Origin of the sequence: Azospirillum palustre (genome assembly GCF_002573965.1) — a bacterium.
Lineage (GTDB): Bacteria > Pseudomonadota > Alphaproteobacteria > Azospirillales > Azospirillaceae > Azospirillum > Azospirillum palustre.
The window spans coordinates 823,758-937,624 of sequence record NZ_PDKW01000041.1 but is presented as its reverse complement, the minus strand read 5'-3'; the positions used below and the strand labels follow the sequence as shown (position 1 = coordinate 937,624).

The 113,867-nt window shown below is 69.3% G+C and carries 97 protein-coding genes, 1 tRNA gene and 1 riboswitch (2 of these 99 cut by a window edge); of the genes, 45 read left to right on the top strand and 53 right to left on the bottom strand.

The annotated features are described in order from the left end of the window. Positions 1–829, bottom strand: the 5' portion of a protein-coding gene (locus tag CRT60_RS17820; RefSeq protein WP_244592571.1) for an ABC transporter substrate-binding protein. It extends 440 nt beyond the left edge of the window; the window shows 829 of its 1,269 coding nt (coding positions 1–829); the start codon lies at positions 827–829; the stop codon falls past the left edge of the window. A 278-nt stretch (positions 830–1,107) separates the two neighbouring features. Here CRT60_RS17820 and CRT60_RS17815 point away from each other — a divergent pair, with 278 nt between their 5' ends. Both CRT60_RS17815 and CRT60_RS17810 read left to right on the top strand, forming a co-directional pair. Beyond that, entirely contained in the window at positions 1,108–1,857 is a 750-nt protein-coding gene (locus CRT60_RS17815) for a response regulator (RefSeq protein ID WP_098737837.1), read from the top strand. Further along, a complete protein-coding gene (locus tag CRT60_RS17810) occupies positions 1,847–3,307 on the top strand; it encodes an ATP-binding protein (RefSeq protein ID WP_098737836.1) in 1,461 nt (486 codons plus the stop codon). The genes CRT60_RS17815 and CRT60_RS17810 overlap by 11 nt, the downstream gene beginning before the upstream one ends. A 77-nt stretch (positions 3,308–3,384) precedes the next feature. On the opposite strand, the gene CRT60_RS17805 is transcribed toward CRT60_RS17810, so the two are convergent. The 7 genes from CRT60_RS17805 to CRT60_RS17775 form a co-directional block, all read right to left on the bottom strand. Then, positions 3,385–4,209 carry an aldo/keto reductase gene (locus tag CRT60_RS17805; RefSeq protein WP_098737835.1) on the bottom strand — a complete coding sequence of 275 codons (825 nt, stop codon included), beginning with the start codon at positions 4,207–4,209 and terminating at the stop codon, positions 3,385–3,387. Positions 4,210–4,348: 139 nt separating this feature from the next. Continuing rightward, positions 4,349–6,634 (bottom strand): xanthine dehydrogenase family protein molybdopterin-binding subunit, encoded by a 2,286-nt coding sequence (locus tag CRT60_RS17800; RefSeq protein WP_098737834.1) that lies wholly within the window; start codon positions 6,632–6,634, stop codon positions 4,349–4,351. Continuing rightward, a complete protein-coding gene (locus CRT60_RS17795) occupies positions 6,631–7,620 on the bottom strand; it encodes an FAD binding domain-containing protein (protein ID WP_098737833.1) in 990 nt (329 codons plus the stop codon). The genes CRT60_RS17800 and CRT60_RS17795 overlap by 4 nt, the downstream gene beginning before the upstream one ends. Beyond that, entirely contained in the window at positions 7,617–8,147 is a 531-nt protein-coding gene (locus CRT60_RS17790; RefSeq protein WP_098737923.1) for a 2Fe-2S iron-sulfur cluster-binding protein, read from the bottom strand. Before CRT60_RS17790 ends, CRT60_RS17795 begins: the two co-directional genes overlap by 4 nt. A gap of 293 nt (positions 8,148–8,440) precedes the next feature. Continuing rightward, entirely contained in the window at positions 8,441–9,550 is a 1,110-nt protein-coding gene (locus CRT60_RS17785; protein WP_098737832.1) for an ABC transporter ATP-binding protein, read from the bottom strand. 7 nt (positions 9,551–9,557) lie between these two features. Further along, the gene (locus CRT60_RS17780) at positions 9,558–10,448 is read right to left on the bottom strand and encodes a carbohydrate ABC transporter permease (RefSeq protein ID WP_098737831.1); all 891 of its coding nucleotides are present in this window, start codon (positions 10,446–10,448) and stop codon (positions 9,558–9,560) included. After that, a complete protein-coding gene (locus CRT60_RS17775; RefSeq protein ID WP_425290410.1) occupies positions 10,441–11,400 on the bottom strand; it encodes a carbohydrate ABC transporter permease in 960 nt (319 codons plus the stop codon). Before CRT60_RS17775 ends, CRT60_RS17780 begins: the two co-directional genes overlap by 8 nt. 345 nt (positions 11,401–11,745) lie before the next feature. Between CRT60_RS17775 and CRT60_RS17770 the strand changes: the two genes are divergently transcribed. Then, entirely contained in the window at positions 11,746–12,762 is a 1,017-nt protein-coding gene (locus CRT60_RS17770) for an oxidoreductase (protein WP_098737830.1), read from the top strand. 19 nt (positions 12,763–12,781) lie between these two features. Here CRT60_RS17770 and CRT60_RS17765 read toward each other — a convergent pair whose 3' ends face one another. The 8 genes from CRT60_RS17765 to CRT60_RS17730 all read right to left on the bottom strand — a co-directional run bounded on the left by CRT60_RS17765 (position 12,782) and on the right by CRT60_RS17730 (position 21,503). Then, on the bottom strand, positions 12,782–14,410 hold the full coding sequence (locus tag CRT60_RS17765; RefSeq protein WP_244592569.1) for an ABC transporter permease: 1,629 nt from the start codon (positions 14,408–14,410) through the stop codon (positions 12,782–12,784). A gap of 262 nt (positions 14,411–14,672) precedes the next feature. Further along, positions 14,673–15,659: an ABC transporter substrate-binding protein gene (locus tag CRT60_RS17760; RefSeq protein WP_098737828.1), complete on the bottom strand. Its 987-nt coding sequence runs from the start codon at positions 15,657–15,659 to the stop codon at positions 14,673–14,675. 110 nt (positions 15,660–15,769) lie between these two features. After that, complete coding sequence (locus CRT60_RS17755; protein ID WP_098737827.1) at positions 15,770–16,588, bottom strand: phosphodiesterase; 819 nt, start codon at positions 16,586–16,588, stop codon at positions 15,770–15,772. A gap of 40 nt (positions 16,589–16,628) precedes the next feature. Continuing rightward, a complete protein-coding gene (locus CRT60_RS17750; protein ID WP_098737826.1) occupies positions 16,629–17,678 on the bottom strand; it encodes an ABC transporter ATP-binding protein in 1,050 nt (349 codons plus the stop codon). Between the two features lie 28 nt (positions 17,679–17,706). Then, positions 17,707–18,510, bottom strand: a complete 804-nt coding sequence (locus CRT60_RS17745; protein WP_098737825.1) for an ABC transporter permease — start codon at positions 18,508–18,510, stop codon at positions 17,707–17,709. A gap of 4 nt (positions 18,511–18,514) precedes the next feature. After that, a complete protein-coding gene (locus tag CRT60_RS17740) occupies positions 18,515–19,390 on the bottom strand; it encodes an ABC transporter permease (protein ID WP_204561963.1) in 876 nt (291 codons plus the stop codon). An 8-nt stretch (positions 19,391–19,398) separates the two neighbouring features. Continuing rightward, on the bottom strand, positions 19,399–20,415 hold the full coding sequence (locus CRT60_RS17735) for an ABC transporter substrate-binding protein (RefSeq protein ID WP_098737824.1): 1,017 nt from the start codon (positions 20,413–20,415) through the stop codon (positions 19,399–19,401). Next, positions 20,412–21,503, bottom strand: a complete 1,092-nt coding sequence (locus tag CRT60_RS17730) for a LacI family DNA-binding transcriptional regulator (protein WP_244592568.1) — start codon at positions 21,501–21,503, stop codon at positions 20,412–20,414. The genes CRT60_RS17735 and CRT60_RS17730 overlap by 4 nt, the downstream gene beginning before the upstream one ends. 285 nt (positions 21,504–21,788) lie before the next feature. Between CRT60_RS17730 and CRT60_RS17725 the strand changes: the two genes are divergently transcribed. Further along, a tRNA-Arg gene (locus tag CRT60_RS17725) sits at positions 21,789–21,865 on the top strand. A 734-nt stretch (positions 21,866–22,599) separates the two neighbouring features. Here the strand turns inward: CRT60_RS17725 and CRT60_RS17720 are convergent. The 7 genes from CRT60_RS17720 to CRT60_RS17690 all read right to left on the bottom strand — a co-directional run bounded on the left by CRT60_RS17720 (position 22,600) and on the right by CRT60_RS17690 (position 30,444). Further along, a complete protein-coding gene (locus CRT60_RS17720; protein WP_161958070.1) occupies positions 22,600–24,072 on the bottom strand; it encodes an MHYT domain-containing protein in 1,473 nt (490 codons plus the stop codon). 294 nt (positions 24,073–24,366) lie between these two features. Continuing rightward, entirely contained in the window at positions 24,367–25,866 is a 1,500-nt protein-coding gene (pyk, locus tag CRT60_RS17715) for a pyruvate kinase (protein ID WP_098737821.1), read from the bottom strand. 90 nt (positions 25,867–25,956) lie between these two features. Then, positions 25,957–27,030: an aldose epimerase family protein gene (locus CRT60_RS17710; RefSeq protein WP_244592567.1), complete on the bottom strand. Its 1,074-nt coding sequence runs from the start codon at positions 27,028–27,030 to the stop codon at positions 25,957–25,959. Positions 27,031–27,285: 255 nt separating this feature from the next. Next, positions 27,286–28,008: a 2OG-Fe dioxygenase family protein gene (locus CRT60_RS17705; RefSeq protein ID WP_098737819.1), complete on the bottom strand. Its 723-nt coding sequence runs from the start codon at positions 28,006–28,008 to the stop codon at positions 27,286–27,288. Between the two features lie 66 nt (positions 28,009–28,074). Beyond that, complete coding sequence (locus tag CRT60_RS17700; protein WP_098737818.1) at positions 28,075–29,436, bottom strand: ATP-binding protein; 1,362 nt, start codon at positions 29,434–29,436, stop codon at positions 28,075–28,077. Positions 29,437–29,456: 20 nt separating this feature from the next. After that, positions 29,457–30,116 carry a response regulator gene (locus tag CRT60_RS17695; RefSeq protein WP_098737817.1) on the bottom strand — a complete coding sequence of 220 codons (660 nt, stop codon included), beginning with the start codon at positions 30,114–30,116 and terminating at the stop codon, positions 29,457–29,459. 4 nt (positions 30,117–30,120) lie between these two features. Next, the gene (locus tag CRT60_RS17690; protein WP_244592566.1) at positions 30,121–30,444 is read right to left on the bottom strand and encodes a PepSY domain-containing protein; all 324 of its coding nucleotides are present in this window, start codon (positions 30,442–30,444) and stop codon (positions 30,121–30,123) included. Positions 30,445–30,670: 226 nt separating this feature from the next. Here CRT60_RS17690 and CRT60_RS17685 point away from each other — a divergent pair, with 226 nt between their 5' ends. The 5 genes from CRT60_RS17685 to CRT60_RS17670 are packed head-to-tail and all read left to right on the top strand — an operon-like array spanning position 30,671 to position 32,690. Then, positions 30,671–31,105 carry a cytochrome c maturation protein CcmE domain-containing protein gene (locus CRT60_RS17685; RefSeq protein ID WP_098737816.1) on the top strand — a complete coding sequence of 145 codons (435 nt, stop codon included), beginning with the start codon at positions 30,671–30,673 and terminating at the stop codon, positions 31,103–31,105. Positions 31,106–31,118: 13 nt separating this feature from the next. After that, entirely contained in the window at positions 31,119–31,250 is a 132-nt protein-coding gene (locus CRT60_RS37550) for a hypothetical protein (RefSeq protein ID WP_280177228.1), read from the top strand. Positions 31,251–31,274: 24 nt separating this feature from the next. Further along, on the top strand, positions 31,275–31,811 hold the full coding sequence (locus tag CRT60_RS17680; RefSeq protein ID WP_098737815.1) for a hypothetical protein: 537 nt from the start codon (positions 31,275–31,277) through the stop codon (positions 31,809–31,811). Then, complete coding sequence (locus tag CRT60_RS17675) at positions 31,808–32,230, top strand: DUF1924 domain-containing protein (protein WP_098737814.1); 423 nt, start codon at positions 31,808–31,810, stop codon at positions 32,228–32,230. The genes CRT60_RS17680 and CRT60_RS17675 overlap by 4 nt, the downstream gene beginning before the upstream one ends. Positions 32,231–32,240: 10 nt before the next feature. Beyond that, positions 32,241–32,690, top strand: coding sequence for a diheme cytochrome c (locus CRT60_RS17670; RefSeq protein WP_098737813.1), 450 nt, complete (start codon positions 32,241–32,243; stop codon positions 32,688–32,690). Positions 32,691–32,700: 10 nt separating this feature from the next. Here the strand turns inward: CRT60_RS17670 and CRT60_RS17665 are convergent, their stop codons facing one another. The 10 genes from CRT60_RS17665 to fliF form a co-directional block, all read right to left on the bottom strand. Beyond that, on the bottom strand, positions 32,701–33,054 hold the full coding sequence (locus tag CRT60_RS17665) for a hypothetical protein (protein ID WP_098737812.1): 354 nt from the start codon (positions 33,052–33,054) through the stop codon (positions 32,701–32,703). Continuing rightward, positions 33,051–34,964 carry a hypothetical protein gene (locus CRT60_RS17660; protein WP_098737811.1) on the bottom strand — a complete coding sequence of 638 codons (1,914 nt, stop codon included), beginning with the start codon at positions 34,962–34,964 and terminating at the stop codon, positions 33,051–33,053. Before CRT60_RS17660 ends, CRT60_RS17665 begins: the two co-directional genes overlap by 4 nt. A 19-nt stretch (positions 34,965–34,983) precedes the next feature. Further along, positions 34,984–35,781, bottom strand: coding sequence for a MinD/ParA family protein (locus CRT60_RS17655; RefSeq protein WP_098737810.1), 798 nt, complete (start codon positions 35,779–35,781; stop codon positions 34,984–34,986). Then, positions 35,778–37,055, bottom strand: coding sequence for a flagellar biosynthesis protein FlhF (locus tag CRT60_RS17650; RefSeq protein ID WP_098737809.1), 1,278 nt, complete (start codon positions 37,053–37,055; stop codon positions 35,778–35,780). Before CRT60_RS17650 ends, CRT60_RS17655 begins: the two co-directional genes overlap by 4 nt. 46 nt (positions 37,056–37,101) lie before the next feature. Continuing rightward, positions 37,102–39,273 carry a flagellar biosynthesis protein FlhA gene (flhA, locus tag CRT60_RS17645; RefSeq protein ID WP_098737808.1) on the bottom strand — a complete coding sequence of 724 codons (2,172 nt, stop codon included), beginning with the start codon at positions 39,271–39,273 and terminating at the stop codon, positions 37,102–37,104. Positions 39,274–39,314: 41 nt separating this feature from the next. Continuing rightward, a complete protein-coding gene (locus tag CRT60_RS17640; protein WP_098737807.1) occupies positions 39,315–40,862 on the bottom strand; it encodes a sigma-54-dependent transcriptional regulator in 1,548 nt (515 codons plus the stop codon). Positions 40,863–40,866: 4 nt separating this feature from the next. Beyond that, positions 40,867–41,799, bottom strand: a complete 933-nt coding sequence (locus tag CRT60_RS17635; RefSeq protein ID WP_098737806.1) for a motility protein A — start codon at positions 41,797–41,799, stop codon at positions 40,867–40,869. Continuing rightward, positions 41,799–42,116 carry a flagellar motor switch protein FliN gene (gene fliN / locus CRT60_RS17630; RefSeq protein WP_098737805.1) on the bottom strand — a complete coding sequence of 106 codons (318 nt, stop codon included), beginning with the start codon at positions 42,114–42,116 and terminating at the stop codon, positions 41,799–41,801. The genes CRT60_RS17635 and fliN overlap by 1 nt, the downstream gene beginning before the upstream one ends. 34 nt (positions 42,117–42,150) lie before the next feature. Further along, positions 42,151–42,927 carry a FliH/SctL family protein gene (locus tag CRT60_RS17625; protein ID WP_098737804.1) on the bottom strand — a complete coding sequence of 259 codons (777 nt, stop codon included), beginning with the start codon at positions 42,925–42,927 and terminating at the stop codon, positions 42,151–42,153. Between the two features lie 62 nt (positions 42,928–42,989). Beyond that, the gene (gene fliF / locus CRT60_RS17620) at positions 42,990–44,651 is read right to left on the bottom strand and encodes a flagellar basal-body MS-ring/collar protein FliF (RefSeq protein WP_098737803.1); all 1,662 of its coding nucleotides are present in this window, start codon (positions 44,649–44,651) and stop codon (positions 42,990–42,992) included. Positions 44,652–45,211: 560 nt separating this feature from the next. On the opposite strand from fliF, the gene CRT60_RS17615 reads away from it, so the two are divergent. Next, entirely contained in the window at positions 45,212–45,733 is a 522-nt protein-coding gene (locus tag CRT60_RS17615) for a helix-turn-helix domain-containing protein (RefSeq protein ID WP_098737802.1), read from the top strand. 30 nt (positions 45,734–45,763) lie between these two features. On the opposite strand, the gene CRT60_RS17610 is transcribed toward CRT60_RS17615, so the two are convergent. Both CRT60_RS17610 and CRT60_RS17600 read right to left on the bottom strand, forming a co-directional pair. Continuing rightward, positions 45,764–46,372: a transcriptional regulator gene (locus CRT60_RS17610; protein WP_098737801.1), complete on the bottom strand. Its 609-nt coding sequence runs from the start codon at positions 46,370–46,372 to the stop codon at positions 45,764–45,766. Positions 46,373–46,521: 149 nt separating this feature from the next. Next, positions 46,522–48,654: an ATP-binding protein gene (locus CRT60_RS17600; RefSeq protein ID WP_098737800.1), complete on the bottom strand. Its 2,133-nt coding sequence runs from the start codon at positions 48,652–48,654 to the stop codon at positions 46,522–46,524. Positions 48,655–48,927: 273 nt separating this feature from the next. Here CRT60_RS17600 and CRT60_RS17595 point away from each other — a divergent pair, with 273 nt between their 5' ends. The 3 genes from CRT60_RS17595 (at position 48,928) to CRT60_RS17585 (ending at position 51,626) form a co-directional block, all read left to right on the top strand. Further along, complete coding sequence (locus CRT60_RS17595; RefSeq protein ID WP_098737799.1) at positions 48,928–49,359, top strand: response regulator; 432 nt, start codon at positions 48,928–48,930, stop codon at positions 49,357–49,359. Between the two features lie 263 nt (positions 49,360–49,622). Then, the gene (locus tag CRT60_RS17590) at positions 49,623–50,294 is read left to right on the top strand and encodes an exopolysaccharide biosynthesis protein (protein WP_167421732.1); all 672 of its coding nucleotides are present in this window, start codon (positions 49,623–49,625) and stop codon (positions 50,292–50,294) included. A gap of 27 nt (positions 50,295–50,321) precedes the next feature. Further along, on the top strand, positions 50,322–51,626 hold the full coding sequence (locus tag CRT60_RS17585; RefSeq protein WP_098737797.1) for a hemolysin family protein: 1,305 nt from the start codon (positions 50,322–50,324) through the stop codon (positions 51,624–51,626). A gap of 38 nt (positions 51,627–51,664) precedes the next feature. Here the strand turns inward: CRT60_RS17585 and CRT60_RS17580 are convergent, their stop codons facing one another. Beyond that, positions 51,665–51,922 carry a hypothetical protein gene (locus CRT60_RS17580; protein ID WP_098737796.1) on the bottom strand — a complete coding sequence of 86 codons (258 nt, stop codon included), beginning with the start codon at positions 51,920–51,922 and terminating at the stop codon, positions 51,665–51,667. A 223-nt stretch (positions 51,923–52,145) separates the two neighbouring features. Between CRT60_RS17580 and CRT60_RS17575 the strand changes: the two genes are divergently transcribed. Together CRT60_RS17575 and CRT60_RS17570 are read left to right on the top strand one after the other, a co-directional pair. After that, entirely contained in the window at positions 52,146–52,724 is a 579-nt protein-coding gene (locus CRT60_RS17575; protein WP_098737795.1) for a TetR/AcrR family transcriptional regulator, read from the top strand. Positions 52,725–52,855: 131 nt separating this feature from the next. Continuing rightward, positions 52,856–53,332, top strand: coding sequence for a hypothetical protein (locus CRT60_RS17570; RefSeq protein WP_098737794.1), 477 nt, complete (start codon positions 52,856–52,858; stop codon positions 53,330–53,332). A 26-nt stretch (positions 53,333–53,358) separates the two neighbouring features. On the opposite strand, the gene CRT60_RS17565 is transcribed toward CRT60_RS17570, so the two are convergent. Next, a complete protein-coding gene (locus CRT60_RS17565; protein WP_098737793.1) occupies positions 53,359–53,733 on the bottom strand; it encodes a DUF1636 domain-containing protein in 375 nt (124 codons plus the stop codon). Between the two features lie 152 nt (positions 53,734–53,885). Between CRT60_RS17565 and CRT60_RS17560 the strand changes: the two genes are divergently transcribed. Both CRT60_RS17560 and CRT60_RS17555 read left to right on the top strand, forming a co-directional pair. After that, positions 53,886–57,395, top strand: a complete 3,510-nt coding sequence (locus tag CRT60_RS17560) for a hybrid sensor histidine kinase/response regulator (protein ID WP_098737919.1) — start codon at positions 53,886–53,888, stop codon at positions 57,393–57,395. Further along, a complete protein-coding gene (locus CRT60_RS17555; protein ID WP_098737792.1) occupies positions 57,392–58,303 on the top strand; it encodes a response regulator transcription factor in 912 nt (303 codons plus the stop codon). Before CRT60_RS17560 ends, CRT60_RS17555 begins: the two co-directional genes overlap by 4 nt. A 15-nt stretch (positions 58,304–58,318) precedes the next feature. On the opposite strand, the gene CRT60_RS17550 is transcribed toward CRT60_RS17555, so the two are convergent. Then, entirely contained in the window at positions 58,319–58,810 is a 492-nt protein-coding gene (locus tag CRT60_RS17550) for a MaoC family dehydratase (RefSeq protein WP_244592565.1), read from the bottom strand. A gap of 219 nt (positions 58,811–59,029) precedes the next feature. On the opposite strand from CRT60_RS17550, the gene CRT60_RS17545 reads away from it, so the two are divergent. From CRT60_RS17545 to CRT60_RS17505, 8 genes are all read left to right on the top strand, one after another. Further along, the gene (locus CRT60_RS17545; protein ID WP_244592564.1) at positions 59,030–59,593 is read left to right on the top strand and encodes a chemotaxis protein CheW; all 564 of its coding nucleotides are present in this window, start codon (positions 59,030–59,032) and stop codon (positions 59,591–59,593) included. Continuing rightward, the gene (locus CRT60_RS17540; RefSeq protein ID WP_098737789.1) at positions 59,590–61,041 is read left to right on the top strand and encodes a CheR family methyltransferase; all 1,452 of its coding nucleotides are present in this window, start codon (positions 59,590–59,592) and stop codon (positions 61,039–61,041) included. The genes CRT60_RS17545 and CRT60_RS17540 overlap by 4 nt, the downstream gene beginning before the upstream one ends. After that, the gene (locus tag CRT60_RS17535; RefSeq protein WP_098737788.1) at positions 61,041–61,709 is read left to right on the top strand and encodes a chemotaxis protein CheW; all 669 of its coding nucleotides are present in this window, start codon (positions 61,041–61,043) and stop codon (positions 61,707–61,709) included. Before CRT60_RS17540 ends, CRT60_RS17535 begins: the two co-directional genes overlap by 1 nt. 55 nt (positions 61,710–61,764) lie before the next feature. After that, a complete protein-coding gene (locus CRT60_RS17530) occupies positions 61,765–63,447 on the top strand; it encodes a methyl-accepting chemotaxis protein (protein ID WP_244592563.1) in 1,683 nt (560 codons plus the stop codon). A gap of 189 nt (positions 63,448–63,636) precedes the next feature. Then, on the top strand, positions 63,637–65,916 hold the full coding sequence (locus tag CRT60_RS17520; RefSeq protein ID WP_098737786.1) for a hybrid sensor histidine kinase/response regulator: 2,280 nt from the start codon (positions 63,637–63,639) through the stop codon (positions 65,914–65,916). Beyond that, positions 65,913–67,058 (top strand): chemotaxis-specific protein-glutamate methyltransferase CheB, encoded by a 1,146-nt coding sequence (cheB, locus tag CRT60_RS17515; protein ID WP_244592562.1) that lies wholly within the window; start codon positions 65,913–65,915, stop codon positions 67,056–67,058. The genes CRT60_RS17520 and cheB overlap by 4 nt, the downstream gene beginning before the upstream one ends. Further along, positions 67,055–67,822 (top strand): response regulator transcription factor, encoded by a 768-nt coding sequence (locus CRT60_RS17510; protein WP_098737785.1) that lies wholly within the window; start codon positions 67,055–67,057, stop codon positions 67,820–67,822. The genes cheB and CRT60_RS17510 overlap by 4 nt, the downstream gene beginning before the upstream one ends. Before the next feature lie 269 nt (positions 67,823–68,091). After that, positions 68,092–69,579, top strand: coding sequence for an ATP-binding response regulator (locus tag CRT60_RS17505; RefSeq protein ID WP_244592561.1), 1,488 nt, complete (start codon positions 68,092–68,094; stop codon positions 69,577–69,579). Positions 69,580–69,603: 24 nt separating this feature from the next. On the opposite strand, the gene CRT60_RS17500 is transcribed toward CRT60_RS17505, so the two are convergent. The 7 genes from CRT60_RS17500 to CRT60_RS17470 form a co-directional block, all read right to left on the bottom strand. Further along, positions 69,604–70,662, bottom strand: coding sequence for an osmoprotectant NAGGN system M42 family peptidase (locus CRT60_RS17500; protein WP_098737783.1), 1,059 nt, complete (start codon positions 70,660–70,662; stop codon positions 69,604–69,606). Positions 70,663–70,707: 45 nt separating this feature from the next. Further along, on the bottom strand, positions 70,708–72,480 hold the full coding sequence (gene ngg / locus CRT60_RS17495; RefSeq protein WP_098737782.1) for an N-acetylglutaminylglutamine synthetase: 1,773 nt from the start codon (positions 72,478–72,480) through the stop codon (positions 70,708–70,710). 126 nt (positions 72,481–72,606) lie between these two features. Further along, entirely contained in the window at positions 72,607–74,382 is a 1,776-nt protein-coding gene (locus tag CRT60_RS17490; RefSeq protein WP_098737781.1) for an N-acetylglutaminylglutamine amidotransferase, read from the bottom strand. Between the two features lie 130 nt (positions 74,383–74,512). Then, complete coding sequence (locus CRT60_RS17485; RefSeq protein WP_098737780.1) at positions 74,513–75,979, bottom strand: mechanosensitive ion channel family protein; 1,467 nt, start codon at positions 75,977–75,979, stop codon at positions 74,513–74,515. A gap of 122 nt (positions 75,980–76,101) precedes the next feature. Further along, positions 76,102–76,593 (bottom strand): BLUF domain-containing protein, encoded by a 492-nt coding sequence (locus tag CRT60_RS17480; protein WP_098737779.1) that lies wholly within the window; start codon positions 76,591–76,593, stop codon positions 76,102–76,104. Positions 76,594–76,720: 127 nt separating this feature from the next. Next, positions 76,721–77,458 (bottom strand): extensin-like domain-containing protein, encoded by a 738-nt coding sequence (locus tag CRT60_RS17475; protein ID WP_204561959.1) that lies wholly within the window; start codon positions 77,456–77,458, stop codon positions 76,721–76,723. 10 nt (positions 77,459–77,468) lie between these two features. Next, positions 77,469–77,963, bottom strand: coding sequence for a GFA family protein (locus tag CRT60_RS17470; protein ID WP_098737916.1), 495 nt, complete (start codon positions 77,961–77,963; stop codon positions 77,469–77,471). Positions 77,964–78,292: 329 nt separating this feature from the next. Between CRT60_RS17470 and CRT60_RS17465 the strand changes: the two genes are divergently transcribed. Genes CRT60_RS17465 through CRT60_RS17455 form a run of 3 tightly spaced genes read left to right on the top strand, consistent with a single transcriptional unit; the run spans position 78,293 to position 82,145 of the window. After that, positions 78,293–78,871, top strand: coding sequence for a (2Fe-2S)-binding protein (locus CRT60_RS17465; RefSeq protein ID WP_098737778.1), 579 nt, complete (start codon positions 78,293–78,295; stop codon positions 78,869–78,871). After that, positions 78,868–79,878, top strand: coding sequence for an FAD binding domain-containing protein (locus tag CRT60_RS17460; RefSeq protein ID WP_098737777.1), 1,011 nt, complete (start codon positions 78,868–78,870; stop codon positions 79,876–79,878). The genes CRT60_RS17465 and CRT60_RS17460 overlap by 4 nt, the downstream gene beginning before the upstream one ends. Continuing rightward, complete coding sequence (locus CRT60_RS17455) at positions 79,875–82,145, top strand: xanthine dehydrogenase family protein molybdopterin-binding subunit (RefSeq protein ID WP_098737776.1); 2,271 nt, start codon at positions 79,875–79,877, stop codon at positions 82,143–82,145. The genes CRT60_RS17460 and CRT60_RS17455 overlap by 4 nt, the downstream gene beginning before the upstream one ends. A 221-nt stretch (positions 82,146–82,366) precedes the next feature. On the opposite strand, the gene CRT60_RS36480 is transcribed toward CRT60_RS17455, so the two are convergent. From CRT60_RS36480 to CRT60_RS17445, 3 genes are all read right to left on the bottom strand, one after another. Further along, positions 82,367–82,513, bottom strand: coding sequence for a hypothetical protein (locus CRT60_RS36480; protein ID WP_167421730.1), 147 nt, complete (start codon positions 82,511–82,513; stop codon positions 82,367–82,369). Positions 82,514–82,922: 409 nt separating this feature from the next. Further along, positions 82,923–84,422, bottom strand: a complete 1,500-nt coding sequence (locus CRT60_RS37545) for a sensor histidine kinase (protein ID WP_098737775.1) — start codon at positions 84,420–84,422, stop codon at positions 82,923–82,925. After that, complete coding sequence (locus tag CRT60_RS17445) at positions 84,422–85,087, bottom strand: response regulator transcription factor (RefSeq protein WP_098737774.1); 666 nt, start codon at positions 85,085–85,087, stop codon at positions 84,422–84,424. Before CRT60_RS17445 ends, CRT60_RS37545 begins: the two co-directional genes overlap by 1 nt. Positions 85,088–85,269: 182 nt before the next feature. Between CRT60_RS17445 and CRT60_RS17440 the strand changes: the two genes are divergently transcribed. From CRT60_RS17440 to CRT60_RS17420, 5 genes are all read left to right on the top strand, one after another. Next, positions 85,270–86,385, top strand: a complete 1,116-nt coding sequence (locus CRT60_RS17440) for an ABC transporter substrate-binding protein (RefSeq protein ID WP_098737773.1) — start codon at positions 85,270–85,272, stop codon at positions 86,383–86,385. 207 nt (positions 86,386–86,592) lie between these two features. After that, positions 86,593–88,260, top strand: coding sequence for an ABC transporter permease (locus CRT60_RS17435; protein ID WP_098737772.1), 1,668 nt, complete (start codon positions 86,593–86,595; stop codon positions 88,258–88,260). After that, entirely contained in the window at positions 88,253–89,317 is a 1,065-nt protein-coding gene (locus CRT60_RS17430) for an ABC transporter ATP-binding protein (RefSeq protein WP_098737771.1), read from the top strand. The genes CRT60_RS17435 and CRT60_RS17430 overlap by 8 nt, the downstream gene beginning before the upstream one ends. Positions 89,318–89,619: 302 nt before the next feature. Next, positions 89,620–89,797: riboswitch (yybP-ykoY riboswitch) on the top strand. Between the two features lies 1 nt (position 89,798). After that, entirely contained in the window at positions 89,799–90,368 is a 570-nt protein-coding gene (locus CRT60_RS17425) for a manganese efflux pump MntP (protein WP_098737770.1), read from the top strand. A 116-nt stretch (positions 90,369–90,484) separates the two neighbouring features. After that, positions 90,485–91,237, top strand: coding sequence for a hypothetical protein (locus CRT60_RS17420; protein WP_244592560.1), 753 nt, complete (start codon positions 90,485–90,487; stop codon positions 91,235–91,237). 79 nt (positions 91,238–91,316) lie between these two features. Here the strand turns inward: CRT60_RS17420 and CRT60_RS17415 are convergent, their stop codons facing one another. Together CRT60_RS17415 and CRT60_RS17410 are read right to left on the bottom strand one after the other, a co-directional pair. Then, positions 91,317–92,531, bottom strand: a complete 1,215-nt coding sequence (locus CRT60_RS17415) for an alpha-hydroxy acid oxidase (RefSeq protein ID WP_280177227.1) — start codon at positions 92,529–92,531, stop codon at positions 91,317–91,319. A gap of 117 nt (positions 92,532–92,648) precedes the next feature. Further along, complete coding sequence (locus tag CRT60_RS17410) at positions 92,649–92,852, bottom strand: hypothetical protein (RefSeq protein WP_098737769.1); 204 nt, start codon at positions 92,850–92,852, stop codon at positions 92,649–92,651. Between the two features lie 278 nt (positions 92,853–93,130). On the opposite strand from CRT60_RS17410, the gene CRT60_RS17405 reads away from it, so the two are divergent. Continuing rightward, a complete protein-coding gene (locus CRT60_RS17405; RefSeq protein WP_244592559.1) occupies positions 93,131–94,489 on the top strand; it encodes a nitrate regulatory protein in 1,359 nt (452 codons plus the stop codon). Between the two features lie 5 nt (positions 94,490–94,494). Here CRT60_RS17405 and CRT60_RS17400 read toward each other — a convergent pair whose 3' ends face one another. The 3 genes from CRT60_RS17400 to galE are packed head-to-tail and all read right to left on the bottom strand — an operon-like array spanning position 94,495 to position 97,387. Next, the gene (locus CRT60_RS17400) at positions 94,495–95,703 is read right to left on the bottom strand and encodes a DUF2336 domain-containing protein (RefSeq protein WP_244592558.1); all 1,209 of its coding nucleotides are present in this window, start codon (positions 95,701–95,703) and stop codon (positions 94,495–94,497) included. A 31-nt stretch (positions 95,704–95,734) separates the two neighbouring features. Continuing rightward, positions 95,735–96,322: a MarR family transcriptional regulator gene (locus CRT60_RS17395; RefSeq protein ID WP_244592557.1), complete on the bottom strand. Its 588-nt coding sequence runs from the start codon at positions 96,320–96,322 to the stop codon at positions 95,735–95,737. A gap of 51 nt (positions 96,323–96,373) precedes the next feature. Next, the gene (galE, locus tag CRT60_RS17390; RefSeq protein WP_098737765.1) at positions 96,374–97,387 is read right to left on the bottom strand and encodes a UDP-glucose 4-epimerase GalE; all 1,014 of its coding nucleotides are present in this window, start codon (positions 97,385–97,387) and stop codon (positions 96,374–96,376) included. A 549-nt stretch (positions 97,388–97,936) separates the two neighbouring features. Between galE and CRT60_RS17385 the strand changes: the two genes are divergently transcribed. The 11 genes from CRT60_RS17385 to CRT60_RS17335 all read left to right on the top strand — a co-directional run. Then, positions 97,937–99,673, top strand: a complete 1,737-nt coding sequence (locus CRT60_RS17385; RefSeq protein ID WP_098737764.1) for a type I secretion system permease/ATPase — start codon at positions 97,937–97,939, stop codon at positions 99,671–99,673. Continuing rightward, positions 99,670–101,025 (top strand): HlyD family type I secretion periplasmic adaptor subunit, encoded by a 1,356-nt coding sequence (locus CRT60_RS17380; protein ID WP_098737763.1) that lies wholly within the window; start codon positions 99,670–99,672, stop codon positions 101,023–101,025. The genes CRT60_RS17385 and CRT60_RS17380 overlap by 4 nt, the downstream gene beginning before the upstream one ends. Before the next feature lie 666 nt (positions 101,026–101,691). After that, positions 101,692–102,510: a calcium-binding protein gene (locus tag CRT60_RS17375; protein ID WP_098737762.1), complete on the top strand. Its 819-nt coding sequence runs from the start codon at positions 101,692–101,694 to the stop codon at positions 102,508–102,510. 152 nt (positions 102,511–102,662) lie between these two features. Beyond that, positions 102,663–104,954 carry a glycosyltransferase gene (locus CRT60_RS17370; RefSeq protein WP_098737761.1) on the top strand — a complete coding sequence of 764 codons (2,292 nt, stop codon included), beginning with the start codon at positions 102,663–102,665 and terminating at the stop codon, positions 104,952–104,954. Then, positions 104,951–105,778, top strand: coding sequence for a class I SAM-dependent methyltransferase (locus tag CRT60_RS17365; RefSeq protein WP_098737760.1), 828 nt, complete (start codon positions 104,951–104,953; stop codon positions 105,776–105,778). The genes CRT60_RS17370 and CRT60_RS17365 overlap by 4 nt, the downstream gene beginning before the upstream one ends. Then, complete coding sequence (locus tag CRT60_RS17360; RefSeq protein ID WP_244592556.1) at positions 105,775–107,163, top strand: glycosyltransferase family 4 protein; 1,389 nt, start codon at positions 105,775–105,777, stop codon at positions 107,161–107,163. The genes CRT60_RS17365 and CRT60_RS17360 overlap by 4 nt, the downstream gene beginning before the upstream one ends. After that, positions 107,160–109,367, top strand: coding sequence for a hypothetical protein (locus CRT60_RS17355; protein WP_098737759.1), 2,208 nt, complete (start codon positions 107,160–107,162; stop codon positions 109,365–109,367). The genes CRT60_RS17360 and CRT60_RS17355 overlap by 4 nt, the downstream gene beginning before the upstream one ends. 54 nt (positions 109,368–109,421) lie before the next feature. Next, entirely contained in the window at positions 109,422–110,735 is a 1,314-nt protein-coding gene (locus tag CRT60_RS17350) for a glycosyltransferase family 4 protein (protein WP_098737758.1), read from the top strand. A 192-nt stretch (positions 110,736–110,927) separates the two neighbouring features. Continuing rightward, positions 110,928–112,115, top strand: a complete 1,188-nt coding sequence (locus CRT60_RS17345) for a polysaccharide pyruvyl transferase family protein (protein ID WP_098737757.1) — start codon at positions 110,928–110,930, stop codon at positions 112,113–112,115. A gap of 57 nt (positions 112,116–112,172) precedes the next feature. Continuing rightward, positions 112,173–112,967, top strand: a complete 795-nt coding sequence (locus tag CRT60_RS17340; RefSeq protein WP_098737756.1) for a hypothetical protein — start codon at positions 112,173–112,175, stop codon at positions 112,965–112,967. 124 nt (positions 112,968–113,091) lie between these two features. After that, positions 113,092–113,867 carry the 5' portion of a DEAD/DEAH box helicase gene (locus tag CRT60_RS17335; protein WP_098737755.1) on the top strand. The gene runs 2,638 nt beyond the window's last position, so the window shows 776 of its 3,414 coding nt (coding positions 1–776); its start codon is at positions 113,092–113,094; its stop codon lies beyond the right edge, outside the window.

Here is a 113,867-nt window from a genome sequence, read left to right as displayed (position 1 = left end):
CGCCCTTTTCCCAGTCGCCCATGATCTGCATGGCGGCCTGTCCGTTCATCAGCAGCCCGGCGGCGAGGTTCCATTCGCGGCCGGGGAAGCCGTCATCGACATAGCCGCGCAGCTTGCGCATCTGGTCGAACACCTTGACCATGGTGTCGCTGGTCAGCGCCTTGGCGTCCAGCTCCACCAGCGCCTTGCGGTAGAAGTCGGGACCGCCGAGGCCGAGGGTGACGTCCTCGAACAGCGCGCCTTCCTGCCAGGGCTGGCCGCCATGGGCCAGCGGGATGATGCCGGCGGCCTTCAGCTTGTCGGCGGCGGCGTTGAACTCGTCCCAGGTCTTCGGGATGGCGACGCCGGCCTTCTCCATGACCTTCGGGTTGACCCACATCCAGTTGACGCGGTGGATGTTCACCGGCACCGCGTAGTAATGGCCCTTGTAGGTCACCACGTCGCGGATCTGCGGCGGCAGGATGGCGTCCCAGTTTTCCGCCTTGGCGACCTCGTCCAGCGTCGCCAGCTTGCCCTGCGCCGCCCAGTCCTTGATGTTCGGACCCTTCAGCTGCACGGCGTTCGGCGGGTCGCCGGCCAGCACGCGGGAGCGCAGCACGGTGCTGGCCGCGTCGCCGCCGCCGCCCGCCACCGGCGCATCGATCCACTTGCCGCCCGCCGCCTCGAAATCCTGGCGCAGCGCGCCGGCCGCCTTCGATTCGCCGCCGGACGTCCAGTAATGCAGAACCTCCACCGCCGGCTCGGCCTGGGCGGGGGCGGCCATGAGGGCGCCGGCCATGATGGTGGCGAGCGCGGTCATGCCGAGGATGGATTTGCTGACAGACGGCATTTTGGACATTTCCCCCTGTTCCCTATCTTCGTTCGATCTTCGAGTTGGCCTTGGCTGTCAGCCGTCCGGCCGTTGGAGGAACTCTATCCCGCGTGCAATTCGGCGCCCGGATTATTTGGTAACAACGCCTTATCACGGCCGCGCCGCTGTTACGCAACCGTTACAAAGCGGCCCGCGCGGCGCACTGTACCCGGACCGGCGCGGGAGGCTACACTCGGGCCCAACCAACAAGAAAGCTCCCCTCCGCGGGGCGGGGAACGGAAGAGGGAAGGGACGCCATGGAGCGCGCGCGCCATCTCCTGGTCGTGGACGACGATCCCGAGATCCGGGACATGCTGCATGATTTCCTGGTGAAGAGCGGCTTCCGCGTCTCCACCGCCGGCGACGGGCGTGAGATGGCGCGGGTGCTGGCGCAATGGCCGGTCGATCTCATCGTGCTCGATGTCATGCTGCCGGGGGAGGACGGGACCAGCCTGTGCCGCTCGCTGCGCGCCAAGTCGGAGACTCCCGTCATCATGCTGACCGCCATGGGCAGCGAGGTCGACCGCATCGTCGGGCTGGAGGTCGGCGCCGACGATTATCTGGTCAAGCCCTTCAGCGCGCGTGAACTGCTGGCCCGCATCCGCGCCATCCTGCGCCGCTGCGGCGGGCCGGAGCCGGTGCGCGAACGGCCGCGCGTGCTGGGCTTCGCCGGCTGGTCGCTCGACCAGGGGCGGCGGGAGCTGCGCACCCCGGACCGGGTGGTGGTGCATCTCAGCCAGGGCGAATATGCCCTGCTCGGCACGCTGCTGGAGCGCGCCCCCCAGGTGGTGGAGCGCACCGAACTGCTGGAGAAGCACCGCGGCGACACTTCGATCCCCTTCGACCGCAGCATCGACATCCAGATCAGCCGCCTGCGCCGCAAGCTGGAGGAGGGGCCGGGCGGTTCCGGGCTGATCAAGACGGTGCGCGGCATCGGCTACCAGTTCACCGCGACGGTGGTGGACCAGGGCGAAGCCGCCTCTTCCGGACTGAGCCGTGGCGCTTGAGCGCCTGCTGCCGGCCCGCCTGCGTGCCGCCCGGCTGCGCCACCGCATCCTGGCGGCGATGGTGGCGCTGCTGGTGCTGACCCATGGCGGGGCGCTGGTCGGCATGCAGCTGGTCGACGACCGCGCGCGGGAGCTGCTGACCGCCCACCGGCTGGGACCGGCGATGGCGGCGGCGGTGGAGGCGGCCGACCGCGCGCTGCTGGATGGGATCGCCGCCGGGCCGGCGCTGGCGCTGAGCGGGCTGCCCGACCTGTCGGTGTCCTGGCAGGGGCCCGGCACGCCGGCCGTGCCCGCCGGCTGGGTGATGGAAGGGGTGGCCGACGCGCCGCGCCCGGTGTTCGTCGCCGTCCAGCGCGCCCTGCTGTCCGTCCATTCCGCCCGCGCCCAGACGCTGGCGGAATCCCTGTCCCTGGTGGCGGAGGACACGGCGGCCCAGCTGCGCGACGCCCGCGTCTATGTCCAGCTTGCCGGCGGCGGCTGGCTGGAGTTCGCCAGCCAGCGCTTCTGGCGGCCACGGACCACGCCGTTCGAGATGGTGCTGGCCGGTCTGGCGGCCGTCGGTCTGGCGTTGGGGCTGCTGCTCTGGCTGCCCGGCCGGCTGGTCCGCCCGCTGGAATCGCTGGCCGAGCAGGCGACCCGCCCGCACGACCGCCTGCATCCCCGTCCCCTGCCGGAGGACGGGCCGGAGGAGGTCGCCTCGCTCGCCCGCGCCTTCAACCAGGCGCGCAACGCGCTGCGCGACCTGATGGAGGGCCGCACCCATCTGCTGGCGGCGATCAGCCACGACCTGCGCACCCCGGCGACGCGGCTGCGGCTGCGCGCCGAATATGTCGATGACGACGCGCTGCGCGCCAAGATGATGGCCGACATCGACGAGATGGCGGCGATGGTCACCGCGACGCTGGAGTTCCTCGGCGACGACGTTCTGCGCGAGGAGGTGGAGGTGGTCGCCTTCGCCAGCCTGCTGCAGAGCCTGTGCGACGACTATGCCGACACCGGCTCCCCGGTGACCTACCACGAGCCGCCGCCGCTCCAGTTCGCCGCCGTCCGCACCATCTTCGGCGGCGGTGTGGAGCGCAGCGACCGTTTCGAGCAGGCCCGCCAGCTTCGCCTTGCCGGCCGCCCGTCCAGCCTTCGCCGCGCCTTCGCCAACCTGATCGACAACGCCATCAAGTACGGCGAGCGCGCCACCGTCTCCGTCGATGCCGACGCCGTCGAGATCGTCGTCGATGTCTGCGACGAGGGACCGGGCATCCCGGAGGCGGAGATCGCCAACGTCTTCAAGCCCTTCGTCCGGCTGGAAGGCTCCCGCAACCGCAAGACAGGCGGCAGCGGGCTCGGCCTGTCCATCGTGAAGTCGATCGTCGAGGCCCACCAGGGCCGCATCGAACTGAGCAACCGCGCCAGCGGCGGCTTGCGGGTGCGGGTGACCTTGCCACGGATGTTGTGAGGGGATGGTTCGGCGATCCGGGATAATCCCCCTCTCCCCGGGGGGGAGAGGGGATCAAGCGCCAGACGGGCGGGCGCTCACTTGTCCCAAGCCGGCGCCAGCCCCGCCGGGCTGACGATCCGCCCATCCGGCCGCGCCAGCGTCGCAATCGCCGCCATGTCGCCGTCATCCAGCGCGAAGTCGAACAGCGCGAAATTCTCCGGCACCCGGTCCGGCTTGGCGGTCTTGGACAGCACGATGTGGCCCAGCTGGATCAGCCAGCGCAGCGTCACCTGGGCCGCCGTCTTGCCGTACTTGGCGCCGATCCGCTGCAACTCCGCATCGCGCGGCACCTTGCCGTCGGCCATGGCGTAATAGGCGGTGATCGCCACGCCCAGCTCCCGGGCCGCCGTCGCCATCGCGCTCTGGTCGAGATAGGGGTGGACCTCGATCTGGTTGGTGACGATGGGGGCCTGGCTGCGCTCGACCGACTCTCGCAACTGGGCGATGTTCTGGTTGCTGACGCCGATGAAACGGGTCTTGCCGGCGGCCTGCACCGCGTTCAGCATCTCGATCTGGTCGGCGATGGCGACCTGATCGGCCGGCCAGTGCAACAGCAGCAGATCGACCTTGTCGATTTTCAGCTTCTCCAGGCTCTCATCCACCGACGCGGCGAACAGGTCGGGCTTGTATTTGTCGACCCAGACCTTGGTGGTCAGGAACAGCTCGTCGCGGCGGGCGCCTGCCGCTTGCAGGGCACGGCCGAGGGCGGCCTCGTTGCGGTAGATCTGCGCGGTGTCGAAATGGCGGAAACCGGCTTCGAGCGCCGCCGGCACCACCCGCTCGACCTCCTCGTCCGACATGCGGAAAACACCGAAGCCCAGCGCGGGGATTTCGGCGCCATTCGCCTTCACGGTCTGCATCCTGTTCTCTCTCCTGGTCGGCGCAATGGCGCCTTCTCGTTTCTCGGATGGAGACATAGGGCGGGAGAAGCCGTCCGCAAACCGCCTCTCCCGCCCAATCACCTGTGAACCGAATTCCCAAATCGGCCCATTCGAAGCGTCACATCAGCTTGTCGAGCGTGATCGGCAGGTCGCGGATGCGCTTGCCGGTGGCGTTGTAGACAGCGTTGGCGACGGCGGCGCCGACGCCAGTGATGCCGATCTCGCCAATGCCGCGGGCACCCATCGGCGCCTGCGGGTCGGGGATGTCGGTGTAGAGGATTTCGATGGCGGGAACGTCCATCTGCACCGGCACGTGATAGTCGGCGAGCGAGGCATTCACGATGCGGCCGGTGCGCGGGTCGAAGTTGGTCTCCTCGGTCAGCGCCAGCCCGATCCCCATGATGATGCCGCCCTTGAACTGGCTGGTCGCCGTCTTGGCGTTCAGGATGCGGCCGGCGTCGAAGGAGCCGAGGAAGTGCGAGACGCGGACCTCGCCGGTGATCTCGCTGACCCGGACCTCGCAGAACTGCGCGCCGTAGGAATGCATCGAGAAGGCTTCCATCTCCGCTGGCGGCGGGGCTTCGGCCTCGCAGACCAGTTCGCCGCGTCCCGACCGGCGCAGGATCGACAGGTAGCTTTCGAAGCGCGCGGCATCCTCGCGGTGGCCGATGCCGCCGTCCCGCGTCTCGACATCGGCCAGCGACAGGCCGGCCAGCGGCGAATCGTTGCCGGCGAGCTTCAGCAGCTCCTCGACGAAAACCTCCGTCGCGGCGATGACGGCGCCGCCGATGGAGGCGGTCTGGGTCGAGCCGCCGGCGATCACCCCGCGCGGCAGGGTCGTGTCGCCATACTCGAAACTGACCTGGGCAAGCGGCACGCCGAGCCGGGCGGCGATGTGCTGGACCTGCGCCGTCGCCGTGCCCATGCCCATGTCGTGCACCGCGGTCGAGACGGTGACCTGCCCGCCGGCCGTCAGCCTGATCCGCGCCGCACCGCCGGGGAAGCGGTGGTAGGGGTAGGTCGCAGTCGCGCAGCCCATGCCGATCAGCCACTCGCCGTCCCGTCGCTGGCGCGGTGTCGGATTGCGGCGCTCCCAGCCGAACCGTTCAGCGCCCTTCTCATAGGCCGCGATCAGGTGGCGGGAGGAAAAGGGCTTGCCGCTGGTCGGATCCGTCTCCGGCTCGATGCGCCGCCGCAGCTCGATGGGGTCGAGGCCGAGCTTTTCAGCCAGCTCGTCGATGGCGCATTCCAGCGCGAAGGTGCCGACGGATTCGCCGGGCGCCCGCATGAAGGTGTTCGCCAGCATGTCCATGTCGGCGACCTCCTGAGCCAGCCGGACGGACTTGGCGGCATAGAGGTGGCGGGCCGGGAAGGTGAACTGTTCCGGACAGGAGTTGTGTTCGGTCATCGCCGCGATGCCGGTGTGGATCAGCGCGTCGAGCCTGCCGTCGGTGCCGGCGCCCAGCGCCACCCGCTGCTCCGTCAGAGTCCGGCCGCCGACGATGCGGAAAACCCCCTCGCGCGACAGCATGATGCGCACCGGCCTACCGGCGAGCTTCGCGGCGGCGCAGGCGAGGATCTGGTGGTCCCACAGGCACTTGCCGCCGAAGCCGCCGCCGACATAGGGGGAGGAGACGCGGACCTTGTCCGCCTCCAGCCCGAAGATGTCGGCCAGCTGCCCGGCGGTCAGGTCGAGCAACTGGCTGGCGTCATGCACCCGCAGCTCGTCACCGCTCCAGGCGACGGTGGCGGCGTGCAGTTCGATGGCGTTGTGGTTGTGGCGCGGCGTCCGGTAAATCTGATCGAGCTGCACCGCCGCACCCTTCAGCGCCGCCTCGGCATCGCCGATCTCGACCACCGGCGGCTGGCCCAGGATATTGTCCAGCTGGCGCGGCGTCTTCCTGGCCTCGTCGAACGAGGTCACCGCCGGCAGCGGCGCATAGTCGGCCGTCACCAGCGAGGCGGCATGGTCGGCCTGTTCCTGGGTTTCGGCGAGGACGACGGCGATGGGCTGGCCGTTCCAGTGGATTTCGTCATTCTGCATGACCGGCAGGTCGCTCGCCCCGGCGGCGGTCGGCGACGACATCATCAGCGACGGCGCCTTCATCCGCGGCGCGTTGCGATGGGTCATCACCAGCACGACGCCGGGTGCCGCCTCCGCCGCCGTGGTGTCGAGCGCCGTGATCCGCCCGCGCGCGATGGTGCTGAAGGCGAGTGCGGCGTAGCAGAGCCCCTCATAGGGGAACTCGGCGGCGAACTGCACCTTGCCCTGGACCTTCAGCGGCCCTTCGATGCGCGAAACCGGCTGGCCCAGCGCTCCGTGTTTCTGGAGCATCGGATCTTGCGTGACCGCCGGCTGCCAGCGGCCGGGCCGGGAAGCGGCGGCGTCGGAGTGCGCGCTCATGCCTCGTCTCCTGTCAGGTCGCCGAGGACGGCGACGATGGTCCGTTTCGCCAGCTCGATCTTGAAGCCGTTGTCGCGAAGCCCGGTCGCGGCGGCGAGTTCCGCCTCCGCGGCGGCGCGGAAGCTCTCCGGATTGGCCGGCCGGCACTTCAGCGCCGCTTCCGCCGCCGAGGCCCGCCACGGCTTGTGGGCGACACCGCCGAGCGCCAGCCGCACGTCGCGCACCGTCCCGTCATCGGCGAGATCGAGGGCGGCGGCGACCGACACCAGCGCGAAGGCGTAGCTGGCGCGGTCGCGCACCTTGCGGTAGGTCGAGCGGCGGGCGAAGGGCAGGGGCGGGAGTTCGACCGCGGCGATCAGCTCGCCCGGCTGCAACTCCGTCTCGATGTCCGGCCGGTCGCCGGGCAGCCGGTGCAGGTCGGCAATCGCGATGCTGCGCGTCCCGTCCGGGCCGTCCAGATGCACCGTCGCGTCCAGCGCGGCGAGCGCCACGCACATGTCGGACGGGTGGGTGGCGACGCAGGCCGGCGATGCGCCGAGGATGGCGTGGTAGCGGTTGAAGCCGTCGCGCGCGTCGCAGCCGGCCCCCGGCTGGCGTTTGTTGCAGGCCGCAGCGGTGTCGTAGAAATAGCGGCAGCGCGTGCGTTGCAGGATGTTGCCGCCGACCGTCGCCATGTTGCGGATCTGGGCGCTGGCCCCGGCCAGGATCGCGCGGGCCAGCAGCGGATACTGCGTGCGGACATGCGCATCTGCGGCCAGCGCGGTGTTGGTCGCCGCCGCCCCGATCAGCAGGCCGCCGTCGGCGCGCGGCTCGATGCCGCTCGGCAGGCCGGTCACGTCGACCAGCATCTCCGGCCGCTCGACCGTCTCGCGCATCAGGTCGACCAGATTGGTGCCGCCGCCGAGGTAGCGCGCCGCGGCGTTGCCCTTGGCCATTCCGATGGCGGCGGACGCGTCGGACGCCCGTTCGTAGGTGAAGGGGTTCATGCCGGTGCCCTCTCCTGGGATGAGGCAGGCATCTTGTCCAGCGTTTCCGAGATGGCCTCGATGATGCCGTTGTAGGCGCCGCACCGGCAGAGGTTGCCGCTCATGCGTTCGCGCAGCTCCCGATCGTCGATGGCGACGCTGGCCGCCGACAGGTCGGCGGTGACGACGCTCGGGATGTTGCGCTCGATCTCGCGCGCCATGCCGACGGCGGAACAGAGCTGGCCGGGCGTGCAGTAGCCGCACTGGAAGCCGTCATGCTCGACGAAGGCCTGCTGCAACGGATGCAGGGCGCCGTCGCTGCTCAGCCCTTCGACGGTGGTGACGTTGCGGCCCTGGTACTGCACCGCCAGCGCGAGGCAGGAATTGATGCGTTCGCCGTCGACCAGCACGGTGCAGGCGCCGCAGGCGCCCTGGTCGCATCCCTTCTTGGTGCCGGTGAAACCCAGACTGTTGCGGAGGAGGTCGAGCAGCGAGCTGCGGATGTCCGCCTCGACCTCGACGCTTTGCCCATTGATGGTGAAGTTCATCAGCGCATTCCCCATGTCGGAACGGGTCCTGCCCGACGGCAGACCACGGCCGGCCCCCCGCCTTGCGGACGGATCGAGCCGGCCTGTTAACCGTCAACGACGCTGGAAATCACGCGGGTCAGGGAAAAATCTCCCTCTCCCCCCCGGGGAGAGGGTCGGGGTGAGGGGGATGCATAGCGTGGATTTTCACAGACGGGCCGGGGGGAAGCGATTCTTGAAGATCCTCGCAACGCGACCCCCTCACCCTAACCCTCTCCCCAGGGGGGAGAGGGGATTATCGGTGCTCTCTTCGCTCAAATCCGCTGTTCGGTCTTCGGGTCGAACAGGTTCGCCCGCGCCATGTCGATCATGAAGTCGGCGCTCTCGCCCTCCGCCACCCGGTCGCTCGGCTTGATGCGGGCGACCACCTCATGGCCGTTCAGCTCGACATAGGTGATGGTGTCGGCCCCGGTCGGCTCCAGCACATTGACGCCGCAGGCGACCTTCACCAGCGCCGGGTTGCCGGCGGCAATCGCCGGGTCGTAGCAGGTGATGGCCTCCGGACGGATGCCCAGGATCACCTCCTGGCCCAGCCAGTGGCCGGCCTGCTCCGGCGCCTGGAACAGCGGCAGGAAGCCGCTGCGCTCGCGCCCGATGCTGACGCCCAGCCGGTCGCCCTCCGCCGACAGCGTGCCGCGCACGAAGTTCATGGTGGGGGAGCCGATGAAGCTCGCCACATACATGTTGGCCGGCCGCTCATAGACCTCCTGCGGCGGGGCGAACTGCTGGACGACGCCCTCCTTCATGATGGCGATGCGGCTGGCCAGCGTCATCGCCTCGATCTGGTCGTGGGTGACGTAGACCACGGTGGTGCCGAGCCGCTGGTGCAGCTTCTTGATCTCGGTGCGCATGTCGACGCGCAGCTTGGCGTCCAGATTGGACAGCGGCTCGTCGAACAGGAACACCTTGGGGTCGCGGACCAGGGCGCGGCCCATGGCGACGCGCTGGCGCTGGCCGCCCGACAGCTGCGCCGGCTTGCGGTCGAGCAGATGCTCGATCTGCAACAGCTTGGCGACGCGGCGGACGGCGCCCTCGCGTTCCGGCTTCGACTGGCCGCGCATCTCCAGCGAGAAGCCGATGTTCCGCGCCACCGTCATGTTGGGGTAGAGCGCGTAGGACTGGAACACCATGGCGATGTCGCGGTCCTTGGGATGGACCTCGTTGACGACGCGCTGGTCGATGCGGATCTCGCCGGCGCTGATCGTCTCCAGGCCGGCGATCATGTTGAGCAGGGTGGATTTCCCGCAGCCGGAGGGCCCGAGCAGGACGAGGAATTCGCCGTCCGTCAGGTCCAGGTCGATGCCCTTCAGGACCTCGACGCTGCCATACTGCTTGCGGACATTGTTGATGCTGAGAGTCGCCATCGGAAGATCACCCCTTGACGGAGCCGGCGGTCAGACCGCGGATGAAGTATTTCCCGGCGAGCACATAGACGACGAGGGTGGGCAGGCCGGCGATCATCGCCGCCGCCATGTCGACATTGTACTGCTTCACGCCGGTGGTGGTGTTGACGAGGTTGTTCAGCGCGACCGTCACCGGCTGCGCGCCGCCCGCCGCGAAGGACGCCCCGAACAGGAAGTCGTTCCAGATCTGGGTGAACTGCCAGATGATCGTCACCACCAGGATCGGCAGCGACAGCGGCAGCATGATCTTGGTGAAGATCTGGAAGAAACCGGCGCCGTCGATGGTCGCGGCCTTCACCAGATCGTCGGGGATGCTGACATAGTAATTGCGGAAGAACAGAGTGGTGAAGGCGAGCCCGTACACCACATGGACCAGGATCAGCCCGCCAGCGCTGCCGGCCAGCCCGAGGAAGCCCAGCGTCTGCGCCATCGGCAGCAGGATCACCTGCGACGGCAGGAAGCTGCCGAACAGGATCATGCCGAAGACGATGTTGGCGCCGCGGAACCGCCATTTGGTCAGGGCATAGCCGTTCAGCGCCCCGAACAGGGTGGAGATGACGACGGCCGGCCCGACGATGACGAGGGAGTTGAGGAAATAGGGGGCCATGCCGCGGCAGTCGGCGCCGATGCAGGCGCGGTTCCAGGCATAGCTCCAGGCATCCAGGCTGAAATCGCGCGGCAGCGACAAGAGCGACCCGGTGCGGATTTCCTCCGGGCTCTTGAAGGAGGTGGCGATCATCAGCAGCAGCGGCAGCAGGTAATAGGCCGCGAACAGCAGGAGGATCAAATACAGGCCCCAGCGGGCGATGCGGGCGCCGGTGCCCTGCGCCGGCGGCAGGGCGGAGGTCAGGCTAGACACGCTTGCCTCCCTTCAGTTCGGAATAGAGGTAGGGCACGATGATCGCCACCACGGTCGCCAGCATCATCAGCGCGCTGGCCGAGCCGATGGCGATCTGGTTGCGGCGGAAGGTCATCTCGTACATGAAGGTCGCCGGCAGGTCGGACGCATAGCCCGGACCGCCGCCGGTCAGCGCCACCACGAGGTCGTAGCTCTTGACCGCGAGGTGGGCGAGGATGACGAAGGCGCTCATGAACACCGGCCGGACCGACGGCAGGACGATGCCCCAATAGATGCGCGGCAGGCTGGCGCCGTCGAGATAGGCGGCCTTGATGATCTCCTGATCGACGCCGCGCAGGGCCGCCAGGAACAGCGCCATCACGAAGCCGGAGCTTTGCCAGACCGCGGCGATCACCAGCGTGTAGACGGCGGTGTCCTGCTGGACGATCCAGTCGAAGGTGAAGCCGGGAAAGCCGAGGTCGCGGACGAACTGCTGGATGCCTATGCCGGGGTTGAGGATCCATTTCCAGGCGGTGCCGGTGACGATGAAGCTGAGCGCCATCGGGTAGAGATAGATGGTGCGCAACGCCCCTTCGCCGCGGATGCGCTGGTCGAGCAGCACCGCCAGCAGGATGCCGACGATCAGGCTGATGCCGATGAACAGCCCGCCGAAGATCAGCAGATTCTCGATGGCGACGTACCAGCGCTCGATCCGCCACAGCTTGGAGAAGGCGTCGGCGCCGACCAGCTCGTAGGACGGCAGCATCTTGGAGTTGGTGAAGCTGATATAGACCGTCCAGACGATGAAGCCGTAGACGAACAGCAGGATCGCCGCGAAGGACGGGGCGACCACCAGCTTCGACAGATGCCGCTGCGCCAGGGCGCGCAGCCCGCCCGACTTGGGCGGGGCGGCGCTGCCGGGGGCGGTCTCTTCTCCGGCTGCCGGCCGGTAGGATGGGGTCTGCAAGGTCATGGTGCGAGCCTCATCGGCTTTCGGGCCGGCTTTCGGGCCGGCTTTCGGGCCGGCCTCGCACACGGATGCAGGTCGCGCATGTCGGTTCCCTCCCGTGACGCGGTGCTGTTGGACCGTGGCAAGACGGTCGTTCGCTTGGCGGTCACTGTACGCTGCCGATGATGGGCGGGGCGGACAATTTGGTAACGCGGCGCTTTCCCGGCGCCCGTGTTGTTACGTGGCTGTTACACAGAGCCCCGCCCGCCGGGCCGGGACGATGCCATGCCGGTGCGGGCGCTGTTGCGCCGGGGCCGGGCGGTCGCCATGGTCTGTCGGGTAAGCCGTTTGCGAAGAGGACACGAGACGATGAAGAGCCTGTCGGTCGGTCTGCTGGGGTTCGGCCTTGCCGGGTCGGTGTTCCACGCCCCGCTGATCCAGAGCGAACCGCGCCTGCGCCTGACGGCGGTCGCCAGCTCGCGCATCGACGACATCCGCCGCGCTGCACCAGGGGCGGAGGCGACGACGGCCGAGGCGGTGATCGCCGATCCCGCCATCGACCTCGTGGTGATCGCCACCCCCAACACCAGCCATGCCCCGCTGGCCCGCGAGGCCTTGCTGGCCGGCAAGCATGTGGTGATCGACAAGCCGATGGCGACCAGCGCGGCGGAGGCCGGCGAATTGATCGAGCTGGCCGAACGGCAGGGGCGGCTGCTAACCGTCTTCCACAACCGGCGCTGGGACAACGACTTCCTGACCCTGCGCGCCTGCCTGGAGGCGGGCGAGATCGGCCGTCCCTATCACTACGAGGCGCATTACGACCGCTTCCGCCCGCAGATCAAGCAGGGCTGGCGCGAACGGACGCTGGCCGGCTCGGGCGTGCTGTTCGATTTGGGCGCGCACCTGATCGATCAGGCGCTGACCCTGTTCGGCATGCCCGACCGCATCCTCGCCGATGTCGGCGCCCAGCGGCCGGACGCTGAGGTCGACGACTGGTTCCACATCGTGCTCGGCTATGGGCCGATGCGGGCGATCCTGCATTGCGGAACGGTGGTCTGTCGGCCGGGACCGCGCTTCCAGCTTCATGGCGACGGCGGCAGCTTCCTCAAGCACGGCATCGACGGGCAGGAGGCGGCGCTGCGCGAAGGCCGGATGCCGACCGAGGCGGATTGGGGCCGCGACGATCCCGAGAATCACGCCCTGCTGGTCCGGGCCGACGGGACGGAACGCCGGGTGGAGACGCTGCGCGGCGATTACCCCGCCTTCTACCGCGGCGTCGCGGCGGCCATCCTCGACGGCGCTCCGCCGCCGGTGACCGCCGAACAGGCGCGCGACGTGCTGAGCGTGCTGGAGGCGGTGCGCAAGGCGGCGGGACTGCCGGCCTGACGGAACCTCTCCCCGCCCCTCAACTTCGCCAGGGCACCACGCCCGGCGGCAGGCGGCGGCCGAACCTGCCGGCGGCGAGCATCGCGGCCAGCACCACCAGGATGGCGATGACGCCCAGCGCGGCGCCCAGCGTCGGGCTGCCGCCTTCCTCCAGCGCATAGACGACGATGCCCAGCGTTTCGCGCCCCTGCGACCACAGCAGGATGGAGACGGTCAGCTCGTTGAAAGCGGTCAGGAAGACCAGCAGCCCGCCGGCCGCCGCCGCCGGGGCGACCAGCGGCGCCACCACCGTGACCAGCCGCCGCAGCGGCCCGGCGCCCAGCGCGCGGGCGGCCTCTTCCACCGTCGGGTCGAGCGCGGCGCAGGCCGCCTGCACCGGCCGCAGGGCCAGCGGCAGGAAGCGGACCAGATAGGCCGCCAGGATGATCCACAGCGTGCCGTACAGGCTGACGCCCAGCCCCGGCAGCGGTTTCAGGAACAGCAGGATGCAGCCGATGCCCAGCACCACCCCCGGCACGGCATGGGGCAGCTCCACCAGCACGCCGACCGCCCGCGCGATCCGCCCGCTGCCGCCGGACAGCGCCATCGCATGGGCCAGCGGCACCGCCAGCAATGCCAGCAGCGCCGCCGCCGATCCCGACAGCAGCAGCGAATTGGCGAAGGCCCGCCCGACCTGATCGAGCGCCAGCACCTCGCGGTAATGGGCCAGCGTCAGCGTATTGAGGCCGATCGGCAGCCCATAGACGCTGACGAGGCTGGTCGCCAGCAGCGCCGTCAACGGTGCCGCGACCAGCAGCGCCAGCACGCTCCAGGCGAGCCACTCCACCGGCGCGCGGGCAGCCCCGAGCGGCAGCTCGGCCAGCGGCCTTGCGCCGCCGGGCAGGCGGCTGGCGATGCGTGCCTGGAGGATGGTCTGGAGGGCGATGCCCAAGCAGGCGACGATGCCGATCAGCGCCGCCAGCACCGCCACCTCCGGCAGGGCGGACGGCCCGAAGCCGGCCAGCCGCCGGTAGATCAACGTCGGCAGCATCGGAATACCTGCCGGCACGCCGAGCAGCGCCGGCACCCCGAAATTCCCCAGCGCGGCGACGAAGGCCATGGCGAGCCCGGCGACCAGCCCCGGCAGGCAGAGCGGCAGCACCACGCCGCGCACCGCCCGCCATGGCCCGGCACCCGACGCCCGCGCCGCCTCCAGCACGTCGCCGGGGATGGCGCGCAAGGCCGCGCGCAGGGCGAGGAAGACCAGCGGCGCATGCTCGATCCCCATGACCAGCATCATGCCGGCGGACGACTGCACCGGGTTCGCCGTGCCGACCGGGGGAGCCAGCCCCAGCGGCTTCAGGATCGGGCTCCCGGAGCCTGCGAGGTGGGTCCAGGCCATCGCCACGATCTGCGGCGGGATCATCAGCGGCAGGATCAGGGCGAAGCTCATCGCCGTGCGGGCGCGCAGGTTGGTCAGTCCGATCAGCAGCGCGAACGGCCCGCCGATCAGCGCCGCCGCCAGCGTCGCGCCGGCAGCGATGGCGATGCTGTTGGTGGTGGCTCGCCATGTCATGGGAGAGTTCAGCACGCGGGTCAGCACCGCAGCGTCGCCGGCCTCCCACAGCAGGCGCAGCACCGGCAGCAACACCAGCAGCCCGACGAGCATGAAAAAGCCCTCTCCCGCCCCGGGAGAGGGAGGGGACCCGCGCCAAAGGCGTGGGGAGGGTGAGGGGTGATCCAAGGAACCGGAAGCGCAGGGTTCCTTGCGCGACCCCTCACCCTTCCCATGCTGCGCATGGGCCCCGCAGTCGTTCGCAAGTCTCACGACAGCGCTCCGCCTACGATCACCTTCGGTGCTCGTCCAGCCTGCGGCCGTCGGCTACACGCCCTCTCCCGGGGCGGGAGAGGGATATTTCGCATCAACCCACTCACCCGCCGAACAGGTCGGCGAAGGCGCGCTTGTTGGCCTCGTCATCGGCCAGCGCCTTGGCGGGGTCGTAGGGCAGCAGCGTGATGCCGGCCGGGTCGGGGAAGCCCGGCGGCGGGTTCACCCCCGGCAGCGCCGGCAGGAAGCCCTGGGCCGAGGCCAGCTCCTGCCCCTCGCGGCTCAGCAGGAAGTCGATGAAGGCCTTCGCCGCCACCGGGTTCTTCGCGGTGCTGAGGATCGCCACCGGCTCGCTGACCGCGCTGACGCCCTCCTTGGGGAAGACGAAGGCGACGGGCGCGCCCTTCAGATGCTCGCGGATCGGCAGGTAATCGACGATCATGCCGTAGAGCTTCGCCCCGCCGGCCACATCCTTCAGGATGCCGCCATTGCCCTTGGCGGCAGTGGTGCCGTTGCGCTGCAACGCCTCATAGTACGCCATGCCCAGCGCCGGCTGCGCCTTGATCGACGCCATGTGGATGGCGGCGGCGCCGGAATAGAGCGGGCTCGGCATCACCGTGGTGCCCTTGGCCTCCGGTTTCAGCAGATCCTGCCAGGAGGTCGGCTTCATCGCTGCGGCGGTGTTGTAGACGATGCCGGTGGTGATCAGCTTGGTGCCGAACCAATAGCCCTGCGCATCGTGCGTGCCGGGGCGGAAGCCGGCGACCGGAGCGCCCTCATAGGCTTGCAGCCGCTTTTCCGCCTTCAGCGCTTCCATCGTCACCGCGTCGGCGATCAGCAGCAGGTCCGGCTGCGGCGCCCCGGCGGTGAACTCGGCGCGCAGCTTGTTCATCAGCTCGGTGGTGCCGTTGCGGATCCACTCCACCTCGACGCCGGGGTTCTTCGCCTTGAAGGCCTCCACCGTCTGACGGGCGTCCGGCTCCAGCTGCGAGGTGTAGAGCACCAGCTTGCCGGTGGCGCCGTCGGCCAGTGCCGCCTGTCCGAACGAGAGGGTCAGCACGGTGGCGAGGGTGGCGAGGAACGCCTTCATCTCTGTCGTCTCCGTTGGATCGGGAGCCTTGTCTTACGCGATACCGATGACAGGCGCGTGACAATGGACGGAAAGGCCCAGATCGATCAATAGGGGCTGGCCAATAGGGGCTAGTCGATCAGCTTTCCGTCCTTGAAGAAGGGATAGGGGCCGTCATAGGCGCCGACCATTGCCGTGTGGCTGACCACCCCGGTGTCGGCGCGCCACATGTGGATCTGATAGCCCGGCGGCTCCATCACGAAGGCCGACGGCGCGTCGTCGCGCAGGTCGAGCGCCACCTGATGCGCGGTGGAGGGCGCGGTCGAGGCGATGGTGCCGGCCCAGCGCACCTGGATCGGCCGGTGCAGATGGCCGCACAGCACCCGCTCCACCTGAGGATGGCGGCGCACCACCGCGGCCATGTCCGCCGCCCCGCTCAGCCCCAGCCGGTCCATATGGCCGATGCCGGTGTCGAAGGGCGGGTGGTGCTGGAAGATGATGGTCGGCCGCTCCGGCTGTTCGGCCAGCCGGGCGTCGAGCCAGCCGAGCCGCTCGGCGCAGACCTCGCCGGCGCCGGATCCCGGCAGGACGGTGTCCATGGCGATCAGCCGCACCGGCCATTCCTCCACCGTGTAGTGGAAGAAGGGGCTGCCGCCGACCCGCGCCGCCAGACCGGGAAAGGCCTTGGCCAGCCCGGCGCGCTCGTCATGGTTGCCGGGCACCGCGAACAGCGGGATGTCGAGCGGCCGCAGCAGGCCGAGCAGCCGGTCATACTCCTCCGCATCGCCGGCATCGACGAGGTCGCCGGTGGCGAGGATGACGTCGGGGCGCGGGGTCAGCGCCAGGATGGCGGCGACGGCGCGCTCCAGGAACGGGGCGGTGTCGACGCGCCGGTAGGCGAGGCGGCCGGGCGGCTTGATGTGGGTGTCGGTGATCTGGACGATGATCATGGATTGGCTCTCTGGAGCTTTGAGTGTTCGTTCGGGAGCGTTACGGAACCGCCAGCACGCGCGCCGGATCGACGCGCAGCCACACCCGGTCGCCGCGTCCCAGTTCGCTGCGCCCGGCGGCGTCCACCGTCAGCGCCGGCCCGTCCGCCGGCTCCACCACCAGCCGGGTGCGGTCGCCCAGGAACACCGCGGCGGCGACGGTGCCGCCCAGATGCCCGTCGGCCTCGCCGGCCAGCGCCAGATCCTCCGGCCGGACCAGCAGCTCCACGGCACCCTCCGGCCCGCTCCAGGGCAGCGTCGCCGACCCGATGGACAGCGTGCCGCCGCGTGACATCCCGCCCAGCCGGTTCATCGTGCCGATGAAGTCGGCGACGAAGCCGTCCGCCGGCTGGTAATAGATCTCGCGCGGCGTGCCGACCTGCGCCACCCGGCCCTTGGCCATCACGACGATGCGGTCGCCCAGCGCCATCGCCTCGCCCTGGTCGTGGGTGACGTAGACCGCGGTGATGCCGAGCCCGCGCAGCAGCCGGTCGATCTCCAGCCGCAGACTGTCGCGCAGCTTGGCGTCGAGCGCCGTCAGTGGCTCGTCCAGCAGAAGCACGCGCGGCCGCACCACCAGGGCGCGGGCCAGCGCCACCCGCTGCCGCTGCCCGCCCGACAGCTGGTCGATCCGCCGCCCGGCGAACTCGCCGAGATGCATCAGATCCAGCATCTCCTCCACCCGGCGCCCGCGGTCGGCGCGGGCAACCTTGCGCACCTTCAGCCCGTAGGCGACATTCTCCGCCACCGTCATGTTGGGGAACAGGGCATAGCTCTGGAACACCATACCGACATTGCGCCGCTCGATTGGAAGGGCGGTGACATCCTCCTCGCCGAACAGCACGCGGCCGCCCGGATCGGGGCTTTCCAGCCCGGCGATGATGCGCAGTGTCGTGGTCTTGCCGCAGCCGCTCGGCCCCAGGAAGACGATGGTCTCGCCGCCGTGGATGGTCAGGTCCAGCGGCTCCAGCGCGCGGGCGCCGCCGGCGAAGGTCTTGCCGCAGCGCTCCAGGCGGATCGGCACGGCGTCGAGGTGGAAGCTGTTCTGCATCACGCTGTCTGGCATTGTGGAGAAGACCTCAAACGGACGGACGGCCGCGCCTGGACAGACCCTGCATCAGGATCAGGCTCGGCACAATCATCAGGAAGAAGACGAGGGTGTAGGCGCTGCCGATCTCGATCCGCAGCGAGGCATAGCTGTCGGCCAGCCCGACCGGCAGCGTCTTGGTCAGCGGCGTGTGCAGCAGCCAGGTCAGGTTGAATTCCCCCACCGACAGGGTCAGCACCATCAGCGACCCGGCCAGGATGCCGGATCGGCAGTTGGGCAGCACCACCGTGGCGAAGCGGCGCAGGAAGCCGGCGCCCAGGCTGGCCGCCCCCTCCTCCAGCGTCGTCAGGTCGATGGAGCCCATCACCGCCAGCACGGCGCGCACCATGAAGGGCAGGGTGAACAGCACATGGCCGATCAGGATGAACAGCCAGCTGCTGCGCAGATCGCCGACGCTGCCATAGGTCACGATCAGCGCCAGCGCGGTGGCGAGGCCGGGGATGGCGACCGGCATCATCAGCAGCTCTTCCACCAGCCGGGCGATCCGGCCGGGGCGCCGAGCCAGCGCATAGGCCGCCGGAACGCCCAGGACCAGCGTGCAGGCCAGACAGGCGACGGCGATCTGCAGGGACAGCAGGATGGTACCGGAATAAACCCGCAGAACCTCCTCGACCCAGCGCAGGGTCAGGCCGCTCTTCAAGCCGACGAAATAGTTGGCGGTCAGCCCCGCCAGCATCGACATCGCCATCGGCACGGTCAACAGGGCACAGACCAGCAGGGTGAAGCCCAGTTGCAGCCAGAATCCCCAGCCACGGCGGTTGGAAAGACTGTGCATCGCCTCACCCCGCCGCCGCGACCGACGTGCCGGCGACGCTGCGCGCCACCGCCAGCGCCGCCCAGGTGATGAGGCCGAGCAGGACGCTGAGCGCCGCCGCCGCGGCGATGTTCGCCTGGAGCGTGAATTCGGTATAGATCGTCATCGGCAGCACATTGATCCGGGTGGCGAGCGTGAAGGCGGTGCCGAACGCGCCCATCGAGGTGGCAAAGCACAAGGCACCCGCCGAGATCAGCGCCGGTTTCAGCGCCGGCAGGATCACGTCGGCCACCACCCGCCAGGAGGATGCGCCCAGCGAGCGCGCCGCCTCCTCCAGCCGGGGGTCCAGCTTCTCCGCCGCTGCCATCACCGTCAGGATGACGCGCGGGATCGAGAAATAGACGTAGCCGAGGAACAGCCCCGCCATCGAATAGGCGAAGACCAGCTTGCCCGCCCCCAGCGCCTGGGTGACGGTGCCGATCAGCCCCTGCCGCCCGGCCAGCATGATGACCATGAAGCCGATGACCACGCCGGGAAAGGCCAGCGGAAAGGTCAGCAGCGCCACCAGCAGGGCATGGCCGGGAAAGCGGTTGCGCACCAGGAACAGCCCGGCGACGGTCGAGACCGCCAGCGTCACCAAAGTCACCCCGGCCGACAGCGCCAGCGTGGAGATCAGGCTGTCGAGATGGCCGGGATCGGCCAGCGTGGTCAGATAGGCCGACCACCCCTCCGCCCCACCGGCGCCGATCAGGATCAGCCGGACCAGCGGAAGCAGGAAGAAGGCGGCGAACACCGCCGCCGCTGGCGCCAGCAGGGCCGCGAGCCGCAGCGGCTCCCCAACCCACCCCGGCCGGACCGGCGGACGGGCCGCCGGCCGGTGGGGAAGGGGGGCGTCCTGCACGCAGGCGCTCACTTCACCTCCGCCTGATAACGGTCCATGAAGCCCTTCTGCGCCTCGGCCATCCGCACCAGATCGACCGGACGGGCGCGGGCATAGTCGGCGGCCGGCAGGAACTTGGCCGCGGTCTCCGGCGACATCGCCTCGGCGCGGACCGGGCGCATGAAGGCGTTGGCCCACAGGGTCTGGCCCTTGTCGGACAGCACATAGTCCAGCACCTTCTTCCCGTTGTCCGGGTTCGGGCCGTTCTTGACCAGCGCCATCACATAGGGGACCGACACCGTGCCTTCCGTCGGGATGACGAAGGCGACCGGCGCCTTGTCGGTGTATCTGGCGCGGTAGGCGTTGAAGTCGTAGTCGATCAGGATCGGAATCTCGCCCGACAGCACGCGGGCGTAGGAGGTCTGCTTCGGCACGATGGGCTGGTTCTTCTGCAAATCCTTGAACCAGCCGACCGCCTTGTCGAAGCTGCCGTAATCGCCGCCCAGCGCCAGATTGACCGCCACCGCGCCGACATAGCCGACGGCGGCGCTGGTCGGATCGAGATAGCCGACCATGCCCGCATAATCGGGCTTCAGCAGGTCGGCCCAGCTCTGCGGCACCGGCTTGCCGCCCAGCGCCTCGCTGTTGACGAAGAAGCCCAGCGTGCCGCTGTGGATGGCGAACCAGTTGCCGTCGGCGTCCTTCATCCCGTCGGGGATGTCGGCCCAGCCCGCCGGCTTGTAGGGGGTGACGATGCCAGCATCCTTGGCCTGGATGCCGACCGGCCCGCCGAGATAGGCGACGTCGGCCACCGGCTTGTCCTTTTCCGCCAGCATGGCGGCCATCGCCTGGCCCGAGTTCTTGTTGTCGAACGGCACGGCGATGCCGAGATCGGCCTTGATCGCCTTCAGCTGCGACGCCCAGTCGGCCCATTCCGGCGGGCAGTTGTAGCAGATGGCGGTCGGCTCCGCCGCGGCGGCAGGCGTCACCACCGTGGTCAGGGCGGCGGCCAGCGCGGCAGCGCCGAAAAGGAACGGCTTCATCATGATTGCGTGTGTCTCCGTTCGGAAAGCGCTTGGGAGGATGTCGATGGCGCCGGTCCGAGCGATTCGCCCGGCCGCAGGGTGAAGGGCAGCATCACGGCGCGGCCCTGCAGCTCGCCGGAAAAGCCGGTGCGCAGGCATTCGAAGGCGGTGGCGCCCATGGCGCGGGCCGGCTGCACCAGCGTGGCGAGGCTGGGGGCCATCAGCCGCCCGACCTCGATGCCGTCGAAGCCGCAGACCGACACGTCGTCCGGCACCGATAGGCCGAGGTCGCGCAGCGCCCGGATGGTGGCGAGCGCCAGCATGTCGTTGGAGGCGAAGAAGGCCGTCGGCCGCTCCGGCCCCTCCAGAAAGGGCGCCAGCCGGTGGGCCAGCCGCGTCTCGTTGAAATCGACCTCAACCACCGGCCCCGGCGGCAGCCCGGCATCGCCGAGCGCCGCCAGCCAGCCGGCATGGCGCCGGCGCGAGCGGTCGGACTGGCGGAAGCGCCCGGCGATCATGCCGATGCGCCGGTGGCCGAGGGCGGACATCCGCTCCACCACCGCGCGGGAGGCTGCGACATTGTCGACCGACACATGGGCGCGCGGCACCCGTTCCGGCTGGTTGTAGGCCAGCACATAGGGCAGCCGCACCTCGTCCAGCGTGTCGAGCGACCCGCTGCGGTCGGCGTCGGCGACGGTCAGCACCAGCCCTTCGACCCGGTTGGACAGCAGCCCCTCGATGGCGCGCACCTCCCGCCCCGGATCGTAGTCGGTGGAGGCGATCAGCACGCTGTAGCCGGCCTCCGCCGCCGCATCCTGGATGCCGGCGACGCTTTCGGCGAAGACGGGATTGGTCAGCGACGGCACCAGCACGCCGACGGTGCGGGTGCGCGCCGCCTTCAGGTTGCGCCCGATGGTGCTGGGACGGAAGGACAGGTCGGACGCGGCGGCGCGCACCTTCTCCATGGTTTCCGGCGTGGCGTTGCCGCTGCCGTTGAGGACGCGCGACACGGTGGCGATGGACACCCCGGCGCGCGCCGCCACGTCGCGGATCGTCGCCACGCGGTCCATCGCGCGTCCCTCCGCCATCCGTCCATCGCCAGTCCGCATTCCGCCCCGCACCATCCGCCACCCGTGTTCCCGGCTGTTGTTTCCGGCGCCGGCCGATCCGGCGCGGGTGCAGAGTGGCGGCGCTGTGTTGCAATCGCGTGACGCCGTGAAAACGGTTTCGTGAAGAATGGAAACGTTTCCATGCGCCCGAACCGGCAGGAGCGCTGCCCTGCGAAGGCAGAGGTCGCATGGCAAACGGAGATGTCTGCAAGCCGTCGAAAAAACTATGATTTTTGTGTTTGCGTCGCCGAATGGCTTGGGCTATGTTGCGCCTCCACCAGCGATGGACCCGTAGCTCAGCTGGATAGAGCGCTGCCCTCCGAAGGCAGAGGTCATGAGTTCGAATCTCGTCGGGTCCGCCATCGATTTGCGCTAGAGCGTTGATTTAACAGTTAAATCCGCTCTAGCGCGTATCGCCCTTTAGATTTCCCCACATTTGTTAGCGCCTGTCAGCGGACGATAGCGGACGTTGTTCGGTGTCGGCTCGCGATCCACGATTTGCGGCCCGAAAATATCATAAAAATGCTGCTTAATTGATAACGCAAACGCCAAGACTAAACCTTGGGTTGGCACTTGTATACGGCTGAAATCTTTCTCCCAGCTCCTGCGGCGACCTCATCGAGCGCTATGAATTTTACGGATTCCTCTGAAGAACAATAGCCATTGATTCTAATCATATACTCCAATTCTTGAGCGGCGGATTTGCCCTGGTCACCTGTCCCTGTCCAATAGGTAACTGAACTTCCCATGGTTCCGTCCGGCAACAGAGCCGCATGCGGGCCATCCTTGGCGCCGCATCCCACAACCAACAATATCGCCGGAACAATTAGCGCCTTCATATTTTCCCTCGTAAGTTGGTCTCTGAATTTGCCGTGCCGTGGCCGCCGGGTAAAGGATAGTTTTTGTCATGCATCGCCCGCCGGCAGCGCCTCCATGTCGGCGGTACTGGCGACGGGCCGGGCCTGGATCTCGGCAGGGAGATGCCGCGCCTCCCGTTCCAGCCGACGGATGCGCCATGGCGCGACGATCGGCGCTCTCGCACCGGAACAGCCGTCACTGCAAGGTTTTGCAGAAGGCGTTGCGGTTCGGGGAGGCCTTATTCGGCGGCGCCGGCTTCCGCCAGCAGCGGCGGGGTGTGCTCCACGTCGACGAAGCGTCCGCGGATCGCCACCATGACGTCGAGCCTGTCGAGGAACACCGTCACCAAATCGGGATCGAAGTGGAGGCCGGCCTGCTCCCGCATGAAGCCGACGACTTTCTCCAGCGGCCAGGGCTCCTTGTAGGGGCGGGCCGACAGCAGGGCGTCGAACACGTCGGCGATGGCGACGATGCGGCCGGACAGCGGGATTTCGGTGCCGCGCAGGCCGGCGGGATAGCCGGTGCCGTCCCATTTCTCGTGATGCGTCCCGGCGATCTCGGCGGCGAGGTCGAGCAGGGGCAGCCCGCTGCCGGCCAGCAGCCGTTGGCCGATGCTGGCATGCCGCCGCATGATCACCCATTCCTCAGGCTCGAGCCGGCCGGCCTTCAGCAGCACCTGGTCGGGGACGCCGATCTTGCCGATGTCGTGCAGGGGGGCCGCCTCCAGCAGCTGCGCGGCATAGTTGGCGGTGCAGCCGGCGGCGAGCGCCAGCTGATGGGAGATCTGCGCCATGCGCGCGACATGCTGGCCGGTCTCGTTGTCGCGGAATTCGCCGGCGCTGCACAGGCGGCGGATGATCTCGCGCTGGTTCGCCTCCAGTTGCAGGCGGGCCGCCTCCAGCTCCAGGTTGGCGATGCGCAGGGCGGCGGCCTCGCGCGCCGACGCGGCGGAAACCTTGCGGTCGGCCATGGCCGAGACCAGCGCCAGCAGCAGCAGGCCGAAGGCCGCCACCGCCACCACCGCGGCCAGGGGGCCGCTCGACACCCCGTCTCCCAGGTTGCCGTCCGCCGCCATCAGCGTGGGATCGACCTGCACCACCAGGGCCGCCATGCCGGTATAGTGCATGCCGCAGACGGCCACCGCCATCACCAGGGCGGCCAGCGTGCGTTCCAGCAGGCGGTGGATGCGGGTTGCCAGCCACAGCCCCGCGGCAGCCGCGGCGGCGGCGATGGCGACCGACAGGCTCCACAGGGCGGGTTCGTAGGCGATGCGGGCCGGCAGCACCATCGCCGCCATGCCGAGATAATGCATCGCCGCCACGCCGAGCCCGACGATGACACCGGCCGCGGCGATGGTGGCGGGGGAGCGGCGGCGCTGGATGATGCGGAAGCCGACGGCGACGAAGGCGACCGAGGTCACCAGCGACAGCAGGGTCTTCACCGGATCGTAGGCGATCGGCGTGTCGATGGTCAGCGCCAGCATGCCGATGAAATGCATGGCCCAGATGCCGCCGCCCAGCGCCGCCGCGGCGCAGCCCTGCCACATCATGCGGGCGGCGCCGTCCGTGCGGTGCATCCGCTCCGCCATGTCCAGCGCGGAGTAGGAGGCGAAGGCGGCGACGGCATAGGACAGGGCCACCAGCCAACGGTCGTGGGAGAACGGCAGGCCGGACGCCGTCGTGAAGCACAGTCCGGCCAGTTGGATCGACATCCCCCACACTCCTGAAAACACCCGACCGCCGCCGGCCGCCGTGCCGCCGATCTTCGATGAAACCCGTCCCAACGGCCGGGCTTCAAAAAGCGGGAAATCCCGACTCCAACAGTCGGGCATCAAGCGGCGCCGGTCAATGCCCGGTAGTTAGCTAAAAAGCTATCTTTATTTGACCGGTGTCAAGAGCATAGGAGTCGATAGAGCATCAGGCCGAAGCACTGTGCGTTTGGTACTCTGCCAAGCCTCCGCTTATACGAAACGGAAGCTTGGCGGTCGGCGGAAGGTAAGATGCGGTCAGGCGTCGGCGAAGGCCATCGGCTGCTGGGCGCGGGCCCCGCGTTCGCGCTCGGGGCGGCTCGGCGCCTCGACCCAGGCGATTCGTAGGATATTGGTCGATCCCGGCATGCCGAAGGGCACGCCGGCGGTGATGACCAGCCGCTGCCCCTCCTCGGCCAGCCCATGCACATAGGCCAGCCGCGCCGCCTTGTGCACCATGTCGGAGAAGCTCTGGACATCCTCCGTCAGCACGGCGTGGACGCCGTAGGCCAGCACCATCCGGCGGGCGATTGCGGCGCTCTCGGTCAGGCAGAGGATCGGCACCTCCGGCCGTTCACGCGCCGCCCGCAGGGTGGTGGAGCCGCTGGTGGTGTAGGTGGCGATGGCCGCCGCCTTCACCGTATGGGCGACCTGGCGGGCGGCGGCGGTGATGGCGTCCGCTTCCGTCTGTTCCGGATCGGCATGCTGGGCGTCCATCAGGCCGCGGTAGAGCGGGTCGCCCTCCACCCGCCGGGCGATGCGGTCCATGATCGACACGGCTTCGACCGGATAGTCGCCGGATGCGGTCTCGGCCGACAGCATGACGGCATCGGCGCCGTCGAACACCGCGGTGGCGACGTCGGACGCCTCGGCGCGGGTCGGGGCGGGGGCGGAGATCATCGATTCCAGCATCTGGGTGGCGACGATCACCGGCTTGCCGGCCGAACGGGCGGCACGGATGATGCGCTTCTGGATCGACGGCACGTCTTCCGGCGGCATCTCCACGCCCAGGTCGCCGCGCGCCACCATGACGCCGTCCGACATCTCGACGATCCGGTCGAGATGCTGGATCGCCTGCGGCTTCTCCAGCTTCGACAGCAGGGCGGCCCGGCCGGCGATCAGCTTGCGCGCCTCCGCCACGTCCTCCGGCCGCTGGACGAAGCTCAGCGCCACCCAATCCACCCCCTGGTCGAGGGCGAAGTCCAGGTCGGCGCGGTCCTTGGGCGTCAGCGGCGACAGCGGCAGCACCACGCCCGGCACGTTGACGCCCTTGCGGTCCGACAGCTTGGTGCCGGACACCACGACCGTCTCGGCGAAATCGGCGCCGCAGGTGGTCACCCGCAGCCGCACCTTGCCGTCGTCCAGCAGCAGTTCGGCATCCGGCACCAGGGCGGCGAAGATCTCCGGATGGGGCATGCCGACGCGGCGGGCGTCACCCGGCTCGGCCAGCAGGTCGAGGCAGAAGGGCTGGCCGGCGGTCAGCGTCACCGGCCCGTCGGCGAAGCGGCCCAGCCGCAGCTTCGGCCCCTGGAGGTCGGCCATGATGGCGATGGGACGGCCGGTCTCCTCTTCCAGCGCGCGGATGGCGCGGACGCGCTCGCCATGGTCCTGGTGGCTGCCGTGGCTGAAATTCAGGCGGAAGACATCGACGCCGGCTTCGAACAGGCGGCGGATCATCTCGGGCGAGGAGGAGGACGGACCCAGCGTGGCGACGACTTTCGTCTGCCGGTAGCGGCGGATCGGCTTGGCGGTGCTCATGGCGTAACGGACTCCGAGGGAGGATTGTGGGCTGCCGTGCAGGTCGGGGGGGCCAGGGCCAGGGGCGGGGGTGGGCGGCGCGGTGCCGCCTCAGGCGACCCCGAACCGGTAGACGATGGACCCGGCGGTCCATTGGCCGGGACGCAGCACGGTCGAGGGGAAGGCCGGAATGTTGACGGCGTTGGGGAATTTCGACGGTTCGGCGCAGAAGGCGCTGTGCTTGGTGTAGAGCGTGCCGCCCTTGCCGACGTCCCGCGGGGTTTTTCCCTCCAGGAAATTGCCGGTGTAGAGTTGCAGGCCGGGTTCGGTGGACAGCACCTCCAGCGTCCGGCCGCTGGCCGGGTGCAGGAAGCGGGCGAGAAGGACGGGCGCCGCGCCGGTCGCCGGCCTGTCGATCGCGTAATGCAGGTCGTACCCGTTGCCGAGCGCCAGCATGCGGTCGTCGGCATCGATGCGGGCGCCCAGCGCCGCCGGGGTGCGGAAGTCGTGCGGCGTGCCGGCGACCTCCACCATCTCGCCGGTCGGCACCCCGGTCTCGCCGAGCGCCAGATAGCGGCCGGCATGGATGGTGGCGACATGGTCGAGGATCGACGATCCCAGATCGCCCGACAGGTTGAAGAAGGTGTGGTCGGTGAAGTTGGCGACGGTGGTCTTGTCGGCCGCCACCGCGGTCCAGGCGATGGTCAGGGCGTTGTCGTCGCCGACCGTATAGACCAACCGCAGCGGCAGGGTGCCGGGAAAGCCCTCCTCGCCATCCGCGAAGACATGGGTCAGTTCCAGGCTGGACTCGTCGAGCTGCCGGGCGTCGAAGACCCGGAAGCGCGAGCCGCGCTGGCCGCCATGCAGGGTGTTGGGCGGGCTGTTGACCGCGGCCTGATGGGCGACGCCGTCCAGGGTGAAGCGCCCGTCGGGGATGCGCCCGCAATAGCGCCCGATGAAGGAGCCCATGGACGCCTGCCCGCCCATCGCGCCCTCGATCCCGTCATAGCCCTGGACCACGTCGCCCGGCACGCCGTCGCGGTCGGGGACCAGGATCTGCTCGATCTTGGCGCCGTAATTGGTGATGCGCACCACCATGCCGCGCCCGTTGCGCAGGGTGAACAGGTCCACCGGCTTGCCGTCGATGGTGGCGGAGTAAGTCTCTCGCTTGAGGTCGGTCGCCATGCTCAGGCATCCCTGTGGAAGAGGTTAGCAGAAACCGAGAAGCAGCAGCCCCAGGATCACCACCACGCGCAGGAGCAGCGCCGTCTCCAAGGGATCCGCGGTCATGGCTCGGCCTCACCGGATAACTCATGGGATTATTATACTAATATATTAGCGCTGGAAGCAAACCGGATCCGGAGCCGGACACGGTTGTGGACAGTATGCCGCAGGAGTCCGGCTAAGGCCGTGACGGCGCGGCCAATCGGGTGCGCGGCATCAGGCGTGCCGCATCGTCACCACCAGCACGTCCCGGAAAGCGGGGCGCGCCGGATCGGTCGGCTCGACCGGCGTCACGCCGTGGAACACCCGCGCATCGTCCACCACCGCCGATTCCAGCGGATGGCGCAGGGTGAAGCTGCCGAGCGGCCGGCCGGCGAGGTCATGGATGCTGGTGGTGCCGCTGGAGACGTTCTCGCGCCGGACCAGCATCACCAGCACCCAGTCCACGCCGTCGCGGTGCATGCCTTCCGGGGTGGGGCGCCCGGCTTCGCCGGCACGGGCTTCGATGCGGAACTGATGGACCTCGGTGTGCCAGACCTCCGGCCTGGTGCCGGCGGGGGTGAGCGGGTCGAACAGCGCAAAGCAGGTCTTCAGGATCGCGCCCAGGGCCGGGTGGGTTGCGACCGCCTCGGCTATCGGCTCGAACCAGCGTTCCAGGCCGCCATTCAGCGGATTGTAGTCGCGGCTCTGGTAGTGGGGTTGGTGCGGCTTGCGCCTGATCTCCCCGGCCGACACCGCGAAGGCGGCGTGGCGCCGGCGGCGGTAGCGCCCGCCGTCCGCCATGTAGGTGTCGAGCCCCAGGTCGTTCCAGCTGGCGCCGAACCCCTCCCAATCCCGCAGCCCGGCGGCGTCGAGCACTCCCTGCATGGCGTCCGCCGCGACGAAGGAGAAGCCGTCCGCCGCCACAGCGTCACGAACCGCGCGAAGATCATCGGTCATCTGGCCTGTCCGCTTTCAAAAAGCGTGTCTGTGCCTGCACCCTATCACAACAGCCGCAGCCCCTTCTCATCCCGCAGCCGCCGGCAGACGCAACACTGCCCTCAGCCCGCCGAGCGGCGAGGCGTCCAGCCTGACGTCGCCGCCATAGAGCCGTGCCACGTCCCGCACCACCGCAAGGCCGAGCCCCGTTCCCGGCATGCTTTCGTCCAGCCGCACCCCCGGCTCCAGCGCCGCCTCGCGGCTGTCGCCGGGCAGGCCGGGGCCGTCGTCGTCGAGCGTGACGCTCAGCATGCCGCCCGCCTCGGCCCGGCAGGTCACCCCGACCCGGCCGCGCGCCCATTTGCAGGCATTGTCCAGCAGGTTGCCCAGCATCTCGTCCAGATCCTCGCGCTCGCCGGCAAACAGCAGGCCGGCGGGGACATCGACGGCGATGTCCACCCCCGATGCCGCATGCAGTTTGCGCATCACCCGCGCCAGCGCCGCGACGCAGTCCGCCACCGGCGTGCTGATGCCCGGCACGCCGCGGGCGGCGGCGGCACGGGCGCGGGCCATATGGTGGTCGAGGTGGCGGCGCATCAGCTCGACCTGCCGGACCATCGCCGGCCCCACCGCGCGCGCGTTGCGTTCGTCCAGCGCGCCGGCCTCGTTCGCCAGCACGGCGAGGTTGGTCTTCAGCGCGTGGGCCAGATTGCCGGCCTGGAGGCGCCCGCGGCCAACGACCTCCTCGGCATGGGCCAGCAGCGCGTTCAGATCCTCGACCAGCGGGCGGATTTCCGTCGGCATCGTCCCGTCCAAGCGCTTCTTGCCGCCGACCCGCACCTCGGTCAGTTCGTCGCGCAGGCGGGAAAGCGGGCGCAGCCCGATCTGCACCTGGATCAGCGCCGCGGCGATCAGGGCGGCGGCCAGCACCGCCAGCGACAGGGCCAGCGTAACGTTGAAGGCGCGGGTGACGCCGGCAAGCTCGGCCCGGTCGGCGGCGACGGCGATGCGGATCGGCTCCGTCCGCTCGGGCAGCAGGACGAAGCGCTCCAGCACGATCAGCGACTGGTTGGCCGGCCCGGCGGCATCGTGCCGGTGCAGCCCACCGTTCTCAACCCGGTCATCGGGCAGGTCCAGGACACTGTCCCACAGCGAGCGCGAGCGCAGCGGTGCCGCGGCGCTCTCCCCCACCTGCCAGTAGAGCCCCGACAGCGGCCGGCGGAAGCGCGGATCGCTGAGCGGCTGGCGCAGCGCCGGCCTGCCGTCGGCATCGGTCTCCAGCACCGCGGCCAGCTGTTCCAGATGGTTCGCCAGTTCGGCGTCGAAGCGCTGGCGGACATGGGTCTGGAACAGGTCGGCGATGATCCATCCCGCCAGCATCAGCGCCAGCGCCACCCACACGGCGGCGCCGGCCAGCAGGCGGAAGCGCAGCGATTCCGTCCATCCCATGACCTGCTCCCAGCCTTTCCTCAGGGCTCGTCCGCGCGATAGCCCAGCCCGCGCACCGTCCGGATCACGTCCACCCCCAGCTTGCGGCGCAGGCGGCCGACGAAGACCTCGATGGTGTTGGAATCGCGGTCGAAATCCTGGGCATAGACATGTTCGGTCAGCTCGGTGCGCGACACCACCTGCCCCTTGCGGTGCATCAGGTAGGACAGCACCCGGTATTCGAAGGCGGTCAGCTCGACCGGCTGGCCATCCACCGTCACCCGTCCGGTCCGGGTGTCGAGCACCACGGGGCCGCAGGCGATCTCGGCGCTGGCATGGCCCTTGGCGCGGCGGATGAGCGCGCGGATGCGGGCCAGCAGCTCCTCCATGCTGAAGGGCTTCGCCAGGTAATCGTCGGCGCCGGCATCGATGCCCTGCACCTTCTCGTTCCAGGCGTCGCGCGCGGTCAGGATCAGCACCGGCACGGCCATCCCCGCCCGCCGCCACGAGCGCAGCACCGTCAGCCCGTCGATCTTTGGCAGGCCAAGATCGAGGATAACCGCGTCATAGGGCTCGGTCTCGCCCAGGAAACGGCCCTCCTCGCCATCGGCGGCGGTGTCCACCGCATAGCCTTCGCCTTCCAGCCGCTGTTTCAGCTGCCGGGCCAGTTCGGCGGTGTCCTCGACGACCAGCACGCGCATGGAGTTATCTCCTCCCGCCGTGGGACTGGTGGCGGCCCCTGCTTCGCAGCAGCTCGCCGGTGGCGGCGTCATAGTCCAGCTTCAGGATCCGGCCGTCCGGCGCGATCAGCTTCAGCTCGTACTGGAAGCCGTCCTCCTCGTCCTCCAGATCGACATCGAGCACCTCGCCGCCGAACCGCTGTTTGGCGCTTTCGACGATCCGCTCCAGCGGCAGGATGCGGCCGTCTCGCAGCGCGGCGCGGGCGCGCTCATGGTCGTCGCCGGCCTGTGCCGCCGGTCCTGCGGCAAGAAGCAGGGCAACAAGGAACAATGCTGGACCGGTCCTCATGATCGACCTCTCTGCTGGGGACAGCATCGCGCACCGGGGACGCGCATTCTAACCAGCATATCGTCGCATCCCTGAACCGGCCCTGAACCGGCCCTGAATGCGCGCTTTCTGCCGTCTCCAGCCTGAACGGCGGATGAACGGCCCGTTCAGGCTCGGGTCAGGCCGGGTGGCGCAGGGTGCGGTTCATCGGGCGCTTCGGCGCTCCTCCCACACCGCAGGTGATGCCATGCTGAAAGCCGCCCTCCTCGCCACCCTCCTTGCCGCCACGCTCGGCGCCGGTGCCGCCCGTGCAGACGACGACCACCGTCGCGCCGCCGCGGTCCAGCCCGCCAGCCCGCAATCCATCGCCGAGGTGACGAAGGCCGGCGGCGGCACTGTGAGCGGCACGGTGGAGAAGGTGGCTGCGAACTGGTTCGTCCTGACCGATGGCCGCGACCGCATCGACGTCGCCAGCCGCGGCTTCCTTCCCGACGGCATCCAGTCCGGCGACCAGATCACCGTGGTCGGCGGCGTCAGCCAGGGCGCGATCCAGGCCGGCCAGATCATCCGCCAGGACGGCACCGCCTTTGGCCGCGACGTCCTGCGGATGCAGGACGGCCGCCGCCACGGCGACGAGAAGGGCCATGGACAGCGCCGGCACGGCGACCGCGACGACGACTGAGCGGAGCCCCGCCATGCTGAAGAAGATGATCCTCCACACCCTGCTCACCGCCCTGGTCATCGGCGCACTCGCCGCCGCCTGGCAGGCCAGGGCGGACGGCGCCGCGGGCATCGTCGCCCCGCCGACCACCGGCAACGGCGACTGACCTCATCTGAGAACGGAGACCGCCATGTCCGTCCGCAAGCCGAGTGCCGCCGAGATGACCGCGCTGCTGGCCTTCCACGCCACCGTTTCGGGCGCCTTCATCGTCGCCTATCTGACCGGCGACGAGGACAGCTACGGCATGCATGTCTTCGCCGGCTATGCCGTCCTCGCCGCCATCCTCCTGCGCGTCGGGGCCGGCCTGCTGGTTCCGGCGGGAAGCCCGCTGCGCCTGCCGCGCCCCTCCGCCGGAGCGGTCGCGGGATGGCTCCGGCGGCTGTTCGCCGGTGATGCGAAGGCCCGGACGGACCGCAGCCCGCTGACCGCCTGGATGGCCGCCGTCCTTCTGGCCGGCGTCGGGCTGGCGGCGGCGACCGGTGCCGTCGCCGATTTCCTCGTCACGGTCGAGCATCTGCACAAGGAGATCGGCGAGGCCTCCCTCCCGCTGATCCTGGCGCACATCGCCCTGGTCTTCGCGCTGCATGGCCTGAAGCGGTTGCCGCCCGGCCTCGCATCGCGCTGGACGGCGTGGCGCTCACCCCCGGCCAACCGGATGATCCCATGAAAACGATCCTTCTTCTCGCCGCCGCGGTGGCCTTCGGCACCGGCGTCGCGCTGGCGGCGTCGGGCGACGGCGAGCGCGCCCGCATCCTCGACGGCTACGCCGCCCAGGCGAAAGCGCCTGACTTCACCGGCTTCTCGGCGGAGCGCGGGCAGGCGCTGTATCTCGGGCCCCATGCCGGCGGCACGGTGGCCGACACCCCCGCCTGCGCCAGCTGCCACACCCGCGATCCCACCGCGACCGGCCGCCATTACAAGACCGGCCGCGACATCCTGCCGATGGCGGTGTCCGCCAACCCCAAGCGCTTCACCGACCCCGCCGAGGTCGAGAAACGGTTCGGGCGCGACTGCGTCAACGTCCTCGGCCGCGCCTGCACCGCGCGGGAGAAGGGCGACTTCATCACCTTTCTGTCGAACCGATAGGGAGCAACCGATGCGTTCCGACCCAAAATCCCGCACCCTCGCCGCCTTCGCCGCCCTCACCCTGCTGGCCCTGACCGCCGGACCGGCAACCGCCGGCGAGTTCGAGCGGGTAGGCCCCGTCACCGATGCCGCCACCCGGAAGGAATGCGGCGAGTGCCACATGGCCTTTCAGCCCGGCCTGCTGCCGGCGGCGTCCTGGAACCGCATCATGGACGGCCTGCAAAACCATTTCGGCGAGACTGCCAGCCTGCCGGCCGACACCGCCGCGGCCATCCGCAGCTATCTGACGCAGACAGCCGGAAGCGGTGACGGCCGCTTGATCCGCATCACCGAACAGCGCTGGTGGCTGCGCAAGCACGATTTCGACCCGTCGATCTGGAGCCGCAGGGCGGTCGCAGCCAAAAGCAACTGCGAGGCCTGCCACCGCACCGCCGCCCAGGGCCTGTTCGACGACGACTGAGCCCTTGGTGTCATAGCCGGCGCAGCCGCCCCAGCAGCGACGGGTTGTCCCAGGTCGGCTGCCGGTCCTCGATCGCCACGCGGTGGGGCAGGGGGGCGTCGCCCTCCACCGCCACCTCGACCCAGCGCGGGACCAGCTCGTTGTTGATGTCGTCCAGAACGGCGACGGCCAGCGCCTCCAGCCCGTCGCCAAAGCCGGCGAACTCCGCCAGATAGGCCACGACCGACGCCGGATCGGGCACCAGCAGGTCGGGCACCAGCCGCAGGGTCAGCCGCACCCCCGGCAGCGGTTCGCCGCGCAGCTCCACCAGGAAATCGTGGCGGGCGTCGGGGGAGGGGCGGGTGGACAGCCGCTCCCGCCTCATGCCGACACCCCCAGCCCGGCCTGGCCGGCGCGGGTCAGCTTCACCCAGCTGCGCGCGCCCGACTGGAAGGACAGGCCGCCGGTGTAGCCGACGGCCCGCACGCTGTCGGCGAAAATCTGGATCAGCTCCACCCGCAGCTCCGGCGGCAGGGCGGCGTGGCTGCGCAGGATCAGGTCGAAATGGTTGGGCCGCACCAGACCGTCCAGCTGCATCGGCCCGAACCGGCTGAGGTCGAGGTCGATGACGAAGCGGCTGCCGGGCTTCGACCGCTCGCCGCCGCCGTTCTCTTCATCCTCCTGCAACGGGTGGACATGCAGCCTGATCGGCTTTGGCCCGTTCGCATCCATCAGCGGGATGGTGTAGCTGCGCCAGTCGCCTGGCAGCGGTTCCGCCGCCTCGCGGCGCAGCCCGTCGAAATCCTTCTCCAGCCGCTCCAGCAGGTCGCGCCGCCCGGCCTTGTCGAGGGCGGAAGCGGCATCGTCGCCCAGCCAGCCCTGCGCGTCGCCGCCGCGCATCGCCGACAGGAAGAAGCCCAGCGCCGCGGTCAGCTTGCGGTTCGGCTGCGGCATCGTCGCCAGCATCGCCCTGGCCGCCGCCGGATCGGCCGCCGCCAGCGTCGCCATCAGCTGCCGCATCGCCGGCCAGTCGCGTCCGTCCAGCGGTCCCGGCGGGCCGGGCAGGGTGGGGGCCGCCGCCTGGGTGGCGCGGGCGAGATCGGCCAGCGCCGCCGTCACCGTGGTCCCCTGCGGCAGGCTGGCCGGGACGTTCAGCGCCAGCATGCCCTGCCTGGTGGCCAGGATCGGCTGGCCCTGCGGCGTGCTGCCGGCCACCGTGCCGCGCAGGATGGGGGTGTCGGGCGGCAGGGCCGCCTCGTCGGCCTGCGGCGTCGGCAGAGCGGCGGCCTGTCCGCCCGCTTCGGCCTGTCCGCCCGCTTGCTGGCCGGATTGGTTCCCCGTCTGCTGGTTGCGCCCGTTGGCCTCCGGATTGCCCGCCCCCGGATTACCCGGCGGCTGGGGCTGTTGCGGCGGCGGGGTGATCGTCAGGATCTTCAGCGCGACCGTGGCGCCGCGCGGCAGGTCGGGCGGTTCGGGATTGCCGGCGGCTTCCCCCGGCGGGGGCGAGCCGGAGGAATTGGAACCGGGCGGAGTGGGTGCCGTCGGCGTTTCGGCGCCGGGATGGGCCGCGTTGCCGCCCAGCTGGACCGGCGTGCCGAAGGTGGCGCTGCCGCCGCCCATGGTCGGGGCGGGCGTGGAGGGTCCGCCCGTCGCCGTGGTGGGCGTCCCGGCGGCCGGAGCCTCCGGCTTCGCGGTCCCGGCCGGGGCGGCGGGGGGCGGTGCCGTGGGTGCCGGCTGCGCCGGGGGCGCGGCGGCGGTCGGCAGCTTGGCGCCCGACCCGCCGGCCAGCACCAGCGCCGGCACGACGGTGCCCGGCAGCAGCGGCGGCAGGTTGGTCGGGACGGCGGTCGGCGTCGGGGTGGGCGGCAACAGGACGGCGGGTGTCGCGCCGCTGCCGGCCGGCGGGGTCTGTGTGGTGCTGCCGGTGGACGGCGTGGCCGGGCTCGCCAGCGATTGCAGCAGGATCAGCGCCGTCGGCTTGCCCGGCAGCGCCGTGGCCGGGGCGCCAGTCGGGGCCGTGCCGCCGGGGGTCAGCTGCACGGTGACCGGCTTGTCGGGCGGCAGCTCCACCGCGCTGTCGAGCAGCAGCTCGCCCGCCGCGGTGCGCACGCGGGTCAGCCCCTCCGGCGTCTGGCCGGCGACGGTGCCGGTCAGCACCACCGGGCGGGTCACCTCCGGCAGCCGTTCGGGAAGCTGGACGACCGTGGCCTCGGCCGTGACGGGGGCGGGCGCGGCGGGGGCTGCCGCGGCGGTGGCGGCGGCCGGCGTGACCGACGGTGGGATCGCCCCGCCCATGCCCGCCCGTCCCGGCCGGTTACCGGGCGCTGGCGAGCAGCCGTTGCACGATCGCCTCGACGTCGCGGGCCGCGTCGCTGGCGGGCGAGCGGGTCAGCAGCGGGGTCTGGTTGCGGATGGCGTCGCGCACCTTCAGGTCGCGGCGGATGATGCCCGCCAGCGCCGGCTTGTATTTCAGGAAGTTCTGGCAGGCCTTCAGGATGGTGCCGTAGGTCCGCTCGCCGTCCTTCACGCTCTGCGCCATGTTCACCACGATCCGCAGGTCGGCCGACGGGTTGGTGGCATGGGTCAGCTTGATGAAGGCATAGGCGTCGGTCAGCGAGGTCGGCTCGTCCGTCGTCACCACCAGCGTGATGCCGGCAGGCCCCGACAGGGTGCGCACCGTGCGGTCGACGCCCGCCCCCATGTCCATCACCACCCGGTCATAGCTCCTCGCCAGCTCCAGCAGGTCGTTGCGCAAGGACGACAGGCGCTGGCTCGGCAGCTGCGCCAGCGTGCCCGAGCCCGAACGGCCGGCGATGATGTCGAAGCCGGTGTCGGCGAAGCGCTGCGCCGCCTTGGCCAGCGTCACCTCGCCGTTGATGACGGCGCCCAGATCGTTCTTGGGCGAGAATCCAAGCTGGATGTCGACGTTGGCGAGCCCGAGATCGCCGTCGAACAGCAGGGTGTTCATGCCCGCCTTGGTCAGGGCGTGGCTGAGCGTGATCGAGAACCACGTCTTGCCGACGCCGCCCTTTCCACTGGCCACGGCGATGACGTTGGCGCCGCGCAGCGGGCGAACGTTCTTTAGGGCGGCCGGGAACACCGGATCGGTCATGGCAGGGTCCTCGACGAGGGGGAACTGGCGGCTTTAGCCTTGGTTGCGGGTTTTGCGGTTGCGGGTTTCGTTGGCTTGGCCGCCGCGGCGGCCCTGCGCGGTGGTGGTGGCGGCGGTGCCGGCTCGATCTCCGGCTCCCCATCCTCCAGATCCTCAGCCTCATACCCCCGCCCGAAGCTCGGCTTGCGCTCGGGGGTGCGGTCCGGCTCGTGGTCCTGATGGCCCTCGTCGTCCTCGTCCCAGCCGGCGTTGCGGGCGGAGCGGCGCGGCGCCTGGTCCTTGACGGCGGGCGCCTTCTCCTCGGCCGGGATCATCATGCGGGCGAGCGCCAGCGGGTTCAGCGGGGTCAGCCCCTCCGCCACCTTGGACGAGATGCTGGCGTCGCAGAAGGACAGCCGGGCCCGCGCGGCGATGGCAAGGACGCTGCCCAGCCGGCGCGCCATGTCCAGCCGGGTGACCAGCATACGCCGCACGCCGACCGCCTTGAAGGCCAGCGCCATGTCGGCAGCCTCCAGCGCGTCGAGCCCGGCGGGCAGCACCAGGATCGGCTCCACCTCGCCGGCGGACAGCATGGCGCGCAGGTCCTGCATGTCCTCGGCGTCGTACGGGTTGCGCCCGGCGGTGTCGACCAGGACCAGATCGGTCCGGCGATGCACCTCGAAGGCGCCGGCCAGCGCGTCGGGATCCTCCACCGTCGCCAGCTTCAGCTTCATCAGCCGGGTGAAGGCGGCCAGCTGGTCGACGCCGCCGGCCCGCACCGTGTCGGTGGTGATGACGCCGACCGAGCATTTCCGGAAGACGGCCCGCGCCGCCAGCTTGGCCGCGACCAGCGTCTTGCCCGATCCCGGCGGGCCGACCAGCGCCAGCGGCTTCACCGGCGACCGGCCGTCGGGCAGCGGGTTGAAGGTGAAATAGGAATCGAGCGCCGAGCCCAGGGCCAGCCGCGGATCCTCGGTGTCCAGCCCGGAGGCGGCGTCGATCAGCTGTTCGGCCAGCGACGCCGGCACGCCGTGGCGTTGCAGGGCGTCGGCCACCACCTCGCCCACGTCGATCTCGGGTTCGACCGGCTTGGCCGGTGCCCTGCCGCGGCCGCCGCGCGTGGAACCGGATGCCGGGGCCGGGGGCAGGTCGTCCTCTTCCACCGCCGCCGTCACGCGCACGCCGCCGCCTTCCTCCTCGCGCGTGGCGACGATGATGGCGTCGTCGCCCAGCGACTGGCGCACCATCCGCATGGCGTCGGACATGGTCTTGGCGTGGAAGGACTTCAGCCGCATCGGCAGCGCCTTCCGTCAGCTAAGGGGGTGGGAACGCCGCATTCCATCAGATCTGCCCCAGCGTCTTGATGCGGGCCTTCGGGTGGATCTCGTTCTGCGACATGACCACGGTCGCCGGCCGGAACCGCTCGACGATCGAGCGGACGAACGGACGGATCAGCGGGCTGGTCAACAGTACGGGACTCTCGCCCATCATGGCATGTCGCTCGAAGGTTTGGCGGACTGAGGTGATGAACTGTTGCAGGCGGGACGGGGCCATCGTCAGCTGCCGGTCGTCGCCGTCGCCCACCAGCGATTCCGCGAAGCCCTGCTCCCATTCGGGCGACAGGGTGACGAGCGGGATGAAGCCCATCTCGTTGGTGTTCGCGTCGCAGATCTGCCGGGCGAGGCGGGAGCGCACATGCTCGGTGATCTGGGTGATGCTGCGGGTCTGGCTGGTCGCTTCGGATACCCCTTCCAATATCGTGGGAAGATCCCGGATCGAAACCCGTTCGGCAAGGAGATTCTGCAACACCCGTTGCAGGCCGCCCACAGTGATCTGCCCGGGCACCACGTCGGCGATCAGCTTCTGGTGTTCCTTGTCGGTCTCGTCCAGCAGCTTCTGCGTCTCGGTGAAGGACAGCAGCTCCGGCATGTTGTCCTTGATCAGCTCGGTCAGGTGGGTGGTCACCACGGTCGACGGATCGACCACGGTGTAGCCCTTGAACAGCGCCTCCTCGCGGTATCCCGGCTCGATCCAGATGGCGGGAAGGCCGAAGGTCGGCTCCACCGTCTGCTCGCCGGGCAGGCTCATGGCGTCGCCGCGCGGGTCCATCACCAACAGCATGTTGGGCCGGATGTCGCCGCGCCCGGCCTCGATCTCCTTGATGCGGATGATGTAGGTGTTGGGCGGAAGCTGGAGATTGTCCTGGATGCGCACCGCCGGCATGACGAAGCCGACCTCGCCGGCGATCTGCCGGCGCAGCCCCTTGATCTGGTCGGTCAGCCGGTGGCTGCCCGCCTGGGGCTGGTTGATCAGCGACAACAGGCCGTAGCCCAGCTCCAGCCGGATCAGGTCGATGGCGAGCGCGGTGGCGATCGGTTCGTCCGGCGCCGGCCCGGCCCCCGGCATGCCACCAGGGCCCGCCCCGGCCGCCGCCGCTTCCTCCGCCGCCGCGGCCTCTTCCGCCTCCTTCTTGGCGCGCAGGCGCGGCATGTACCAGGCGGCGAAGCCCACGACGCCGATGACCGGGGCCAGCGTCAGGATCGGCATGCCCGGCAGCAGGGCCAGCACGCCGACGGCGCCGGCCGAGAGAGCCAGCGCCTGACTGTGCCCGGTCAGCTGGCCCACCACCGCCTTGTCGGTGGAGCCGCCCATGCCGGCCTTCGACACCAGGAAGCCGGCGGAGATCGAGATCACCAGCGCCGGGATCTGCGACACCAGGCCGTCGCCGATGGTCAGCTTGGTGAAGGTGTCCAGCGCCGTCATCACCGGCATGTCGTGGCGCAGCACCGCGATGGTCACGCCGCCGATGATGTTGATGAACATGATCATCAGGCCGGCGACCGCGTCGCCCTTCACGAACTTCGACGCACCGTCCATCGAGCCGAAGAAGGCGCTTTCGTCCTCCAGCTCCTTGCGCCGCGCCCGCGCCGTGCTCTCCTCGATCATGCCGGCCGACAGGTCGGCGTCGATGGCCATCTGCTTGCCGGGCATGGCGTCGAGGGTGAAGCGCGCCGCCACTTCGGCGATGCGGCCCGAACCGGCGGTGATGACCTTGAAGTTCACGATGGTCAGGATGGCGTAGATGATCACGCCGATGACGAAATCGCCGCCCATGACGAGGCTGGCGAAGGCCTCGATCACATGGCCGGCGGCCGACGTCCCCTCGTGCCCCTGCGTCAGGATCAGGCGCGTCGAGGCCATGTTCAGCGACAGGCGCAGCAGCGTGGTGATCAGCAGGATCGTCGGGTAGGACGACAGCTGGAGCGGCTTCTCGATGAACAGCACCACCATCAGGATCAGGATGGAGATGGTGACGTTCAGACCCAGCATCATGTCGAGCATGACGGCGGGCAGCGGCATGATCAGGCCGACCACGACGATCAGGATGCCGATGGCCATCGCCACGTCGCCGCGCTTCAGCGACGCCTTGGTGACCGCCCACATCTCGCCGAAGGCGGCCATGTTGCCGGGACCGCCGCCCCCGCCGCCACCATTATGCTCCGTCAGCGCCATGGATGCTCCCGCCGCTCAAGGTCCCGGTCCCGGACGGGGGTTCAGGCCGTCGCCCGTTCGTCGTTGCCCGGGGTGGGCACGCTGCGGCCTTCGTCGCCATACTGCTTCAGCTTGTTGCGCAGCGTGCGGATCGATATGCCCAGAATGTTGGCGGCGTGGGTGCGGTTGCCCAGGCAGTGGGTCAGCGTCTCCAGGATCAGGTCGCGCTCGACGTCGGCCACCGTGCGGCCGATCAGCGCCGCCAGACCGGCGCCGCTGGTGCCCGCGTTGGCGGCAGCCGCGGCGCTGCTGTTGGCGGCCATGCCGTAGGGGCCGGGCTTGCCGCCCTTGGGCGGGCCGTAGCCGGTCGCCAGCCCGCCCGGATGGGCCGGCTGGGCCGGCTGGCTCAGGGCGGCGGCGGCCGGAACCGTGCCGCCGGGACCGGCAAACGGGTTGGCGACCGGCGAGTCGGCGGGGATGGAGGCCTGGGCGCTGCCTTCCGGGGCCAGCATCTTGCTGGTCAGCATGATCGCTTCCGGCCCGACCTCTTCGCCGCGCGACAGCAGGACGGCGCGGTGCATGGTGTTTTCCAGCTCGCGCACGTTGCCGCGCCAGTGATGCGTCTTCAGCATCAGCATGGCGTCCTCGGTCAGGCGCTTGTCGCCCAGACCGTTGGCCTCCGCATACTTCTTCAGGAAATGCTCGGCGATCATCGGGATGTCGGCCGGGCGCTCGCGCAAGCTGGGGATCGCCACGCTGAACACGTTCAGGCGGAAATACAGATCCTCGCGGAAGTTGCCGGAGCGGACCTCCGCCTCCAGGTTGCGGTTGGAGGTGGCGATCAGGCGGACATTGACCCTCACCGGCTGGCTGGAGCCGATGCGGTCGATCTCCTTCTCCTGGATGGCGCGCAGCAGCTTGGCCTGGAGCCTGGGGTGCATCTCCGACAGCTCGTCCAGCAGCAGGGTGCCGTTGTTCGCTTCCTCGAACTTGCCGAGCCGCCGGGCGACGGCGCCGGTGAAGGCACCCTTCTCGTGGCCGAACAGCTCCGATTCCAGCAAATTCTCCGGGATGGCGGCGCAGTTCACCGCGACGAACGGCTCGGCCGACCGCCGGCTCTTGCGGTGGATGAAGCGGGCCATCAGCTCCTTGCCGGTGCCGCTCTCGCCGGTGATCATCACCGAGGCGTCGCTGGGCGCCACCTGCTCGGCAAGGCGCAGCGTCGCCAGCATCGCCGGGTCGCTGCACACGATGGAGTGGCTTTCCTCGGCCACCGCCTCCAGCACCGCGGCGATCAGCTCGGCATTGGGCGGCAGCGGCAGATACTCCTTGGCGCCGGCGCGGATGGCGCGCACGGCGGCGGCCGCATCGGTGCCGATGCCGCAGGCGACCACCGGGATGGTGATGCGCTCCGACTTCAGGCTGTCGATGAAGGTCGCGATGTCCAGCTTGACGTCGATCATCACCAGATCGGCACCGGCGGCGGAACGCAAGGCGGTCAGCGCCCCTTCGATGCTGTCGGTGTGCGACACCTTGGCCCCCCGCTTCATGGCGATCTTGCCGGCGGCGGTGATGTAGCCTTCCAACGTTCCAACGATCAGCAGACGCATAGCCTTACGCTCCCACTCTCGGGGCTTCCCGGTCGAAATACTGGATCCGCTTTCCAGGCGGCAGGACGGCGTTCAGGAGCATCTCCAGACGCCGCGGATTCTCCTGGCGCGCGATGGACACGGCGCCGATGGTATAGAGGGTCTTGACCAGCGCGTCCTCCTCCGCCGCCCGCTCCACCTTGGCGGCGAGCGGGGACAGGACGACGTTGCCGAGCACGGCCCCGTAGAAGGTCGTCAGCAGAGCCAGCGCCATCGCCGGCCCGATGGCCGACGGGTCGCTCAGGCTGCCCAGCATCTGCACCAGCCCGACCAGCGTGCCGATCAGCCCCATGGCCGGCGCCACTTCCGAAGCGCGGCGCAGCACGCCGGCGCTCTTGCCGTGGCCGCCGGCGGTCGCCTCGACCTCGCCGGTCAGCATCCGTTCGATGGCGTCGGGCGGCAGCCCCTCGGTGATCAGGGTGACGCTGCGGTGCAGGAAGGGTTCGGCACGCAGTTCCGGCAGGACGTTGCGCAGGGTTTCCGGCCCGGCCCGGCGGGCGGCCTCGGCCAGCAGCAGGACCTGCCGCGCCACGCCCTTTGGGTCGAGCGTCTGGTGGACCAGCACCGCCGCGGCGTTCTTCCATGCCACCGCCACGTCGCCCAGCGAGAAGGAGGCGGTGGTGACCGCCAGCGTCCCGCCCAGCACGATCAGCAGCGACGGCGGGTCGAGGAAGGCGCGCGCCGACCCGCCGGTGGTGATGGCGATCAGGATCACCCCGGCCGCCGCCGCCAGCCCGACCAGCGTCGCCACGTCCAGCCCGCCGCGCAGCCGCACGCTCCGCCCCGGCGCGGTCGCGCCGGTGGGGGCGCCTGCCGCCGGTTCGCCCTGCGCGGCGGCGCGGGCGTTGCCGGAGGCGGCTTTGGCACGGGCCGCGCCGGTGTCGGACGAAACCGCCATCAGCCGCGGTCCGACTTGATGATTTCCGTCATGGTCACGCCCAGCCGGTCTTCCACCACCACCACCTCGCCGCGGGCGACCAGGCGGTTGTTGACGTAGATGTCGATGGCCTCGCCGACCTTGCGGTCCAGCTCCACCACGGCGCCGCGGCCCAGCTTCAGCAGCTGCGCCACCTGCATGGTCGATTTGCCCAGCACCGCGGAGATCTGGACGGGGATGTCGTACACCGCCTCCAGGTCCTTGGTGATTCCGGGGCTGGCATAGTCGTCGCCATCGCCGCCGTGCAGATCGTTCAGCGAGAAATTGTCGCTCGGCATGTCGGTCTCGGACCTCCTTCATTCCGGTCACCCCTTAGACGGGGGCCGGAGCCTCCAGCATGTGCGCCGCGCGGCGTTCGATTTCGTCCAGCAGCTGGGCGGTGTCCCGCTCCACGCCGCCTTCGGCCCATTCGATGCGGCAGCCGCCGGGAGCGACCGACGGATCGCCGATCACCATCAGCTTGGCCCCGAAGCCGCGCGACCCGACCGTCTCGTCGAGATGGTCGCGCACCAGCCCCATCGTGTCCTCCGCCACCCGGATGACCAGCCGCGGCTCGTCGATCAGGTCGGTCAGGCAGGCGCGGACCATTCCCTCCACCTCGACCATGCCGCCGCGCCGCGCCCATTCGGGCATCAGCTTGCGGACGATGGCGAGCGCCAGATGGACCGGCTGTTCGCTGCGCGCGGCGCTGCCCGCCTCGTGCACCGCCAGCAGATGGGCCACCCCGTCGGCGATCTGGGAGAGCGCGCTGGCGATGCGGGCGTTTACCGTCGCCTCGATCTCGGTCCTGCCGCGCTCGTACCCGGTGTTCTGGCCGGCGGCCATGCCGTCGGTGAATCCCTTGCCATAGCCCGCCGCGGTCCCTTCGGACTTGCCGGCGGCCATACCCTCGTCATAGCCCTGGGCGCGGGCGGCGGCCAGCTCCGCCTCGCCGAAGGTCGGGGCCGGCGGCAGTTCCGGTTCCGGCTCGGGCGCCGGCTGGGCCGACAGCTCGTCCTCGGGCAGCAGGTCGTCATCCTCCACATGGGTCATGCGGGGGACGGCGTCCACGTCGAAGGACTCGTCGAAGAGGAATTTGCGCACGCTCATCGCCGCGATCCCCCTGCGGACAAGGTGGCCTCAAGCGGTGTGGGTTTGGAGGCCGGCATCGCTCAGCTCTCCTGATACAGCCAGTTGCGCAGGATGGAGACCGCCTCTTCCGGATGCTTGTCGACGATCTCGCCGACCTTGCGCAGCGAGGACGCGCGGACGCGGCCTTCCACCCGGTTGATGTCGATCATCTGCTCCAGCTCCTCGTCGGCCTGCGCCGCTTCCAGCGCCAGATCCTGGGCCAGCGCGCCGGTGGGGGCGGCCAGCGCGGCCGGCATGCCGGCCTGGTCGGTCAGCAGGCGGTCCATCTCGTCCTCCTCCTGCATCTCCGCCTTCTCGAAGGCGCGGGAGATCAGCGGGCGGATGACCAGCAGGATGATGAGGACGGCGACGATGCCCAGGACCACCATCTCCGCGATGCGGAACAGGTCGTCCTTGGTCATGCCCATGAACAGCTCTTCCGGCTTCTGGATGTCGTCCTCGGGCGACCAGAAGCGCATGTTGATCACCTCCAGCGAGTCGCCGCGCACGGCGTCCAGCCCGACGGCGGACCGCACCAGCGCCTTGATGCTCTCGATCTCCTGCTCGCTGCGCGGCTGGTAGGCCGGGGCTGAGTCCTTGGAGAGCTGGTAGGTGCCGTCCACCAGCACGGCGACCGACAGGCGGCGGACCTGGCCGGCCTCGCGGACATGCGACTTGGTGGTCTTGGTGATCTCGTAGTTGATCGTCTCTTCGGCGCGGTTCGACTTGTTCGAGGACAGCGGGCTGGCGCTGCTGCTCGCCTGCGCCGTCGGCAGGTTCTGGTCCACCGTCACCGGGGCCAGCGGGTCGCGGTCGCTGCTCTCGTTCGATTCGTTGACCGTCTGGGTGGAGCGGACGACCTGGCTTTCCGGATCGAAGATTTCCGACTGGGTGGTGATGCGGTCGAAGTCGAGGTCGGCGGACACCTCCGCCCGGACCTTGCCGTAGCCCAGCGTGCGGCCCAGCAGATCCTCGACGGTGCGGGCCAGCCGGCCCTCATAGGCCTGCTTCTTCTCGTCCGCGTTCGCCGCCATCGCCTCGGCGCTGTCGTTGCCGGTGCCGCGGGCCAGCAGCTTGCCCTTGTCGTCGACGATGGAGATGCGGCCGGGGTCGAGGTTCGGCACCGAGGCGGCGATCAGCTGCTGGATCGCCTGGATGTTCTCGCGGCTCAGCTGGGTGCCGGGGCGCAGCTTCAGGAAGACGCTGGCGGTCGCCGGGTTCTGCTGGCGGGCGAACAGCTCGCGCTTGGGCAGCACCAGATGGACGCGGGCCTGCTGCACGCCGTTCAGCGTCTGCACCGTGCGCGCCATCTCGCCTTCCAGCGCGCGCAGGTGGTTGATGTTCTGCATGAAGCTGGTGGCGCCGAAGCCTTCGCCCTTGTCGAACAGCTCGTAGCCGACCGAACCGCCGGACGGCAGGCCCTGGGCCGCCATGCGCATGCGCATCGGCCCGACCTGATCGGCCGGGACCATGATCTTCGTGCCGGACTTGTCGACGGTGTAGGGGACCTTCGCCTCGTCCAGCTTCTTGGCGATGGCCGCCGCTTCCGTCTGCTGGAGTTCGGAATAGAGAAGTTCCATCTCCGGCGTGGAGAGCCGGGTGGTCAGATAGACGAAGAATCCGATCAGCAAGAGCCCGACGCCGCCGATCGCCGCGAGGCGGGCGGGCCCGAGATTGCGCAAGGTCTGCAGCAGGTTGTTCACGCGCGGTCCCCGATCGGAAGTCTTTCCGGCATGGTCTCCACACAGTCTCCGTTCGCGGTTGCGAGACGGTTTCTGCAAGTTCCGCGCCGGGCTTGCCTACGTTGGGGCATGCTGCGGCGTCTTGATGAAGAGAGGGTTAATCGGCGGCAGTTTTTGCCGGGCGCCCGGCAAAATATGCCTAGTGCCCCGCAAATGTTGCAGCCCTGCGGCTGCGGCGCCACATCGCTTTTCTGCAACTCTGGGTCACAATGCCGCAGCCGGACCGCGGCATGGGCGGCGCGACACCGATTGCGCGACTTTCGGTAAAATCATACCGCGCAATGCGCGAGAAGAGTGCGGTCCTATGACCAACAGGCCGATTCCCGCGAACAGATGCCTGTCCAAAAGAGGTATCTGGTCCAGCCAAGGTTGACATCGCCAGGGCCCGATCATAGCTGAGTTGCATTCCATGTCCGAAATCTGCCGATTCGTCTTCCCGGCGAGGCGTTTCCAGGCTCCGCCACGGAGGCGGTGCTTCACGGCGGATGCCGGGACCAGTACAGGATCGAAAGGGAAGAGCGATGAAACGGCGTGGCCGCGAAAAGAAGGAAGGCCTGAACGAGGTCGATGTGTTCGTCGGCCAGCGCCTGCGGGAACTGCGCATGCTGGCGGGTCTCAGCCAGAGCGACGTCGCTTCGGCGCTGGGGCTGACCTTCCAGCAATTGCAGAAGTACGAGCGCGGTTTCAACCGCGTGTCCTCCAGCCGCCTGTTCAAGCTGGGGCAGTTCTTCCGTGTCCCCGTCTCCGTCTTCTTCGAAGGGCTGGAGAACCGGCAGGCGGCGGCGGAGGGCGGCGAGGTGCATGCCTCCGGCGGCGGCGAGGAGCAGGAGAACACCCTGCAATCGCGTGAGGCGCTGATGCTGGCGCGCTATTTCCAGAGCATCCGCGATCCGCAGATCCGGGCCGCCATCCGCGAGCTGGCCGAGCGCTGCGCCGAGCAGCAGGCCGATGCCGGTGCGTCTGCCGGCGGAACGGCGTCCAGCGAGGCGCCGGCGTCCAGGCGCGGCCGTGGCCGCCGGGCGGAGCAGGGCGGCCACGCCTGAGGCGGGCTGCCGGAAACCGTCCGGACGCTTTCAGGCCGGCTTCAGCCGCCGGTAATGGTCCAGGAAGTCGGCCAGCGCCTCTTCCGGGCCGAGCGGCACGATGGCGGCTTCGTCGGGGTCCGGCAGGTCGCGCCAGTTGACGCGGTGCGGTGCGCAGAGGTCGCGCAGCTCGGTCGCCAGCGCCCGCTGGTCGGCCAGCTTGACCGCTTTCGGCTCCGGATGGCGGAAGCCGAAGCGCAGGGCGAGCGCGCTCTTGATCGGCTCCACCGCCTGCCTGATGGCGTCGCGGCCGATCCGCACCTTCCACGGCGTCGGCCAGTCGCCGGTGAAGGCCTCCTCGCTGTCGTGCATCAGCGCGTCGTAGGCATAGCCCTCGGGCGCCAGCCGGCTGGCCAGCACGCAATGCTGGGCCACGCTGAAGAATCGCTGGGTGTTGCCGACGAACCGGCACTGGTAGGCCAGCGGGCGGGCGATGTCCTCGATGTCGAAGGGGCCGAAGTCCGGGTTCTCCAGATCGACGGTGCGCCCCGAATAGGTGATCATGACCGCCGTCGGCTCGGGCACGTCGAGCAGATCGAACTGGTCGGGATGGGTGATGCGCGGCGACCCGCCGCGCCGCTTCGGCGCTGCTTTCTTCATGGTCCTCGAGTCTCTAGCAAAATCCCCTCTCCCCCCCGGGGAGAGGGTTAGGGTGAGGGGGATGCACTGCGTGCCCTACCCAAGACTCCACCCTATGCCACCCCCTCACCCCGACCCTCTCCCCGGGGGGGAGAGGGAGGAGCTCCCGCTCAATCCCCGCTTCCCGCCGGATCGCGCACCAGGCTGCTGGTGGCGGCGACGGTGGTTTCCAGCAGGGGCAGCAAGGCCGCGACCTTGTCGGTGTCGGCCGGGCTGTCGTTGATGGCGCGGGCGATGGCGGCCATGCGCGGCACGCCGAAATTGGCGGCCAGCCCGGCCAGCGTGTGGGCCGCCTGCTTCAGCTCCTTCGGCCTGCCGGCCTGGAGGGCGGAGCGGATCGCCGTCAGCTCGCGCAGCGCCGTCTCCGGCAGCAGTTGCAGCATGCCGTCCAGCGCCTCGCCGCCCAGCGCCAGCCGCAGTTCGGCCAGCTTCACCCGGTCGACCAGCGGCAGGGCCGAGAAATGGCCGCCCTCGGCGGCCGGGCGGCTCGGCACCGGCACCACGCGCCCCTCCTGCGGCCGGGTCGCCAGATCGACCAGCACCGCGTTCAGCTGGTCCCAGTCGATCGGCTTGGTCAGATAGGCGTCGAGCCCGGCGGCCAGATGGCCGTCGCGATGTTCCGGCAGGGCGTCGGCCGACAGCCCGACGATGGGGATGCGCGCGACCGGCCCGTCCATTCGCCGGATCGCCCGCGCGGTCGACCGCCCGTCGAGCACCGGCATCTCCATGTCGAGGATCAGCGCGTCGTAGTCGGCCGCCACGATGGCGTCCAGCGCCGCCCGCCCGTCGGTCACCGCGTCGATCCGGTGGCCGATGCGGGTCATCATGGCGACGACCAGCATGCGGTTGATGTCGTTGTCCTCGGCCAGCAGCAGCCGCAGCGGCACCTGCGTCGGCTCCGGCGTCTCGGCCGCCCCGGGGAGCGCCGGGCGGGCCCCCAGCTCGCCGACCGGCGGCGCCTCCGCCAGCCGGCTGCGGATCGAGAAGCGGAAGGTGGAGCCGCGGCCGGGCGTGCTGGCGACGGTGATCTCGCCGCCCATCGCCTCCACCAGCCGCTTGCAGATCGCCAGCCCCAGGCCGGTGCCGCCATATTTGCGGCTGGTCGACACGTCGGCCTGGACGAAGGCGTCGAACAGGCGGGCGCGCTGTTCGGGCGTCATGCCGATGCCGTTGTCCTCCACCTCGAACCGCAGGGTGACCGGCGCATCGGCCGGTGCTGCATCGGCGGGCGGGTCCGGCGACCACACGGCGATCTCGATGGTGCCGCGGTCGGTGAACTTGATGGCGTTCGACACCAGGTTGAACAGAACCTGCCGCAGCCGGGTCGGGTCGCCGCGGATGTGGCGCGGCGTGTCGTCGGCGATGGAGGCCGACAGGCTCAGCCCCTTGGCCGCCGCCCGCACCAGGAACAGCTGGACCACGTCGTCCACCAGCCGGGGCAGGGAGAAGTCGATCTCCTCCAGCGTCAGTTGGCCGGCCTCGATCTTCGAGAAATCCAGCACGTCGTTCAGGATGGTCATCAGCGTGCCGGCCGACGACCGCAGCGTCCTGACGAAGGCCTTCTGCTGGTCGTTCAGGCCGGTGCCCATCAGCAGGTCGCCCATGCCGATCACCGCGGTCATCGGCGTGCGCAGCTCGTGGCTCATCATCGCCAGGAAGCGCGACTTGGCGCTGCTGGCATTCTCCGCCGCGATGCGGGCGGCCTCGGCATCCTCGCGCGCGCCGTCCAGCTTTTCCGCCAAGGCGAAGGTCTCGGCCGCCAGCCGGGTCAGCTGGTCCTCGGCGGCGCGCAGCTCCTCCTGCGACCGGCGGCTCTGGGTCACGTCGGCGCAGGAGCCGGCGATCCAGCGCGCCCGGCCGTCCGATGCCCCTCCCGCTTCCGGCACCGGCCGCAGGGTCAGCGCATTCCAGAAGGCGCTGCCGTCCTTGCGGTAGTTCAGCACCTCCACCGACAGGGGCCGCGCCTCCGCCAAGGCGGCGCGGATCGCCGCCGCGGTGTCCGGATCGGTGTCCGGCCCTTGCAGGAAATCGCCGTTCCGCCCGATCACCTCCTCGGCCTCATAGCCGATCATGTCCAGGAAGGCGCGGTTGCAATAGACGATGGGATGGTCGGGCCGGGTGGCGTCGGACACGACGAGGCCGGCCCCGCTGGTCTCGACCACGGCGGCCAGCATCGCGGCATCGGGCGCTGCATCGGGCAAAGCGGCGAAGGGCGGCGTGGCGGAGGGGGGCGGCGCGGTCACGGGCGGGTCCTGATCGGTTCGGAAAGAGCGCGCGAGGGTTCAGGATAAGCGGTCGCCGGGCCGATTGCCATTGCCCGGCCGGAGGACCCGGCCAGCAGACCCGGTCATCCACGCCGATTGGCCAAGCCGATCTGCCGGACATTGCATGCGAACGATAGTCAATCGTTGCGTCATAGCGATTCCGTTAACGACTGTGCAATGGTGTAGTCAGAAAACTGTGCGGGCCGGCCATGCCGATAGCGGCCGGAGAACTTTGGCGGAGCGGAGAGCGTCATGGTGGTGGAGGCAGGCAACCGGACTCGCGAGGTTCGGACGATACACGATCTCGGTGTGCTGCTGGTCGAGGATGACGACTTCACCCGCAAGCTGATCTACCGGCTGCTGCACGACATCGGGCTCCGCACGGTGTTCGAGGCGGCGGACGGCATCCAGGCGCTCGACATCCTGCGCAAGAGCGGCGAGGACGTCGACGTGGTGATCTGCGACCTGGAAATGCCGCGCATGGGCGGGCTGGACCTGCTGCATGCCCTGCGCACCGCCACCGGCAACCCGCTGGCCGACCTGCCGGTGCTGGTGCTGACCGGCCACCGCGAGGCCGACGTGGTGAAGCGCGCCATCGCCTACGGCATCTCCGGCTATCTGGTGAAGCCGGTGTCGAAGGCCGACCTGATGAAGCGCCTGACCTTCGTCATGCAGAAGCGCTGACGGCCGGGACGGCGGCCCGCGGCTCCGTTGCGCACCGCAACCCGCACTGGCGCTTTTGCCTGCCTTGCTGTAGAAGGAAGGCTGCTACCGCCGTGACGCGAAAGGTCCATGGGTTCCTTCCATCCTTCGCCCGGCCCGCTCCGATCCCGTTTCCGGCCTCGGGGAGAGCCGTGAGCAAAGATCGACCTCCCGGGTCGTCCCCCAGGTCGCATGACGCACGCCCTTCCGGTGCGGACCGGTCCTGCGCGCGCGTTTCCGATCTGTTGGACGACTTCCTGACGCGCGGCGATGCCGCCGAGTCCGGCAGCTCCGATCCGGACGATCCGTCTCCAGCAAGCCTCCCGCCCGGCGAGGATCGTTCAAAGATCTCGCTCGGCGAGGATCGTTCAAAGATCTCGCTCGGCGAGATCATGGACGCGCTGGGCGACCGCGCCTTCGGCGCGCTGCTGCTGATCCTGTCGATTCCCAACGTGCTGCCGGTTCCCGGCCTGTCGACCGCCACCGGCGTGCCGATGATCCTGCTCGGCGCCCAGATGGCGGCGGGCCGGCACAGCCCCTGGCTGCCCCGCCGCATGCTGGCGGCCAGCTTCGACCGCAAGGCCTTCCTGGGCGTCATCCGCCGGGCCAAGCCGTGGGCGGAGCGGGTGGAACGCCATCTGCGCCCGCGCCTGCCGGCGATGGCCGGCCCGACCGCCGAACGGCTGCTCGGGCTGGCGGTGGTGGTCCTGGCCGTCATCCTGTCCCTTCCCATCGTCTTCGGAAACCAGCCTCCCGCCCTCGCCATCGCGCTGATCGCGCTGGGGCTGATGGAATCCGACGGGGTTTTCGTGTCGGCCGGCCTCGTCGCCGGCCTTCTTGCCATCGTCATCGTCGCCGCCGTCCTGCTCGGTCTCGGGCAGGCGGCGGTCGCCGTGGCGCAACAATTGATCGGTTGAGGGAGCGCCCCCAAAGGGCACAAAGCCATGATTTGGGAACTGTTGGTCATCGTCCTGCTGATCCTGCTCAACGCCTTCTTCGCGATGTCGGAGATGGCGCTGGTGTCGGCGCGCCGCGCCCGGCTTCAGCAGATGGCCGAGGAAAAGGGCGGCGCCGGTGCCCGCGCCGCTTTGGAGCTGTCGGAAGACCCGAGTCGCTTCCTGTCCACCGTGCAGGTCGGCATCAGCCTGACCGGCATCATCGCCGGCGCCTATGGCGGCTCGACCCTGGCCGAACGGCTCGGCGGCGTGCTGGACGAACAGGTCGCCTGGATCGCCCCCTACGGTCACACCGTCGCCTTCGCCCTGGTGGTCGCCGCCATCACCTATTTCTCGCTGATCATCGGCGAGCTGGTGCCCAAGCGCGTCGCGCTGATCTCGTCGGAGCGGATCGCCTCGCTGGTCGCCTCCCCGATGCGCACGGTGTCGCGCCTGTCGGCCCCGGTGGTCTGGCTGCTAGGCGTGTCGAGCGACGCGGTGCTGAAGCTCTTGCGCCTGCCGACCTCGCGCGAGCAGACGGTGACGGAGGAGGAGGTCAAGACCCTGATCGCCGAAGGCACCCAGAGCGGCGTCTTCGAGCCGGCCGAACGCCAGATGATCGAGGGGGTGATGCACCTGTCCGACCGCACGGTGCGGTCGATCATGACCCCGCGCCCCGACCTGATGTGGCTCGACATCGACGACAGCCCCGAAACCCTGGCCCGCGAGATCTGCGAGAGCGGCTATTCCCGGTTCCCGGTCTGCCGCGGCGACGTCGACGAGGTGCAGGGCATCGTCGCGACCAAGGCTCTGCTCGACCAGTCCTTGAAGGGAATTTCCTTCGATCTGCGGACGGCGATGGTCCAGCCGCTGGTCGTCCATGACGGCACGCCGGTCTTCCGCCTTCTCGACCTGTTCAAGCAGGCCAGCGTCCACATGGCGGTGGTGGTCGACGAATATGGCAGCGTCGAGGGGCTGGTCACCATGACCGACATTCTGGAAGCCATCGCCGGCGAACTGCCGGACAGCACCCAGGAAGGCGAGGCCGGCGCCGTCCAGCGCGAGGACGGCAGCTGGCTGGTCGACGGCATGACCCCGGTCGAGGAGGTCGAGGCGCTGGTCGGCGTCAAGAACATGAAGGGCGAGGGCGATTTCCACACCATCGCCGGCTTCCTGCTCGACCGGTTCGGCCATGTCCCGACCGCGGCCGAGCATTTTCACTGGAACGGCATCCGCTTCGAGGTCGTCGACATGGACGGCCGCCGCATCGACAAGGTGCTGATCCAGCTGAACCCGGAGGTTTCCGAAGGGTAAGGGCGGAGGAGGGGCAGGGCGGGAAAGACAGGCGCTCCCTAATGCAGCGCCGTCTCCCCGCCGCGGAAACGCACCCCCTCGTCACCCTTGGTCATCCGCACCGCCTCGACCAGATCGCGGACTTCCTCCGACAGATCGGTCGCGGTCCAGCCATGGCCGTCGGCCCCGGCCACCACCAGCAGGCGCAGCGTGGTGCGCAGAAGGTCGCCGGCCTCCCAGCCGTTGGACCGCTCCGCCTCGCGCGCCATGTGCAGCAGGCCGGTGGCGCAGGTCAGGACCTCGGGGTCGACCTTCATCGGGCGTTCCTCCTCGCCCGCAAAGGGCGATATCTGTTGGTCTGACAAACAATTATTGGAACGCCACCTTGGTCTGTCAAACCCATCCTTCGGCGGCAGGGGAAAGGGCTTAGGTGCCGCGTGACGGCTGGGCGGCCGCTCCCTTCAGCCATCCCCTGTAGCCGCCACCCCAATGGTCTCACTCTGTATTGACAGGCTCCCTACTAGTTGGTAGGTTGGGTGTATGAACACGCAATCGACCCGGGCCGCCGACATTCTCGACTGTGCGCGCTCGCTCATCGTCAGGGGCGGCTACAACAGTTTCAGCTATGCCGACATTTCCAAGGTCGTCGGCATTCGTACGGCGAGCATACACCATCATTTCCCCAGCAAATCGGATCTGGTGCGTGTGCTCGTCGCGCAATACCGCAAGGAGGCTTCGGACGGGCTGGCCCAATTGGAGCAGCTCGTCCCCGATCCGCTGGACCAGCTTCGCGCCTATCTCGGCTATTGGGAGACGTGTTTCGCCGATACGGACGCCCCCTTCTGCGTCTGTGCGCTGCTCGCGGGAGAAATCCCGGTTCTGCCGGACGATGTCGCCGCGGAAGTGCGGGCCCATTTCCGCCGGCTCGCCGACTGGTTGACGGGAGTCCTCGAACGCGGCGCCGCGCAAGGCCGCCTCCGCCTGTCCGGAACCGCCAGGACCGACGCCGAGATGGTCCTGGCGACCACCCATGGCGCGATGCTGTCGGCCCGTGCCTACGGCGACGCCACGGCCTTCGGCGCCATAACCCGTCCCCTGCTGGAGCGGATCGCTGCCTGAAAGTCGGGCCTTGCCCGCCGTGTAAACGCTTGGCCCCAAAACCTACCAACCAGTAGGTAGCTTAACTTCCCTTGAGGCTGGACCTGTCCTGCCGGCCCTTCCGCCCCTCTCGCCTTGAAAGGCAATCGCCGATGTTCGGAATTTCTTCGATTGGCTGGGTTCATACGCTCGGCAGCCTGCCGGCCATCCCCGTGGCCGCCTACATGTTCGCCCGCCATGGCCGGATCGTGCCGCGTTCCGTGCCGGGTGTTGTCTATTTCGCGTCCATGCTGATCGGGGCCTCGACGGTCTTCCTCGTCGCCCATCAGCCGGTCAGCTACGGCATCGGCGCCGTGACGATCCTGCTGCTGCTTGCGGGGTATGGGGTCGGATGGGCACCGGCGGCGGGGCGTATGGCCCGTTACATCGAGACCGTCTGCCTCAGCGTCAGCGCCTTCCTGCTGATGGTGCCGACGGTCAGCGAAATCCTGCGCCGGGTCCCGGACGGCCATCCTCTGGTGACCGACCTGAAGTCACCGCTGCTGCTGGGCGCCCAGGGCGCGCTGGCGGCCATCCTCGTCATCGGCCTGACCGCCCAGATCGTCCATCTGGCGCGGCGCCGGCAATAGGCCGTCTCTCCCGCCGGATGTGTGGTTCAATCCTCCAGCGGCGGCAGGCGGGAAATGAAACGACCCTTGACGCCCTGGGGCCATTGCTTGAACGGAACGATGCCGTCCTCGGTGGCGGCATAGGCGCGCAGGTAGGCGGTCAGCGTCTCCACCGTCATCTCGTCCGGGGCGAAGTCGCCCAGCACATAGCTCATCCGCGCGGCGGAGCGCACCGCGACGGCGCAGGGGCGGCGGCAGCTCATCAGGCAGCGCATCGGGCGCAGCCGCACCGAGGCGGCCAGATCGGGCCGGTCGGCCAGTGCCCGCTCCATCAGCGCCACCAGCTCCGCCCCCGGCCGGACGGCGTCGGGCGGGTCTTCCGGACGGCGGCAGGTCTCACAGACGACAAGCTCGACGGTCATGCTCTGGCTTTCAAAACTGTTCGGGGGAGCCGTGAGGTCTGACAGCTAGAGCCCGGTCCGGTGACTGTCAACGCGCTTGCAGCTTGCCAACCACCCCGAAACTCCCGACGATGCGGGCCATCGGGGGCGACGGGCGGGAACGGCGGACGGGCATGAGCGCGAGGCAACGGATCGTCCGTGAACGCCGGCAATACAACCAGCTCGCCGCCGACCAGACGCTGGAGGACTACGCGCTCCGCTATACCGCGGAACGGGCGCGGCGCTGGAGCGCCTGGCGGGTCGCCAACACCGCGCTGGGCGCCATCTCCTTCCTCGCCTGCGAGGCGCTGGGCGCCGCCGTCACCCTGACCTACGGCTTCGAGAACGCCATGGCCGCCATCCTGGCGGTGGCGGTTCTCAGCATCCTGGTCGGGCTGCCGATCACCTACCATGCGGCCAAGGCCGGGGTGGACATCGACCTGCTGGCCCGCGGCGCCGGCTTCGGCTATCTCGGCTCGACCATCACCTCGCTGGTCTACGCCTCCTTCACCTTCATCCTGTTCTCCATCGAGGCCAGCATCATGTCGGCCGGGCTGACCATGGTGCTGGGCATCCCGGCCTCGGTCGCCCATGTCATCAGCTCGCTGGCGGTGATCCCCATCGCCGTCTACGGCATCCGCTTCATCAGCCGCATGCAATGGGCAACGCAGCCGGTGTGGATCCTGCTGCAATGCGTGCCGCTGGCCTATTTCTTCCTGCTCGACCGCGAGACGCTGGCGCAATGGACCTCGCTGCCGGGCGTCTACGCGCCGGACGGCGGGCTGTCGCTGCTGCCCTTCGGCATGGCGGCGTCGGTCCTGCTGTCGCTGCTGCCGCAGATCGGCGAGCAGGTCGACTATCTGCGCTTCCTGCCCTCGCAGGCCCGCATCGGCAGGATCCGCTGGTGGGCGGCGATGCTGGCCGGCGGGCCGGGCTGGGTGCTGATCGGCAGCCTGAAGCTGGCGGCGGGGTCGCTGCTGGCCTTCCTCGCCATCAAGCACGGGCTGCCACTGGAGGACGCGGTGCAGCCCAACAGCCTGTACCACATGGCCTTCCTCGACGTGTTCGGTTCGCCCGTCGCGGCGCTGGCGCTGACCGGCATCTTCGTCGTCGTCTGCCAGATGAAGATCAACGTCACCAACGCCTATGCCGGCTCCATCGCCTGGTCGAACTTCTTTTCCCGCCTGACCCGCAGCCACCCCGGCCGCGTCGTCTGGCTGGTCTTCAACGTGCTGCTCGCCCTGCTGCTGATGGAGATCGGCATCCTCGGCGTGATCGAGAGCATCCTCGGCCTCTACGCCAACGTCGCGGTGGGCTGGCTGGGGGCGGTCGCCGCCGACCTGGCCGTCAACAAGCCCTTGGGCTTCAGCCCGCCGGGGATCGAGTTCAAGCGCGCCCACCTCTACGACATCAATCCCGTCGGCACCGGCGCCATGGGCCTGTCGGTTCTGTGCTCCACCACCGCCTTCTTCGGGCTGCTGGGACCGGTTGCCCAGGCGCTGGCCCCCTTCATCGGTCTGGTGGTCGCCTTCGCCGCCGCCCCGCTGATCGCCTGGAGAACCGGGGGCCGCTATTACATCGCCCGCAAGTCGGACCGGTTGCCCGGCGACGCCGCGACCATCCGCTGCTCGATCTGCGAGAACCCGTTCGAACGGCAGGACATGGCCTTCTGCCCGGCCTACGACGCGCCGATCTGCTCGCTCTGCTGCACGCTGGAGGCGCGCTGCCACGATCTGTGCAAGACCGACAGCCGCTTCGCCGACCAGATCGCCCGCAGCCTGCAACGGGTGCTGCCGAAGCGGATGGCGGCGGGGGTCCACACCCGCACCGGCCATTTCATCGGGGTGATGACGCTGTTCTCGCTGGTGCTGGGCGGGGTGCTGGTGGTCATCGACTTCCAGTACGCCAATGCCGAGGCGACGGAGCGGGCGGCGATCCACACCGCGCTGGTCTCCGTCTTCGTCTGCCTGTTCATCCTCTCCGGCGTCGCCGCCTGGCTGCTGGTGCTGGCCCATGAGAGCCGCCGCAAGGCGGAGGAGGAGACCGGCCGGCAGACCGCCATGCTGATGGACGAGATCGCCGCCCACGAGCGCACCGACGCCGCCCTCCAGAAGGCCAAGGAGGTGGCGGAGGCCGCCAACGCCGCCAAGAGCCGCTACATCATCGGCGTCAGCCACGAGATCCGGGCGCCGCTGAACGCCATCTCCGGCTATGCCCAGCTTCTGGAGAGCAACAGCACCCAGCGCCCGCAGGACGCCGTCCGCGTCATCCGCCGCAGTGCCGAGCATCTGTCGAACCTGATCGACGGGCTGCTCGACATCTCCAAGATCGAATCGGGCCTGCGCCGGCTCAGCCGCGACAAGGTGCAACTGATCGACTTCCTCGACCAACTGGCCGACATGTTCCGCATCCAGGCCACCGCCAAGGGGCTGGAGTTCCGCTATTCCCGCGTGCCGCATTTGCCGGCCTGGGTCCACACCGACAGCAAGATCCTGCGCCAGATCCTGATCAACCTGCTGTCCAACGCGGTGAAATACACCGAGACCGGCCATGTCGCCCTGACCGTCCGCTACCGCAGCCAGATCGCCGAGTTCGAGATCGCCGACAGCGGCATCGGCATCCGCGAGGAGGATCTCGACCGCGTCTTCGAACCGTTCGAGCGCGGGCGCGGGGCGGCGGTGCGGGCGGTGGCCGGCACCGGGCTCGGCCTGACCATCACGCGGGTGCTGACCCGGATCATGGGCGGCGACATCGCGCTGCGCAGCAAGGCGGGGGAGGGCAGCGTCTTCACCGTCCGCCTGCTTTTGTCGGAGGCGATGCACCGGCCGGGCGAGCAGGTGGAGCGCCGCGCCATCACCGGCTATGCCGGGCCGCAGATCACCATCCTGCTGGCCGACGACGACCGCGACCATCTGGCGCTGATGACCGACATCCTGCGCCCGCTGGGCTTCGTGCTGTTCACCGCGTCCGACGCCGCCACCTGCCTGGAGCTGGCGGCGCAGTGCAAGCCCGACGTGGCGATGCTCGACATCTCGATGCCGGGCGAGAGCGGCTGGGACGTGGCGGAGGGCTTGCGCCGGCAGTTCGCCGACCGCATCCGCATCGTCATGGTCTCCGCCAACGCCTACGAGGCGCAGGGGCCGGGCGACGGCCGGGCCCCGCACGACGCCTTCGTCGCCAAGCCCATCGAAATCCACGCCCTGCTCGACCGGCTCCAGGCGCTGACCGGGCTGGAATGGATCCATGCGGTGGAAAAACCGGCGGAACCGCTTGCGCCGCCCGCGCTGCCGGCCGATCAAGCATCCCTGCCGGTCCCGCCTCCCGCCCCGCAACCGGCCCCCAAACCGGCATCCGGCCCGCCGGAGTCGGCGCTGCGTCATCTCGACGACCTGCGCCAGCTCGGCCGGATCGGCTATATTCGCGGGATCGAGGCCAAGCTGCGCGAGATCGAGGCGGAGGACGCCGCCGCAACGTCCTTCGTCGAACGGCTGCGAACGCTGGTGCGCGCCTTCGACCTGAAAGGGTATATGCGTGCGGTGGACGAGGCGGCGGCGCAGCGCGAGACCGCAGAGGGCAACGCCGCAGAGGGCGAAAAAGATCGGACGGACGATGATCTGGCAGAAGACGGGGCCGTGACCGGATGAAGCGCCGCGACATGATCCTGGTGGTGGACGACACCCCCGACACGCTGGGATTCCTGACGGAGGCCATCGAACAGGCCGACCTGACCGTGCTGGTCGCCATCGATGGCGAGGGAGCGCTGGATCTGGTCGGCCAGATCACGCCGGACCTGATCCTGATGGACGCGGTGATGCCCGGCCTCGACGGCTTCGAGACCTGCCGGCGGCTGAAGCAGATCCCCCACCTCTCGCACATCCCCGTCATCTTCATGACCGGCCTCAGCGAGACCGAGCATGTGGTGAAGGGGCTGGAGGCCGGCGGCGTCGATTACGTCACCAAGCCCATCGTGGTGGACGAGCTGATCGCCCGCATCCGCGTCCACCTGACCAACGCCCGCGTCGCCTACGCCGCCCGCGCCGCCCTCGACGCCACCGGCCGTTTCCTGCTGGCGACGGACGGGGAGGGCAGGCTGCTGTGGTGCACCCCGCAGGCGGAGCGGCTGCTGGCCTGCCTGCCCCCGGACGCGGCCTCCGCCCTGGCCGCCGGTCTGGCCGGCCTGCGCCGGACCGTCTCCCCCGGCGGATCGGCGGAGACCTTCACGGCGGAGCTGCCGGACGGCGAGGGCGTGCGGCGGCTGGAGTTCACCTATCTCAGCCCGGCCGCCCCCGACGAGTATCTGTTCCGCCTCAGCGAGCCGACCGCCGGCCGCCAGGAGGCGGTGCTGCGCGACGCCCTCGGCCTCACCGCGCGCGAGGCGGAGGTGCTGCTGTGGATCGCCAACGGCAAGCCCAACCGCGACATCGGCGAGATCCTGGGCATCAGCCCGCGCACGGTGAACAAGCACCTGGAGCAGGTCTTCACCAAGCTCGGCGTGGAGAACCGTGCGTCTGCCGCGGCGCTGGCGATCCGCACCCTGGCCGCGCGGGCGTGATCTGATGGGCGGCGGTCAGACCTCGACCGTCGGCTCCGCCCCGCTGCGTCCGGCGATGATGTGGTTCATGATGCAGGTCATCACCGGCTCGCCGCGCTGGTTCAGCGTGGTGTAGGCCAACCGCACCGTGCCGCGGCCGCCGCGGCGCGACGGGATCGTCTCCACCACCTCCACCCGGACGCGGATGGTGTCGCCGGGCCGCACCGGCCGCAGCCAGCGCAGTTCGTCCATCCCCGATCCGCCCAGGCTGGTGCCGGTGATCAGCCCGATGTCGCGGAACAGCCGGAAGGTCAGCGACAGCGTGTGGAAGCCGCTGGCGATCAGCCCCTGGAACGGCCCGTCCGCCGCCGCGACCATGTCGATGTGGAAGGGCTGCGGGTCGAAGCGCAGGGCGAAATCCATGATCTGGCTCTCGGTCAGGGTCGCCCCTTCCGAGTCGAACACCTCGCCGATGCGGAAATCCTCGAAATGGCGGCCGGGCATCGTCTCGTTTCTCCCCTTGGTCATGTCTTGCCGGTCAGGTTTTGCCGTTGCCGCCGGAGAGTAGCCCGCCCGCCGCATCCGGCAAAGGGCAGGGACGTCACGGCCAAGGCATAGGCCCTACGGCGTAAACCTTTGGCGTAATTCGCATTCCTGTTGTGATCGGGCATGTTCCCGGTCGGATTCCAGACCATCGACGGACGGATGTCAGCACTCCCTGCGCACAGTACCTCCCAAGGCACGTCGATGCCGCCGCCATTCCGCTGCGTCGTGTTCTCGGTTGCCGGGCAAGCCCTGGCGCTGCCGGTGGAAGCCGTGCGGCGCTTTTTGCCGTTGCCGCGGCTGGAGCGGCTGCCGACAGCACCCCTGCCGGTGGAGGGCGTCTTCCGTTACCAGGGAGAGGTGGTCCCGGTCCTGCGCCTGGATGTCCTGCTCGACCTCGTGCCCTTCGATTCCGGTGCAGGCGCCCCGGCGCCCGGCCTCTATTCGCCGCTTCTCCTCGTCACCTGGCAGGGTCGGCCGGCAGCGCTGCTGGCCGATCAGGTCCATGGCGACACGCTGGTGGAACCGGCGGAGCGCACGCCGTCCGACCCGGCGCTGAGCTTCAACGGCTGTGCCGCCGGTGCCTTTCCGGACCGGGTGACCGGCCGCGGCGGCAGCGTGACCCTGCTCGCCCCCGACCGGCTGCTGAGCGAGGCGGAGGGCCGGCTGCTCGACGCCTTCCGGGCGTCGGCGGAACGCCGGCTGGCGCAGTGGCAGTTCCCTGCCGACACAAATGACGAGCTATCCGTCGGCGGTGGTGCCGGATGATGGCCAACCCTGCCGCAACCATCGAGGCGATCCGCCGCGACCCGCATTTCCCGCGCCTGAAGGCGATGGTGATCGATGCCACCGGCCTTGCCTATTACGCCGACAAGGACGCCGCCTTCGCCGAGCGGATCAACCGCCGGCTGCCCTTCGGCACCGTCACCACCGTCGCCGGCTATCTGGCCGCACTGGAGGCGGAGGGGCCGGGCGGCGCGGAATATCAGGGACTGATCAACGAGCTGGCGGTGGGGGAGACCTTCTTCTTCCGCTACATCGAGCAGTTCGACGCGCTGCGCGCCGTCGCCATCCCCGAATGCATCCGCCGCAACCAGTCGAGCCGCCTGCTGCGGATCTGGAGCGCCGGCTGCTCCATCGGGCCGGAAGCCTACACCATCGAAATCCTGCTCAAGCAGCATTTCGCCAGCCAGCTGGAGGGGTGGCAGGTCCACATCGTCGGCACCGACATCAACAACGCCTTCCTGGAGCAGGCGCGGCGCGGCGCCTATGGCGACTGGGCGGTGCGCGGCCTGTCGCCGGAAACGCTGGAGGCCTGTTTCGACCGCCAGGACAGGCTGTGGTCGGTGAAGCCGAAATACCGGCAATGGACGACCTTCATGCCCTTCAACCTCGTGGAGGGGGCGATTCCCTCCTATCCGCACGGGATCGGGCATTTCGACATCATCCTGTGCCGCAACGTCATGATCTATTTCGACGAGGCGACGCGGCACCGGCTGCTCGGCAACCTGCACAAGGCGCTGGCCGACGGCGGCTGGCTGGTGGTCGGCCATGCCGAGGCCGGGCCGCAGATGAACGAGCTGTTCATCCCGGTGTCGGTCCCCGGCGCCACCCTCTACCGCAAGCAGGCCGAACCGCCGGTCACCGCCGCGGTCAGCCGCAAGGCCACCCCCGGCCCGGCGGCGGCCGCGCTGACCCTGGCCGCCGCGCCACGCCGCGCCGCGAGAGCCCCGGCGAAGCCTGCGCCGCGATCCGCGGGCGATGCCGCTTCCGCCCCGCAATCCGCCGGCCCGCAATCCCGCTCCCCCGCCTCCCCCCCGCCGGCGTCCGGTGTGCCCGCTCCGCCGGATGCGGCCGAGACCAGCGAGCGCTCCTCGCAGCTGGAAGCCTGCCTGGCACGGGTCGAGGCGCAGCGGCTCGACCCCGCCGCCCACTACCAGCTCGGTCTGGTGGAGGAGGAACTGGGCGTCGGCGACCCGGTGGCGGCCTTCAAGCGGGCGCTTTATCTCGATCCGCGCTTCGTGCTGGCCGACTATCATCTGGCCTTGGCCTATTGGCGGCGCGGCCGGCTGGTCCCAGCCCAGCGCCATTTCCGCAACGCGCGCGAGGCGCTGGAGAACCGCGCCGACGGCGAGGCGGTGACGGAAGGCGGCGGCCTGACCGTGCAGGAACTGCGCGGCATGCTGGACCTCTGGCTGACCGGTGAGGAGGGCTGATGGACGACACGCTTGCCGGCGCCGGGGCCGCACCGCTCATCGCCGCCCTCGACAGCGCATCGCCCGACCGCGCCGCCGCCCGGGGCTCGGGCCGGGCTTCCATCGACTGGGACGCGGTGCGCGACAAGGTGGCGCACCGCACCGCCGACCTGGAGGCGACCTTCGCCGGCCGCGGTCCCTGGGCCGACGCCGTGCTGGCCCGCCGGGCGCAGGAGCTGGCCGAAGTCCCGCAGCGCGACGACGAGGCGGGCACCGGCACGCCGATGCTGGTCGCCCGCGGCGCCGAGACCCTCTATGGGCTGGAGCTGCGCCATCTCGGCCATATCGTGCCGATGCCGCGGCTGGCCCGCGTGCCGGGGGCGCCGCCGGCAATCCTCGGCGTGATCGCCGTCGCCGGCAAGGTGATGCGGCTGTTCGATCTCGACAGCCTGTGCAGCGGGACGCATGCCGCCGCCGTCGGGATCGACCAGCCGGGCTATGCCATCGTCCTGCGTACCGGCGCCGGCCGTCCGGCCGCTCTGCGCCTGCACGAGGTCGAGCGGGTCGACGACATCGTGCTGCCGCGGACCTCCGTCCCGGCGGAGGCCGGGCCGCTGGTCCGGGCGATCACCGCGGACCGCATGGCGATCCTCGACATGGCGGCATTGCTCGACCTCGTGAAGACCTGAAAAGCGTCCGATCCACCTTGAAAAAACCGCCTGGGGCCGGAGTGGAAGAATGAACATGAAAGTCGCACACAAGCTGGTCCTGGGATTCGGCATCGTCTGTGTCCTGACCGCATTGCTGGCGCTCTACCAGATGTCGCGCTTCTCCGACGCGCTGTCGGTGATCATGGCGGTGTCCAGCTACGACACCGAGGCCGCCGACATGGTGGTGCAGGTCGGCAACCAGCAGGCGGAGCTGCGCAGCACCCGGGAAGCGGCGCTGAACGCGGTGTCCGTCGCCAATGCCGAAGGGCGGGCCGCCGACATCCCGGCCATCATGGCGCCGATGCGCAGCCAATATGAACAGACCGGGCAGAAGCTGCGCGAGACGCTGGGCAAGCTGCGCTCGATGGTCGCCGAACGCTCGCAGAACAGCGTGACCGACAGCCGCCGCAAGGGCTGGGTGGAGCTGGACACGTCGGTGACCGAGATGAACCGCGCCATCGGCGCGGTGGGCGACGAGGCGCGGACCATCTACACCCTGCTCGAACGCAACCAGGTCGCCGAGGCGCTCCAGCGCCGCCAGCAGGTGGACCAGCTGCGCAAGGTGATGGAGCAGCGCATCGACGCCGCCCAGACCGCCATCGACCACCTGACCGCCGCCGGCCGCGACGACATCCGGGCGATCTACAACTCCGCCATCCAGTCCTCGGTCATCGCGCTGGTGGCCGTCTTCCTGATCGCGGTGGGGGTGGCCTACACCATCGGCAGCTCCATCACCCGCCGGCTCGGCCGCGCCATCGACTTCGTCACCAAGGTCGGCCACGGCGACCTGACGCAGGAGATCATGATCGCCGGCAAGGACGAACTCGCCGTCCTCGGCCAGCATCTGAACGAAATGGCCGGCCGGCTGAAGTCGATGGCCCGCACCACGCGGGAGACGGCGGAGAGCGTCCACGCCGCCACCGCCCAGATCCGCGCCTCGACCCAGCAGCAGTCGGCCAGCGTCGCCGAACAGCTGGCGGCGGTGGAGCAGACCACGGCGACCCTGTCGGAGATCACCGAGTCCGGCGCCCAGATCAACCGGCGCGCCCAGGACGTTTCCCACGGCGCCCAGACGGTGGCGGCCTCCAGCCATTCCGGCATGAAGGCGGTGGACGACACCATCCAGGCGATGGACGCCATCCGCGAGCAGGCCGAGGCGGTGGCCGAGAACATCGTCATGCTGTCCGAGCGCACCCAGGCCATCGGCGAGATCATCGTGACGGTGAACGACATCGCCGAGCGCTGCCACCTGCTGGCGCTCAACGCCGCCATCGAGGCGGCGGCGGCCGGCGAGCATGGCCGCACCTTCTCGATTGTCGCCGGCGAGATCAAGAGCCTGGCCGACCAGTCGAAGGAGGCGACCTCCCAGGTCCGTTCCAACCTGTCGGAGATCCAGCACGGCATCAACGCGTCGGTGATGCTGACGGAGGAGGCGGTCAAGCGCGTCGCCGCCGGCAAGCGCCAGACCGACGCCACCCAGTCGACCATCCGCACCATGGCGGAGAACATCCAGGAGAGCGTGCTGGCCTTCCAGCAGATCGTCGCCGGCACCAACCAGCAGCAGATCGGCCTGGAGCAGGTGATCCAGGCGCTCCAGAACATCCGCGAGGCGAGCAGCCAGACGGCGGCCGGCACCCGCCAGCTGGAAGGCGCCGCCGCCAACCTGAACAACCTCGGCCAGGGTCTGGTCGAGGCGGTGCGGAACTATCAGGTGTGACGATGCACCGCCGAGGCTATGACACTTCTTCCTCTTCCCCCCGAAATCTCCCTCTCCCCCCCGGGGAGAGGGGCGGGGTGAGGGGGATGCACCGCGTGCCTTACCTGAAAATCCTGCCACGCGTCCCCCTCACCCTAACCCTCTCCCCGGGGGGGAGAGGGGATTATGCTCCCACCCGGAGCCCCTGATATGGACATCCGCCAGCGCCTGCTCGCTGCCTTCGACCTGGAGCACAAGGACCATCTCGCCGCCATCCGCAACGCGCTCCGCGATGCGGAGGCGACCGGCGATGCGCCGGATCTCGTCGATATCCACCGGCGCGCCCACAGCCTGAAGGGCGCCGCCCGTGCCGTCGACCTGCCGGAGGTGGAGGCGATCTCCCACCGGCTGGAGGCGGCCTTCATCGCCGTGCAGAAGGGCGAGCTTCCGCTCGACCCCGCCAGCGTCGGCGTGGTGCGCCGGTCGCTCGACGCCATCGAGGACTTGGTCGCCTGGTCGCTCCAGGGCGGCGACGCGGTGGAGACCGCCGGGGTGCTGGCCGATCTCGACGCGCTGGCCGCCGGCCGCAGCGGCGGGGCGGCTCCGCCTCCGCCCGCCACCCGCCCAGTCGCCCGCACTGCCGCCCGCCCGGCGCCGGCCCAGCGCGACCGTGCCGCCGATGCCGACAGCGCCGCCCTGGTCCGCATCGCGGCACAGGGGCTGGAGCGCCTTTCGGAAACCGCGTCTGCTCTCCTGCCGGAGGTGGAGGCCCAGGCCGGCCTCGGCGAACAGCTTCGCACGATGCGCCGCGAATGGCGGGCGCTCGACCGGGCATGGCGGCATCTGCGGGTTCAGATCGGCCGCGGCGTCCGCGCCGATGCGGCGGCGGGGGCCGACGGGCTGGCCGACGCGCTGCCCAGCGCGCTGCCCAGGGCGCTGGACGCGCGCGGCGCGCTGCCCGCATTGATGGCGTTCGAACGCCGCTTCCGCGCGCTCGGCGGCGCGCTCGACAGCGCGCACCGCAGCCACGACCGGCTGTTGTGGTCGATGCGGCGCTGGGGCGGCGGTCTCCAGCAGGACATGCGGCGGCTGCGCATGCTGCCGGCGGAAAACCAGCTGAGCGGCCTCGGCCGCATGGTCCGCGACATCAGCCGGGCCGAAGGCAAGGAGGTCGAGGTCGATGTCCGCGGGTTGGAGGTCGAGGCCGACCGCACCGTGCTGCAACGGCTGAAGGACCCGATCCTGCACATCGCCCGCAACGCCATCAGCCACGGCATCGAGACGCCGGCGGAGCGGCTGGCGCTGGGCAAGCGGCCGGCGGCGCGCGTCACCATCGCCGCGTCGGTGGAGGGGTCGCGCCTGCGCCTGCGCATCGAGGATGACGGCCGCGGGCTGGACCGCGCGGCGATCCTGCGCAAGGCGGCCGAGCGCGGCCTGATCGACGCCGACGAGCTGTCTGCGGGGGAGGAGATGCCGCAGGAGCGGCTGACCGAATTCCTGTTCCATCCCGGCTTCTCCACCGCCGCCCGGACCACCGAGCTGGCCGGGCGCGGCATGGGGCTCGCCATCGCCAGGCGCGAAGTGGAGCGGCTGCAGGGCAATTTGACCATCGCCGACCGCGCGGACGGCGGCACCGCGGTCACCATCGAGGTGCCGCTCAGCCTGCTGAGCCAGCGTCTCGTCTTCGTCCTGGTGCAGGACCAGACCCTGGCGATCCCGTCCGCCGACGTCGTCCGCCTGCGCACCGCCAGCGCCCAGTCGCTGTTCTCCGGCACCGGCACGCCGATGACCCGCATCGGCGAGGAGGAAATCCCCGTCACCTCGCTGGCCGCCCTCCTGGGCATGGAGGCGCCGGTGGTGCCGTCGGCCGAGCGCGGGCTGTCGCTGGTCGTGGTGCGGGCGGGGGACCGGCGGCTGGCGCTGGCGGTCGACCGCTTCGTCGCCACGCGCGAGACGGTGGTGACGGCGGCGGAGGAGACCGGGCTGGACAGCGGCCGCTATCTCGGCACCGTGCTGATGGACGATGGCGGACCGGCGCTGGTGCTGAACATTCCGGGCCTGATGCCGCTGCCCGGCAGCACCCTGCCGCCCCCGGCACGCCCTGCCGAAGAGGCGACCCCTGCCCGGGCGCATATCCTGGTCGTCGATGACAGCATCACCACCCGCACGCTGGAAAAGAGCATCCTCGAAGCCCATGGTTATCGGGTGACGCTGTGCGTGGACGGGCGCGAGGCCCTGGAGCGCCTGTCGGAAGGGATGGAGGTTGGCCTGATCATCAGCGACGTCGAGATGCCCCGGATGGACGGCTTCGCCCTGTTGCAGGCGGTGAAGGCGGACAAGCGGCTGGAAGAGATCCCGGTGATCCTCGTCACCTCGCGCGCCAGCGACGAGGACCGCGAGCGCGGCCTGCGGCTCGGCGCCGACGCCTACATCGTCAAGACGCGCTTCGACCAGAACGAGCTTCTGGCCGGCATCCGGCGGCTGCTGTGAGCGGGCCGGCGAACGGCGGACCCCTCACCACCGGACCCCGTCGCATCCGCGTGCTGGTGGTCGAGGACAGCCCGGTCATCCAGCAGCTGCTGAGCCACGTCATCAGCGCCGACCCGCGGCTGGAGGTGGCGGGCATCGCGTCGAGCGGCGAGCAGGCGCTGCGCATGATCGAACGGACGGCGCCCGACGTGGTGTCGCTCGACATCCGCCTGCCGGGCATCGACGGCTTCGAGGTGACCAGCCGCATCATGCGGCAGACCCCGCTGCCGATCGTGGTGGTGGCGTCGGACGTGCACGACCTCGACATCCCGATGCGGGCGCTCCAGGCCGGCGCGCTGGCGGTGGTGGAGAAGCCGGGCAGCATGGCGCGTGCCGACTACCAGACGGTGGCGCACCATCTCTGCACCCAGCTGGTCATCATGAGCCAGGTGAAGGTGATCCGCCACCGCATCACCGCCCGCGCCGCGCGCCCCGCCTCTGGCATGTCCGCAGGAGTGTCCGCGGACGCCCCGTCTCAGGAAGGCAGGCTGCCGGACGAGGCGGTGGCGCCCGACGGCCGGCTCCGGCGCTTCCGTGCGCTCGGCCTCGTCGCCTCCACCGGCGGGCCGGCGGCGCTGGCGAAGATCCTGCGCGATCTGCCGGCCGACTTCCCGCTGCCGGTCTTCGTGGTCCAGCATATGGGCGCGCCCTTCATGGCCGGCTTCGCCAGCTGGCTCGGCACCGTCTCCGCCCTGCCGGTGCGGCTGGGGGAGGCCGGGCTGACCCCGCGGCCCGGCACGGTCTATGTCGCGCCGGGCGACCGCCACCTGCTGGTGGACGGCGCCACGCTGCGCCTCACCGCCGACCCGATGGTGTGCGGCCAGCGCCCGTCGGGGGAGGTGCTGTTCCAGTCGATGGCGCGCGCCTATGGCGCCTCCGGCATCGGCGTGCTGCTGACCGGAATGGGCGAGGACGGCGCGAGAGGGCTGGTGGACATGCGGACGGCCGGCGCCTACACCGTAGCCGAACATGCCTCCACGGCGGTGATCCACAGCATGCCCGGCACCGCGGTGCGGCTGGGCGGCGCGGTGGAGGAACTGCCGCTCGACCGGGTGGCCGGACGGCTGCTGCAATTGACCTCCGACGATAAGATGGCGTCATGAACGGACCCCGCACCCTGGTTGTCATGGGTTCCCAGACGCAGGGGCTTCTGCTGAAGCTGCTGCTGGAGGAACGTGGCGTGGAGACCGTCTGCGTCGACGGCGTCGAGCCTGCCCTGGCGGAGATCGCCGGCACCCCGCGGGATCTCCTGATCGTCGAGGGCGAGCTTGCCGGCCCGACCGGCCTGGCCGAGCTGCGCGCCCGCAGCGACGCCGCCGTCATCGTGCTCGGCCGCGGGCAGGGGGAGAGCGACCCCTCCGACCCCAAGGCGGTGGTGGAGACCGCCTGCACGCTGATCGAGCGGCGCAGCGCCCCGCCGACGGCGCCGGAGATCTTCCGCCGCGCCCGCATCCTGATCGTCGACGACAGCGCGACCTACCGCGAATTCCTGCGCGCCGAGCTGGAGCAGGAGGGTTGCACCGTCACCGCCGCCCGCAACGCCGACGAGGCGGTGGCGGCGCTGTCCGGCGGTGCCTTGGACTGCGTCATCCTGGATCTGGTGATGCCGGGCACCAGCGGCACCCAGCTCTGCGAAAGATTCGACAGGTTCCGCCGCCAGCGCGGCCTGTTCTTCCAAATCGTCATCCTGACCAGCCAGGACGATGAGGAACAGCTGATGATCAGCCTGAACGCCGGAGCCGACGATTTCGTTGGAAAGGGACAGACGATGGATGTCCTCAAGATCAGGCTGATGGCGCTTCTCCGGCGCAAATACTTCGTGGAGGACCATCTTATCCGTTTGCCGCGTCCTGCACCTTCCGCATAGGAGGGGAGTAGGGCCATCGTTTGATTTCGAAAGCCGGCTTGTCCGTTTATTCTCTGCGGGCTTTACGAAACTGTCCGACGGTCCGACAGGTGCCCATGGCGATCAGCCTCCAGCCCATCCACGAGCCTCCGATCTCCAGAGACACCGACGCGAAAGACACCGACGCGATGCACCGATCTTCGGCCACCCCCATGTCCCCGACCGATCTTCGGTATCGCGAGTGCCTTGAGAATGCCCGGCGCGTCTGCGCGGCCGGGACGGTTCCAACCATGCTGGTGGTCGGCGGGCCGGAGATGGCCGCCGTCCGCTGCAACGAGTCGCTGGCCACCCTGCTGAACCGCCCGCGCGCCGCCGCCCGTGACGAAAGCGGGCCGAGCCTGCTGCCGGGCGGCTGGACCGCCGTGGCCGACGCGCTGCGCCCGCTCTACCGCGAGGGAACCGCCGACAGCCCGGCCATGCCGCCCGACAGCGTCCGGCTGACCCTGCCGAGCGAACCGCCGATCGGCCTGCGCGCGACGCCGCTGCTGGTCGACGGCCGGGTGGTCGGCGTGCTGGCGACGGCGACCTTGGACGGCGCCATCGCCCAGATGGCCGAGACCATGCGGGCGGAGGTGGCGCGCACCACCGCGGCGCGCTCCCGCTTCCTGGCCTCGGCCAGCCACGATCTGCGGCAGCCCTTCCAGGCGATGCGCCTGTTCCTCGACGCCCTGACCAACCAGGTGGAGGGCAACGCGCGGGCCTCGCGCACCGCCGGCATGCTGGCCAACGCGATGACGGCCGGCGAGCAGCTGCTGAACGCCCTGCTCGACATCTCGACGCTGGATGCCGGCACGGTGGAGGCCGACCTGCAGGCGGTGCCGCTCGACGCGCTGCTGCACTCGCTGGCCGACGAATTCCGCCCGCAGGCCGAGGAGAAGGGGCTGCGCCTGCGCGTCCATCTGCCCTGCCGGGCGGTGACCCGCAGCGACCCGGTCCTGCTCGGCCGCATCGTCCGCAACCTGCTGGCCAACGCCATCCGCTACACCCAGCGCGGCGGGATCATGCTGGGCCTGCGCAAGCGCGACGGCCGCTGGCGCATCGAGGTGTGGGACACCGGCTTCGGCATTCCGCAGGACAAGCTGGACGTCATCTTCGACGAGTTCCACCAGCTGACCAACCCGGCGCGCGATCCCACCCGCGGCCTCGGCCTCGGTCTCGCCATCGTCCGGCGCCTGTCGGTTCTGCTGAGCGCCCCCATCGACGTGCAGTCGCGCTCCGGCCGCGGCTCGGTCTTCGCCGTCACCGTCGAGCGGCTGGAAGGGGAAGAGGGGCCCGTCGAAGCCCCGGCGGCGCTGACCTCGTCCGACCAGGGTGCTGCCGCCGTGCCGCTGGACGGCATGCGCATCCTGGTGGTGGACGACGACAGCATGGTGCTGTCCGGTTTGCTGCTGACCCTGGAAAGCTGGGGCTGCGCCTTCGTCTCGGCGTCCAACATGCGCGAGGTGTTCGCCGCGGTCGACGGGCTGGAAGGACCGCCCGACGCCATCCTGACCGACCTGCGCCTGCCGGGGAAGGTGTCCGGCTTCGACGTGATCGACCGCGTCCGCAAGCTGTTCAAGACCGACATCCCGGCGGTGGTGCTGACCGGCGAGACCGCGCCCGAATCCCTGCTGGAGGGCCAGCGCCGCGGCTGCGCCTTCCTGCACAAGCCGCTGCACCCCGGCGACCTGCGCCGCGTGCTGGAAGAGGTTCGGCGGGACGGAACGGCGGGCTGCTGAGCGGTCCGTCCCTCAATCCCGCCCTCAATCCCTGGGCGGGCTTTGCAGGTACAGCACCAGCAGCCGCACCAGGCTTTCCAGCGCGTCGGCGTGGATGCGCTCGTAGCCGTGCGAGGCGTCGATGCCGAAGCAGACCAGTGCCGTGCGGATGTCGTTGCCGGCCTCGATGGCCGACGCGCTGTCGCAGCGGTAATAGCGGAAGACGTCGCGCTGGTGCGGGATGTTCTGCGCCTGGCACAGCGCGATCAGCGAATGGGTCAGCGCCATGTCGAAGGGGCCGGTGCTGTCGGCCATGGCGATGGTGACGCCGTACTCGCTGCTGTTCTGTCCCGGCGCGGTGGTGCCGTTGTCGATGGTCACCATCTCCGCCACGTCCTGATGCAGGATGGACGAGGCGCCGGACCCGACCTCCTCGGAGATCGTGAACAGCAGATGGCAGTCCACCGGCAGGGCGGCCCCGGCATCGACCACCGCCTTGGCGGCACCCAGCATCACCGCCACCCCGGCCTTGTCGTCGAGATGGCGCGAGACGATGTAGCCGTTTTCCAGGAATTCCGGCTGCGGGTCGATCGACACGATGTCGCCGATGTTGAAGCCGCGCTCCTCCAGGTCGCGCCGGTTGGCGACCGGGGCGTCGACGCGCAGCTCCACCTGCTGCCAAGTGACCGGCTGGCTGTCGACCTCCTTGTTGAAGGTGTGGCCGGATGCCTTCAGCGGCAGGATGGTGCCGCGCCAGGGGCCGCGGTCGGTCAGCACGGTGCAGCGCGCCCCCTCGGCGAACCGCGACGACCAGTGGCCGATGGGCACCAGCTCCATCCGGCCATTGTCCTTCAGCATCTTCACCTGGGCGCCAAGCGTGTCGACATGGGCGACCAGCGCCCGGTCGGGGGTGGAGCGCACCCCCTTCAGGTCGGCCCGGATGGCGCCGCGCCGCGTCAGCTCATAGGGGATGCCCATCCGCTCCAGCTCGGCGCAGCACAGCCGCACCACGTCGGCCGTGTAGCCGGTCGGGCTCGGCGTGGTCAGCAGCCGGTACAGGATGTCGGTGACATACCCCATGTCGATGGGCAGCGGCACGGCCATGGTCGGATGGTCCTCCTCAGGATGGTGGCGCGGCGGGTGCCGGCCTCACAGAACCCCCCGCGTCTGCGGGAACAGCAGATCGACGAAGCGTTCCGCCGTCGGCTGCGGTTCGTGGTTGGCGAGGCCCGGACGCTCGTTCGCCTCGATGAAGACATGGCCCGGCCGGTCCGGCGCCTCGACCAGCAGGTCGAAGCCGACCACCGGGATGTCGAGCGCGCGGGCGGCGACCGTCGCCACCTCCACCAGTTCCGGATGCAGGCTGTCGGTCACGTCGTGGATTGTCCCGCCGGTGTGCAGGTTCGCCGTCTTGCGCACCGGCAGCACCTCGCCCGCCGCCAGCACGTCGTCCAGGCTCTTCCCGGCGGCGGCGAGGCAGCGGTCGGTCTCGGCATCCAGCGGGATGTGGCTCTCCCCGCCGGTGGCGGCGGCGCGGCGGCGGCTTTGCGCCTCGATCAGTTCGCGCACCGTGTGGCTGCCGTCGCCGGTCACCTCGGCCGGGCGGCGCACCGCGGCGGCCACCACCTTCTTGTCGATGACGATGATCCGCAGATCCTGCCCCTCATAAAACTGCTCCAGCAGCACCGTGTCGCAATGCTGGCGGGCCGACGCGATGGCGCGCTCCATCGTTTCCGCATCGCGAACGTCCACCGTGATGCCGCGGCCCTGCTCGCCGCGCGCCGGCTTGATCACGATGCGGCCATGGGTCTCCAGGAAGGCGGCATTCTCCTCCGGCTCGCCCGCCACCGCCTGGGCCGGGACCTTCAGGCTGGCGCGCTCCAGAACGCGCCGCGTCACCGCCTTGTCGTCGCAGCGGCTCATGGCGACGGCGCTGGTCAGCTCGCTCAGCGATTCCCGGCACACCACGCTGCGCCCGCCCCAGGTCAGGCAGAAATAGCCGGCCTCGGCATCCAGCACATCGACGCCGATGCCGCGCCGCCGCGCCTCGTTGACGATGATGGTGGCATAGGGGTTCAGCTGCTCGCCCGGCTGCGGGCCGGTGAACAGCCGCTCGTTGATCGGGTTCTTGGTCTTCAGCGCGAAGGCCGGAATCCGGCGGAAATTCAGCTTCTCATAGAGTGCTATGGCGTTCTCGTTGTCGTGCAGCACCGACAGATCGAGGAAGGCGCGGCCGCGCGCCTGCACATGCTCCGCCACCGTGCGGACCAGCGTCTCGCCGATCCCCGGAAAGGAGGCCTGCGGATCGACCGCCAGGCACCAGAGCGAGCTGCCGTTTTCCGGGTCGCCATAGGCATGGGCATGGTCCACCGCCGTGACCGAGCCGATGATCTCGCCGGTGGCGTCGTCGCAGGCGACGAAGTGGGTCAGCACCCGGCTGTTGCGCGACGCCACCAGGAAGGAGGAGGAGACCGGCACCATCCGCCGCCGGGCATAGATGCGCTGCACCCCTTCGGCATCCTCGCGCGTGCGCAGCCGGCGGACGCTATAGCCCTTCGGCCGGCGCCGCGACGGCCGGTAGTCGGTCAGCCACAGGCGGAAGGTGTGGGACGGGTCGAGGAACAGCTCCTGCGGTGCCCGCGACAGGGCGACATGCGGGTCCTGAAGGTAAAAGACGATGTCGCGGGTGCCCGGCGCCTCCTGCCGCAGCGTGTCGATCATGCGGTCGAGATCGTCGAAGGTGTGGGCGAAGATCAGCCGTCCCCAGCCGCAATCGACCGTCACGTCTGTCACTATGGCGGCACGCGGCGCGTCGGCCCCGGTCTCTCCCGCCGGCGGCCGGCCGGTGTAGCGGCGGGTGTGGCGCAGGGTGGCGCTGGCGGCGCGTTCCAGCCGGTGCGGTTTCACGCGGGCGTAGCTCATGGGATCCCCCTGGTCGTCGGATGCGGCTCCACGCATTGGCAACATCCGCGAACGCGGATCGGTCCCCCCTCCAGGGGCCCGCATCCGGATGTGCCGGCGGAGCGTCGGTCGTTTTGAGTCGCCTGCTTACAGGCCCTGTTCCTGGAACCAGAATTCCAGCAGGGCGACCTGCCACAGCTTCGATCCCCTGAGCGGCGTGATGTGGCGTTCCGGATCGGCCAGCAGCCGGTCGAGATAGTCGCGGCGGAACAGCCCGCGTTCGCGCGCCGACGGGGCGTTCAGCACGTCGCGTACCCGCTCCAGGAATGGACCGCGCAGGTATTTCAGCGCCGGCACCGGGAAATAACCCTTCGGCCGGTCGATCACCGCCGCCGGCACCACCCGCCGCGCCGCTTCCTTCAGCACATACTTGCCGCCGTCCGGCAGCTTCATCTCCGCCGGGATGCGGGCGGCCAGCTCCACCAGCTCATGGTCGAGGAAGGGCACGCGCGCCTCAAGCCCGGCGGCCATCGTCATGTTGTCGACGCGCTTCACCGGGTCGTCGACCAGCATCACCGTGGTGTCGAGCCGCAGCGCCTTGTCCACCGGCCGCTCGGCGCCCGGCATGGCGAAGCGCTGCTCCAGCCACCGGCGGGAATGATCCTCGCCGATGAACCTGGGGTCGAGCGCCTCTGCCATTTCCGCATGGTCGCGGTCGAAGAAGACGCGGGCGTAATCGCCGACGGCGTCACTGCTCTCCAGCAGCGGCGGATACCAGTGATAGCCGCCGAACACCTCGTCGGCGCCCTGGCCCGACTGCACCACCTTCACCTGCTTCGCCACCTCCTGCGACAGCAGGAAGAAGCCGATGTTGTCGTGGCTGACCATCGGCTCCGACATCGCACGCACGCAGTCGGTCAGCTCCGGCAGGGCGCGGGCGCTGTCGACGAACAGGCGGTGGTGGTCGGTGCCGAAATGTTTGGCGACGATGTCGGAGTACTGGAACTCGTCGCCGCGCTCGTCGCCCACCGTCTCGAAGCCGATGGAGAAGGTCTTCAGCCCGCTCTGTCCGTTCTCGGCCAGGAGCGCGGTGATCAGCGAACTGTCCAGCCCGCCCGACAGCAGGACGCCGACGGGCACGTCGGCGACCAGCCGGCGGCGCACCGCGCGGGTCAGCGTCTCCAGCACCAGCTCGCGCCACTCGGCGAAGTCGCGGCCCTCGTCGCCGGCCTGCGGACCGAAGGTCAGCGACCAGTATGTGTGCTCCCGCCGCGTGCCGTCCGGCTCCACCACCAGCACTGTCGCGGGCGGCAGCTTCCGCACGCCCTTCAGGATGGTGTGGGGCGCCGGGACGACGGCGTGGAAGCTCATGTAATGGTGCAGCGCCACCGGATCGACGTCGGTGTCGATCCCCCCGGACGCCACCAGCGCCGGCAGGGAGGAGGCGAAGCGCAAGCCCCCCGGAATGTCGGCCAGATAGAGCGGCTTGATGCCCAGCCGGTCGCGGCCCAGCACCACCCGGCCGCTGTCGCGCTCATGGATGGCGAAGGCGAACATGCCGTTCATGCGCGTGACGAAATTCGGCCCCCAGGCGTGATAGGCCTTGATCAGCACCTCGGTGTCGCCGTCGGAGAAGAAGCTGTAGCCGAGCCCGGCCAGCTCCTCGCGCAGCTCCCGGTGGTTGTAGATGCAGCCGTTGAAGACGATGGCGAGGCCGAGAGCGGAATCGACCATCGGCTGCTGAGATGCCTCGCTGAGGTCGATGATCTTCAGCCGGCGATGGCCGAAGGCGACGCGCCCGTGGGCGAACAGGCCATGGCCGTCCGGTCCGCGCGGCGCCAGACGGTCGCACATGGCCTGGACGGCGGCGGTGCTCGCCGCCTCGCCGGATTTGAAACGAATCTCGCCACTCACTCCGCACATCGGCTGTCGAGCCTCCTCGTTGGTTCAGGACGAAGGGGCGCCAGACCCGTCAAGAAGGGCCGAACTGCACCACCGCTACCCGCGTGGAACAACGGCTGGCAGGGCTCAAGGTTCCCGTGCGGCGGGCGGTCTACAGCCCGAAGAAACCGCGCAGCCGGGTCAGCAGCGCCTGCGATTCCACGGTCGGCGGCGGTGCGGCGCCCTGCTGGCGGTTGGTTTCGGCGGCGTTGCGGCTCTGGCGCTCGGCCATCAGCTCGGCCAGCCGTTCGGCCAGTTCCGGCCGGCGGCGCAGCACCGGGTCCAGATGGTTGCGCGCCAGCTCGAACACCACGGAATCGGTGCAGGCGACCACCGAGGCGCTGCGCGGCTGCCCGGTCAGCAGCGACATCTCGCCGAACAGGTCGCCCGGCCGCAGCCGCGTCAAATGCAGCATCCCCGGCCGCTGCCCGTCAATCGTGTCGGTGAAGAAAGCGGAGGCGGGGGCGGCGACCTGCACGTCGAACACGCCTTCGGCGATGACGAACAGCGATTCTCCAGCATCGCCCTGGCGGACGGCGGGCGACCCGGCCGGCACATGGATCTGCCGCATCGCCAGCGCCAGCGCGTCGACCTCGTCGTCGTCGAAGGCGTCGAACAGCTCGGTCTGGCGCAGCAGGCCGCGGCGCAGGGTGTCGGTGTCGGGCAAGGCCGGCTGGCGCCGGCGGATCTCCTGCTTGGGCCGGGCCGGCTCGATCCCGGCGCGGGCGAGGTTGCCCACCACCGCCGCCAGCACGGAATCGCGCACCAGCGCCACCCGCCCGAAATCGTCCAGCCAGTAGCGCGCCAGATAGGAGATGCCGTTGGGCGTCACCGCCTCCACCACCACGTCGGGCCGCGGGGTGGTCAGCACGCCGTCGGCGCAGAGCATGGCCGACAGCAGGATGCGCTTGGCGCGCTCCACCGGCACCTCCTGGTCCAGCAGGATGGGGACGGTGGTGCGGAAGGCCGGGCTGGGGCGGCTGTAATTGACGAAGCGGCTGCCGGCGACGATGCCGTTCGGCACGACGATGGCGGTGCCGTCGCCGGCGATCAGCCGGGTGGCGCGCCAGTTGATCTCGTCCACCCGCCCCGACACGCCGGGCGACAGCTCCAGCCAGTCGCCGATGCGGTAGGGGTGCTCGATGTTCAACGCGATGCCGGCGAAGATGTCGGCGATCATGTTGCGCAGCGCGAAGCCCAGCACGGCGATGGCGACGCCGGAGGTCGCCAGCAGGCCGGTCACCGGCTGCTCGAACACGAAGGCCAGGATCGCCACCACGGCGACGCCATAGACGAAGAAGCGCATCAGGTCGGCGAGCAGCCGCGGGATGCGCGGCGGCCGCGGCGCGCCGTCGGGGCCGAGCCCGCCGTTGCCGGCCGCCAGCAGGTCGATCAGCCGCGCCCCGCCCCAGGCAGCGACCAGCCAGGCGGCGGACGCGACGGCGATGTCGAACCCGCTGCTGAGATCCGGACCGACGAACGGCTCCAGATGGCGGTGCAGCCATGGCTTCGCGGCGACCAGAGCCGTCAGAAGGGCCAGGACCAGGGCAGGGGCGGACAGACGCCGCAGGGCGCTCATCGACGGGGTTCTCCTCGGCGGCTGGCCACGGGGGCCGGGGCGAGGGCGACGATGGCACGAGCAGGCGCCGTCCCGTCAAGGGATCAATTCAAACCATCCAGCCCGATCAGGGGCTTGATTTTTCACACCTTCACCAGTTGCCCCGTTGCCGGCGGATAGCCCATGACGAAGCCGCGGATCACCGGGTCGGTGCCCGCCACCGTGCCGGCGAAGACATAGGCGCGGCACAGCACGGCCAGCGCGGTTTCGGCATCGCCGCTGCTGCGCCGGAAGGCCGCGCCGTCGCGCAGTTCGGCGAACTCGCCCTGCCAGAAGGCCGGGTCGTCCAGAGGGCCGAAATTCATCGCCCAGAAGCCGAAGGCCCGCCCCGGCCGCTCCCACCGGCCCAGCACCGCCATGTTGCGGTGACGCTCGTCATGCGAAATGCGGTCGAACAATCCGTTCACGGCATCCGGCTCGCCTTCCAAGACTTGAAGAAAGGTTCCCTCATGCTCCACAAGGAAACCGGTCAGGCCCAGACGGCGATTCTTTGCGGAGCTTCGTACACAAATGTCCGCCAATGCCGAAAAAGGCAGCAAAGGCACCGCATCGCTTCGATAGAGCAAAGTCAACATCGGCCTCCTCCCGCTTTTATTCTGCCGTTTCTTATAAGGATGGTGAGGCCAAAGCCGGCGAGAGATAACCCTTTCTTTCGTAGAATCGTTGACGCACCCAGCAGATATAGTCCGAACCGGAGGGGCGTCAGCGGCAGGTGCGGAAGGCGCCCATGTCGAGGTGGAAATGGTTGCGGTGCGCCTCGTTGTAGTCGGGGCCCAGCACCACGTCGAAGAAGCGGCAGGCGCCGTCGCGGAGGTCGCGCAGGAAGGCCGATTTCCGCCCGTCCGCCCCGTTGCCTCCCTTCTGCTCCCAGTCGGCCAGCACGCCGATCCGCGTCCCGTCGGCCAGCACGAAGGCGGCGAGGTCGATGGCGTTGGCGGTCGCATGCTCGCTGCGCCGCCCGTCCGCCCGGCCATAGACGTTGCGGCAGGCATAGGTGCCGAGATGCTCGACCAGCACCACCCTCTGCCCGAAATGCCGCTGCGCCGCCGGCTGGAGGGCGTTCGCCTCGAACAGGGTCCAGGCGGCGGCCAGCCCGCAGGTGGCGATGAAGCCGCTGCTGAAGGCCAGCCCCGGCGCGGAGAGGTCCGACCGCGACACCCGCACCACGCCGCTGAGCGCGCAATTCTGGTCCGACGGGCGGTCGGGCAGGGCGGTGAAGCGCAGTCCCGTTTCGCCCAGCGCCGCCCGGCACTGCTCCGGCTCGCCGGTCAACCGCGCCAGCTTGAAGCCGGTCAGCCAGTCCGGTTCCGCCCGCAGGTCGAGCCGCGCCCACGGGTCGTAGCGCGGCGGCACCGCGATCAGCCCGGCCCACACCCCGGCCGCCGCCCCGCCCAGCGCCAGCAGGACCAGCAGCGCCAGCCACCCCAGCAACCGCGCCACCGCGCGGCGTCTACCGGTCGAGCAGCCCGTGCCGCCGGTGCCAGTCCTCCAGCGAGTCCTCCGGATAGCGGGCGAACTGCACGTCGTTGGGACCTTGCGGCACCTCCACCCACGGCGCCTTGAAGTCCAGCATGATGTGGACCCGCTCCGGCGGGGTCGGCAGCGGCGTGTCGATGGCGGAGGCGAAGGGATGGACCAGGTCCGGCCAGGCCGGATCCTCCGCCCACAGCGCCGTGCCGCAGTGCTTGCAGAAATGCCGGTGCGACGGACCCGGGTGGGTCTGGCCCGGATGATCGGGGTCCTCGATCGGCGCCCGCCACATCGCCACCGCCTCGCGCCCCTCGACCTCCAGCGTGTCGGCATCGCCGCCGAGATTGATGGCGTATCCCCCGCCGCCGGCACTCTTGCGGCAGATGGTGCAATAGCAGCGCATGTAGGGGACCGGCGTCGGCGAGTTCAGCGTAAAGCGAACGGCGCCGCAGCGGCAGGAACCGGAAAGTTTCATGGCAGGGGACTCCGCGAATTGCATGCCCTCTCCCGCCTCTCGCACAAACTCTGTTTGTGCTGACGGCGTCAGGCGGATCGAAGATCCGCTGAGAGCCCCGGGAGAGGGAGGGGACCCACCGGAGGTGGGGAGGGTGAGGGGGAATCCAAGAATCCCGAGCCGCATGGCTCTGTGCCTGCCCCCTCACCCTTCCCACCGCTTTGCGGCGGGCCCCTTCCCTCTCCCGGGGCGGGAGAGGGAACCGGGCGCCGTCACGGAACGCGGCGGAAGGGTTGCTGTTACCTCCGGGATCCCTTTCGCGGAACCACCTGCCAGCAGTCGGAGCGGTTATGTCGCAGCCAACAGGTCCAGCCTCCCAGGGCCACGCCCACAAACAGCCCGCCCCTCCTCCCGAGGCGATGCCCGAGGCGATGCCCGAAGCGATGGACGTCACGCTCGCCATCAACGGCAGCCGCAAGACCCTGCGCGTCGCCCCTTGGACCAGCCTGCTCGACGCTTTGCGCCTGCATCTCGACCTGACCGGCACCAAGAAGGGTTGCGACCATGGCCAGTGCGGCGCCTGCACCGTGCTGGTGGACGGCCGCCGCATCAACTCCTGCCTGACCCTGGCGGTGATGGCGGAGGGGCGGACCGTCACGACGATTGAAGGTCTCGCCAGCGGCGACGCGCTCCACCCGTTGCAGGAGGCCTTCGTCGAGCAGGACGCCTTCCAGTGCGGCTACTGCACGCCCGGCCAGATCTGCTCGGCCGTCGGCCTGCTGGAGGAGGGGCACGCCAAGTCCGACGACGACATCCGCGAACTGATGAGCGGCAACCTCTGCCGCTGCGGCGCCTATCCCAACATCGTCGCCGCCATCCGGCAGGTGATGGACGCGCAGCCGTCCGCCAAGGACGGAGGCGCGCCATGAGGGCCTTCTCCTACGACCGCCCCGACAGCGTCGATGCGGCCTTGCGCGGCGTCGCCGGCCAGCCCGGCACGACGACCGAGGCGGCGGTGAAGTTCGTCGCCGGCGGCACAAACCTGCTCGACCTGATGAAGGCCGACGTGATGCGGCCGGAGCGTCTGGTCGACATCTCCCGCCTCGGCCTCGACCGCATCGAGGACACCGAAGGCGGCGGCCTGCGCCTCGGCGCGCTCGCCCGCAATGCCGACACCGCCTATGACGCGCGGGTGCAGGCGCGCTATCCGATGCTGTCGAAGGCGATCCTGGCCGGCGCCTCGGCGCAGCTGCGCAACATGGCGACCAACGGCGGCAACCTGCTGCAACGCACGCGCTGCTACTACTTCTACGACACCGGCACCCCCTGCAACAAACGGGAGCCGGGGACCGGCTGCGGCGCGCTGACCGGGGTCAACCGCATCCACGCCATCCTGGGCGCCAGCGACAGCTGCATCGCCGTCCACCCGTCCGACATGTGCGTGGCGCTGGCCGCACTCGACGCCGTCGTCCGCGTCAGCGGCCCCACGGGCGAGCGCACCATCCCCTTCGCCGACTTCCACCGGTTGCCCGGCGACACCCCGCACATCGACAGCAGCCTCGCCGCCGACGAGCTGATCACCGCCATCGACCTGCCGGCGCAAGGCTTCGCCGACCATTCGACCTACCTCAAGGTCCGCGACCGCGCCTCCTACGCCTTCGCCCTGGTGTCGGTGGCCGCCGCCCTGAAGATAGATGGCCAGACGATCCGCAGCGCCCGTCTCGCGCTCGGCGGCGTCGCCCACAAGCCCTGGCGCGATCCGGCCGTCGAAGCCGAACTCGCCGGCAAGCCCGCCTCGCTGGAAACCTTCCGCGAGGCCGCGCGCGTCCTGCTGCGCGACGCCAGGGGCCAGTCCCACAACGCCTTCAAGATCGCACTTGCCGAGCGCGCCATCGTCCGGGCGCTGGCCGAAGCCGCCGGAGTGGAGCACTCATGATCGCCAAACCGACCATCCCCGCTCCGCTCGACCGTCCCGGTTCGCAGATCGGCAAGCCCGTCAGCCGTGTCGACGGCCGGCTGAAGGTGACCGGCGGCGCCAAATACGCGGCGGAGTTCAACACGCCCGGCCTCGCCCACGGCTACATCGTCTCCAGCGCCATCGCCCGCGGCCGGATCCTCGCCATCGACACCGCGAAGGCGCTGGCGCTTCCCGGCGTGTTCCAGGTCTTCACCCACGAGAACCGGCCGAGCCTGCCCTGGTTCGACCGCAAGTGGAAGGACGACGACGCGCCGAAGGGCTCGCCCTTCCGCCCGCTCTACGATGCGACGATCCACCATGCGCTCCAGCCCATCGCCCTGGTGGTGGCGGAGAGCTTCGAGCTGGCGCGCTACGCCGCCCGCCTGATCCATGTGACCTACGAGGCGGACGACCACCGGACCGACCTGCGTGCGGCCAAGGCCGACGCCTTCACCCCCGGCAAGGACAAGGGCGGCTTCCAGCCCCCGCCCAAGCCGCGCGGCGACGCCGACACGGCACTGGCCGAGGCGGAGGTCAGCGTCGACCTGAACTTCTCTCAGGCGGTCGAGCATCACAACCCGATGGAGATGCACGCCTCCACCGTCATCTACCACAATGACGGCAGCCTGACCGTCCATGACAAGACGCAGGGGCCGATCAACAGCCAGACCTATGTCTGCAACGTCTTCAACCTCGCCACCGACGCGGTGCGGGTGATCTCGCCCTTCGTCGGCGGCGCCTTCGGCTCGGGCCTGCGTCCGCAGCATCAGCTGTTCATGGCGGTTCTGGCGGCGACCACGCTGAAGCGCTCGGTCCGGGTCGAGCTGACGCGCCCGCAGATGTTCAGCTTCGGCCACCGCCCGGAAACGCTCCAGCGCGTGGCGCTGGGGGCGAAGAAGGACGGCACCCTCACCGCCGTCATCCACGAGGCGGTGCAGGAAACCTCGCAGACCGAAAACTACGTCGAGGTCGTCGTCAACTGGTCGGGCCAGCAGTACAAGTGCGACAATGTCCGGCTGGACTACAAGCTGGCGCGCCTGGACACCCACACCCCGCTCGACCAGCGCGCCCCCGGTGCGGCCATCGGCGTGCCGGCGCTGGAGATCGCCATGGACGAGCTGGCGGCCAAGCTGGGCATGGACCCGCTGGAGCTGCGGCTGAAGAACTACACCGAGGTCGATCCCAACACCGACAAGCCCTTCTCCAGCAAGGAGCTGCGCGCCTGCTTCCAGCAGGGCGCCGAGCGTTTCGGCTGGCACAAGCGCAGCCATGCCCCGCGGTCGATGCGCGAGGGCCGGCAACTGGTCGGCTGGGGCATGGCGACCGGCGTGTGGGACGCCATGCAGGGTCAGGCGGTGGCGTCGGCCAGGCTCGGCATCGACGGCACGCTGACGGTGGGCAGCGCCACCGCCGACATCGGTCCCGGCACCTACACGGCGATGACGCAGATCGCCGCCGACATCCTTGGCCTGCCGATTGAGAAGGTGTCCTTCCAGCTCGGCGACACCAACCTGCCGATGGCGCCGTTGCAGGGCGGTTCGTGGACGGTGTCGTCGGTCGGCTCAGCCGTGAAGGCGGTCTGCGACCGGCTGCGCGACAGGCTGGCCGGTCTGGCGGCCGGACTGAACGACGGTCCGTTGAAGGGGTTGAAGGCCGACGAGCTGACCTTCGCCGACGGCTTCCTGATCGCCAAGTCCGACCCATCCTGGCGCCTGTCGATCACCGAGGTGATGCGGGCCAACGATCTGCTGGTGCTGGAGGACGAGGCGCGCTCGATCCCCTACTACAAGTCGCAGATGAAGCATGCGCTCGGCACCCACTCCGCCATCTTCGCGGAGGTGCGGGTGGACGAGGACCTCGGCACCGTGCAGGTGACTCGCGTGGTCAGCGCGGTGGCTGCCGGCCGCATCATCAATCCCAAGACGGCGCGCAGCCAGATTCTTGGTGCGGTGGTGTGGGGCATCGGCATGGCGCTGGAGGAGGAATCGATGATCGACCAGCGGCTGGGCCGCTTCATGAACCATGATTTCGGCGAATATCACATCCCGGTGAACGCCGACGTCCACGACATCGACGTCATCTTCGTCGAGGAGCATGACGACATCGTCAACCCGCTGGGGGCCAAGGGTGTCGGCGAGATCGGCATCGTCGGCGTCCCCGCCGCCATCGCCAACGCGATTTACCACGCGACCGGCAAGCGCCTCTGCGACCTGCCCATCACGCTTGATAAGATTTTGGGGGCTTGATCTGCCTATAAAGTCCCTCTCCCGCCCCGGGAGAGGGAAGGGGCCCAAGCGAAGCTTGGGAAGGGTGAGGGGTAGTGCAAGTATCCCGAACTAAGGGTTTCTTGGATCACCCCTCACCCTCCCGCCTTCGGCGGGCCCCTCCCTCTCCCGGGACGGGAGAGGGGGACTCCATCACCTTCGTGACTGCCGGAAACCCCCGCGGTCACAGTAAAGACCCCACATCACCCCATGATGTTCTCGTCCGCCATGCGGCGAGGCATGTCGGTTTCGTGCTGGCGGTCCTGCTTCGGCGCCTTGGTGACGCTGAAGCCGATACCCGACAGCAAAAGAACGCCCAACGAGGCGACGGTGACGATGTTGCAAAGCATAGCGACAGACCCTTTCCCTAACCTCTTTCGGCCGCCCGGTTCGATGGGCGGCCAGACCCTTATTGTGCGGTCTCCTGGCAATAGACGCCGGGAGCCGTTTCTTTCTTCCGTGAGCCAAGCCGGGTTGAGGAAAAATATTCGTCCGTGACCCGAACTGTATTTACTTCCAACACCTTGCCGGCACAGGCCTTGCGGAGCGGTCAGATAGTCCCGCAGCTGCGAACTGGCAATGGAAGCCGGCGACAAATCCGCGCAGCTCTGGTTAACAAAATTGTCATGGCAGCGCTTGGGGTGGGGACTCATCCCCTCTCCCCCCCGGGGAGAGGGTTAGGGTGAGGGGGGAGCATGGCGTGCCTTATGCGGCTGAGTGGCACTTCGCATCCTTGCCGATCCACATCATGCATCCCCCTCACCCCGACCCTCTCCCCGGGGGGGAGAGGGGGATTTCGGGCACAATACAGGTCTCGCCCGACGCCGCCCGCAAGGTCACCGTCACCTTCAGCCCCCTGCCATCCTGCCCGGCATCCAGCCGCACCGACGCCCCAAGCCGGTCGGCCAGGGCGCGGACGATGGCCAGTCCCAGCCCGCTGCCGGTGCGCGGCGGCTCGCCCGGACGGTCCAGGCGGTAGAAGCGCTCGAACACCCGCCCGCGCTCCGCCTCCGGGATGCCGGGGCCGTCGTCCTCGACTTCCATCAGCGGCGCCATCGCCGGACCACCCCCCACCCGCACCGTCACCGTGCCGCCCGGCCGGTTGTAGCGGATGGCGTTGTCCAGCAGATTGCCCAGCAGCTCCCCCACCAGAACGGCATTCCCGGCGACCCGCAGGGCGGTTCCGTCCTCCGGCCCCTCAAAGCGCACCTCGACATCCTGGGCCAGCGCCGCCGGCACCTGCTCCGCAGCGACCTCCATCGCCACCTGCATCAGGTCTGTCACCTCAGGGGCGGCGGGGACCACCGGCGAATCCTCGTCGGCGCGGGCCAGCGCCAGCAGCTGGACCAGCAGCCGCTCCAGCCGCTTCACCGCCCCCTCGACATCGTCCAGCGCCGCGCGCCCCTCCGCGCTGTCGGTGCCGTAACGGCGCAGCAGGGCCAGATGGGTGCGCAACACCGCCAGCGGCGTGCGCAGCTGGTGCGAGGCGTCGGCGGTGAAGCGCCGCATCGTGCCGATGGACTGGTCCAGCCGGGCCAGCAGCCCGTTGATGGCGACCACCAGCGGCAGCACCTCCGCCGGCACCACCGCCAGCGGCAGCGGGACCAACGCCATTCCCCCGCGTGCCGAGCGGGCGTCGATCACCCGGCGCAGCCGCTTCAGCGGCGCCAGCCCGCGCCCGACCGCCCCCCACACGAGCATCCCGCTGCCGCCGACCAGCGCCACCTCCAGCAGGGTCAGCCACAGCAGCAGATCGACCTCCAGCGCGCGCCGTCCCGCGGTCGTCTCCGCCACCTGGACCAGCACCGGCTGCGGCACGCCGTAGAGCCGGCGGACCTGCGCCGCCACCCGCACCGGATGGCCGTGATAGGTCGCATCGCGGAAGACCGTGACGTTTGTCGGCATCTCCTGGATGTCCGGCAGCGGCAGGTCGAGATAGCCGGTGATCACTCCGCCCTCATGGGCGACGTTGTAATAGATGTTGTCGCGGGCCTGGCTCTCCAGCATGCCGAAGGCGACGGCCGGCAGATCGACCGTCACCTCGCCGTCGTCGTCGCCTACCGCCAGCCGCTCGGCGATGGCGAGCGTCGAGCCGGCGAGCAGCCGGTCGTGGGTGGACTGCACGAAACCGTGGATCAGCGCCGACCCGCCGACGCCCAGCCCGACCGCCAGCGCCCCCAGCGGCACCAGCAGCCGGGTCAGCAGCCGGCGGCGCAGAGATGGCACCCGCTCCGGCCGGCCCGCCCGAATGGCCGCCATCAGGCATTTTCCATCAGATAGCCCAGCCCGCGGATGGTGCGGATCTGCGGCCCGTCCGGCTCCAGCTTCTTGCGCAGCCGGGCGACATACAGCTCGATGGCGTTCGGCGCCACCGGCTCGTCGAAGCCGAACACCTCGCCGGCCAGCCGGTCCTTCGGTACCACCTTGCCGGCCCTGGTGATCAGCCCCTCCAGCACCGCCAGCTCGCGCTTGCGCAAATCCAGCACCCGGCCGTTCAGCGTCACCGTCGCGGTGGAACGGTCGTAGCGCAACCCGCCGCAGGCCAGTTCCGGCACCGGCGTGCCCTGGCCGCGGCGCACCAGGGCGCGCACCCGCGCCTCGAACTCCGCCGGGTCGAAGGGCTTCAGCAGATAGTCGTCGGCGCCGAGATCCAGCCCCTTCACCCGGTCGGCCACCGCCTCCCGCGCGGTCAGGATCATCACCGGCACGGTGGAGCCGCGGCGGCGGATGCGGGTCAGCACCTCGAACCCCGACAGATCGGGCAATCCCAGATCCAGCACCACCAGCCCATAGGGCTCCGCCCGCTCCAGCCGCACCGCCTCCTCGCCCGACGCGACATGGTCGACGGCGTAGCCGGCCAGCTTCAGCCCCCCGGTCACCCCGCGCGCCAGGGCTGCGTCGTCCTCCACGATCAGGATGCGCAAGGGAGCCGCCTATCGTCCGACTGGGCCATCATCCGACCGCACCTGTTCCGTTCCACCAACAATTTTCATCCGCGACAGATTGGCGACAGGTTGATTGCCTATAGTCACGGCAAATCCGCTTGTAAGCCCAACCAACCCGGCCCGCAACGACGCCGTGGAAACCAACCGCAGGAGAGGAAGAGATGCGCACCAAACTGGCCCTTCTGGTCGCGACCGCCCTGACCGTCACAGTGTCCGTCGCCGTGCCCGCCTTCACCGCCGGCACCGCCCAGGCGCAGTCGGTCCCCGCCGGCTACGACCCCGCCTATGCCAAGATCATCGAGGCGGCGAACCAGGAAGGCGCGCTCAGCATCTATTCCGCCACCGACGCGGCGGCCGTGTCGGAACTCCTGAAGGGGTTCGAGGCGCTCTATCCCAAGGTCAAGCTGGAATACGCCGACCAGAACTCGACCGAGATGTACAACCGCTTCATCAGCGAGGCGGCGGCCAACACCGGCACCACCGACCTGATGTGGTCGTCGGCGATGGACCTGCAGATGAAGCTGGTCAACGACGGCTACGCCCAGTCCTACACCTCGCCGGAATCGAAGAGCATTCCGGACTGGGCCAACTATAAGAACGAGGCCTTCGGCACCACCGCCGAGCCCATCGTCTTCGCCTACAACAAGCGCATCGTCCCCGCCGCCGACGTGCCGAAGACCCACGCCGACCTCGCCAAGCTGCTTGCCGAGAAGCCGGACGCCTACAAGGGCAAGGTCACGTCCTACGATCCGGAGCGCAGCGGCGTCGGCTTCCTCTACATCACCCAGGACGTGCAGGCGAACAAGAACACCTGGGATCTGGTGAAGGCGATGGGCCAGACCGGGGTGAAGCTCTACACCTCCTCGGGCGCGATGATCGAGCGCCTGACGTCCGGCGAGCACACCATCGGCTACAACATGATCGGCTCCTACGTCTACGAGCGCCAGCACAAGGACCCGGAGTCGCTGGGCATCGTTCTGCCGTCCGACTACACCATCGTGATGTCGCGCATCGCCTTCATCCCGAAGGGCGCCAAGCACCCGAACGCCGCCAGGCTGTTCCTCGACTATCTGCTGTCGAAGCCGGGCCAGCAGGCGATGCAGGCCCGCTACATGGGCTCGATCCGCACCGATCTGGCGAGCGCCAACCCGACCGCCGGCATCCCGGAAAGCACGCTGCGCCCGATCCATGTCGGCCCGGAACTGCTGACCTACCTCGACCAGGTGAAGCGCCTGAAGTTCCTGAAGGACTGGCAGAAGGCCCTCCAGGGGAAGTAACAGTCGTCAATCTCCCTCTCCCGCCTCGGGAGAGGGAAGGGGCCCAAGCGAAGCTTGGGAAGGGTGAGGGGTGAGGCACGAAGCCGTGCGGTTCGGGACCCTTGGAATCCCCCTCACCCTCCCCACGCCAATGGCGTGGGTCCCCTCCCTCTCCCGGGACGGGAGAGGGCTTTTAGCGCCAAAGCCGCCGAATCAAGGAAATCCCCCATGAACCGCGCGACGCGCATCGCGGTGATCGTCGCCATGGCGATTGCCGTGCTGGCCCCGATCGGCCTGGTCGTCTACCAGAGCTTCCTCGACGGGCCGTTCTTCCAGCCCAAGACCGCCTTCACGTTCAGCGCCTACGAGTTCGTCCTGGACGACGAGGATTTCTTCGACGCCCTCTACAACTCGTGCGTCATCGCCTTCGGCATGACCGCCATCGCGGTGCCGGTCGGCGCCATGCTCGCCTTCCTGATGGCCCGCACCGACCTGCCGGGCCGCCGCTGGATCGAGCCGGTGATCCTCGTGCCGATGTTCGTGTCGTCGGTGGTGCTGGCCTTCGGCTTCGTGGTCAGCCTCGGCCCGGCGGGCTTCGTCACGCTGTGGTTCAAGGGCGTCTTCGGCTTCGTCCCCTGGTATCTCTACTCCAAGACGACGCTGATCGTCATCGCCGGCCTGACCCACGTCCCGCACGTCTTCCTCTACACCTCGTCGGCCCTGCGCAGCCTGGGCTCCGACGTCGAGGAGGCGGCGCGCATGACCGGTGCCGGCCCGCTGCGCACGGCGCTGACCGTCAGCCTGCCGATGGTGATGCCGAACATCCTCTACGCCGCCGTGCTGGTCTTCTTCCTGGGATTCGAGCTGTTCGGCCTGCCGCTGGTGCTGGGCGACCCCGAGGGCATCCTCGTGCTGGCGACCTACCTCTACAAGCTGACCAACAAGCTGGGCACGCCATCCTACCAGCTGATGGCGGTGGTCGTGGTGGCGATCATCTGCATCGCCCTGCCGCTGGTGGCGCTCCAGCGCTTCCTGCTGCGCGCCGCCAACCGCTACGTCTCGGTGAAGGGCAAGGCCGCGGCGCAGAAGCCGGTGTCCATCGGCGTCTGGCGCTGGCCGGCGGCGGCGATGATCACCGCGTGGCTGCTGTTCACCGTGGTGGTGCCGATCAGCGGCCTGGTGCTGCGCGCCTTCGTGTCGAGCTGGGGCGAGGGCGTCAACCTGCTGGACGTGCTGACGCTGGCGCATTTCCGCGAGCTGATGGAGTTCCCCAACCTGACCCGCGGCATCGTCAACACGCTGCTGATCGCGTCGGTCGGCGGGGCGCTGTCGGTCGGCGTCTACACCATGCTGAACCTCGCCGCCCACCGCTGGCAGTCGGGCTGGACCAGGCTGATGGACTATCTGGTCCTGCTGCCCCGCGCCATGCCGGGCCTCGTCGCCGGTCTGGCGATCTTCTGGGTCTTCCTGTTCACGCCCTTCCTGTCGCCGCTGCGCCAGACCATGATCGCCATCTGGGTCGCCTACACGCTGGTCTGGCTCGCCTACGGCATGCGTCTGGTCAGCGGCGCGCTGCTCCAGATCGGCCCCGAACTGGAAGAGGCCGGCCGCATCGTCGGCGCCAGCCCCGGCCGGGTGTCGCGCGACCTGACGATCCCGCTGGTCAAGGTCGGGTTGTTCTCCAGCTGGCTGCTGATCTTCGTCACCTTCATGCGCGAATACTCCACGGGTGTCTATCTGCTGGCCCCCGGCACCGAAGTGATCGGCTCGCTGCTGGTCTCGCTGTGGGGCACCGGTGCCGTCGACCTCGTGACTGCGCTCTCCACCGTCAACATCGCGATGATCGGCGGCGGCCTGCTGCTGATGTCGCTCTTCGGGAAACGCTCCCATGGCTAAGCTCATCATCGACGACCTGCATTTGTCCTACGGCAGCACCGAGATCCTGAAGGGCATCACCGCCACCTTCGCCCAGGGCGAGATCGTCGCCCTGCTCGGCCGGTCGGGCAGCGGCAAGACCACGCTTCTGCGCTCCATCGCCGGGCTGGAGGAGCCGAAGAAGGGCGTCATCTCCATCGGCGACCAGCCGGTGTTCGACGCCGCCGCCGGCCTCAACGTGCCGTCGGAGAAGCGCGGCCTCGGGCTGGTCTTCCAGTCCTACGCGCTGTGGCCGCACAAGACGGTGTTCGAGAACGTCGCCTACGGCCTGCGCCTGCGCAACGTGGCCAAGGCGGAGCTTCAGCAGCGCGTCGCCGCCGTTCTCGACGGCGTCGGGCTCGGCCATCTCGGCGACCGCTATCCGCACCAGATGTCGGGCGGCCAGCAGCAGCGCGTGGCACTGGCCCGCGCGCTGGTCTACAACCCGCCGGTCATCCTGCTCGACGAGCCGCTGTCGAACCTCGACGCCAAGCTGCGCGAGGAGGCGCGCATCTGGATCCGCACGCTGATCAAGCGGATGAACCTGACCGCCGTCTTCGTCACCCACGATCAGGTCGAGGCGATGGCGATCGCCGACCGCATCGTCCTGCTCGACGGCGGCCGCATTGTCCAGGCCGGCACGCCGGAACAGCTCTACACCGAGCCGGTCAGCCTGTTCGCGTCCGAGTTCATGGGCGTCAACAACCAGATCAAGAGCCGGGTGCAGGACAAGCGCGGCGGCTACGCCCGCATCGAGCTGTCCGGCCATCCGCTGTGGGGCAAGGACCGCGCCGGCAAGGGCGTGTCGGAGGAGGCCACCGGCGTCATCCGCCTGGAACAGGTCGACGTGGTGGACGGCCCGGGGGGAGGGGATGGCGAGAATCGCATCCCGGCCCAGCTGGAGACCTCGCTCTATCTCGGCAGCCACTGGGAGCATGTCTTCCGCTGCGGCGACCAGACGCTCCGCGCCTTCGGCCGCCCGCTGGCGGCCGGCACCCACTGGCTGCACCTGCCGCCGGAACAGCTCTGGGTGTTCTGAGCGGGGCTTCCGCCGCACCAGGATCCCCTCTCCCTTCCGGGGAGAGGGGATCCTCAAACCTCGATCAGCGCATAGGGCCGCCCGGTCTCCTTGGGGATGGTCTGCGCCACGTTGTAGACCGGCGTCCGTCGCGCCCGCAGACCCGGCACTGAATTATACCTTCCTCTATAGAGTGAAAAATTTTTAATTGAAAAGTAATGAAGGGAAAGCGCAGGCTCTCCGTCTGACATTCCATGATCTTGAAAGTCGAATGGAGCCGGCATCCTGCCGGTTGACGCCCAATGACTGCCGCTATATGGTCGCCGCAGTTGGGGAGTAGCTTCCGGCGCCTCGCCGGGAACGTGTCAACATTCTTGTGCCCGATGCGGTGCATGGCACGTTCAGCGGACATCCGTCTGCCTAGCGAGACCAGTGTGCCCGAGGGTCCGCGCCGGCCGGATTTCGGACATGCTGTCTCATATGTCCGGCACGGATCCGCTCCGTGACCCCTCTTTCAATCGCCGTCCTCTCGCTCAGCATGTCTGCCGACGCCTTCGCCGCCTCCATCGGCCGTGGCGCGTCGCAGCGCCCCAGCGTCGCCGTCGCCATCAAGGGCGGGCTGGTGTTCGGCGTGGTCGAGGCCATCACGCCGCTGGTCGGCTGGGCGCTCGGGCTGGCGGCGGCCAGCTATGTCGCCGCCGTCGATCACTGGATCGCCTTCCTGCTGCTGTCGCTGGTCGGCGGCAAGATGGTCTGGGAAGGCTTCCAGCCGGAGACCGACGATCCGGAGCGGCAGGCCCGGCGCGCCAGCCCGTGGACGCTGGTCGCAACGGCGGTCGGCACCAGCATCGATGCGGCGGCGGTCGGCGTCTCCCTGGCCTTTCTCGGATCCGACATCGTCACCATCGCCCTGTCCATCGGCTTCGCCACCTTCGCGATGACCACCATCGGCATGCTGATCGGCCGGGCCGTCGGCCATCGCATGGGCAAGATCGTCGAGGTGCTCGGCGGGTTGGCTCTGATCGCGCTCGGAACCTCGATCCTGGTCGAGCATCTCGACCTGTTCGCCTGACCGGGAGCGGTGGGGAGCGACGGCGAGCGGCGATGCGGGAAATGAAAATAATCCTATAAATTGGGGAAATTCCTTATAGGCTTGCCGCGTGTTTTTCCCAACCGCGGAGCCTTGCCATGCCCCTCGATCCCCGCAGCTTCACCGGCGACAATTTCCCCCGCTGGGCCGAAGAGCCGCCGACACCTGCCGAAGGCTCGCTGGTTCCCGGTTCGCAGTTCCATGAAGAGCAGTGGATCATGGCCGCCGGCATGCTGGCGCGCGGCAACAGCTTCCTTCAGGTCTCGCGCGCCATGGGGTGCAGCCGTACGACGCTGTGGCGGGCCTATTACGGCTCCAAGGATTTTCGTCACAGGGTTTGGTGGGAGCGGCAGGCGCTGAACCGCGAGGCCGAACTGCGGCTGTCCTCGCTGCGGGTGCTGGTGGCCGAGCAGATCGAGCGGCTGGTCACGTCCGGCGATCCCGCCACCGTGCGCTGGCTGGCCGAGCGGCTCGGCCTCATCCCCGGTCCTGGGACCGCCCGCCACCCCTCGCGGGACATGATGGAGGAAACGCTGCGGGCGCCGCGCCCGGAAGACCCGCCCGCCGTCACCGTCCCCGAACTCGACGACGACCTGCCCGGCGCCATCCGCGAACGCACCGTGGATAGCCCTCTCTCCCCCGGGGAGAGGGAGGGGACCCGCGCCGAAGGCGTGGGGAGGGTGAGGGGGCTGGCGCGCGATCCGCGCGCCGCCAAGGGGCATACTGCCCCTTGGCAATCCCCTGGCGCGGTCGTTCCGTCCGCGCTGCCCCCCTCACCCAACCCTCTTCCCAGGGGGGAGAGGGCTTACAAGCGGTCGCCTTCGCCTGACGTCGGTGTCCGGCGCCGGTAGGCGGGCGATGGAACATCACCCGAAAACCGTTCCACGCCGTTCCATCCCGCCGGCCGGGACGGAGGCACCCACCCCCCGGTCAGCCCCCGAAATTCGGCTTTCCCGCCAGGATGTTGGAGGTCACGTGCCGGATGTCGCGCAGGCCGCACATCGCCATGGTCACGTCCATCTCCTTGGCTATGATCTCCAGGCACTGGGCCACGCCGGCCTCGCCGCCGGCACCCAGCCCATAGAGGAAGGCGCGGCCGATGAAGGTGCCCTTGGCGCCCAGCGCCAGCGCCTTGACCACGTCCTGGCCGGAGCGGATGCCGCCGTCCATCAGCACCTCGATGCGGTCGCCCACCGCCTCGACGATGGCCGGCAATGCCGAGATGGAGGAGATGGCGCCGTCCAGCTGCCGCCCGCCATGGTTCGACACGATCAGTGCGTCGGCGCCGGTGTCCGCCGCCATCACCGCGTCCTCCGGGTCGAGGATGCCCTTCAGGATCAGCTTGCCGCCCCAGCGGTCCTTGATGCGGCGCACGTCGTCCCAGTTCAGCGTCGGGTCGAACTGTTCCGCCGTCCAGGAGGACAGCGACGACAGGTTGCTGACCCCGGTGGCGTGGCCGACGATGTTGCGGAAGGTGCGGCGGTGGGTCCGCAGCATGTTGATCGACCAGCGCGGCTTGGTCGCCATGTCCAGGATGTTGCCGACGGTCAGCTTCGGCGGGGTGGACAGCCCGTTCCTGATGTCCTTGTGGCGCTGGCCGAGGATCTGGAGGTCGAGCGTCAGCACCAGCGCCGAGCAGCCCGCCGCCTTGGCCCGGTCGATCAGCTTGTCGATGAAGGCGCGGTCGCGCATGACGTAGAGCTGAAACCAGAAGGGCTTGTCGGTGTTCTCCGCCACGTCCTCGATGGAGCAGATGCTCATGGTGGACAGGGTGAAGGGCACGCCGGCCTTGGCTGCGGCGCGCGCGGCCAGGATTTCGCCGTCGGCATGCTGCATGCCGGTCAGGCCGGTGGGGGCCAGCGCCACCGGCATCGCCACCGGCTGGCCGACCATGCTGCTGGCCAGCGTCCGGTTGGTCATGTCCACAGCCACGCGCTGGCGCAGCTTGATCCGGCCGAAGTCGGACTCGTTGGCGCGGTAGGTCGACTCCGTGTAGGAGCCGGAATCCGCGTAATCGTAGAACATCCGCGGCACGCGCCATTCCGCCAGCTGCCGCAGATCCTCGATGCAGGTGACGGGCCGGTCGGTGAACAGGTTCGCCCAGCGCGACGGCGGCCGCGAGGAGGGCATGCGAACGGAGGTCATGGGGCGTGTCTCAACGGTTGCGCGCGAAACGGAAGGGCGTCGATTTGGCCACTCCGTCCGCGCACCGTCAAGCCATGGCTGCGGCGACGCTGCCCTTTTGCCTTGCTGTCCCGGCGCTCAGCGCGCCGGCTTCGACCTGGGCTTCGAGTTCGGCTTCGGTTTCGCTGGCCCGGCCTTCGGCGGCGTCATCATGGCCTTGATCATCGCCGATTGGGCCGCCGACTGGTTGCGCCGGGCCGCCGACATCGCCGCGGCGGTCCACATGCCGCTGGCGCGGTTGGCCCAGGACAGCCACGCGCTCATGAAGGGATTCTTGGTCATCGTGGAAGCGACTCCGGAATGGGGGACACCGACGACAACAGCGCCGGGCCCCCGATGTTGCGCTGCACAATGTTGCGGCACCCACCCGCCCAATTTTTCGGCGATCCCGCCGATTCTTGGGCAGGCGCGGCAAAGGCTGGGCAGCCCCGTCCAGCGGGGGAAGCCCTTATCCCCGCAGGGGGAGAGGGGCTTTTTCGCTGGCATATCCATTGCTTGTACAGGCCAAGGGGCCGGGCGACGTCGGGGGAACAGGCTGGATGGGTACGGAGCGCGACGCCATGAAGAGTGGAACCAGCGCCGCCGCGGCGCGCTTCCTGCGCACCGCCAAGCTGTGCCGCATCCGCGATGTCGAACAGCTTCTGGCGGTCAGCGCCCTGGTGCGGGATCTCAGCGCCCTGATCCACGCCCTGCAGAAGGAACGCGGCGCCTCCTCCATCTATCTCGGCTCCGGCGGCACCCGCTTCGCCGAGGACCGCGCCCGCTGGCAGGCCGACGCCCGCACGCTGGAGTCGGTGCTGCGCGACCGGCTGGACCTCGTGGACGAGCAGCTCGACCGCCTCAGCTGCGGCGCGCAGTTCTACAGCCGGGCCGCCATCGCGCTCTATGCGCTGGACGGGCTGCCGGCCCTGCGCGACCAGGTGTCGTCGCTGGCGCTGGTGCCGCAGGATTCGGTGAAGGCCTTCACCGACATCGTCGGCCATCTGCTGTCCGTGCTGTTCGAGGCGGCCGACATCGCCGCCGACCCGGCGATCTCCCGCGCGCTGGTCGCCCTGTTCAATGTCGTGCAGGGCAAGGAATTCGCCGGGCAGGAGCGGGCGACCGCCAGCGCCGGCTTCTCGCGCGGGCGCTTCGACGGGGTGGAGCATGGCCGGCTCGCCCATCTGATCGACGCGCAGAACCGCGCCTTCCGCATCTTCGCGGAGTTCGCCGACCCCGCCCATGCCGCCGCCTTCCGCACCGCCCTGGCCGACCCGGCGGTGGCGGAGGTGGAGCGGATGCGGGCGGTCGCGCTCAGCGACGATGCCCGCCATGGCGAGCTGTCGGGCATCACGCCGGAGATCTGGTTCGACCGCTCGACCCGCCGGATGGAGCTGCTGAAGACGGTGGAAGACCGTCTGACCGACGATCTCCGCCGCCTGTGCGAGGCCAAGCTGGCCCAGGCCCGCGCCGATCTCGGACGGGCGGATGCCGGCGGTCCCGACGCGGTGCTGCCGGTCGCCATGATGCTGGTCGATGCCGTTCCCGCGATGTCGGGATTGGCCGGGGCGGGCGTGAACGGGCCGTCATCGAACGGGCAGGGCCAGGACGGCGCCGGGCTCTATGCCCCCGACGGGCTGCCGCCGAAGCTGATGCGCTCGGTCCTCGACGTCATGCAGGCGCAGTCGCAGCGCCTGCGCGACGTCAGCCTGGAGTTGGAGACGGCGAAGGCGGCGCTGAACGAGCGCAAGGTGATCGACCGCGCCAAGGGCCTGCTGATGTCCACCCGCAACCTGTCGGAGGAGGAGGCCTACAAGCTGATCCGCAAGACGGCGATGAACCAGAACAAGCGGATCGTCGAGGTGGCGGAGGCGATCCTCAGCATGTCGGACATCCTCCGCGGCGTCACGGCGCCGGGGGGAACGGCGGGAGGCGCATGACCTGACTACTGCACCGTCCGCAGCGGCGAGAAGGGCAACCCCGCCTGATCGAGCGCGCGGTCGATCACCTCCTCGGACTTCTGGTCGAACAGCTGCAGCAGCAGATCGTCGACCATCCAGTCGTTGGTGGGGGTGCAGGCGGTGAACAGCTCGCCGATGACCTCCGCCTGGAAATCCTCGCGGCCCGCGTCGCCGCCTTCATACTCCATCCGCTTGGCGACGCCGACCGCGACCTGGAAGGGCTGGGTCAGGCCGGGGGCGACGGCCGCCTTCTTCATCAGCGCCGCCATGCCCAGCTCGCCGTCGTCCCAGGCCAGCCGGCGGGCATTGTCCGCCGGGATGCCGGCGCGGACCGCCATGCCGGCGACGAACAGCGACAGGTCGCCGGCGCACAGCGCGCGGAACAGCAGGACCGGCGTCAGCCGGCGGTTGGTGTGCAGCCACTGGATCGCCGCGTCGATGTCCTCGGCCCCGCGCAGCACCGGGCGCAGCAGGCGCATGGTCGCCGCCTCCCGCCCGCGCTCGACCAGCCGCTCGACCAGCTCGCGCGACAGGCCGTGCGCCTGCATCAGCGTGGTGCGCATGCTGTCGGAGACGAAGGCGACCACCCGCTCGACCATCGCCAGCGACAGGCCGGGGCGGGTGGCCGCCGCCTCGCTGACCATGCGGACGCGGCCGAAACGGTCGAGCGCTCGGCTCATCGCGCTGTCCGGCACCTCGGCGCCGTCGTTGCGCAGCAGGGCCGTCACCGCGATGACGTTGCCGCGCTCGGCAATCGCGCCGGACACGCGGGCGGAGACGGTGGAGCGGCTGGCGACCGCCACATGCTTGCCGGAATCGGGATCGGACAGCACGTCCAGCAGCAGGTCGTCGGTCAGGCCGGCGGCATCGCGCAGGATGGGGAAGGCCACCCGGCCGACGTCGCGGACCAGCCGCTCCGCCAGATCCCCGGTCAGCAGCGGGCTGTTGCGCAGCTGCCAGGCCACCGCCTCGCGCACTGCCACCTGGGCGTCGCCGGCGAAGCAATGGACCACCTCGATGGCCAGTGACCGTTCGGCCGGGCTCAGCGCCCCCGCCTCCAGATCGTGGAACAGCTTGTTCATCGTCTCGATCCGCGTTTCCGCGTTCGGCGAGACGAGCAGCCGCTCCACATCCTTCGACGACAGGCCGTTGGGGTGGGGGGCGTCTGGGTGGGCGGCGGCGTGTGGCATCATGGCACCCGGCTGCGGCATCGGAGGAGACCCTTCAGTCGAAATCGAGGCAGGAGTAGCGGACCATGTCGCCCCACAGCCGGTCGAGCCGGCGGAGCGTGCGGTAGCTGGCCTTCAGGTCGCGGACCTCGGTCTCGTTGCGCACCAGCGCCTCGGCCTGCGCCTGCTCCATCCGCCGCAGCCCCTCCCACAGCTCCCGCCCCTTGTCGGTCAGCTGGAGCCGCGCGGTGCGGCGGTCGCGCTGGTTGGCGGCGCGGTTGATGTAGCCGGCGTCGACCAGGATCTTCAGGCTGTAGGACGCGTTGGAGCCCAGGTAATAGCCGCGCTCCATCAGGTCGCGGACCGACAGCTCGTCCTCGCCGATCAGCATGACCATCAGCGCCTGCACCGGGCCGATGTCCTCGACGCCCTGCTTGGACAGGCCGACGCGGACGACGTCGAGATACCGGCGGTGCATCCGCTCGATCAGCCGCGCCATGCCGTGGAAGTCGGCGAGGTCGAGATCCTCGCCGGGCTTGCCGCCCGCCCGGTCCCCGGACCGGTCGGCTCCCCTGTCATCCGCTCCCGGTTCGCCTGTTCCGGGTTCGGGCGCGTCGTCATCGTCCCAGTTCAGGTTGCTCATCGCGTCCATGATCCTGCCGGCTCAACCATTGCCGTATCCTTCCTGCTCGACTCACTCCGCCGCGGCGGCAAGGCCGCGGAAGCCATGCGGGTGCGCGCTGCGCCAAGCCCAGGCGCTGCCGATGATGCTGTCCAGCTCCGGGAAGCGCGGCTGCCAGCCGAGATCGCGGCGGATGCGCTCCGACGAGGCGATCAGCACCGGCAGGTCGCCGGGCCGGCGCGGTCCGACCTTCACCGGCACGGCTCGGCCGGTGATGCGCTCCACCGACGCGATCACCTCGCGCACGCTGTAGCCGGTGCCGTTGCCCAGATTGTAGCGGACCGACCGCCCGTCCAGGGCGTCCAGCACCCGCAGATGGGCGTCGGCCAGATCGCAGACATGGATGTAGTCGCGGATGCAGGTGCCGTCGCGCGTGTCGTAATCGTTGCCGAAGATCTCGATGTGCGGGCGCTTGCCGGTGGCGGCGTCCATCACCAGCGGGATCAGATGCGTTTCCGGGCTGTGGTCTTCGCCGAGCCGGCCGTTGGGATGGGCGCCGGCCGCATTGAAGTAGCGCAGGCAGGCGGACCGCAGGCCATGGCAGCGGTCTGCCCAATGCAGGGCGCGCTCGATCATGAACTTCGATTCGCCGTACGGGCTGCCGGGGTCGATCGCCTCGTCCTCGTCGATGGGGATGCGCTTGGGCGAGCCGAACAGGTTGGCGGTGGAGGAGAAGACCAGCTTCATCACCTCCGCCTTCACCGCGGCGCGGATGAGGTTCAGCGAGGTGACGGTGTTGCCGTGCAGGTAGGCGTGCGGGTCGCGCATCGATTCGCCGACCACCGACAGGGCTGCGAAATGGAACACCGCATCGAAGCGCCATTGCCCGAACACGCGGGCCAGCGCCGTCTCGTCGGCCAGATCGGCCTGGACGAAGGTCGCCTCGGGCGGCACGGCTGCGGCGTGGCCCTGGCGCAGATTGTCGAACACCACGACCCGGTGGCCGCGGTCGAGAAGCTCGGTCACGCAGTGGCTGCCGACATAGCCGGCGCCGCCGGTGACGAGAATGGTTTGGGGCGTCGTCATGGAGTGTGGGTTTCCTTGAACCGGTTTTCGGGCCGCAACCGGAATCGGGCGGCCGGCGTGGTGGAAGGAAAACGGGGGGCGGGTTTGGGGCGGTGCAGGGGGCCGGATGGGGGGATCACGGCGCCTTGCGGAAAACTCATGCAGCGCAGCATGCACGATGTCGGCCGCGTCTGACCAGATTGCTGGAAACCCTCCCCCGAAGGGCCTAAGACCTTAGGTGAAGTCCGGTTTATGCTTTTTCTGTCAGTGACTTAGCTGCCGTTTCCTACCCCTTTTTCGGGTGCTGGAAAGGGGTGATGCCCAAAACTTGTCACACGTCTCTAAAATGTCTCCGGTGTAAAGCTTAAGCGTGCCAAATCCGCCGACGCTTCCCCCCCGCGTCAGGATCTGTCCCCGCATAGGCGGTCTCCCGGTCACCGGGCAGGCCGCATCCGGCATCCCCCCAGCCGGCTTCCTGTCCCGCGTCCGTCGCCGCCGGCAGCTTTTCCTGTTTTCCCAGATTTCCAGCGCCGCATCAGGTGGCGAATCCTCCTTCAGGAAGGATCGAAGATGAGTTCCGTGGATCGGCCCCTGCTGACCCAAGCCTACCGGAAGATCGGACAGGGCCTGCTGCTGGCCGGTGTCCTCAGCCTGTTTGTGAATATCCTGATGCTGGTGCTGCCGCTCTTCACCATGCAGGTCTACGACCGGGTGATGAGCAGCCGCAGCCTGGAAACGCTGACGATGCTGGCGATCATCGCGGTGGGGGCTCTGGCGCTGTACGGCGTGCTGGACTTCATCCGCGCCCGCGCCTTCCTGGTGACCAGCGCCGTGATCGCCCACCGCTTCAACGTCCCGGCGCTGGAGGCCTCCATCGTCGACGCGCTGTCGGGCGGCCCGCGCAATGCGGCGCAGACCATGCGCGACCTGAACGACCTGCGCAGCTTCATGACCAGCAGTGCCGTGACCGCCCCGCTGGAACTGGCCTGGGCGCCGATCTTCCTGGCGATCCTGTTCCTGCTGCATCCGGTCTATGGCGTGCTCGCCATCGTCTCCGCCCTGGTGCTGCTGGTGATGGGCGTGCTGACCGACATGCTGACCCGGCGGCCGATGGCCCAGGCGAACGAGGCCTCGGCCCGCGTCTTCGCCGACATCGCCGGCACGGTCCGCCATGCCGAAGCCATTGAGGCGATGGGCATGCTGCCGGCGCTGGCCCGGCGCTGGCAGTCGGCGCAGAGCGGGTCGGCCGGGATGATCGACCGCGGCGCTACCCTGTCGCGCGGTCTGGCCGCGGCGTCGCGCTCGCTGCGGATGATCCTGCAGGTCGGGGTGATCGCCGCCGGTGCCACGCTGGTGATCGACAATCTGGTGACGCCGGGCAGCATGATGGCCGCCGGCCTGATCACCGGCCGCCTGCTGCACCCCTTCGAACAGCTGGTGGACGGCTGGCGCCAGTGGGTGAAGGCGCTGGAGGCGCACCGCCGCATCCGCGACCTGCTGAACAACGGCGCCTCGGCCCGCTCCACCATGCCGCTTCCCCAGCCGCAAGGCGCGTTGACGGTCGACCGCGTCACCCACGTGCCGGCCGGGCTGAACCGCCCGGTGCTGCGCAATGTCACCTTCGCGGTCCAAGCGGGGGAGGTGCTGGGCGTCATCGGCCCATCGGGGGCGGGAAAATCGACGCTGGCCCGCCTGCTGGTCGGCGTCTGGCAGCCGACGGCCGGCGGCATCTATCTGGACGGCACCAGCACCTATCTGTGGGAGCGCGAGAGCTTCGGCAAATATGTCGGCTACGTCCCGCAGTCGGTGGCTCTGCTCGACGGCACCATCGGCGAGAACATCTCGCGCATGGCCAGCGCCGACCCGGCGGAGATCGTCCGCGCCGCCCGGCTGGCCGGCGTGCACGAGATGATCGGCCGCTTGCCCTTCGGCTACGACACGCCGGTCGGCGACAGCGCCTTTTCCCTGTCCGGCGGCCAGCGGCAACGTATCGCGCTGGCCCGCGCCCTGTTCGGCCGCCCGCGCCTTCTGGTGCTGGACGAGCCCAACTCCAACCTCGACCATGACGGCGAGCAGGCCCTGCTGAGTGCCGTTCAAAAGGTCAAGGCGGACGGCACGACCGTGGTGATGATCGCCCACCGCCCCTCCATCGTCGCCATCGCCGACAAGCTGGTGGTGATGAAGGACGGCGCGGTCGAGCATTTCGGCGCCCGCACCGACGTCCTGAAACTGGTGCAGCCCGGCGGTGCTCCCGCCGGCCCCAACGCCACCATTGCCCGCCTTGTCCGCAGCGGAGAACAGCGATGAGCAGCGATACGCCCCTCCTGTCGTCCCAGCCGGTCTGGACCGCGACAATCGACGTGGCTCCGGTCGAGCCGTCCCTGCGCGGCACGGCGCTGGCCGGCACGCTGGCGGTGCTTGTCGGCTTCGGCGGCTTCCTGACCTGGGGCTTCACTGCCAGCCTGGACAGCGCGGCGCTTGCGGCCGGCACGGTGATGGTGGAGAGCCACCGCAAGACCGTCTCCCATCTGGAAGGCGGCATCCTGCGCGACCTGCTGGTCAAGGACGGCGACCTGGTGCGCGCCGGTCAGGTGCTGCTGCGGATGGATTCCACGCAAAGCCAGGCGGTGGTGGCCCAGTTGCAGGGGCAATATTGGACCGCCCTGGCCCGTCTTGGCCGCTTGCGGGCCGAGCAATCGGACGCACCCAAGCCGCTGTTCACCGACGATCTGGTGAAGGCGGTGCACGACAATCCGGTGGCGGCGGAGGCGATAGCGGTCGAGGAACGGTTGTTCCGGTCCCGCCATGACAGCTACGAGGCGCAGCTGGGGATCCAGCGCAGGCAGATCTCCCAGCTGCGAGACGAGATCGCGGCACTGGAATCCCAGCGGATCGCCACCGCCGACCGGCTTCGCTACACCCAGGAGGAAACTCGCGTGGTGCAGGGACTGCTGGCGAAGGGGTACGAGCGCAAGCCGCGCCTGCTGGAGCTTCAGCGCAACGTCGCCGATTCCGAAGGGCGGCTGGGCGAGCTGATGGCGAACAAGTCCAAGGCGGAACAGGCCATCGCCGCTGCCGAACTGACCATGATCAACATCGGCAACACCCGGCGGTCGGAGGTGTCGACCGACCTTCAGGCCGCTCAGGCCAGCGTCGCCGACCTGTCGGAACGGCTGCGCAGTGCCGACGACGTACTGCTGCGTCAGGCGGTCACCGCACCCCAGTCCGGGCGGGTGACGGGGCTGAAATTCTTCACCAACGGCGGTGTGATCCCGGCCGGTGCCGGCATCCTCGACATTGTGCCGCAGGACGACGCGATGATCGTCGAGGCCCGGGTTTCCCCTCACGACGTCCAGAATGTGGAGGTCGGCAGCAAGGCGATGGTGAAGCTGACCGGCTACCGCCAGCGCGCCGTACCGCCGGTGGCGGGGCAGGTGGTGTCGCTGTCTGCCGATCAGTTGGAAGACGAGCGCACCGGCGCCTACTACTTCGCTGCACGGATCAGCATGGATGCGGGAGAGCTGAAGGCCCTGCCCAATGTCGAACTGCATCCCGGCATGCCGGCCGAGGTGATGATCCACGGCCATGCCCGCCGCGCCATCGACTATTTCCTGACGCCGTTGACCGACGGTCTTCAAAGAGCCTTCCGCGAGAAGTAAGCGGAACCGCCACCCCACCCGGCCCTCCCCCGTTCGGGCCGGTGCGGGTGGGGGCCCTCGCCTGGGTTCCATCCCCTGGTCAGCGGCCCCGTGGAAGGGCCGGCGTCCCCCACGCCGGCCCTTCTGCACGTTCGCGACAGAAGCGATGCAGCTTTATTGCAGTCAGTTCCGCCGATGCTTGCATAGAAGAGTATTCAGGCATTGTCTCGGTTGTTGAATGATAAGACGATTTTCTTTTCTCTTCGCCGATGACTGTCCCGCCATGGCCGGCATGGAACGGTCCCGCCGCCACCGGAAAATCTGCTGTGGCTTTGAGTGGACCATCCGATTTTAAAAATCTTCATTTAACGATTTCGACTTTTTCCTGCAAATCCAGCCAGTCCGCGGCGTTTCTATGGCGAAAATGCGGGTCTGACCATCATTTTTTAAAGCGGAAACTGCTTAGAAATTCGAAACAAATCAAAATAACTGTCTTTTTGAAAATATCGACAATGCGTTCTACTGCAAGAATCCGCTGTCTAGACTCAACTTTCTCTTCCATGTGCCCGAGTTTTATCACACTATCCGCCCGATAGATTTGGTTACACCGAAAGGCGAGCTCAGCCTTTCGAGCGAGGCCTAAAGAAGGCCCAAAAATCCCAATCACATCGCAAGGAGACACCTACGATGGCTACGGTTCCTGGGGGCAGCTACGACGTGCATATCGGCACGAATCACGACGATCTGCTGGTCGGCGGCGAGGGTAACGATCTGGTGCTGGGGGGCAACGGAAGCGACACTCTGCTCGGCGGCAATGGACATGACGCTCTGTTCGGGGGGAACGGGGCGGACGTGATCCATGGCGGCGCGTCGGCGGATGTGCTGCTGGGGGGTAACGGCGACGACATCATCGACGGCGGTTCGGGCGACGACATCATCCTGGGGGGGAATGGTGACGACGTGCTGATCGGCGGTGCCGGGCGCGATCTGCTGGATGGCGGCAAGGGCGACGACGTGCTGTCGGGGGGCGACGGTGACGACGTGCTGAACGGCGGCGCTGGCGACGACACGCTGTACGGCGGCGGCCACAACGACATCCTCAATGGCGGCAAGGGCGACGACCTGCTGCGCGGCGGCACCGGCGACGACGTCCTGAATGGCGGTGACGGCGACGACACCCTGTTCGGCGACGACGGCAACGACCGCCTGGAAGGCGGCAAGGGCGACGACCTGCTGATCGGCGGGGCCGGCCACGACGTCTTCATCTTCTCCGGCGGCGGCGGCCAGGACGTGGTCCTGGACTTCAAGGCCGGCGAGGACGTTCTGCAGATCTCCCGCAACATCAACGGTCTGAAGGTGACCGACGCCGCCGATCTGGCCGCCCGCGTCACCGACCAGCATGGCGACGCCGTGATCGACCTCGGCCATGGCGACAGCATCACGCTGAAGGGCGTCTCGGCTGCCGACATCCACAACCACCCGAACGACTTCTTCGTCATCCACTGACCGGGCACTGCTCGGGCACTGATCGTCCCCTGCTTCTTGAGCAGTGAATGAGAAGGACGGACCGGTGGTGTCAAAACCGCCGCCGGTCCCCCTTTGCCCGCAGTCAGCCGTTTTCGACTTTCAAACCCACCGACGCTGCCGGAATCCCATCCATGACCGTCATCGCCGTTCTGCCGAATTCGGTGTCGATCGCCCCCGCCCAACGTCTGGCGCTGGGCCCCCGCTTTCTCCTCGTCTCCTGGACGATGGATGGGAAGGCGGACGGCGCGGCCGATGCCGTCGGCCCGATCACGCCGAGCGTCGACGGGCAGCCGGTGCGTCCGCCCTTCACCACGCTGACCATCGACACCGGCTGGGGTGGACGGCGCGTCCTGTCGATCCTGCCGGCACCGCGCGATTCGCGGATACCCATCCATTTCATCGCCAGAAACCGCGTGATCGCCGAGCTTCGAACCGAGTCCGGTGCCGCCGATCTTGATCCCGCCGGCCTGCTGGGCAGCCTCGACGGTGCCGCCCGGCTGCGGGTGCTGCGCTTTCTGTTCGATTTCGCCTGCTCCACCCCTGCACTTCGCCGCGATGCCGCCTTTGCCGGGCTGTGCCGCCGGCTGGTTCTGGACCGTGCGGCGGAGCCGGCGATGCTGGCGGTCCGCGCTATGGCGGGCGGTGACCTTCTTCTCTGTGCCGGGGCGCTGTCCGGTCGCTTCGGCGCCATCAGCGGTCTGGTTGTGCTGTCGCCGAACGCGGTGGCGCGGGCGCCCTTCGATGCCTGCATCGGACCCGACCCGGCCGGCAAGGGACGCATCGCCTTCGACCTGCTGATCGACCGCGGCCTTTGCGTGCCGGGCAATCTGCTGGTGGTGCTGGGCGCCAACGGCGTCGCCTGCCGCCGCTTCCCGGCGGAACCCGCCGGCCTGCCGACCCTGACCGACCGGCTGAACGCCCGTCCCGACACACCGGCCGCGCTGCGCCACTATCTGCTGACCTGCCTCGCCCAACGCGGCCGCGGCGATGCCTCCGCCGCCTCGGCGGTCAGCGAGTTGCAGGCGCTGGCCCCGCTGCCGCGCCGGCAGGCCGCCGATGCCAAGCGGCCCATCGGCGCCTCGCTCGACCTCGCGGTTCCCACGGCCGACGGCGGACTGTTCCTCGCCGGCTGGCTGCACGACCCGCATGGGCTGACGGCGGAGCTGGTGGTGCACACGCCCTTCGGCGGCGAACGCCGGGTCGAGCGTCTTGCCCACCGCTTCCCGCGCGAGGACGTGGCGAAGCTCTACGGCACCGGCGGCATCGACCGCAGCGGCTTCGTCCTGCATCTTCCCGGCAATCCCGAACCGGCGGAAGCGCTTCAGGTGACGGCGGAGCTTCGGCTGGCCTCGGGCGGGGCCCTGCGTCTGGTTCCGCCGCCGCGTCCGCGTGCCCATGCCGATGCCCGCGCTGCCGTACTGGGCAGCCTGCCGCCGCGCTTCGCCACGCCGGAGCTGCTGGACACCGTCATCGGCCCGGCCGTCGCCCCGCTGCATGCCGCCCATCTCGCCACCCGCGGCGAGCCGGAACTGGTCGTCTATGGCGAGCGCAAGGCCAAGCCCGCGGTGTCGGTCATCATCCCGCTTTACCGCACGCTGGAATTCCTGCGCTTTCAGATCGCCTGCTTCGCCACCGACCCGACGATGGCCGATGCCGAACTGGTCTTCGTGCTCGACAGCCCGGAGCAGCGCGACGAGGTGGTGCATCTGCTGCGCGGCTTCCACGGGCTCTACGGCCTGCCGATGCTGCTGCTGGTGCAGAGCGCCAATTACGGCTATTCCGCCGCCAACAATGCCGGCGTCGCCGTTGCCCGCGCCAACCGCCTGCTGCTCCTCAATTCCGACGTTGTTCCCGACCGCGCCGGCTGGCTGCCGCATCTGGTCGCGGCGCTGGAGGAGCGCCCCGGCATCGGTGCCGTGGGGCCGAAGCTGCTGTTCGACGACGATAGCCTCCAGCATGCCGGGCTCTATTTCGACCGCGACCTGCAAGGCGCCTGGTACAACCATCATTATTTCAAGGGCCTGCCGCGCGACTTCGCCGCCGCGTGCCGGCCGAGGTCGGTGCCCGGCGTTACCGGCGCCTGCCTGCTGACCACGCGTGCGGCCTACAGCACGGCCGGCGGCTTTTGCGAAGACTACATCATCGGCGACTTCGAGGATTCGGACCTCTGCCTGCGCATCCGCGACCAGGGGCTCGACATCCGCTATGCCCCGGCGGTGGAGCTGTACCATCTGGAGCGCCGCTCCATCGGCCGGCACCAGGGCTACACCCGGGGAGTCGCCTCCGAATACAACCGCTGGCTCCATGGCCGCCGCTGGGCCGACCGCATGGCCGAACTGATGGCGTGCGACTGGTGTGCCGACGATGAGGCGCAGCCGTCCCGGAGCGGCCGGACCCGCAAGACAGCACAGGTGACCCGATGAACGCGATCGTGCCGACCCCGCAGCTTGCCGTGCTGCGCCGCCAGACCGATCCGCGGCTGGAATGGCTCTGCGCCCAGATCGCGCGCAACCGCTTTCTGCCGGTGCCGCCGCCCGAGCTGCATTTCATCGGCGACGGCGATTTCCGCGCCATCGGGGCGGAATTCCTGCGCCATTTCGTCCGTCTCGGCGGCCTGCGTCCCGACCACAAGGTGCTGGAGATCGGCTGCGGTGTCGGCCGCATGGCGCTGCCGCTGACCCAGTATCTGGATGGGTCCTACGATGGCATCGACATCGTGCTGGATGGCATCCGCTGGTGCGCATCGACCATCACGCCAGCCTATCCGGAGTTCCGCTTTCACCATCTCGACGTCGCCAACGGCCTCTACAATCCCGACGGCCGGATCGAGGGCGAGACGGCGACGCTGCCCTTCAAGGCCGGTACTTACGACTTCGTCATCCTGACCTCCGTCATCACCCACCTGCGCACCGCCGACACCGAGCGCTACGCGGCGGAGATCGCGCGGGTGCTGAAGCCGGGCGGGCGCTGCTTCCTCAGCCTGTTCCTGGCCGACGCAACCGCGCGCGTCGGCATCGCCAAGGGCACCGCCCGCCCGCCGTTCCGCGATGCGCCCGGCGTGGAACTGCTGGCCGATCCCGAGCACCCCAACGCCGCCGTCGCCTATGACGAGGAGTTCCTGCTCGGCCGCTTCGCCGCCCATGGCCTGCGTCCCGCCCGCGTCGTCATGCGCGGCCACTGGAGCGGCCAGCGCGAGGCCGAGAATTTCCAGGATTTGCTGGTTCTGGAGAAGGGGGCGGCACCATGAGCCGGCGCCGCCTTCCGCTGCTCCCCGCTACTCAGGCCGCCCGTCCCGCTCCGCGCCAGCCGGCGCGGCCGCTGGTGGCCGCCCGGCCGCCGCGGGTGCTGCTGATCGCGCACAACCACCCGAGCCTGCATCCCGGCGGCACCGAGATCTTCGCGCATGAGCTGTTCGGCGGCCTGAAGGCCGCCGGAGCCGAGTGCCTGTTCCTGGCCTGCACCAACGACATCCACCGCGCCCCGCGCCCCGGCACCGGTTTCCAGACGCTGGGCCGCAGTGCCGACGAGGTGCTGCTGTGGGCCGGCCATTTCGACCATTTCCATCAGAGCCAGATCGACCTGCACGGGCTGGTCCCCGACCTGTCCAACCTGCTGCGCGCCTTCCGGCCGGACATCGTGCATGTACACCACACGCTGCTGCTGGGTGTGGAGATGCTGTTCCTGATCCGCCGCGTCTGCCCGGATGCGAAGATCGTCTACACGCTGCACGACTATTATCCGATCTGCGCCAATGACGGGCAGATGGTGACCCCGCCGCGCGGCGAAGGCGGAACGCGCACGCTCTGCACCAAGGCGTCGCCGGACGCCTGCCACCGCTGCTTCCCCGACCGTCCGGCCGACCAGTTCCTGCTGCGCGAGAAGCACATCAAGGCGATGTTCGGGCTGGTCGACCGCTTCCTGGCGCCCAGCCGCTTCCTGCGCGACCGCTATGTCGCCTGGGGTCTCGACCCGGCACGGATCGAGGTGATGGCGAACAGCCGTCCGTCCGTCGAGCCGGCCCCGTCGCGCGACCTCGCCCCCGGCGCGGCGCGCGACGCCTTCGCCTATTTCGGCAACCTCAATCCGTTCAAAGGCGTCACTGTGGCGCTCGACGCCGTCGCCCGCATGGTGCGCCAGGGGCTTTCCCCGTCGCTGGCCGTGCATGGCGGCAGCCTGTACCAGACGCCGGAGTTCCGCCAGCGGCTGGCTGACGGCTTCGAAGCGGCGCGCGGCCTCGCCACCGCCCATGGTCCCTACCGGCCGCAGGAGATGCCGGCGCTGATGGCCGCCGCCGACTGGGTGGTGATGCCGTCGATCTGGTGGGAGAACGCCCCCCTGGTCATCCAGGAGGCCTTCCAGCACCGCCGCCCGGTCATCGTCAGCGGCATCGGCGGAATGGCGGAAGCGGTGCGTGACGGCGTCGACGGCCTGCATGTCCGCCCCAACGACCCGGCCGACCTCGCCCGCGTCATGACCCGCGCCCTGACCGAACCCGGCCTGTGGGAGCGGCTGTCGGCCAACATCCCCGCCGTCCGCCCGACGGAGGAGGCCGCGTCGCTCCACCTCGCGCTTTACGGCGAACTTCTGTCGCCGGCGCCATCCGCTCTTATCCAGGGGAATCGCACCCGATGAAGGACCGCAGCACCAAGGCCGACATCACCGCCGCCGTCCTGCTGGACGAGGACACGCTGATGCTGTTCGGCGCCATCGACCAGCCCCTGCCGGCCGACAGCGTGGTGATGCTGGACGGCATGATCGACGGGCGCTTCCGCGGCGGTTGCTGGACCGACGGGGCAGGGGAGCGCTGGTTCCTGGGCGCCATCCGCGTTGCCGGGCTGGCCCACATGCGCCCGTCCCGCATCGAGATCGAGGATGCCCAGGGCAAGCACCTGCTGCTGCCCCGCCTGTCGAATGTCCGCACCAACCCCGCCCATCTGGTCGCCGCCTTGCGCGAGGTGCAGCCGCAGTCGCTCGACACTGCACTGGACGTCGCCGTGACCCTGCTGTCCGGCCCGGCGATGGGCGAGGGTGAAGCCGGGGAGGGGCACCGCCGCACCCGCCTGCTGTCCGGTCTGGCGCAGGAGGCGTCCCGTCCGGACGGCTTCGCCGAGGTTCTGGGCCGTTTCCGCGACGGCGCGCTGATGGTGCAGGGCTGGTCGCACGGCTTCCCGGCCGGTGCCTCCCATGTGCTGCCCCCTGTGCTGGTCGAGGCGGAGGAGGTGCGGCCCCACGCCATCGCCGCCGCCCCCTTCCACCGTCCGGACCTGCCCGACGATGCCGCCGGTCTGCTGACGGTTCTGGAAGGCCCGGTCGCCGCCCCCGACACCATCCGCCGCATCCATTTCCGCGCCGCCGACGGCTGGCGCCATCTCGCCATCTTCGAACACCGGCAGCTTCTGGCCGACGGCGTCGCCTCCGCCCATGCCCGCGACATGCTGGGCCAGTTGCAGGGCGATGCCCCCCGCCGCGGCATCGCCGCCGCCATCGCCGCCCGCTACAACGGTGTGGAGACGGTGTCGCAGATCCAGGCCCCCGTGCGCATGGGGCTGGACATGGCGGTGCGCGTGCCGGGCGCCGGGCTGTTCGTCTGCGGCTGGCTGCTCGACCCCACGCAAGCGGTCCGGGCGGTGACGGTGAAGGGCGGCGGCATGACCGCGCGGCTGGACGCCGACTGGTCGCGGCTGGCCCGCAAGGACGTGTCCGACGCCTTCGCCCATGATCCGCTGTTCGCCGGGCGGCTGCTGCCGGGCAACGACGGCCATGGCTTCACCGCCTTCGCCCGCGAGCCCGCCGGCATCGCCGCCGATGCCGAGTTCCATCTGGAACTGACGCTGGCCGACGGCATCGCCTTCCTGCCGCTGCCCTGCCAGCCGCCGACCGGCGATTCGCTGCGCCGCATGCTGGGCGCGGTCAATCCCGACAGCCCGTCCATCGATCGCGTCGTCTCCACCCATCTCGGGCCGATGCTGCGCACCGCGGCCTCCGCGAAGGCGGCCCCGTCCTCCGTCCTGCATCCGATGGGCCGCGTGCTGAAGACGCCGCGGGTGTCGGTGATCCTGCCGGTCTGCGACGGGCGCGAGGATGTCGACCTGAACATCGCCCGGATGGCGAACGACCCCGACTTTGCCGAGGCGGAGATCCTGGTCGTTGCCGGTGCCGGCACCCATGAGCGGCTGGCCGGCATGGTCCGGCAGGCCGCCGGCTTCTACCGGCTGGCGGTCGGCTTCGTTGCCGCTCCCACCGCCGCCGACCCGTTCGAGGCGATGGCGGCATCCCTGCCGCATGCGCGAGCCGACCGTGTCCTGCTGCTGTCGCCATCGGTGCTGCCGACCGAACGCGGCTGGCTCTCTGCACTGGAACGCGCGATCCGCAAGCCGAATGCCGTGGGATCCGCCGCATTGGCCCCGGTGATGGTCAGCCCAACCCTGCTGTATGAGGACCATTCCGTCCGCTTCGCCGGCATCGTCGCGGTGGAAGGTTCGGGCGGTGCCGTCACCTATGAGCGCCGCTTCGCCGGTTACCCGCGCGACTGGCTGAAGGATCAGGAGGCGTCCGCGGTCGATGCCGCCTCCGCCGACTGCGCGCTGCTGCCGCGCGAGCTTCTGATGCGTGCGATGGCCGACGGCGGCCGCTATCTCGGGCTGGAGCCGAAGGGGCTGGACCTGTGCCTGCGGGTGCGGGCGGCAGGCGGCTCCTGCCTGTGGCTGCCGAAGGTTCGGCTGGTGGCGGTCGACGAACAGTCCCGCAATGCCCGCGACCCCAGGCTGGAGCGCATGAGCGCCCTGGTCGACGACTGGAGCTTCGCCGAGCGCTGGAAGGCGTCGATTGCCGCCTAGTGCCCTGCCTCCACCCGGTATTCACCCCCTCCGCTTAGGACAGACGGTCACCCGATGAGCAAGACCAAGCGCGCGCTGATCATCAGCCATGGCCACCCCTCCTTCTCGCTGGGCGGGGGTGAGGTCGCCTCCTACAACCTGCACAACGGCCTGCACGACCTGCCGGGCTGGGAAAGCCACTATCTGGCCCGCGTGGCGCCGCCCATCGCCCAGCACCGCGGCTCCGCCCTGATGGCGCTTCGCCAGAAGGAGCGGGAGGTTCTGTACTACGCCAACGACTACGACCATTTCCGCCTGTCCAACCGCAACCTGCCGGGGCTGGAGAAGGACTTCGTCCGCTATGTCCGCGACCTGCAGCCGGACGTGGTGAACTTCCACCATTTCCTGGGGCTGGGGATCGAGACGATCCAGGCGGTGCGCCAAGCCCTGCCGCGCGTTCCCATCGTGGTGACGCTGCATGAATACCTGTCGATCTGCCACCACCACGGCCAGATGGTGAAGACCAGCCGCAACGCGCTGTGCTACCGCTCCAGCCCGGCCGACTGTGCCGGCTGCTTCCCGCACATCGGCGAGGCGGAGTTCTTCAAGCGCGAGCTGTTCCTGAAGACCTTCCTGGAGCAGGCCGACTTCTACATCAGCCCGTCGAACTTCCTGATCGACCGCTATGTCGACTGGGGGCTGCCGCGCGAGAAGTTCCGGATGATCGAGAACGGCCTGACCATCGAGGGCATCGCCCCGCCGCGCCCGGTTACCCGTGGCGGCAAGCGCAACCGCTTCGCCTTCTTCGGCCAGCTGACCGAGTTCAAGGGGGCGCACCTGCTGGTGGAGGCGGTGTCGCGCCTCTCCGACAAAGCCTGGGGCGAGGACGGTGCGCTGATGATCTTCGGCGGCAATCTGGAACGCCAGCCGGAAGCCTATCAGAAGCGCTTCAACGACGCGGTGGAGAAGGCCGGCGACCGGGTGCGCTTCTATGGCAGCTACCGTTCGGCCGAACTGCCGGGCCTGATGAAGGACGTCGACTGGATGATCATTCCGTCGATCTGGTGGGAGAACTCCCCCGTCGTCATTCAGGAGGCCTTCTTGCATGGCCGGCCGATCATCGCCAGCAACATCGGCGGCATGGCGGAAAAGGTGACCCACGGTGTCGACGGACTTCATTTCCGCAACGGCAGTGTCGAGGATCTGGTGGACCGCATGACGGAGGCGCTGACCACGCCCGACCTGTGGGACCGTCTGCGCCTGCGCATCCGTCGCCCCATCGACCGCGCCGAGTGCGCCCGCCAGCATTCGGAGGTGTTCGACGCCCTGCTCGCCGCCAGCGGTTCCGCACCCTCCATGCCGGAACGGGCAGTGGCTCAGCGGTCTTGAGAAAAACGAGATGGTCTGTGATATTTTCGGAAGTGTGAAATATTTATATCGGATACTCTCTGAATAAATTGCTAGAATTGGAATGAAAGTCACGAGGCCTTCCAGACAAGGTCTGTGCGCCAATTTGAATTGCCCCGGCGATGATCCGGGAATCATCCATCCCTATTGACGCAAAACCCAGGGAGATCCGCTGTGGCCAACATTCTCGTCATGATTCCGTCGGGCGAAGTCTATGATCACGACTGCGTGCGTTGGTACAGCTACCAGGACATCCAGCGCAGCATCGACCACTACCACAACATCGGCGACGCTTTCGTTTTCGACTCCTCGTTGAAGCTGCTGACCTACGACAAGCTGGATGTGCTGGAGATTCGCGAGTTCCGCCAGGAGGTGGTCGACCGGATCAACGCCGAATACGACTATGTCTTCCTGCGCGGCAGCAACTACATCCACGATTCGATGGACTGGCCGGCGGCAACCATCCAGGTGCTGGCCAAGCTGCGCATCCCCGTCATCGGCTTCGGCGTCGGCGCCCAGGCGCCGGCCACCGGCAAGCTGACGCTGACCGAGGAAAGCAAGCGCATCTGGCGGATGATCGCCGACAAATCGACGACGCTCGGCGTGCGCGGCACCTACACCGCGGAAGTGCTATGGGATCTCGGCATCAAGAACACCCGGATCGTCGGTTGCCCGACCGCCTTCCGCAACCGCGATCCGGAGTTGCGCATCGACCTGCCGGCTCTCGACAGCGTGCGCAAGGTCGGCATCACCATGCGCCGCGAGGTCTCCAAGCATTATTCGCCGGACGTGCGCAAGTATCTGGAGCGCCACCGCGACTTCGTGAAGGACATCTCCCGCCGCTTCGATACCGTGCTGATGATGCAGGGCGAGGTCGAGGAGAAGAAGCTGCTGTGGGGCACCGAGGAGCAGAAGGCGGATGCCTGGGCCCACCTGCATGACAGCGCCTGGCTGAAGCAGTGGTATTTCGACGACGAGATGGATGCGCTCTACCGCGAGCGGCTGTGGTATTCGGACGTCGTCGCCGATTACGAGAACCTCGTGCGGTCGAAGGATCTGGTGCTGGGCTACCGCCTGCACGGCAACCTGATGGCCCTGTCGAACGCCACACCGTCGGTTTACTTCAGCTATGACAGCCGCACGGCGGAGTTCGCGGAGACCTTCGCGATCCCCTGCTACAACGTCTATTCCGACAAGCCCTTCGTCCTTGAGGAATATTGGGACCAGAGCCTGTTCGAGAAGTTCAACCGCACCTACTACCAGCGCTATCGCGACATGCGGGAGTTCCTGGACGAGAACTACGTCCCCCACCGCATGCCCAGCCACACCCTGCGCCGCACCACGGAACGCAAGGCGGCGTAAGCGCAGACGCGCCTTTTCCAGTCCGAGAATCGTCCAGAACAACCGGAAAGCGGTCCCATGTCCGCCACTGCCAAGATCGTCGAGCTTCGCGACTCCACCCCCGTGGCCGATGCCCTCGACGCACGCCAAGCGGCGGCCATCGTCGGTCATATCGACGCCTTGCAGGGGGGCCGTGTCTTCGGCTGGGCCTGGGACGGCAACCATCCGGCCGACCGGCTGGAGATCGAGTTGCGGCTGGAGCGGGACGGCGGTCCGCCGGAAACGCTGGCACGGGTGGCGGCCGACCGTCCGCGGCCCGATCTGGCCGGCGGCGGCATCGGTGACGGTGCGCATGCCTTCGAAGCGGAGGTGATACTGCCGGAGGGGGCGGACCCGTCGCGGGTGGTGGCGGTGGTGAGATCGCCCTCCACCGGCGAGACGGCCACCTTCGCTCAGCCGAACCCGGAGGACCAGCGGCTCGACCGGCTGCTGGGTCCGCATCTGCATCGCATCGGCGAGCGGATCGACGCTCTGCGCCGCGACCAGCGCCAGCTTGCCGCCGCCCAGCAGACCATCGGCCGGCTGCTGCGAGATGCGGGCGAGGGGGTGACGGCACTGCGGGCCGACGCCGCCCGCCTGGAAACAGCCGATGGCGAGCGCTCCGACGCCCTGGCCGAGTCCGTGCGCGAACTGTCCGAGCGTGTCGGCGGCCTGGAGATTTTCCTGATGCGGATGGACCAGAGCCTGCGCGGACTGGACAGCGCATCGGCGGAAAAGACCGGCGGGGCAGGGTGGTCGTCGCTGCTGACCGTGCTGGGCTCGACGGTGGGCGCCTTCCTGGCGGTTCTGGTCGGCTGGCTGGTGCTGCACTGATCGGGAAGGTTCCGCTAGACTGAAGGGTAGGCAACCGCGGGGGCCCCGGCGGTGTTTAACCTTCGCGGCCCTGACGTCCCTCCCATCGGGGGGCGTACGGTGCGATACAGCGGAGCCTGCCCACATGCTTGACGGATTTCCCGTCGCCGAACCCGCCCCCGATGCGCCGTTTCCGGTCCCGGCATCGTCCCCCGCCAGCTTATCGGTCGGCAGCGAGGGCGAACTGGCCGTCCGGCTTGCGGCCCTCGCCCGGCGGCCCGGCGGTGTCCTGCTGCTCGCCCGCAGCGATGCGCGCGCCACCCGGCTGGCGCGGCTGGTGGGCGATCTTTTTCCCGATCTCGACACCATTCTGCTGCCCATCGACGAGACGGCGGCCGGCGACCGTGCCGCCCCGTCGCGGGCCGTGCTGGGCCGCCGCGCCGCCGGGCTGATGCGGCTTGCCGAAAGGGAGGACCCTGTCGGTGGGCGGCTGGTGGTGGCCTCCGCCGATCTGGCCTTGCAGAGGTTGCCGCCGACGCAGGCCTGGGCGGGTGGGCATTTCCGCCTGAGCCGCGGCATGGCCTATGACGAGGCTGCATGGCGCGGCTGGTTCGCCCGCAACGGCTACGTGATGGACGACCGGGTCGACGAGCCCGGCGAGGTTGCGATCCGGGGAGCGGTGGTCGAGGTCTTTCCCGGCCACTGCGACCGTCCGGTCCGCTGCGACATCGCCGACGGGGTGGTGCGCGACCTGCGCCTCTACGATCCGGTGTCCCAGCGCTCGGTCGAGTCGATTGACGAGCTTGCACTGGGGCCGGTCACCGACCTGATCGTCGGGCCGGAGATGCTCGACCGGCTGTCCGCCGGCCTTGCCGGATTGGGCTCCGCCCTGCCGGAGGGGCTGCGGCGGGAGTTGGAGGA

What these genes read in the sequence shown, in the direction of transcription:
- CRT60_RS37545 (WP_098737775.1), bottom strand. Translation starts at nt 84,422, where the DNA reads ATGGCGGCCATTCGGGCGGGCCGGCCGGAGCGGGTGCCATCTCTGCGC.
- CRT60_RS17420 (WP_244592560.1), top strand. Translation starts at nt 90,485, where the DNA reads ATGCCCCTCGATCCCCGCAGCTTCACCGGCGACAATTTCCCCCGCTGG.
- CRT60_RS17805 (WP_098737835.1), bottom strand. Translation starts at nt 4,209, where the DNA reads ATGCAGACCGTGAAGGCGAATGGCGCCGAAATCCCCGCGCTGGGCTTC.
- CRT60_RS36480 (WP_167421730.1), bottom strand. Translation starts at nt 82,513, where the DNA reads ATGCTTTGCAACATCGTCACCGTCGCCTCGTTGGGCGTTCTTTTGCTG.
- CRT60_RS17470 (WP_098737916.1), bottom strand. Translation starts at nt 77,963, where the DNA reads ATGAAACTTTCCGGTTCCTGCCGCTGCGGCGCCGTTCGCTTTACGCTG.
- CRT60_RS17575 (WP_098737795.1), top strand. Translation starts at nt 52,146, where the DNA reads ATGAACACGCAATCGACCCGGGCCGCCGACATTCTCGACTGTGCGCGC.
- CRT60_RS17595 (WP_098737799.1), top strand. Translation starts at nt 48,928, where the DNA reads ATGGTGGTGGAGGCAGGCAACCGGACTCGCGAGGTTCGGACGATACAC.
- CRT60_RS17465 (WP_098737778.1), top strand. Translation starts at nt 78,293, where the DNA reads ATGTCGCAGCCAACAGGTCCAGCCTCCCAGGGCCACGCCCACAAACAG.
- CRT60_RS17460 (WP_098737777.1), top strand. Translation starts at nt 78,868, where the DNA reads ATGAGGGCCTTCTCCTACGACCGCCCCGACAGCGTCGATGCGGCCTTG.
- CRT60_RS17410 (WP_098737769.1), bottom strand. Translation starts at nt 92,852, where the DNA reads ATGACCAAGAATCCCTTCATGAGCGCGTGGCTGTCCTGGGCCAACCGC.
- CRT60_RS17380 (WP_098737763.1), top strand. Translation starts at nt 99,670, where the DNA reads ATGAGCAGCGATACGCCCCTCCTGTCGTCCCAGCCGGTCTGGACCGCG.
- CRT60_RS17485 (WP_098737780.1), bottom strand. Translation starts at nt 75,979, where the DNA reads ATGAGCGCCCTGCGGCGTCTGTCCGCCCCTGCCCTGGTCCTGGCCCTT.
- CRT60_RS17720 (WP_161958070.1), bottom strand. Translation starts at nt 24,072, where the DNA reads ATGTCGATCCAACTGGCCGGACTGTGCTTCACGACGGCGTCCGGCCTG.
- CRT60_RS17395 (WP_244592557.1), bottom strand. Translation starts at nt 96,322, where the DNA reads ATGAGCAACCTGAACTGGGACGATGACGACGCGCCCGAACCCGGAACA.
- CRT60_RS17500 (WP_098737783.1), bottom strand. Translation starts at nt 70,662, where the DNA reads ATGGCCGTGCCGCTGCCCATCGACATGGGGTATGTCACCGACATCCTG.
- CRT60_RS17560 (WP_098737919.1), top strand. Translation starts at nt 53,886, where the DNA reads ATGAGCGCGAGGCAACGGATCGTCCGTGAACGCCGGCAATACAACCAG.
- CRT60_RS17535 (WP_098737788.1), top strand. Translation starts at nt 61,041, where the DNA reads ATGGACGACACGCTTGCCGGCGCCGGGGCCGCACCGCTCATCGCCGCC.
- CRT60_RS17435 (WP_098737772.1), top strand. Translation starts at nt 86,593, where the DNA reads ATGAACCGCGCGACGCGCATCGCGGTGATCGTCGCCATGGCGATTGCC.
- CRT60_RS17655 (WP_098737810.1), bottom strand. Translation starts at nt 35,781, where the DNA reads ATGACCGATCCGGTGTTCCCGGCCGCCCTAAAGAACGTTCGCCCGCTG.
- CRT60_RS17360 (WP_244592556.1), top strand. Translation starts at nt 105,775, where the DNA reads ATGAGCCGGCGCCGCCTTCCGCTGCTCCCCGCTACTCAGGCCGCCCGT.
- CRT60_RS17750 (WP_098737826.1), bottom strand. Translation starts at nt 17,678, where the DNA reads ATGCAGAACAGCTTCCACCTCGACGCCGTGCCGATCCGCCTGGAGCGC.
- CRT60_RS17775 (WP_425290410.1), bottom strand. Translation starts at nt 11,400, where the DNA reads ATGACCTTGCAGACCCCATCCTACCGGCCGGCAGCCGGAGAAGAGACC.
- CRT60_RS17745 (WP_098737825.1), bottom strand. Translation starts at nt 18,510, where the DNA reads ATGCACAGTCTTTCCAACCGCCGTGGCTGGGGATTCTGGCTGCAACTG.
- CRT60_RS17550 (WP_244592565.1), bottom strand. Translation starts at nt 58,810, where the DNA reads ATGACCAAGGGGAGAAACGAGACGATGCCCGGCCGCCATTTCGAGGAT.
- CRT60_RS17755 (WP_098737827.1), bottom strand. Translation starts at nt 16,588, where the DNA reads ATGATCATCGTCCAGATCACCGACACCCACATCAAGCCGCCCGGCCGC.
- CRT60_RS17650 (WP_098737809.1), bottom strand. Translation starts at nt 37,055, where the DNA reads ATGCGGCTGAAGTCCTTCCACGCCAAGACCATGTCCGACGCCATGCGG.
- CRT60_RS17565 (WP_098737793.1), bottom strand. Translation starts at nt 53,733, where the DNA reads ATGACCGTCGAGCTTGTCGTCTGTGAGACCTGCCGCCGTCCGGAAGAC.
- CRT60_RS17660 (WP_098737811.1), bottom strand. Translation starts at nt 34,964, where the DNA reads ATGGGCGGGGCGATCCCACCGTCGGTCACGCCGGCCGCCGCCACCGCC.
- CRT60_RS17640 (WP_098737807.1), bottom strand. Translation starts at nt 40,862, where the DNA reads ATGCGTCTGCTGATCGTTGGAACGTTGGAAGGCTACATCACCGCCGCC.
- CRT60_RS17690 (WP_244592566.1), bottom strand. Translation starts at nt 30,444, where the DNA reads ATGAGGACCGGTCCAGCATTGTTCCTTGTTGCCCTGCTTCTTGCCGCA.
- CRT60_RS17520 (WP_098737786.1), top strand. Translation starts at nt 63,637, where the DNA reads ATGGACATCCGCCAGCGCCTGCTCGCTGCCTTCGACCTGGAGCACAAG.
- CRT60_RS17615 (WP_098737802.1), top strand. Translation starts at nt 45,212, where the DNA reads ATGAAACGGCGTGGCCGCGAAAAGAAGGAAGGCCTGAACGAGGTCGAT.
- CRT60_RS17370 (WP_098737761.1), top strand. Translation starts at nt 102,663, where the DNA reads ATGACCGTCATCGCCGTTCTGCCGAATTCGGTGTCGATCGCCCCCGCC.
- CRT60_RS17625 (WP_098737804.1), bottom strand. Translation starts at nt 42,927, where the DNA reads ATGAGCGTGCGCAAATTCCTCTTCGACGAGTCCTTCGACGTGGACGCC.
- CRT60_RS17530 (WP_244592563.1), top strand. Translation starts at nt 61,765, where the DNA reads ATGAAAGTCGCACACAAGCTGGTCCTGGGATTCGGCATCGTCTGTGTC.
- CRT60_RS17555 (WP_098737792.1), top strand. Translation starts at nt 57,392, where the DNA reads ATGAAGCGCCGCGACATGATCCTGGTGGTGGACGACACCCCCGACACG.
- CRT60_RS17680 (WP_098737815.1), top strand. Translation starts at nt 31,275, where the DNA reads ATGTCCGTCCGCAAGCCGAGTGCCGCCGAGATGACCGCGCTGCTGGCC.
- CRT60_RS17670 (WP_098737813.1), top strand. Translation starts at nt 32,241, where the DNA reads ATGCGTTCCGACCCAAAATCCCGCACCCTCGCCGCCTTCGCCGCCCTC.
- CRT60_RS17785 (WP_098737832.1), bottom strand. Translation starts at nt 9,550, where the DNA reads ATGGCGACTCTCAGCATCAACAATGTCCGCAAGCAGTATGGCAGCGTC.
- CRT60_RS17545 (WP_244592564.1), top strand. Translation starts at nt 59,030, where the DNA reads ATGCCGCCGCCATTCCGCTGCGTCGTGTTCTCGGTTGCCGGGCAAGCC.
- ngg (WP_098737782.1), bottom strand. Translation starts at nt 72,480, where the DNA reads ATGAGCTACGCCCGCGTGAAACCGCACCGGCTGGAACGCGCCGCCAGC.
- CRT60_RS17795 (WP_098737833.1), bottom strand. Translation starts at nt 7,620, where the DNA reads ATGAACCCCTTCACCTACGAACGGGCGTCCGACGCGTCCGCCGCCATC.
- CRT60_RS17400 (WP_244592558.1), bottom strand. Translation starts at nt 95,703, where the DNA reads ATGATGCCACACGCCGCCGCCCACCCAGACGCCCCCCACCCCAACGGC.
- CRT60_RS17405 (WP_244592559.1), top strand. Translation starts at nt 93,131, where the DNA reads ATGAAGAGTGGAACCAGCGCCGCCGCGGCGCGCTTCCTGCGCACCGCC.
- flhA (WP_098737808.1), bottom strand. Translation starts at nt 39,273, where the DNA reads ATGGCGCTGACGGAGCATAATGGTGGCGGCGGGGGCGGCGGTCCCGGC.
- CRT60_RS17350 (WP_098737758.1), top strand. Translation starts at nt 109,422, where the DNA reads ATGAGCAAGACCAAGCGCGCGCTGATCATCAGCCATGGCCACCCCTCC.
- CRT60_RS17440 (WP_098737773.1), top strand. Translation starts at nt 85,270, where the DNA reads ATGCGCACCAAACTGGCCCTTCTGGTCGCGACCGCCCTGACCGTCACA.
- CRT60_RS17665 (WP_098737812.1), bottom strand. Translation starts at nt 33,054, where the DNA reads ATGAGGCGGGAGCGGCTGTCCACCCGCCCCTCCCCCGACGCCCGCCAC.
- CRT60_RS17585 (WP_098737797.1), top strand. Translation starts at nt 50,322, where the DNA reads ATGATTTGGGAACTGTTGGTCATCGTCCTGCTGATCCTGCTCAACGCC.
- CRT60_RS17710 (WP_244592567.1), bottom strand. Translation starts at nt 27,030, where the DNA reads ATGGCGACCGACCTCAAGCGAGAGACTTACTCCGCCACCATCGACGGC.
- CRT60_RS17430 (WP_098737771.1), top strand. Translation starts at nt 88,253, where the DNA reads ATGGCTAAGCTCATCATCGACGACCTGCATTTGTCCTACGGCAGCACC.
- CRT60_RS17730 (WP_244592568.1), bottom strand. Translation starts at nt 21,503, where the DNA reads ATGCGGACTGGCGATGGACGGATGGCGGAGGGACGCGCGATGGACCGC.
- CRT60_RS17365 (WP_098737760.1), top strand. Translation starts at nt 104,951, where the DNA reads ATGAACGCGATCGTGCCGACCCCGCAGCTTGCCGTGCTGCGCCGCCAG.
- CRT60_RS17770 (WP_098737830.1), top strand. Translation starts at nt 11,746, where the DNA reads ATGAAGAGCCTGTCGGTCGGTCTGCTGGGGTTCGGCCTTGCCGGGTCG.
- CRT60_RS17510 (WP_098737785.1), top strand. Translation starts at nt 67,055, where the DNA reads ATGAACGGACCCCGCACCCTGGTTGTCATGGGTTCCCAGACGCAGGGG.
- CRT60_RS17815 (WP_098737837.1), top strand. Translation starts at nt 1,108, where the DNA reads ATGGAGCGCGCGCGCCATCTCCTGGTCGTGGACGACGATCCCGAGATC.
- CRT60_RS17340 (WP_098737756.1), top strand. Translation starts at nt 112,173, where the DNA reads ATGTCCGCCACTGCCAAGATCGTCGAGCTTCGCGACTCCACCCCCGTG.
- CRT60_RS17695 (WP_098737817.1), bottom strand. Translation starts at nt 30,116, where the DNA reads ATGCGCGTGCTGGTCGTCGAGGACACCGCCGAACTGGCCCGGCAGCTG.
- CRT60_RS17580 (WP_098737796.1), bottom strand. Translation starts at nt 51,922, where the DNA reads ATGAAGGTCGACCCCGAGGTCCTGACCTGCGCCACCGGCCTGCTGCAC.
- CRT60_RS17800 (WP_098737834.1), bottom strand. Translation starts at nt 6,634, where the DNA reads ATGAGCGCGCACTCCGACGCCGCCGCTTCCCGGCCCGGCCGCTGGCAG.
- CRT60_RS17765 (WP_244592569.1), bottom strand. Translation starts at nt 14,410, where the DNA reads ATGCTCGTCGGGCTGCTGGTGTTGCTGCCGGTGCTGCGCCTGCTGTGG.
- CRT60_RS17540 (WP_098737789.1), top strand. Translation starts at nt 59,590, where the DNA reads ATGATGGCCAACCCTGCCGCAACCATCGAGGCGATCCGCCGCGACCCG.
- CRT60_RS17705 (WP_098737819.1), bottom strand. Translation starts at nt 28,008, where the DNA reads ATGACCGATGATCTTCGCGCGGTTCGTGACGCTGTGGCGGCGGACGGC.
- CRT60_RS17760 (WP_098737828.1), bottom strand. Translation starts at nt 15,659, where the DNA reads ATGAAGGCGTTCCTCGCCACCCTCGCCACCGTGCTGACCCTCTCGTTC.
- CRT60_RS17570 (WP_098737794.1), top strand. Translation starts at nt 52,856, where the DNA reads ATGTTCGGAATTTCTTCGATTGGCTGGGTTCATACGCTCGGCAGCCTG.
- CRT60_RS17480 (WP_098737779.1), bottom strand. Translation starts at nt 76,593, where the DNA reads ATGTTGACTTTGCTCTATCGAAGCGATGCGGTGCCTTTGCTGCCTTTT.
- CRT60_RS17610 (WP_098737801.1), bottom strand. Translation starts at nt 46,372, where the DNA reads ATGAAGAAAGCAGCGCCGAAGCGGCGCGGCGGGTCGCCGCGCATCACC.
- CRT60_RS17675 (WP_098737814.1), top strand. Translation starts at nt 31,808, where the DNA reads ATGAAAACGATCCTTCTTCTCGCCGCCGCGGTGGCCTTCGGCACCGGC.
- pyk (WP_098737821.1), bottom strand. Translation starts at nt 25,866, where the DNA reads ATGAGCACCGCCAAGCCGATCCGCCGCTACCGGCAGACGAAAGTCGTC.
- galE (WP_098737765.1), bottom strand. Translation starts at nt 97,387, where the DNA reads ATGACGACGCCCCAAACCATTCTCGTCACCGGCGGCGCCGGCTATGTC.
- CRT60_RS17505 (WP_244592561.1), top strand. Translation starts at nt 68,092, where the DNA reads ATGCTGGTGGTCGGCGGGCCGGAGATGGCCGCCGTCCGCTGCAACGAG.
- CRT60_RS17385 (WP_098737764.1), top strand. Translation starts at nt 97,937, where the DNA reads ATGAGTTCCGTGGATCGGCCCCTGCTGACCCAAGCCTACCGGAAGATC.
- CRT60_RS17355 (WP_098737759.1), top strand. Translation starts at nt 107,160, where the DNA reads ATGAAGGACCGCAGCACCAAGGCCGACATCACCGCCGCCGTCCTGCTG.
- CRT60_RS17455 (WP_098737776.1), top strand. Translation starts at nt 79,875, where the DNA reads ATGATCGCCAAACCGACCATCCCCGCTCCGCTCGACCGTCCCGGTTCG.
- CRT60_RS17735 (WP_098737824.1), bottom strand. Translation starts at nt 20,415, where the DNA reads ATGATGAAGCCGTTCCTTTTCGGCGCTGCCGCGCTGGCCGCCGCCCTG.
- CRT60_RS17790 (WP_098737923.1), bottom strand. Translation starts at nt 8,147, where the DNA reads ATGAACTTCACCATCAATGGGCAAAGCGTCGAGGTCGAGGCGGACATC.
- CRT60_RS17375 (WP_098737762.1), top strand. Translation starts at nt 101,692, where the DNA reads ATGGCTACGGTTCCTGGGGGCAGCTACGACGTGCATATCGGCACGAAT.
- CRT60_RS37550 (WP_280177228.1), top strand. Translation starts at nt 31,119, where the DNA reads ATGCTGAAGAAGATGATCCTCCACACCCTGCTCACCGCCCTGGTCATC.
- CRT60_RS17635 (WP_098737806.1), bottom strand. Translation starts at nt 41,799, where the DNA reads ATGGCGGTTTCGTCCGACACCGGCGCGGCCCGTGCCAAAGCCGCCTCC.
- fliN (WP_098737805.1), bottom strand. Translation starts at nt 42,116, where the DNA reads ATGCCGAGCGACAATTTCTCGCTGAACGATCTGCACGGCGGCGATGGC.
- CRT60_RS17490 (WP_098737781.1), bottom strand. Translation starts at nt 74,382, where the DNA reads ATGTGCGGAGTGAGTGGCGAGATTCGTTTCAAATCCGGCGAGGCGGCG.
- CRT60_RS17700 (WP_098737818.1), bottom strand. Translation starts at nt 29,436, where the DNA reads ATGGGATGGACGGAATCGCTGCGCTTCCGCCTGCTGGCCGGCGCCGCC.
- CRT60_RS17685 (WP_098737816.1), top strand. Translation starts at nt 30,671, where the DNA reads ATGCTGAAAGCCGCCCTCCTCGCCACCCTCCTTGCCGCCACGCTCGGC.
- CRT60_RS17415 (WP_280177227.1), bottom strand. Translation starts at nt 92,531, where the DNA reads ATGACCTCCGTTCGCATGCCCTCCTCGCGGCCGCCGTCGCGCTGGGCG.